Consider the following 115,343-nt stretch of genomic DNA (forward strand, 5'->3'; position numbering starts at 1 on the left):
GTGTAAAGGCTAATCTATAACTTTTGTAAACCATGTATATTAACGAACATTATGAAAAAGAAATATTTCTATTATATCGTAATAATTTTTAGAAATTGGAGTTTTTGGAGAAAATCCTATTTCTGGAACTACTAAATATCATCAAATATTATTTTAGGGAGTAATTGCCATTTGGGCCATTGGCAATATGAAGAAAGAGTCATTAGATGAAGAATAAAAACAGTTACAAGTTTTCTATATCGGTATATTTCTAAACGCCTTTACATATTACTTGCAACTGTTTCCATAACAGACTATCATAAAAATCTCTGTTATTATTAAATTAAGTTCTTACTTCCTATTTAAAAAAATGCACGCAAGATTCCTTTAGATTTAAGTTAGCTGGTTGTGGGAATTCTGCATGTACAATAAGTGTATTCTCATGATGCTGTTCTAGATTATTCAAAACTTTTCTGTTCAATAATAAAATGGTTGAATGACCATGATTATCCAATTTATCTAAAACTGTTTCACCATTAAACTCACATATCCAATGAGTTTCAGCCATATTTTCTTCGTAAAAAAATTCAATCGTCGGTGTTTGAAAATAATTATAATCTCCTATTCCTTCAAAATCAAATACTAAACGAAGCAATCCGCTTTCTACGTTGATATCTTCATTATTTATTCCCAATTCAGTAAAAGATAATTTACCAGAACGTGGTTCATTGAATTTTACTTTAATTTCTCCTTGGTTTACCTCTACCTTGCTCATGTAAATTTGTTTTAATTATACTATCAAAACTAGGTAACGTATGTAATTAATAATATGACATTTGTCAGCTACCATAATTGATTACAAAATTCCACTAAACATCATACAAAAATTCAATCATTTATTTCAAGAGCACATTATAATTCATCGAATTCCTGAAAGATTATTGGCAAGACTTCCTTTTTTTATCAAGTTTTTCTTGAACAAGAATTAAAACGTAGCCTAAAAATAGATAGAGCTAAAAAACTTTATAAATTGTAGTTACAATAATTCCTTTTTGACCTGGTGGAATACTAGAAAGAACATGTTTTTGTTCTTTCACCTTAAAGTTAAATGGTGAAGCTAATAGGTTTACACCACTCTGTTTTTTCAATCGAATTCCCTGTCCTGAAATAATATCATTGTTGGGTATGAATTCACCTTCGGGCAAATGTTCTGTAAGAATTACATATTCGAAAGCGGTTAACTTATGTACAATAGTTCGTATTTCTGCATTCGATAAGTGTTGTAGTACTTGTCTCAACAACACACAATTTGCGTAAGGCAAATTATCTACAGCAATATCTAAACATTGAAACTCTAAATTATCCTGTTTAAACTTTTTCTTATTATATGCTATTAATTCTTCTACAATATCTACCGCAACATACTTCTCTGCATATTTTACTAACTCTTTGCCAACATTAAAATCTCCACACCCTAAATCGCAGACCGACATAGGCTGTTCAAACGAAGTTAAAAATGATGTGACCACTTCTAAATATGGTTCTACAATTTTAGGATGATGTGATCCATCACCCGAATAAAAATTTGAAGTATCATCTCCCCAAAGTTGCATGGCATACACTTGTTCCATAGCATCTTTGGTTGGCCATGGCTTCTTTATATTTTTCTTCTCACTTACTTTCTTCTTCACAAGAAACTATTTGATTTTTGAAAACAACAATCGGAATTTAAGGGACTTCATTAAACACCAAGTGCAGCAAGATAAATATACCTTACTGCACTTTATTGTCAAAGCTATAAGTTACTTCTGTGTACTTATCCAAGTTTTTACTCTGCGCTCTAGTAATTCTAAAGGTAAAGCGCCAGCGCCAAGAACGGTGTCATGAAATCCTTTAATATCGAATTTATCGCCCAATTCCGTTTCGGCCATTTTGCGTAATTCTTGAATCTTCAGCATACCTATTTTATACGAAGTTGCTTGACCCGGCATAACCATGTAGCGTTGCACTTCTGCCTTAATTGCTCCTTGAGAAATAGACGAATTATCTGTAAAGTACTTTATTCCATCTGCTTCGGTCCATCCTTTAGCATGTAAGCCTGTATCAACAACCAAACGAATGGCTCTCCAAATTTCATTTACCAATCTGCCAAAATCATAATACGGGTTTTGATAACCGCCCATTTCCTTTGCTAAAGCTTCTGAGTATAAGCCCCAACCTTCACTGTATACACTAAAACCTGCTTGGGTTCTAAACTTAGGTACCGATTCTAGCTCTTGAGCAATAGAAATCTGCATATGATGTCCAGGGTTTCCCTCATGGTAGGCTACGCCTTCCATTGTCGTTTTAGGCATTGCATTCATATCAGATAAATGCACATAATACGTACCTGCTCTAGAACCATCTGGTGTGCCGGCAGAATAATGTTGCGGAGCACCATCTTGCTCGCGAAACGCCTCCACTCTTTTTACTTGTAATTTTGCTTTTGGTAAAATCCCAAAATAATCTGGTAACTTCTTCGTCAATTCATCTAAATATTTAGTTGACTCATCTAGATACCCTTGTCTTCCTTCATCCGTATTTGGAAAGAAAAACTGCTTATCGGTATTTACAAATTTGAAGAACTCGTTTAAATCACCTTCAAAACCAACTTTTTCCTTAATGGCCATCATCTCGCCTTTAATTCTAGTAACCTCTTTTAATCCGATTTCATGAATCTCATCGGCAGTAAGTCCTGTTGTTGTAAAGACCTTTAATCGGTAGTTATAAAAATCTTTCCCATTCTCATGACGACTAACCCCTGTTGGTGTTGCTTCTGCGTTATCTATTTCCTCTTCTAACCATAATAATAGATTGTCATAGGCCGGTTTAAAGTAGTCATCAATTGCTTTCACTGATTGTTCTTTAAGAGCTACAGCTTCTTCAGCGGTTATTTTTTCTGAAGTTACCAGCGCATCGATTTTTCCGTTCATGTCATTTAGCACCGGTGAACCATCTTTTAATGCATTAGTTTGGGTAATAACGGTCTCAAATGCAAATTTTGGAGGCAAAATACCAACAGCAGCCTGTTCTTTTGCTCTTACTACTAATTGGTCTATACCTCTGGCTGTTTCCTTAATTCGAGATATATAGGCGTTCATATCTGAAAGGCTATCTACTTTATGAAAATTAATCAGGTAACTTGGTAGTCGCGCATGTAAGCCGCGCATTTGATCGAACACATAGTCCATATTTTTAAAAGCTGCACCTTCTTTCATGGTTACATATTGATACACCCATAAATCATAAGAAGTTTGGTCAGCATCATTTAGTTTATCATAGTCAAATTTTTCTTTTAACTCTTTCGTGCTTTCTTCATACCAAGCCAATTCTCTCTCCTCTGCGGCCTTACTTAAATCATCAATTTTATCATACTGGTCTTTGCGGCCCTGTGCAGTAAGCCCTAACGGACTCATTTGTAGTTGCTCTTCATATTTTTCATCGAACCATTTGTTTAATTCCGCTGTTTGGTCAACTTCTGGTTTTGGTTCTTCTTTACAAGAAGAAAGCAATAAAAAAGCAATTGTAAAGGTGGTTACAATACTAGTGGCAATAATTTTTTTCATAATCATTTAATTTGAATTGAGTCATTTTTAGTTGTATTAGCAAAGGCTAAAGCTAAATAATCTTAGAGGAAATTTAAAGATATAGTAATTTGTTCAAAACCATTCCTTCCACAAAAAAATTCCTTGAAAACCAGCACTCTTACTTCAAACATTTTTTACGGATTGATGACTTTATACGATGTTTGATGTATTCCCATTACCTAAAAATCATTCAATAAGTAGTATCTTAGGACTACCACAAAAAAGTTCAATCTAAGTTTACAAAACGTATCAACATCTGGACTTTTAAAACCATACTATGAAATATTTGTTCATCTTAATAGGTAGCCTATTTATAGGATGTAATCAACATAAGGAAACCGTAATTGTAACCGATAAGGGTAAAATAGAAGGTAGTTTCAATGCAGATAAAACGGTGCGTATCTTCAAAGGAATTCCCTTTGCTGCACCACCAGTGGGTGATTTGAGATGGAAAGCTCCCCAACCTGCAACCGATTGGGATGGAATTTTACCATGTATCGAGTTTGGACCTAGCCCCATTCAAAATGTACCTGAGCCATTCTATTGTTGGACAGAAGAATTTATCGCCAAACCTGAACCCATACAAGAAGATTGTTTGTACCTCAACGTTTGGACAACCGCAAAATCAGAAAACGAAAAACAGCCGGTTATTGTTTGGATTTATGGTGGCGGATTTACCAGCGGCTCTGCCAATTGTGATATTTATGATGGTGAAGAATTAGCTAAAAAAAGTGTTGTATTCGTAAGCATCAATTACCGTGTAGGCATACTTGGTTTTATGGCGCACCCCGAACTGAGTAAAGAATCTGGGCAAAATGCATCGGGCAATTATGGCTTTATGGATCAAATAGCAGCACTAAAATGGGTGCAGAAAAACATTGAGGTATTTGGGGGCGACCCTAATAATGTAACAATCGCTGGGCAATCTGCGGGTGCATTCAGCGTAAACACCTTAATTGCCTCTCCTCTCGCTAAAAACATCTTTCACAAAGCCATTTTACAAAGTGGTGGATTATTAGGAAGTAGTAGGGCCGAAACATTAACAGAAGCTGAAGCTACAGGAATACGATTTATGGAAAAAACAGAAGCGACCTCCATCGAAGAACTGCGGCAATTACCTGCAGAAGAAGTACAAAGCATAAGTAATGATTCAAAAATAGGTAGAGTCGGAATTACCAAAGAAGGCTACGTTGTACCGAAAGATTTAATGGCTTATTTTAAAAATGGCAAACAACATCAAATTCCTATAATCAGTGGATGGGTTACAGGTGATGGAGATTTTTTAGGAGTAAATGAAATGACTGTTGAAGAATATAACAAAGAAGCAATTGCAAATTATCGTGATAAAGCAGCATCTTTTTTAACGATTTTTCCTGCGGATACAAATGAGGATATCAAAAAAATGAAAAGCAAATTGGGAATGCTGAATTTTGCGGGAATACCATCACGTCTATTGGCACAATACAATACACAACCAAGCTATCTGTATCAGTTTGGCCATACTCCACCCGACAAACCCGATTTTCCAAATTATGGGGCTTTTCACACTAGCGAAGTGCCGTATGCGCTTCATACGTTACATACATGGAAACGAGATTGGCAATCCATGGATAAAACAATAGAAGATGCCCTATCCTCCTACTGGGTCAATTTTGCAAAAACAGGAAACCCTAATGGCGGCAACCTACCTATTTGGAATACCTACAACAAACAATCTGGTAATATCATGGTTATAGGCGATACAACATTAAGTTCAAAAGAAGGGTTTTTGAAAACTGAATTAGATTTTTTGGGAAAATTATAACTCCAAGATTAAAGCATTACGACAGCTAACAAAAACACATTATAAACTACAATATTTAAGCATTTAACCTATTTGTTATTCCTGGCAAATAATTTGATTTTGACATTTAAAATATACACTTCTATGAAAATATATTTCAATTATTTAACCTTACTATTTCTTTTAGTATCTGGCATTATTTTTTCACAAACAGCGTTAGATTCCTTACCACTAAAAGCATCTTTTAATTTTGGAAAATCTGTAGCCATATTTGGCGGCTCTGTTTCTGTTATTCCAGAAAGTGATAGCGCAAAAAATTTATGGGAGAAACATTTGGGCTTGACCATTACAAACTATGGTGTTCCCGGTGCTGGTTTTTCTTCTTTACAAGGAAAATCTATGCAACAGCAAGTAGATGAAGCCGATGTATTTGATATTTATATTCTTTGGGCTTCAACAAATGATTACACGAACAATAGAGAAGTAGGATCCTATACCGATTATACAGAATTTGACAATTATAACACTGAAAAACTAACTACGCAGGCAGGGGGCATTAACTATTGTATAAAAAAGATTTATCAGATAAACCCTAATGCAACCATCTACTTCTTTACATCAAGTAAAGCTTTTAATGATAGAGGTGCCTATGACCCATTTTATTCAGAAGGTATGGTACAACATGTTGATATGCAAAAAATGATTTGCGCCCTCCATGGTATTCCGGTTCTTGACCAGTTTCTTTTAGGAGGTTACAACATATATAATAAGGATTTGTATTATCGTGACCCTATTCATATGAATGTTTTGGGGTACAAAAAATTAGGTGAATTACAAGTCTCATTTTTAGCTTTTCCGTAGTTAGAAACGGCAAAATTTAAAAATAAATCACTTGAGAGATTCACGTACAATAAAATTGACACCTAACAATAATGAAACATTTGCATTTACCTCCATTGTGTTTTAAATAAAAATCTATAATTACATTTACGCACATGTCATTCTAATAGGCTTTACCCACATGACTCCTAATTATGTCTAAAAGCCGATTTCTACATCAATTCATAATCCAATTCTAAAAAATCTTCTACATACGCCGCCCAGTATCGACTAACAAAAGCGGTATGTTCTGCATGCTCGCTATAGGTGTTGTATGTTTGCAAAGAATCGAAATCCATTGAAAGGGCATATTCATAATGGCTCTTTGCACTAATTTGACGTAGGCACTCAAAATTTTCAACTCCGGGTATTGAACGAAGGTCTCCAGCTGCTTTCAAAAAAACTGATTCTTCCTCAGAACCTTTTGCATACTTTAGTTTAAACGTTACTGTATGTTTAATCATATGTATATTTTTAAGTAGGCAAAGTACAGAAAACCGATATATTTATAATTATGAATCTAGAAGAAAACAAAGAGAATGCCATCGCCTTTTATAAAACCGCATACTTGGGCCAACCTAAATTGGCCATTGAAAAATATGTCGGCAAAGAATATATTCAGCATAACCCTACAGTAGCAACCGGCACACAGGGCTTTATCGATTATTTTGAACGAATGCAAGAAGAATATCCAAACAAATCTATAGAATTTGTTCGTTGCATTGCAGAGGAAAATCTTGTTGCACTTCATACTCACCAAACATGTCCGGGTATTGACCAGTATGTCACCATGGATTTTTTTCGGTTTGATACAAATGGAAAAATTTGCGAACATTGGGATACGATTCAGCAGATTCCTGAAAAATCCGAGAATCCGAATACGATGTATTAATTCTAATTAAGGTTTAAAATATATTATTGACTATAACAATAAATCACCCAAATGAAAAATATAATTATCCAAGGTATAAATTGGGACGCGAAATCATCTTTTCAAAAAGGACCGGCAAAAGCGCCAGACCTAATTAGAAAAGCACTTTATAGCGATTCAATGAACTTATGTACCGAATTAGGCATTTCAATTGAAAACGATGCTATTTCAGATAAAGGTGATTTTATAATCAACGAGTATTTTGACATTGCTGCAACCACAAAAAAACATCTTGACACAGGTTCAAAAGTGCTTACACTGGGTGGAGACCATTCCATAACTTTCCCGATTATAAAAGCATATCACGACCAACACCCTAAACTAGACATATTACATATAGATGCGCATGCCGACCTATATCACGACTATGAAGGCGATCCCTATTCTCATGCTTGCCCTTTTGCACGTATTATGGAAAATGGTTTAGCTGTGAAATTAGTTCAAGTTGGTATCAGAACTTTAAATCCACATCAAGCTTCACAAGCAAAAAAATACAAGGTTGATATACATGAAATGCGCAATTTAGACCTAAATAATATTCCCAAATTTAAAAATCCGCTTTATATTTCTTTAGATATGGACGGTTTTGACCCAGCCTTTGCACCTGGTGTATCTCACCATGAACCAGGCGGACTTTCATCACGTCAGGTAATCAATTTAATTCAAAGTATTGATACGCAAGTGGTCGGTGCAGATATCGTAGAATATAATCCTGACCGCGATTTTCAAGATATGACGGCTTATTTGGCCGCAAAAATGATGAAAGAGATTTTAGGCAAAATGATGGAGCCCTAAAATAATATTCCGATTAAAACTAGTAAATTGTATGGTTCATAAACCAACCCCCAATGTCAAATTCCATTAGCAGATTTTTGAAACTCCATAAAGTTTCTTTCATATTAGTGGCATTGAGCATAGTTTTCTATTTTACTTTTGCTTACCATTTGCAACGAACCGATTTCCCCAAACTACTGGGACTCTTTTTTGCACTTTTTCTACTCTACTTTAAACTTATTCAGTTCGAAAAATGGAATCTTAAATTTCTATTGGGAGTAGGCATCATTTTTAGACTGGTTTTTATTTGTACGGAGCCGAATCTATCGCAAGACTTTTATCGGTTTATTTGGGATGGGCATTTGGTTGCCAATGCTATAAACCCATATTTGCATATACCCAATGATATAATTGAAAATATCGCGAATGTGATTCCTAATGCTCATGAATTGTATGAGGGCATGGGTAGTTTAAGCGCAAAACATTACAGTAATTACCCACCTTTAAATCAACTAATCTTCGGTTTGGCCGCCCTTATAGGTGGTAAAAGCATGTTCGGTTCATTGGTTGTAATGCGCATAACGATACTTTTAGCCGATATAGGTATTTTCTATTTTGGAAGAAAGCTGTTGAAAAACCTCAACAAATCGCCTCAATTAATTTTCTGGTACTTTTTAAATCCGTTAGTAATAATAGAGCTTACCGGCAACCTTCATTTTGAAGGTGTTATGTTATTCTTCTTTATACTTTCCATGTTTCTTTTATCAATAAGTAAATGGATTTGGGCTGCCGCTATCATGGCCTGTTCTATCTCTATTAAGCTGGTACCCTTGTTGTTTTTACCACTCTTTCTTAGGTATTTAGGATGGAAGAAAAGCATGATGTTCTATAGTGCAATTGGAGTAACAACCCTATTGCTATTCCTACCTTTTTACACACCAGAATTCATAGCCAACTACACCAAAACTATAAGCCTGTGGTTTTCGAATTTTGAGTTCAACGCCAGCATATACAATATCGTAAAACAAACTGCGATACAATTTGATGCCAAGCCATGGGAATTTATAAAGGTCTATGGTAAAATTACGCCGCTATTAATCATACTAGTGGTAGTGTTATTTACATTTCTTCCTAAAAGAAAAGATTTAAACCAGGTACTTGCCTCTATGATGTGGGTTTTGACAATTTATTATTTTATGTCGACTACCCTGCACCCTTGGTATTGTATTTTTCTTGTGCTACTTGCCATTTTTACTTCTTACAGATATGCTATAATATGGTCTGCAGCTATTATACTTAGCTATTACACATATTCACAGGCCGATTTCAAGGAAAACATGTGGTTACTCACTATTGAATATTGTGCAGTATATGGCTTTCTATTTTACGAAATAATCGCACATAATAACAAAAAGTAAAGTTTTTGTAAAAAATTTCTCATGGGTGTTGTCAAATAAATATAATTTGTACATTTACCCTGTAATGAACGAAGAAATCTACTTTTTATATAGTACCGTGAGCCCAGTTGCTCTTGCGCGTCCGTTCACATCTCGCCGTCGTCGCCCGTAAGGGTAAGATATATTTATGGAATTAGGTGAGTCCATTTCCGCACAGAAAATCAAAATTATTTTTTTTTACACTTTTAAATCTATTTGGCAATGAACTTAATTGTTGCTAACGAATCACATTTTAAATACGCCCAAGATATTTGTGACACCATAGCAGAATCTGCTAAAGTTCGTGGTACAGGTATTGCAAAAAGAACTCCTGAATATATACAGAGAAAACTATCTAACGGTAATGCCATATTGGCACTTGACGGAGATAAATTTGCAGGCTTCTGTTATATAGAAGTCTGGGGGCATGAGAAATTTGTTGCAAATTCGGGACTTATAGTACACCCAGATTATAGAGGTCAAGGACTTGCCAAGAGTATAAAAGCCAAAATTTTTGAACTCAGCAGAAAAAAGTTTCCCGATGCTAAGATATTTGGCATCACCACAGGACTAGCAGTGATGAAAATCAACTACGAATTGGGATACAAACCTGTAACCTTTTCTGAACTGACCGATGACCCAGAATTCTGGAAAGGCTGCCAAACCTGTAAGAACTTCGATATTCTTACTCGAACAGAGCAAAAAATGTGCTTATGCACCGGTATGCTCTATGACGCTAATAACAAGAAAAAATCTGTAGAAGTCAAGGAAGTAAATAGCAAAGCCTTTACAAGATTAAAAAGTATCAAGGAAAATTTGTTCTTGAGAAAAAAAGAAGAGAAGAGTAAATCATAATTCTGATATATAATAATTAGAAAATAGAGTAGAGAAAAAGGAACGTACAATAAATTGAAGGTTTATTCCCTCTAAACCAACATCTTTTTCTATTCAAATTGAATCATATAATTACCCGGTATTACCGGAATTGAACACATTAAAATGAAGAAATTAGTACTAGCATACAGCGGCGGATTGGATACATCTTATTGCGCAAAATATTTATCAAAAGACAAAGGATTCGAAGTACACGCGGTAAGCGTTAATACGGGTGGATTCTCGTCTGAAGAAATAAAAGAAATTGAGCACAAAGCACTTGAATTAGGGGCAACATCATATACCTCAATCGATGCTGTACAGACGTTCTATGAAAAAGTAGTGAAGTATCTAATTTTTGGCAATGTACTTAAGAACAACACCTACCCTCTTTCTGTTAGTGCCGAACGAATTGTACAGGCAATCGAGATTGTCAACTACGCTAAAAAAGTAGGTGCCAAATATATTGCACATGGTAGTACTGGCGCTGGTAACGACCAAGTACGTTTCGATATGATTTTTCAAATTATTGCACCAGAAATTGAGATCATCACCCCTATTCGTGATAATAAATTGGCCAGAGAAGCTGAAATTGCATATTTGAAAGAAAATGGAGTTGATTACCCTTGGGAGAAAGCCAAATATTCAATCAACAGAGGATTGTGGGGAACTTCGGTCGGTGGCGAAGAAACCTTAACTTCCGATAAAGCTTTGCCCGATAATGCATACCCAAGCCAGTTGCAAGAAAAAAATCCGACAGATATCACCTTAACTTTTGAAAAGGGAGAATTGGTTGCGGTTAACCGTGAAAAAGATACTCCGGTAAAAAACATTGAAAAGGTTGAAGCCATAGCCTCTAAATATGCCATTGGTAGAGATATTCACGTTGGCGACACTATTATTGGCACTAAAGGAAGAGTCGGTTTTGAGGCTCCTGCTGCCTTAATAATCATAAAAGCACATCACTTACTAGAGAAGCATGTGCTTACCAAATGGCAACAATACCAAAAAGAGCAACAAGGTAATTTCTACGGCATGCTATTGCATGAAGGCAATTACTTAGATGCGGTAATGAGAAATATAGAAACCTTTTTGACCGACACCCAAAAAACAGTTTCTGGTGATGTACTTGTTGGCTTGTACCCTTTTCAGTTTAGGTTGCATGGCATTTCATCTAAACATGATTTAATGACCGATGCTTTCGGTAAATATGGAGAAGTTAATAAAGGCTGGTCTGCAGATGATGCTAAAGGCTTTATAAAAATTCTTTCCAATTCAGGCAAAATCTATAACCATGTAAATGGAGATATTTAGAAGATTGGAAAACTAATTATACTGTCCGGTCTAGCACAGTCGAGACCTAAAAAGTTTAAAAAATGATTAAAGCAGGCATTATAGGTGGATCAGGTTATACGGGGGGCGAACTTATTCGAATCCTATTAAACCATCCGGCTACGAAAATAGATTTTATATACAGTACTACAAAAGCTGGCAAAAAAGTAACCACAACACACCCTGATTTGTTGGGAGTTACAGATTTAGAATTTACTGGAAATGTAAACCTGAATGTAGATGTTGTATTCCTATGTTTGGGCCACGGTAATTCTACAGCATTTTTAAAAGAACATGATTTTTCAACTGAAACTAAAATCATTGATTTAAGTAATGACTTTAGGTTACATGAAGATGCCGATTTTGATGGTAAGCAATTCGTATACGGGCTCCCAGAATTAAACAAAACCGAAATTGAAAATGCCCAATATATTGCCAACCCAGGTTGTTTTGCAACTGCTATTCAATTAGCATTGCTTCCTTTAGCGAAGGCAAATTTATTGGAGAACGAGGTTCATATTAATGCCGTTACGGGTAGTACTGGCGCAGGTATTAGTCCGTCAGCAACCTCGCATTTTTCATGGCGAAACAATAATGTAAGCTGGTATAAACCTTTTATCCATCAACATTTGGGCGAAATCAACGAGAGTTTACATTCGCTTCAAAACAATACCGGAAATTTATTCTTTATGCCGAATAGAGGAAATTTCGCTCGTGGAATTTTAGCTACTTCGTATACTAAATTTGCCGGTAGTTTAGCTGATGCAGAAAAAATCTATCAAGATTTCTATAAGAATGCTGTCTTCACGCAAATTTCCGAGGAACCAATTAACTTAAAGCAAGTGGTGAATACGAATCAGTGTCATGTGCATTTACACAAACACGATGATATTCTATTAATGACATCAGCTATTGACAATTTATTAAAGGGTGCATCGGGTCAGGCAGTACAGAACATGAATTTAATATTCGGACTTGAAGAAGATTTAGGCCTCAATTTGAAAGCAGGGGTATTTTAAATGTTATCCCAAGAATGGGATTTAGAAATTGAATATTAGCAAAACATTTTAAGTGATGAATTCAAAATTGTTATTAAAACGTATTTATTACACTGAGCTCATTACCAAAAACAAATAAAATTATGAAAATAGCCATTATAGGTGCGGGCAACTTAGGTCTTTCTATTGCAAACGGAATTCTAAACAGTAATGGTGCTACCACTATGTACCTTACTAAAAGAGATACAAAATCTATTCTCGATTTTGAAAAACACAACAAGGTTACTGTAACGACTGATAATCGTTTGGCTATTCAGAATTCAGATATTTTAATATTTGCCGTACAACCTGTTCATTTTGCAGGAATCTTAGAAAGTGTAAAAGATTTATTGAACGAAAATCATGTGATTATTTCTACCATAACCGGTTTTGGTATCGACAAAATAGAGGCTGTTATAGGCAAGGACAATTACATTGTTAGAAGCATGCCCAATACAGCTATTTCGGTAGGTAAGTCAATGACTTGTATTTGCAGTAACGAGAAAGGTAAAAAACGCATTGATCTAACAAAGGCTATTTTTAACAGGATGGGACATTCTTTGGAAATTCCTGAAAACCAAATGCAGGCTGCTACAGTAATTTGTGCTAGTGGAGTAGCTTTTTGGATGCGATTGATCCGTGCAACAACCCAAGGTGCCATTCAGTTAGGTTTTGATGCCCAAGAGGCTCAGGAACTGGCTATGCATACGTGTAACGGTGCTGCAAGTTTACTTATAGAATCGGGTAATCATCCTGAAGAAGAAATAGATCGGGTTACTACACCTATGGGTTGTACCATAACAGGATTAAACGAAATGGAACATCAAGGTTTAAGCTCATCATTAATTCAAGGTATTATTGCCTCTTACGATAAGATTACCGAATTTAAAACCAAGTAAAACAAGCTACCAAACCAGTTCTTTTTGAACTTGAATTTTTTGAACTATGAAATTATTCGACGTTTACCCATTATATAATGTTACCCCGGTTTCCGCCAAAGGAATAGTTGTAACTGACGACAAAGGTCAAGATTATTTAGATTTCTACGGTGGTCATGCCGTAATATCCATTGGTCATACTCACCCACATTACGTACAGCGTTTAAAAGACCAATTAGACAAAATCGGCTTTTACAGTAACGCCGTTCAAAACCCATTACAAGAAGAGCTTGCTGAAAAACTTGGTGTACTATCCAATTGCGAAGATTACAATCTTTTTATGTGTAATTCGGGAGCCGAAGCGAATGAAAATGCCTTAAAAATAGCATCTTTCGTGACTGGGAAAACTAAAGTAATTGCCTTTAATAACGGTTTTCACGGGCGTACTTCTGCCGCAGTTGCTGCAACGGACAATGCTTCTATAAATGCACCTATCAACCAACAACAGAAAGTAAACTTTTTGGAACTTAACGATATTAAGGGTTTTAAAAATGAAATCGTTAAAAAGAATGTTTGTGCTGTAATTATAGAATCGATTCAAGGTGTTGGTGGTTTAGATGAACCGACCACAGAATTTTTTCAAAAAGTTGCATCACTTTGTAAAGAGAATGGAGTTTTTTTAATTGCCGATGAAGTACAATGCGGATTTGGCAGAAGTGGCAAATTCTTCGGATTTCAACATCACAACATACAACCGGATATCATAAGTATTGCCAAAGGGATGGGAAATGGATTTCCTGTAGGTGGTGTTTTAATTCATGAAAGTATTAGTGCTAAATTCGGGATGCTAGGTACCACATTTGGTGGCAATCATTTGGCCTGTGTAGCTACTTTAGCAGTTCTTGAAGTGTTAGAAAAAGAAAATCTTATACAGAATGCTCAAGAATTAGGCCTTTATTTCAACGAAAAGGCGAAGGAAATTCCGCAGGTAAAACGCGTAAAAGGTCGCGGATTAATGCTTGGACTTGAGTTCGAATTTCAGGTAGCCGATCTACGCAAAAAATTGATATACGAACATCATTTATTTACAGGCGGTGCCAAAGACAAAACCGTGCTACGAATTTTACCTGCTTTGAATATTAAAAAACAAGATTTAGATATTTTCTTTAAGGCTCTTAAAACTGCTTTAGCATGAAAAAAACTCTCAGTTTAGAAAAAAGAAATGCCGTACTATTACGCATGGCCGACTTAGTAAGACAAGAAGAATCGATATTACTATCTGCCAATGATAAGGATTTAAATTTATTTGAGTCTGAAGATATAGCGATGGTCGACCGATTAAAGGTAAATAAAAAGAAGGTAGGCGAAATGGTCTATTCTTTAAAACAGTTAGCCTCACTTGACGACCCTTTACATGTCGAGCGCTTTCAATTTACTCATGATAACGGACTTGAAATATGTAATAAAACCGCCCCTTTTGGTACGATAATGATTATTTATGAATCTAGACCTGATGTGACTATTGAAGCCGCAGGCATTGCTTTTAAATCTGGAAATAAAATTTTATTGAAAGGTGGAAAAGAATCGTTGAATTCAAATTTAGTTCTCGCTAATCTATGGCATAAAGCATTAGAAATTTGTGATTGTTCTAAAGATTGGATAACCTATCTCAATTATTCAAGAGAAGAGACTCAGGAATTCTTAGAAAAGCCGACTGAAAAATTGGACTTAATTGTACCTAGAGGTGGTGAGCGATTGATTGCATTTGTAAAACAACATGCAAAGTGCCCCGTAATCGTTAGTGGTAGAGGAAATAATTTTGTTTATGTTTCACATGAAGCCGATTTGCAAATGGCCTTAGACATTATTATCAATGCCAAGACCACTAAAATATCGGCTTGCAATGCTGTTGACAAGGTTATTATTTCGAGAGATTTACCACGTAAAATGGAATTCATAAATCTTTTGCTACAGTCTTTAAAAATGTATAATGTAGAAATTTTAACCGATGCCAAATTAGCAGGATTAGAAGGCACTACACAAATGGATAATGAATCGGTATGGTACGAAGAGTTTTTAGATTACAAAATCGTCATTGGTCAAGTACCTGATATTGAAGAGGCTATTCAACACATCAACACTTATGGTGGTGGGCATTCGGCAGTGATCATTACCACAAACGAAAATGAAGCAGATACATTTATGCAATCTGTAGATACTGCAGCCGTATACCATAATGCATCAACTCGTTTTACAGATGGCGGTCAATTTGGTCTTGGTGGCGAATTAGCTATAAGCACTGACAAGCTACACCAACGTGGCCCAATTGGCCTTCAACATTTGGTGACCAATAAGTGGTATGTAAAAGGAAATGGACAGGTAAGATAAGAGATAATTACAATTTCTTTATTCAACAAAACTGTTGATGAAGTCTAAATGGAAAATAGGCAGCAATGTTAAAAAAAAGAATATTATTAAAAATAGGTTCCAATACCTTAACCAAAGATACCGACCAAATCTCTCGAGGTAAAATTGAAGATATCGGTAGACAAATAGCAGCCTTAAAAGAAGAATACGAATTTATCATTGTTAGTTCTGGAGCAATTGCGGCCGCCAGACAATTTGTAAAACTAGAGCATAATGGTGAGGAGATCAATATAAAACAAGCTCTAGCCTCTATTGGTCAACCACATCTAATGCGTATTTTTCAAGAAAATTTTCGTGAGTTAGGCTTGTTTACTTCACAATGTCTTTTATCCTATTCCGACTTTGAAAAGGAACAATCGAAAGTGAATATCAAAAACACCATAAATGTTTTGGTAGCCAATAATTTCATTCCTATAATCAATGAAAATGATACGGTAGCTACCGATGAAATAAAATTTGGTGACAACGATAAATTAGCAGGTTTAACAGCTGCTCTTTTATCCGCAGATATATTAATTATTGCTACAAATACAGATGGCATTTACACGAAGGCTTCTTTATTATCTTCAATACCAAAAACCATAGAAGTAGTTACTGATTTAAGTAATTTACTGCATGAAATTGGAGAATCGAAATCTACCCATGGTACTGGTGGTATGCAATCTAAAATCGATGCTGCAACTATTGCCCAACTAGCAGGTATTGAAACCTGGATCACCAATGGTTTAAATGATAACTTCATTACGGATGCCATTGAAAACAAAAGCACATTTACAAAAATTAAAGCAACATGAATTACCTTTCTATAAATGACATAGATTCTTTATCCACTTGGGTAAAAGAAGCTATTTCCCTTAAAAAACAGCCTAGAAAATATAAAACACTAGGTAGTGATAAGACTATAGGACTTCTATTTTTCAACAACTCACTCCGTACACGATTAAGTACCCAAAAAGCAGCAATGAATTTAGGTATGGAAGTAATTGTCATGAACTTTGGTAGTGAAGGATGGGCTTTAGAATATGGCGATGGCACTATTATGGACCAAGGTACATCTGAGCATATAAAAGAAGCAGCACAGGTAATATCTCAATATTGCGATATTATTGCTATACGTGCTTTTGCTGGTTTAGTTGATAAAGAGAAGGATGAAGCAGAGGAAGTATTGAACGGATTTAAAAAATACGCCAGTGTGCCTATTGTAAACATGGAAAGTTCCGTAGGTCACCCATTACAAGCTCTTACCGATGCCATAACCCTAGAGGAGCATAATTTTAAAAACAATCCGAAAGTGGTATTATCATGGGCTCCACACCCAAAGGCTTTACCGCATGCCGTTGCAAATTCATTTATACAGATGATGCAAAAGCAAAATGCAGAATTCGTAATTACACATCCGAAAGGATATGAGTTAGACCCGAATATCACCAAAGACTCTAAAATTGAACACAATCAAGAGAAAGCTTTGGAAAACGCAGATTTTGTATATGTCAAAAACTGGAGTAGCTATACCGATTATGGCAATGTAAAATCACAAGATACAAACTGGAAAATGACCTTAAAAAAATTGGGTAAAGCTAAATTCATGCACTGCCTTCCCGTTCGTAGAAATGTGGTAGTAGCAGATGAAGTATTAGACAGCAAACAGTCATTGGTCATTGAGCAAGCGAATAATAGAACCTATGCCGCACAATTGGTATTGAAAAAAATACTTGAAGACTAAAAATAACCAGGCAATGAAGAAACTCGAAAATAAAGTAGCAATAATTACAGGGGCAACTAGTGGCATGGGCAAATCTATTGCCATCACATTTGTAGCCAATGGTGCTAAGGTTATCTTATCGGGTAGAGATGAAACTCGAGGAAATGAATTATCAAATGAACTGGGTGAACATGCTGTTTTTATTGCTGGTGATATTACAAATGTAGCCTATAACAAACAACTGATTAAAGCTGCAATTGAACATTTTGGTAAGCTCGACATTCTTTCGCTGAACGCTGGAATTTTAGGTTTAGGAAGCGTTACCGAACTACCGGAAGAGCTATGGAAAAATACATTAGATACCAATCTATCTTCCATTTTCTACCTTTCAAAATATGGCATCCCAGAAATGCGAAAAAACGAAGGCGCTTCAATACTAATTAATGCATCAATCGCTGCCTATAAAAGTTTCCCTAATCATCCGGCATATTGTGCCTCAAAGGCAGGTTCACTTGCATTAATGCGGCAAATGGCGGTTGAATACGCTCCTGAAATTAGGGTAAATGCTATGTGTCCCGGTCCTGTTGACACCCCGCTTCTTTGGGATTCTGCCAAGGCATTTGAACAACCGAAAAAGGCAATTGAAAACGCAGCGAACAAAACCTTGTTAAAACGATTAGGCCAACCAAAAGATATCGCAAATCTTGCTTTATTTCTGGTTTCAGATGATGCCTCATGGATAACAGGTTCAGCAATGACGATTGATGGCGGAATCTTAAATGCATAAAATGAAAGACAAATTATCTATAGTGAAAATTGGTGGAAACGTCATAGAAGATCAGAAGGCCCTAGATATATTCTTAACAGCATTTTCTAAATTGGAAGGGCTGAAAATAGTAGTACATGGTGGTGGAAAATTAGCAACTCAATTAGCAACAAAGCTCGGTATTGAATCTAACATGATAAATGGCAGACGAATGACTGACAAAGATACCCTTGACATCATAACTATGGTTTATGGTGGTTTGGTCAACAAGAAGATTGTCGCCCAACTTCAGGCAAAAAATATAAATGCCATAGGCTTAAGTGGTGCTGATGGCAATAGTATACATGCACACAAACGACCTGTAAAGGATATTGATTACGGATTTGTAGGTGATATTGACGGTATTAATTCTGAATTATTAACGAGTCTTTTATCCATAAACCTAACTCCTATTTTTTGCGCTATTTCGCATGATGGCGACGGACAATTATTGAATACAAATGCAGATACCATTGCATCGGAAATTGCAATTGGCATGGCTTCCATTTATGAAACCACCCTGTATTATTGTTTTGAGAAAAAAGGTGTTTTGTTAGATATAACTGATGATAACAGCGTAGTTAAAAAGATAAACACCGCTAAGTATAACGAACTTTTGGCCGACGGAATAATCGCAGATGGCATGCTGCCAAAACTCCACAATTGCTTTCATGCATTACAGAATGATGTTGAAAAAGTATGTTTGGGCGATGTTACTATGTTAGATAAAAACACTGAATTATTCACTACGTTAACCCTATAGAATGAATCAAACAGAACTATCAGAAAGTGCAATAGGATTATTGAAGCAACTAATTTCAATTGAATCCTTTTCAAAAGAAGAAGACAAGACTGCAGATGCCATACAAGTTTGGTTAGCAAAATATAATATTCCAACGGAACGTAATCTTAATAATGTAATAGCCAAGAACAAGTTTTGGGACGATAACAAACCTACGTTATTGTTAAATTCGCATCACGATACTGTAAAACCGAATACAGCTTATACCAAAGACCCATTTTTACCTCATATTGAAAATGGTAAGTTATTTGGATTGGGAAGTAATGATGCAGGCGGTCCGTTAGTGTCATTATTAGCAACATTCGTGAACTATTACGATTCTGAAGACCTCAACCATAATATTTTAATGGTAGCATCAGCCGAAGAAGAGAATGCAGGAGAAAATAGCCTACGTGGGCTGTTACCAAAACTTCCAAACATAGATGTTGCTATTGTTGGTGAACCTACCTTAATGCAACTTGCTATAGCCGAAAAAGGCTTGGTTGTTTTTGACGCTGTAGTAAAAGGCACTCCTTCTCACGCAGCACACCCAAATGATGACAATTCCATTTATAACTCTATCAAAGTTTTGGAGTGGTTTAAAAACTACAAATTCGATAAAACTTCTGAAGCGTTGGGTGATGTAAAAATGACGGTTACCCAAATAAGTGCAGGATCGCAACACAATGTTGTTCCTGCACAAGTAGACATGGTGGTTGATGTTCGAGTAAATGATGCTTACAGTAATAAAGAAATTGCAGATTTACTAAAGAAGGATGCTCCATGCGAATTAAAGGAACGATCTTTACGCCTCAATTCATCGAAAATAGATAAAGACCATCCGTTGGTGAAATCGGGTATTGCATTAGGTAGAACAACCTACGGCTCACCAACACTATCGGATCAAGCGGCTTTAAGTTGTCAATCACTTAAATTAGGACCAGGTGATAGTACGCGTTCTCACTCCGCCAATGAATTTATCTATGTTCATGAAATTGAAGAAGGCATAGATTTGTATATTAAAATATTAAAAGGCTACTTGCAATAAACAATAATCTTTTAGAAATACGCAATTGGCGATTGTTCGTTGATAATTGAAAAATAACTTAAAATGAAACTCTGGGATAAAGGATTTAGCACTGATAAAAAGATTGATCATTTCACTGTTGGCAATGATAGAGAATTAGATTTACACTTAGCCAAGTACGATGTAATCGCATCTAAAGCACATGCTAAAATGCTAGGTGAAATTGGTTTGTTAACTCCCAAAGAAACCAAAGAACTTGTTAATGAGCTGAACAATATTGCTTCACGAATAGAAAAGGGCACTTTTTCCATAGAAAAATCTTTTGAGGACATGCATTCGAAAATTGAATACATGCTTACCCTTAGTTTAGGAGATACCGGTAAAAAAATTCATACGGCGCGTTCTAGAAACGATCAGGTCTTAGTAGCTATGCATCTATATTTAAAAGATGAACTGTCAGAAATAAAATCGATGACCAAGTCGCTTTTCAACCTATTACTTGTAAAGGCACAAGAGCATAAAGATGTTATGTTGCCTGGGTATACCCATTTACAAATTGCAATGCCATCCTCTTTCGGATTATGGTTTTCAGCTTATGCTGAAAGTCTAATCGATGATTTATATTTTATTGATGCCGCTTATAAAGTGGTAGACCAAAATCCTTTAGGTAGTGCTGCCGGCTATGGCAGTTCATTTGCTATTGACCGTAGTTTCACTACTAGAGAAATGGGATTTAGCACCTTAAAATATAATGTTGTTGCTGCTCAAATGAGTAGGGGAAAAGCTGAAAAAGCGACCGCATTCGGTATTGCCAATATTGCTGCAACACTTTCTAAAATGGCAATGGATATTTGTCTGTACATGAGCCAGAACTTTAACTTTATCTCTTTTCCAGATGAATTGACAACTGGTTCTAGTATTATGCCACACAAGAAAAATCCTGATGTATTCGAGTTGGTACGTGGCAAGTGTAATAAATTACAGTCTATACCAAATCAATTGACTTTAATTATCAATAATCTACCTAGTGGGTATCATAGAGATTTACAATTGGTAAAGGAAATAATCGTTCCAGCGATACAAGACATGAAGGCCTGTTTAGAAATATTGACTTTTAGTCTTAAGGAAATAAGAGTGAACGACAATATTTTGGACGACCCCAAGTATGATTATTTATTTAGTGTAGATACGCTAAATGAACTTGTACAAAATGGCATGCCATTTAGGGATGCTTACAAGAAAATGGGTCAAGAAATCAATGAAGGTACATTCATACCTAAAAGAGATATTCATCACACGCATGAAGGTAGTTTAGGGAATTTATGTTTAAAGGAGATTAATGATAAAATGAAAAAGGTTTAATCAAGGTTTAAATATCTGTTCGCATAAATCTTAGTGAACTGTGCTCCGAACGTAACTATTAAACTCGAATAGGAAACCCAGAGCATCACTAAAATGATGCTGCCTGCGGCACCGTATGTAGAACCTGGTTCTGCTTTACCAAAATAGAATGCCAAAGCATATTTACCTATTAAAAATAAAAATGCAGTAAGTGCTGCGCCCACTTTTACAGCTTTCCAACGAACATGAGTACTTGGCAAGTATTTGAACATGGCTCCGAACAACAGGTAAATGAAGGACAGGGAAATAACAATATCCAACACAAAACCTAGCGCTAACATACCCTCTGGCAAAAGTCTAGAGAGTTGCTTTGAAAATGCCGATAAAAATGAAGTCAGCACAAAACTTATTAGTAGAAGAAACATTAAAATAAGAATAAACCCAAATCCTTTTAAACGCATGAAAAGTGTAGATAATATTTCGTTAGAGTATTTCGGTTTGGTGTTCCAAATATCATTTAAAGCATTTTGTAATTGATAAAAAACGCCCGTAGCACCATAAATCAATACACCGACACCTAAAATCGCAGCTACTATAGAAGTATTTTCACTTCCTCTATCCGCTATCATTTCTTGTATAGATCGAGCTGTTTCGGAGCCCATCGCAGATGAAATTTCAGCAAATAATTCTCCACGTACTATTTCCTTACCCCAAATACCCCCTACCAATTCCAATATTAAAATTAATAAGCCTGGTAAAGATAGAATTGCATAATAAGCGATAACCGCACTTATTTGAAATGGTTCTTTTTCCATCCAAGCGTAATACGTTTTTATCAATAATTCAGGAAGGTGTTGTAACCTGAACTTTAAGATTTGGGTTTGACCATTTTTTTGCTTCATACATAACTTCCTTTAATGACATTAAATAAAGCTACGTTATGTAGTTTTTAGTCATTAATGTTATTAGTCAAAATACTATCTCGACTGCTCCTTAATAAAAAATTACTATTGACTACAATTGGATAATTGGTATAACTTCTATTAAACTCAAAGGATATAATAGTTTTATACCCTCATCATTTGACCTTTTTGAAACAAGAGTCATTAAACATTTTTGGCAAATAGTAAATTAGCAAAACTATCTATCTTGCTATACAACCTTTATATGAACGATTGATTTTAGAGATGCCTTAAGTAGAGATTAAATACCTTTCAATAAATTATGAATGAATTCCAATTTTTTCTTTACTGGTTCTGAAATAATAAATGGGTAAGGATCATTTTCTCCCATTGACCGATTCATACTATTTAAGGCATATAAAAGTGGAATACCGGTATCCATGAATTTATTAAAACTAGTTGCTTTATAAGGGTTAAAACTAGCGTTCATTTTTAAACTTTCTGGCGAAGTTATTTTAGGGTCAGTTTGTATTCCAAAATTATATGCAGTCTCTAAAACATCGGTTAAATGAAGATAATGAGACCATGTTTCGGCCCAATCTTCCCAAGGGTGAGAAGTTGCATATTTACTTATATAACTTTGTTGCCAATTAGATTTAGGTCCATTATCGTAATGTCTTTGTAAAGCATCAGCATATGATACAGATTCATCTCCAAAAACACTTCTAAAATTGTTTAAAACTTGTTCATTATCACGAATTAATTGATCCCAATAATAGTGACCAACTTCATGTCTAAAATGACCCAACAAAGTTCTATAGCGTTCAGCCATCTGTTTTTTAACTTGCTCACGCACTACCGGATCAGCTTCTGAAATAAGTAGGGTTATGACACCATTTGCATGCCCAGTCTTAACATCTTTTGATGCTTTGGCAAGGTCATCTTTGGATAAAAAATCAAAACATAGTCCATTTTGTTCATCCTCCATTTTACTAATAATCGGTAACCTGAATTGTAATAATTGATATACTAATCTATGTTTGGCAAGCTCAATATGCTTCCATTTTTCTAAATTTTCCTTATCTAATAATTGAGGAATTGTTCGGTTTAAAGAGCAAGCCAGACAAAATTCTGATTTTTGAGAAGTTTCAACCAACCAATTGCAAACATCATGTTTATGGTTTTCACAATATACATATGTTTTATTCTCAAGATTAGTTAATTGCCATTGAGAGACATTGGTATTTAATGAAACAATGGTATTGAAATAGGAAGAGTACCCTAAAAAATAACCGCAATTTACACATGTATGATTTTCGAAAACAACCGTATTCTTACAGTTGGTACATTGAAATAGTTTCATATATCCTTTTGCCCTTCATTTGACAAGGACAATGTATTATTTTATCATTTTAAGGTTTATCACCTCTTGGGCGGTCAAATATCGCCAATGTCCTCTTGGTAAATCCTTTTTTGTAAGACCACCATAGACAACTCTATCAGATTTTTGAACTTTGTAGCCTAAAGTTTCAAATAAACGTTCTACAATTTTATTCCTAGAACTAAAAATTTCAATTCCTACTTCTCTCTTCGGAGAATCAGCAATAAAACTTATATCTTGAACACGTACTACCTTTTCATCTACAATTACTCCTTCTTGAATTTTCTTCAAATCGGCACTACGCAATTCCATATCCAATACCAAATGATATATTTTACGCATACCATTTATAGGACTTTTCAAGGTCTTGGTCATACTACCATCGTTGGTAAACAAAAGTAAACCAGTATGCTCCTTTTCCATTTTATCAACTGGCAATAATTTTGACTTTGATGCACTTGAAATTAATCCAGATACATGTCTTCTGCCTTTTTCATCACGAATAGTAGTTACAAAATCTTTTGGTTTATTAAGTAATACATATTCTTTCTTAACAGGGTTCAATAATTGTCCGTCGAACTTTACCTCATCGGTCAACTTAACTTTATAACCCATCTCAATGATTGGCTTACCATTAACAGTCACATTACCTGCAGCAATATAAATATCAGCATCTCTACGTGAACAAACACCAGAGTTAGCTACATATTTATTAAGTCGAATAGAATTTGGGTCTGACGGTTTGCTTGGACTTACATTTTTCTTGATTGGAGCATTACCACGTGCATAGCTCTTCTTTTTGAAATTACCCCCTTGTCTTCCCGAAGATTTTTTCTCTCTACTAGAATCGTCCCTACTCATAACTGTACCAATTTTGCACAAAGGTAGGAAATTGAATTGCCGTTCAAATAGTTATATTGAACATATTCACTAGAACTATAGTATTCTATTTAATACTAGGTGTACGTCAATCAATAAAATACTGAAAACTCCAACTACTATTATGAGTTTTAAAATATTATGCAACCAAACATAGTCTTTTTTGGTTTCTGCCCTCGATAATAGAAAAATGAATAGCACCAATAATATTACACATATGGCGAAATAAAAATTCATATAACCTACATCGAACTTAAAAATAAGAAGAAGTGATGGAAGAAGTGTTAACAATATTAATAGCGTTATAATAATTTTAGAAATTCTTGCCCCGTAAATTATTGGTATGGTGCTATAGTTCTGGGCAATATCGCCTGAAATATTTTCTAAATCTTTTATCATTTCACGTGCTAGAATTAAGAGAAATAAGAAAAAAGCATGTACGAAAATGACCGTTTCAAAATTTCGATAGTATACGAATACAACAAAGAAAGGGGTAATTGCCAAAATTGCCGATATGAAATTTCCCAATAAAGGAATTCTTTTCAATTTATGTGAATAGAGCCAGATACCGAAAATATAGGAAGAGAAAAAAAATACCGCCCTAAACGACACATAACTAGCTACAATTACAGCCGTAAAATTCAATACGAAATAGGTGGTTAATTTAAATCGCTGGCTAACCAATCGATCAAGCATACTTTTTCTAGGCTTATTTATTAAATCTTTTTCCGCATCGTAGAAATTATTGATAATGTAACCCCCTGCGATTACCATTGCAGAAGCAATAACAATGGCAAATAGATTAACATCTAAAACAACTTGTCGCAATGGTAGATTTGGCGACAAAATATAAATAGATGCCAAGTATTGAGCTAAAGCGATTACAAGAATATTATACCCTCTAACCACCGAAAAAAGACTCAATACTTTTAAAAGTAAGAGTTTGTTTTTTCTATTAAGCATTTTGGAAATTTCCTAAAAATTATAAACTACTTCAAGTTTGTAGTCTTTAAGCGAAGTCTTTGCCTTTTCTAAATCTTCTGTAAAACCAAGAATATACCCACCACCACCAGAGCCGCATAGCTTTAGATAATAATCATTGGTATCGATTCCATTCTTCCATAACACATGAAATTTAGCTGGTATCATTGGTTTAAAGTTATCTAAAACAACATGAGATAATTGTTTTAAATTTCCAAACAAAGATTGAATATTGCCATTGACAAAATCTTCAACACACGCATCGGTATGTTTTATGAATTGATTCTTTAGCATCTTTCGAAAACCATCATTCTTCATCTGCTCCATAAATATCTGAACCATCGGTGCAGTTTCACCAACTATACCGCTATCCAATAAAAATACAGCTCCTTTACCTTCCGCGTTTTGAGAAGGTATACTCGTAGATTCTATATTATCTTTAGAATTAATAAGAATTGGTAAACTTAAATAACTGTTCAAAGGATCAAGACCTGACGATTTTCCATGAAAAAAAGATTCCATTTTACCAAAAATAACCTTCAATTTCAATAATTTCTCCCTAGTCAAATTTTCTAAGACCGTTATTTTATCATCCGCATATTTATCATATATCGCCGCTACTAGGGCACCACTACTACCCACACCATAACCCTGCGGTATTGAGCTATCAAAATACATACCGGCCTCTATATCGGCCTTTAAAAGGTCCAAATCAAACGAAACCAATTTTGGTTCCTTTTTAGTTAAATTTTTAAGATACACAGCGAAAGCTTCTAAACTTTGGTTTGATTTCAGAGCTCCTTCTGAAGCATTTCCATCTGATTTCAGAGCTCCTTTATAAAAATTATAGGGTATAGATAATCCTTTGGAATCTTTTATAATACCATACTCTCCGAAGAGAAGAATTTTGGAATAAAATAGTGGTCCTTTCATTTTAAAAACTGGGCAATTATCAAATGTTACTTATAAATATACACAAAGTTGAACGTTTCCTCTTTTTTTGTTAAACAAAATAGTTGAATCGCTCTTTTACTAACGGAATTTTGGACGCAATCGTACACACATAACCTACAACTTCTTAGCACCCAGACCTATTCGGTCACAAATATACTGCCCATTTTGACAAAATGGAATCAACCTTTCTTTTATAAATGGAAAAACAACATCTTTTTCACCCTCAGGATACAAGACATGTACATTTGCACCAGCATCTAGTGTAAAACAGACATGGGTATTTGACTGCTCTCTAAATTTCCAAATACTATTTATTATAGACAGCGTATTTGGTTTCATGAGAATAAAGTATGGACTACTAGTCATCATCATAGCGTGTAGAGTAAGTGCTTCACTTTCAACAATACTAATAAAATCTTCTAAATTGCCGTTAGAAAAAACCGTCTTCAACTTATCTAGATTCGTATCTGCTTGAGCAAATCTGTTTACTGCATACGGGTGGCCATGCATTAATTCATGCCCTATAGTGCTACTCACTTGTTTTTCACCTTTGTCAACTAATAATATGGTGTCGTGAAAATTCTTAAATATTGGATGAACTTCATAAGGATACTTAATTCCGAAAAGATTTGAACTACCTTCTATTACTTTGCTTTCTCCCCATTGTACCAAAGGACCTTCGATACTACGACATGCACTACCAGAACCTAATCTAGATAAAAATGAGACTTTTCTATTAAAATACTCCACTGTCATATTTTCAACAAATGACCTTTCCATTTCCATAAAACAAAGTGCCAATGCAGACATTCCGCTAGCAGATGATGCAATACCGCTACTGTGCGGAAAAGTATTTGATGAGTTTATGATAAAATGATAATATTTCAAAAAAGGTAAATATTCTTCTATTCTATTTAAAAATGTATTGATTTTTGGCTTAAATTCCTCTTTCTCTTCTCCTTCAAACAAAAAGTCAAAAGAAAATTCACCATTGAGATTCTCCCTTTTTTTATAATGAACTTTAGTTTTTGTAGCACAAGCGGACAACGTAAAACTGATAGAGGGATTTGCTGGAATTTGATTTTTCCTTTTCCCCCAATACTTCACTAAGGCAATATTGCTAGGTGAAGAATAAGCCACTTCCCCTTCATCTTTCATTGTTGTGTAGGAAACTGAACTAAAATCTTTTTCTGTCATTGAAATTTTAATTTGTGCAAAGATAGTTTTTAGGGCTATCAATTAAAATTAATCCTTATTTTAGAGCTAAACACCAACCAATTGACAAGAAAACTCACCTACATTATTATCGGAATTATCATATGTTCTACCATAGGGTTTCTAAGTAGCGTTGTTACTCAAAGTTCTGTGAATGGTTGGTATATGACTCTGAACAAACCGAGTTTTAATCCCCCAAATTGGATATTCGCTCCTGTTTGGACCACCCTTTACATTTTAATGGGTATTTCCGCTGGATGGGTCTGGGCAAAAGGATTTCATCATAAATGGGTAAAAACAGGACTGTATCATTTTGGTTTCCAATTATTATTAAATGGCTTATGGAGCATCGTATTCTTTGGGTTAAAACAACCATTTTGGAGTCTCTTGGTGATTTTAACCTTACTGGTGGTGCTTATATTAACCATTAAATGGTTTAAGGTGGTAAGCAAAGTAGCTGCCATTTTATTGATCCCCTATTTACTTTGGATATGTTTTGCTACCGTATTGAACTATAAAATATGGGAGTTGAATTAAAAAAAATATCTTGTTCTACAATTTACTGATTACACAATTCAAGCAATTTATTCATAGTCCTATAATTTCTGGCTGTCGCTAAAATTTTCAACTTACGCTCAATTAAATTGTTATTTAATTTGGCCCTACCATAGCCTAAAGCACATTTTAAATACAAACAACTATCAATCACTGCGTATTCCTCGTTCTCAAATGTTTCTTCGCTTAAATTTTCAAGTAATTCATTGGCCGGTTGGCTACTTAGTAGCACAAAATATATTTTATTTGCAGCAATATCTTCCTGAGAAATAAACGGATTTTTCTCTATAATTTGACTTAAACCATCGACAGTTTTTACTATTACGGGAACATCAAAACCAAAGTGCTTTTTAATTTCATTATGCAATAAAATAGCTAAATCCTTTGCTTTTACTATCGAACTCTTAAATACAATATTTCCACTTTGAATATAGGTTTTAACATCTTGTAAATTTAATCTTTCACACATAGCCCTAAGTTCTACCATAGGGACTTTTCTTTTTCCACTAACATTTATTCCACGTAAAAAGGCAACATAAGTTATCAATATCATTGTTGGACTTTATTTAATTCTTCAACTACACCTTTAGCGGCTATAAAACCACCTGTCCATGCATTTTGAAAATTGAAGCCTCCCGTAATAGCATCAATATTTATAATTTCGCCTGCGAAATATAAGTTTGGTAAAACTTTACTTTGATAGGTCTTAAAATTAATTTCTTTTAAATCTATACCACCTGCAGTCACAAATTCTTCTTTAAAAGTGCTTTTACCATTTACTTGAAAAACACTAGCTGTTAATTGTTCTGCCAACGCCAATAATTGTTGCTTAGAAACCTCAGGCCAAGTTGTACTATCTTCAATATGTGAAGCTTTAATCAAATTTGCCCACAATCGCTTGGGTATATCCAATACTTTTGTTCTAAGAACAGTCTTTTTTTCATCTTGTTTCACTTTTAAAAACAGTTCTAAAAGTCCGTCTTTATGATATTCTGGCACCCAATTCACTTGAATCTTGAATTGATAATTGTATTGCTCTAAAACTCTTGCTCCCCATGCTGATAGTTTTAAAATAGCTGGACCACTTACACCCCAATGTGTAATTAAAAGAGGCCCATCTGAGATAAGATTAGCCGTTTCTAATTTTGCCTTTTTAGAATCAATGCCATGTTTTTTTTTTGGCATAACAGTAACCTCGGCTTGCGTTGCCAAACCAGGGATACCTGAAATACGGTCATCTTTAATATTAAAAGTAAAAAGTGAAGGTACAGGGGGTACTATGGTATGACCTAATTCTTCAATATACTTCCAGATTTTTGGATTGCTGCCCGTGGCTACAATTAATTTTTTTGATAAAAGAAAATTTTCTGCGACTTTAACTCTCCATAACGTATCATCCTTATGTTGAATTTGTTCTATCCCACTTACAGGACAAAGTATTTTAACCTCTATACCTAACCGTTCTGTTTCAGATACAAAACAATCGATAATAGTTTGTGAAGAATTACTTACAGGAAACATTCTGCCGTCTTCTTCGATTTTTAAAGAAACGCCTCGTTCTTCAAAAAACCCAACAGTGTCTGCACTAGCATAGGTATGAAATGGCCCTAAAAGCTCTTTTTCACCTCTAGGATAGTTCTTGTTTAATTCCTTTGGGTCGAATTCTGCATGGGTTACATTACAACGCCCACCGCCAGATATTTTTACTTTGGTAAGTACTTCTTTACCGCGTTCTAGAATAGCAATTTTGGTGCTCGGCCTAGCCTCTGCAATATGAATTGCAGTATAAAAACCTGCAGCACCGCCACCAATTACCAGAACATCATACATTAATTTACGCGTTCGGGAAAATTAGTAATGATACCATCAACTGCTATTTTTTTCATAGCATCGATATCTTTAGGTTCATTCACCGTCCATGTATAAATTTTAAAGCCGGCAGCATGTATTTGATTGGCTACCTCTAAATCTAATTTTTTGAAATATGGATTAATTGCAACTGCTTTCAGTTCCTTTGCTATTGGAATGGCATCTATAGGATTTTCTTCTGTTAAAACTGCTATTGCCACATCTGGATTTAATCTTCTCATTTCCTTTAACTCATCCCAATTAAAACTAGAAATAATAAAATTCGCAGGTGACCAATTTTTTTTATTTATATAATAGTCCATTATAAAATTAACCCTATCTGCAGTGCCGGCACCCTTTAACTCTATATTTAAAGCTACCTTATTATCGATTAGTTTTAATACATCTTGTAACATTGGTATTTGATGCCCTCCATTTACAATCAATTTTTTCAACTCAAGAATATTATACTCTTCAATACTTCCAGGACCATTGGTAAGCCTATCGACAGTATTATCATGAAAAACGACGATCTCTCCACTTTTAATTTTAAACACATCTATTTCAATCATGTCGACGCCTAAATCGATCGCTTTTTGAATTGATGGTAAGGTGTTCTCCGTTTCATGCCCCATGGCACCTCTATGACCAATAATTAAAGGTTTTTTCATATTGCAGGATAATAAAGAGAGGCAAATAAATAAAAATGTTATTCTACTAAACATGTATTTAAGATTTTAATTCAAAAATAAAGGATTCTAATGGATTTAGCTCGATTGATATATGACCTTCACCGTTCTCAATTTTTAGTGAATTTGTATGACCATAAAGTACATCTTTCAACTTATAAGTACCTTGGCTCAATTGCCATTGATTAATAATATCTACAGGAATTTTCAAGTCAAACGAGCAATGAACATTTCTATCAAAATTAGAGACTATAATTAATTTTTGATTCTCTGACCAACGTACATATGATAAAACCCTATGATTATAATTCTCTGTAATTTCTTTATTGTAAAAATGTATTTCTCGATAGGCGCCCATCAACGCTTCACTAGTAATTGTGAAATTTAAAAGTCTTTTATAAAAATCGCGTAATGCTGCTTCTTCTGGTTTTAATTGCCCACCGTCAAATTTCTTGTCATTCACCCAACGTTGATGATTGGGCACACCGACATAGTCAAATATAGAAGTTCGTGAAGCACTACCAAAACCTGCATTCTCTGCCGCTGGCTCACCTACTTCTTGTCCGAAATAAATCATAGTTGGTGAGGTACTTATGGTAGCCGAAATTACCATGGCGGGTTTCCCTATTTCTGGGTTGCCAACGAATTCAGGACTGGCAATTCGCTGTTCATCATGATTCTCTAGAAAATGTAGCATGTTATGCTCAATATCTTGTAATCCATTTTGTACCACTGGTATATGGTCTGACCAACCATAGCCTTTCATAATATGTTTCAATCCATCATAAAAATCAACCTTATCATATAAATAGTCCATTTTACCCTTATGAATGTAGGTTCTATATAAATCTGGATTGTATACCTCGGCCATAATAAAGGCATCAGGGTTTTCCATTTTTATAGATGAATTCATAAAGCTCCAAAATTCTACAGGAACCATTTCGGCCATGTCGTATCTAAAGCCATCAACACCCATTTTCAACCAATACAAGGCTACATCCCTAAATTTTCTCCAAGAGCTAGGCACCACTTTATTTTTCCAATAGTTGTAATGTTCTTTATAATCGCGTTCACCGAAGTCATTAGGCAGTATGTCAAAATCTAATCCGCCATCTGGTCTAACCCCATAATTAATACGAACTGTCTCATACCAATCGTTCATATCAGGTTGCGGACTTCGTGAACCATTACCAGTCCATTTTGCTGGCACTTCAATCAATTTCGAATCCGGTAAATTTATTGGGTTACCACCTAAAGGCAAATAACCATCTCTCCATACAGGGGTTTGAAATTCAGTTCCCGGTATATAATAGTAATTATTATCCTTTTGATATTCCACAGAGGTATCGTCTCCATAACCAAAATCAGACACTCCTTTTGGGTTGGTCTTACCTTCATACCGTCTTGCAACATGATTAGGTACAATGTCTATAATGACTTTCATGCCGGCCTGATGGGTGCGTTTAATCAAAGCCTTAAACTCTTTCAGTCTATTCTTCGGATCAATTGCTAAATCAGGATTTACATTATAGTAATCTTTGACCGCATAAGGCGAACCTGCCCTGCCCTTTACTACATTTGGGTCGTCATTAGAAATACCATATTCGGTATAATCATTTATTACTGCATGATGGGGAATACCTGTATACCAAATATGCGTTATTCCTAAATCTTTAATTTCGTCTAATGCCTTTTTTGTGAAATCGGAAAATTTACCTACCCCGTTTTCTTCAATAGTACCCCAAGGTTTATTGTTGGTATTGGTATTTCCAAAAAGTCTAGTGAACACATGATAAATAACAATCTTCTTATCCATTCGCCTATTTTGGTATTCTGATATTTATGTTAGATAATTTCTTCACAGCTATACAGTAACTATCTCATCTGGAAACAACTCTACTTTCTTGCCATTCACCCGGATTGATACTTCTTTAGAACCAGACAATTCGAATGTTGCGGTTTTAGCCGTAACATTAACTTTAATAATACGATTACGGAAATTCACCTTAAATGAATATGCTTTCCACTGGTTCGGTATCTGAGGCTTAAACGATAGTTTGTCCTCAATTACACGCATACCGCCAAAACCTTCGACAATACTCATCCAAGTACCAGCCATTGAGGTAATATGCAGCCCTTCTTCTACTTCTTTATTGTAGTCATCTAAATCTAACCTCGATGTTCTCAAATAGAAACTATACGCTTGTTCCATTCTACCTAATTTGGCAGCTTGAATACTATGCACACAAGGTGATAACGAGGATTCATGAACTGTAAACGGTTCGTAAAAATCAAAATGTTTTTCAAGATCTTCTAATGAAAAGTCTTCTTCAAAAAAATAGAAACCTTGTAAAACATCAGCTTGTTTAATATAGGGAGATCTTAGAATTCTATCCCAACTCCATTTTTGATTGATAGGCCTATCTGTTTTTGGTAATTCATCAACCTTGACCAAATCTTTATCCAAAAACCCGTCTTGTTGTAAAAACACGCCAAATTCCTTCGAGTATGGAAAAAACATATGGTCAGCAACATTCCTCCATTTATCACATTCTCTATCCGTAAGTTTTGTCTTCCCCATAATTCTATGGTAATCATCAGGATAGCCATTCTTAACCTTTGTCAATTGGGTCAACGTATAATTAATACACCATTTGGCCAAGTAATTTGTATACCAATTATTGTGCACATTATTCTCATATTCATTTGGTCCGGTAACTCCTAACATTACGTACTTATTCTTGTCTTTAGAAAAGTTTACCCGCTGATGCCAAAATCTAGAAATCCCAATTAACACCTCTAATCCCATTTCGGGTATATAACTGTAATCACCTGTATATCTATAATAGTTATGTATTGCAAAAGCAATAGCCCCATTTCTGTGAATTTCCTCAAAAGTTATTTCCCACTCATTGTGACATTCTTCGCCGTTCATGGTTACCATTGGGTATAATGCAGCACCATTAGAAAACCCAAGTTTGGTAGCATTCGCTATGGCTTTTTCTAAATGGTTATACCGGTATTTCAATAATTTTCTTGCTACTTTATCGTCTTTGGTAGCCATATAAAAAGGAATACAGTATGCTTCGGTATCCCAATAGGTACTACCACCATATTTTTCTCCGGTAAATCCTTTTGGGCCAATATTTAATCTCGAATCTGTACCCAAGTAGGTTTGGTTCAATTGAAAAATATTGAATCGAATACCTTGCTGCGCCTTCACATCTCCTTCAATGACTATATCACTCATTTCCCAAATGGAAGCCCAAGCTTCTTTTTGCGTTTGCATTAAGCCTTCAAACCCTAATGAAGAAGCTTTATCTAAAGCATCATTGGCTGCAGTTGCCAATTCATTTGCATCATGATTTCTTGTCACGGTATAACCGCCAAATTTGGTTAAAGTCAAAGTTTCATTTGCTTTTACTTTTTGTTCAAATTTTAAGGAAACGTATGTCTCGGTCTTTTCACTTTGCACGCCAGTTAATTCTTTACCATTATAATTAAGAGATGCCTGCATAAATGTACAGGTCTCAAAATTTGTTTTCATGGTGTGTGCTTCTATAAAAGCACGATTGTGTGATGTACTGACCTTGGTCGTGTTCCAAAATTTATCGTCCCAATTACTATCTTCGTTGGTAATACCACTATCCAAAAAGGGTTCGAAAGCAATTTTAGCATCTGCCTTTAGAACTTTTAAAGTATAGGAAATAGCGCCGACCTCGTCAATATCTAAACTTAAAAAACGCTTTACTTTTACTTCTATTTCAACATTGTTCGAAGAAACCGCCTGAAAAATTCTGGTATAAATACCTTCTTTCATGTTCAGCTCCCTTTTGAAGCCTGATACCTTTTTACATGTTGCCAAATCAAACTCCGTATCATCTATATAGATTTTGATACCAATCCAATTTGGTGCGTTCAATACTTTAGCGAAATATTCCGGATAGCCATTTTTCCACCAACCTACTCGGGTTTTATCCGGATAATATACTCCCGCAATATAACTTCCCTGAAAAGTTTCGCCAGAATAACTTTCTTCAAAATTAGCTCTCTGACCCATTGCACCATTACCGATACTAAAAATGCTCTCAGAAGATTTTATATTTTCTTTATCAAAACCTTCCTCAATGATGCACCACTTATCTGCTTTTATATAATATTGATTCATTAATTTAATGTTGAATTGAAATCAAAAATAATTGAACTATGAATAGATAGCCTAAATTATATATTTTGATTATTGTTTAGAAGTGATTCCAAAAAACTATCGCTTATTTCTGTGAAATCTTTAAAATTATAGTCAGCTTCATCAAGTATATTAGAATCACCAATACCTATACTAGTCATTTTTGCTCTATTTGCTGCCTGTATACCTGCAACGGCATCTTCAAAAACAACACATGAACTCGCATTAACACCTAAATTATTAGCCGCAATCAAAAATACCTCAGGATCAGGTTTTGCCTTTGTTACACTATTGCCATCTACAATAGTATTGAAATATGATAATAAATTTACTTTCTCTAAAATTGGTCTAGCATTCTTACTTGCAGAACCTAACGCGATTGGGATGTTTTTTTTCTTTAAATAATTGAGTACTCTAGGCACATCGGGCAGTATTTCTTTGGCATCCATTTTTTCTATGTAAGCCAAATAATCTACATTCTTATCTATCATCCATTTATCAAATTGCTCTTGTGTCGCTTTAATTTTACCAATATCCAATAGAATTTCTAAGCACCTTTTTCTACTTACCCCTTTAAAGAGTTCGTTTTGTTCCTTTGAAAAATCAAAACCTAATTTATTGGCTAGTTTCCTCCAAGCCAAGTAATGATATTTAGCCGTATCTACAATAACACCATCTAAATCAAAAATAAATGCCACTTTTTCCATAATCACAAAAGTATTAATTGATTGATGAACCTCGCTTAATTAATGTGGCATTTATTACTTTTGTTTTATAAGGTTCCTCAACTTCATTTAACCGCTCCATACGATCAATGAGTAATTTAGCAGCTGTTTCACCCATTAATTCCCCGTGTTGAGCAACTGTACTTAATCTAGGGACGGAAAATCTTGACAATATGCCATCAGTAAAACCGATTATCGAAATATCATTAGGCACATTAAAACCTAATTCCTGAATGATACTCATACATTGAATGGCAAATATCTCATTGACGCATAAAACAGCATCTACCTTATTATTTTGAAAAAATTCTGTTATGAGCATATCATTTTCCATATCATGGGATAGCGTCAGTATCAAATTTTCGTCAACTTTAATATTTTGGACTTTTAGAGCATCTAAATATCCTATTCGCCTACTTTCACTTACATTAAAATAATTCTCTGTAGTAACTAACGCAATTTTTTTTGCCCCTGACTTGATAAAATGACCAACAGCCTCACGAGCTATTTCCTCATCGTTCAAGACAACCTTATCACATTCTATCTCTGAGGTAACTCGATCAAAAAGCACTATAGGTATACCTTGGTCAAGCAACTCTTTCAAGTGTGTGAATTCGTTTTTTAATTGGGTTTCTGCACTTAAGGAAAGAATAAAACCATCTATACTGCCATTAGCCAACATTTCCATGTTAATGACTTCCTTCTCAATAGATTCATCTGAAATACAAACGATAACGTTATACCCTTTTTCATTTGCATATTTTTCTATTCCCCTAAAAACTGTGGTAAAAAAATGATGGACAATATCAGGAATAATAACTCCAATGTTTTTTGTTCTTTTATTTTTGAGACTAAGAGCAATATTATTAGGACGATAATTATAGAATTTCGCAAAAGCTTTAATTTTATCCTTTGTATCCTTACTTATCTCCGCACTATTTTTGAGAGCCTTAGAAACAGTTGAAATTGAAACATCCAACTCTCTAGCAATATCTTTTAACGTAATCTTTGGTTTCAAGTAATAATATTTTAAAATTTTAAGATAAGAACTTAAAATTTTCTAAAAGTCAAAAACAAAATTTAAGTTCAAAATAATTAGGTTAATATACAAAATGTAATTTTTATATATTTGACAAACATTGTATATTCGCAGTAAGAAGCGCTAATATTTAACAATATTACAAATTTGACTGTTTTCTTTCTATATACTTGTAATATTTAAAAGTTATTAACACGAAACCGTTTTCGTAACAATTAAACCTCGCCCATTTTCATTTCAACTCATCATTTTACATATTTTTAACAATTGAAATTAAATTAACTCAACTTAAATTAACAATTTATGAAGATTACATTCCTTAAAAGCCTGTTGGTGCTAAGTACATTTTTGTGCTTTGGACTTTCTCAGGCACAAGAAGTATCTGGAACTGTTTCAGATGCAAGTGGACCTTTACCAGGAGCAAGTGTTCTTGAAAAGGGTACTACAAATGGTACGCAAACAGATTTTGACGGTAATTACACATTGACCGCTCCAGATGGCGCAGTACTTATCGTTAGTTATATTGGCTACAAAACTCAAGAGGTAGCTATTAATGGAAGAAGTTCTATAAACTTTACTTTAGAAGAAGATGCCGAAGCTCTTGAAGAGGTAGTAATCATAGGTTATGGTACTACTACTGTAAAAGATGCTACTGGGTCTGTTACAGCCGTTACAGCAAAAGATTTTAATGGAGGTAATATTGCTTCGCCAGAACAATTGATTCAAGGTAAAACTGCTGGTGTAAACATACAAGAGACAAGTGGTGAGCCAGGAGCAGGTATTCAAATTAACATTAGAGGTTCTAATTCTGTTCGTGCGAACAACAATCCTCTATTTGTTGTTGATGGTGTTCCATTAGGTGGGGGAGATACATCTCCACAAGGTGAAACCGGTTTTGGCCAAAGTGCCGTAAAAAACCCTTTGAACTTTATTAACCCGAACGATATTGAAAGTATGAGTATCTTAAAAGATGCCTCTGCAACTGCAATCTACGGTTCTCGTGGTGCCAACGGTGTTGTTATCATTACTACCAAAAGTGGAAAAGGAAGCAGTAAAGGAGTTTTCGATTTCTCTAGCTCTTTAAGTGTAGCAACTGCAGCAAATACTTATGACCTACTAGACGGCCCTGAATTTTTGGCAGGTGTTGCAGCTGTAGGTGGTGATGCCAATGCAGTTAATTTTCGCTCAAATACAGATTGGCAACAAGTTGTATTGAGATCAACAGCTTCTCAAAATCAAAACCTTTCTTATTCTAAAAATTATGGTAGTGGTAACGTAAGAGCTACTTTTGGTTACGGTAAGCAATTTGGTATCGTTGAAAATTCTGACTTGGAAAGAATTACAGGTAGAATTAATTTTAATCAACGATTTTTAGATGACAAATTGGTTCTTGGCCTTCAAATGTCTGTTGCTAGAATAAATGACTCTCAAGCACCTATCAGTGCACAAGCGGGTGCAGCAGGAGATGTTTTAGGTGGAGCTTATGCAGCAAACCCTACTTGGCCGGCTAGTTCAAACTTTAACGCTGGAGGACTTAATGTAAACCCACAAAACGCTTTAGACAATACACAGAATTTAACTAATACAGATAGGTATTTATTAAATGGTTCTGTACAGTATAATTTCACCCCAGAAATTTCAGCTAAGTTAAATGCTGGTTTAGATAAAGCAGAAGCTTCTAACACATCTGTTATCTCTAAAAATATTAATAACATAAATGGTGTATCGGGCGTTGGTCGTGGTAACTACAGTGTTTTAGAAAGAAATAATAAAACTTTTGAAGCTACTGTAAACTACAACAAAGAATTCGAAAATTCTAGTTTAGAAGCTTTAGTAGGTTTTGGTTACCAAGACTTTCAAACTTTCGGTTTCAATGCAGGAGGTAGAGGCTATAACACAGGAGATCTTAATGCAATGGGTTCTGATCTAAGAAGTGCTGTAAGTGATTTGCAAAATTCAGTAACAGGTTCTTACCAACAGGCCTATTACGCTACAAACTCTAATGGAGTTTTAATCAATAGATTATTTCCTAATGTAGTACCACAAGAAGAATTAGGCAGAAGCCTATCAAGTTCGGTAACTTCAGTTTACACTGATGCTTTTGACAATACCGATGAGTTACAATCATTCTTCGCAAGACTTAACTATACGTTAAACGACAAATATTTATTTACAGGTACCATGAGAGCTGATGGCTCTTCTAGATTTGGTCCTGAAAATCAATATGGTTATTTCCCTTCTGGAGCATTTGCTTGGAAAATAAACGAAGAGGATTTTGTCGGGGAGAATGTTTCTACGCTAAAACTTAGATTGAGTACAGGTATCACTGGTAACCAAGATGGACTAGGCTATGGAAACTTTGTTGCTAGACAGCGTTTTTCTGGTTTAACAATTCAACAAAATCTTGAAATTACTCCTAATGGTACTGAAATTGTAGCTACGGATAGACCAGATTTGAAATGGGAATCTTCATTTAACATAAATGCCGGTATTGATTTTGGTTTCAATAGCGATCGTTTTAGCGGTAGTTTTGATGTGTATAGAACAAAAACAACCGATGTTCTTTTACAAACACCACCAGCGTCACCTGCTGTTGACCCTTTTCAGTTCAGCAATGTTGATGCAAGTATTATCAACCAAGGGGTTGAACTTGCTTTAGCTTATGATTTCGTGCAATCGGATGATGCAACTTTTTCTGCAGATTTCAACATAGCTTATAACAATAATGAGGTTCAGGACTTTGCCGGATTAATTGATACTGGAGCCGTTAACGGTCCTGGATTAACTGGAGCTTTCGCGCAACGTTTTGCTTCTGGACAATCATTATACTCATACTACCTACCTGTTTTTGAAGGTTTTGACGGTGCTGGAAATCCAATCTACCAAGATGTTGATGGAAACGGTGTAGGAGACCCTTTTGGAGATAAAAAATTCGTAGGTGAAGATGCCTTACCAGACATTACGACTGGTTTAAGTTTAAATTTAAGAGTTAAAGATTTTGATGCTTCTGTATTTTTTCAAGGCCAATTTGGTTTTTCTGTTTACAATAACACGGACAATGCTTACTTCAATGCAGGCGCACTTTCAAACTCTAGAAACGTAACTCAAAATGTAATAGGTAATGGTGAAAATCCTGGAGCTTCTGCTGATGCTTCAACACGCTTTTTAGAAAAAGGAGATTTTGTACGTTTCCAAAATGCAAGTGTTGGTTACAACTTCCCATTATCTGGTGAAGGTGCTTTAGATGCTTTACGTTTCTCACTTACTGGTCAGAACTTATTTTTGATAACTGACTATAGTGGTTTAGACCCAGAGGTTACTGCTAATACAGGTGACTTAGGTTCTGGTGTTCCATCTAGGGGACTTGATTATGGTTCATACCCAAGACCAAGAACAATTACTTTTGGTATAAACGCATCATTTTAATTAAAAAAAATTGAATATCATGAAAAATAATTTTAAAATCTTAACGCTTTCTATTCTATCGTTGGTAGGGGTTACCTCCTGTACCGACCTAGAAATAGAAGAAACAGATTCGATAATTTCTGATGGCTTTCAAGGCTTAGCCGATCCATCATCTACCGTTACGAATCTATACGGTTCTCTTGCTGGGCAATATGCTGGGCAAGACAATTATTTTGCACTTCAAGAAGTGACCAGTGACGAACACTTAATTCCAACAAGAGGTGGAGATTGGGGTGACAACGGTCTTTGGAGAGTTTTACATACCCATGATTGGAATGGACAACACCAATTTATAGTAAACGTTTTTCAATTATGGAACGGTAACCAATTACAAGCATCACAAGTTTTAGATGCTAGAAGTAACCCTTCAGCTACCAACATAGGTGATGCTAGCTTTATACGCGCTTACAGTATGTGGGTAATTTTAGATAACTATGGCCAAGTACCTTTTAGAGATACTTCGTTACCATCATCAGCGGTTCCAGAAGTTTTAACTGGGCAAGCTGCAGTTGATTTTATTTTAGCTGATATAGAAACTGCTATTGCTAATGCTCCTAGCACACCAGCAGCGAGCGGTGTCGCAAATGGCAGAGCTAGTAAAGCAGCCGCTAGATACTTGAAAGCTAAAGTTCTTTTAAACAAACATATTTATTTAGGTGTAGAGCCAGAATCAGGTGATATGGCGGAAGTTATTTCTTTAGTTGATGCAATTACCGCTGATGGTTATGCTTTGCAAGAAGGGTACTTTGACCTTTTCTTACCAGATGCTGATACTGAAACTATATGGTCTTTAGAGGCCAACACCATTAACAAAATAGTAATGGGTCTTCATTACAACAACACTAGCATACAAGGTGGTGGATGGAATGGTTTCAGCACATTAGCTGAATTTTATGACCTTTTTGAAGGAGATTCAGAATTTAATGAATTAGATGCAAACCAAGAACCAGCAAATGGTCAAGAAGAGCGTAGAGGTGGTGTACCAACAAGAGGTGTTGCTTTCGCTGATCAACCTTATGCTGCTGAATTAGATGGCTACGTAAATGGCTCTAACGTTGGGTATGGTTTCCTGATCAACCAACAATATGCTCTTGATGGAACACCTTTAAAAGATAGACAAGGTGCTCCCTTAACTTTCAAAAGAGAGTTTAAGGACAACTCTGGTGCTGTTAATTTCATCAATAATGATGAAACCACTGGTATTAGAGTTCAAAAATATGCAGCAAGAAATGGTGATGCTTCAATAAGTCATCAAATTGTATTTAGATATTCAGATGCACACTTAATGAAAGCTGAAGCTATGTTTAGAAGCGGTGGTGATCCTACTTCAATGATAAATGACTTAAGAACGATACGTAACACTCAACAATTGCTAGGTACTGTTTCAGCACAAGACATTTTAGATGAAAGAGGTAGAGAATTGTATCAAGAAGCTTGGAGACGTAACGATTTAATCCGTTTCGGTCAGTATGGAAGAGATTGGTTATTTAAAGCCACTCCTACCATTAATAATGATGATTATAACCTGTTCCCTATTCCACCAGCACAATTGCTTGCAAACCCTAATTTGGTTCAGAACCCAGGGTACTAATAATAAATTAAGTTTAAGTTCGAAAAGGCCTCCAATTATTGGAGGCTTTTTTGCTTTCTATTTTATTTGTAACAAAATAAAAATATAGCTTTATAAATCAATGTTTTGAAAAGATAAGAAATTGGTGCTTTTCCTTTTCTTAAAGAGAATCTATTATAACCAATCATATAAAGAATTTCAGAAAATAAATAATACATGTGTTTATTGCATACATAGATAATATTTTTAAAATAGAAGTTAATAAGTACTCCATATAGTAATTCCTTATTCGCAATCTAACTATAGTATAGAACTAAACTGATACGAATAGTTTACTAGATAATATATTAATAAGCAAAGCAAGAACCCTTCTTTAACTATTTAATAGCTTATAGTAAATCTGAAAATCAAAATACCCTTCAATTATTGGTGATAATTGAAGGGTATTTCGATTGCCGATAAGTCTAAATATAAGCTAGAAGATAAACAAATATGGTTAAGCTTTTTACCTTTGAAGAATAGAAATATACCTATTTAGCAAAATAGACATAAATTCCTATTACTATACAGCAAATCAATATTCCAACTTGATTCACATACTTATAAGGAGTAATCGATACTTGATTTGTATACTCCAATACAAATGGTTCTTTACGTGGCTTAATCGCACCAATAATCAACATAATAATGATGTTTGTTACAAATAATATGGCCATAATATGTAAATAATGAGGATATGCCTCAGCTTCTATTAATTTAAGTTGAGCTGGATCAGTAATTCCCGATACATTAGCTTGGGCAAGTGCCTCATCAATAAATTTGTTCTTAAGCCAAAATTGACTGATTATATACAGTAATGACCCTGATAAAATTCCGATTTTTGCTGCAATAGCCGGTACTCTTTTTGTCAAGTACCCAACAACTATAATTGTAAATATTGGAATACTGTATATACCATTTATTTCCTGTAAGTAATTAAACAAACTACCTGCATTAGCAATTAATGGAGCTATAAACATTGCGGCTAATGCCAAACAGATACCGAAAATTTTTCCATATTTCACTACGGTAGATTCCGACGCTTGCTTATTTATATGTTGCTTGTATATATCAATACCAAATAGCGTTACAGAACTATTTAAAACACTATTAAATGAACTTAAAATAGCCCCGAATAAAACGGCAGCAAAAAATCCTACTAATGGTTTAGGTAATACCGCTCGTACCAATTCTGGATAAGCCAAATCACTTGTATCTAAATTACCATCAAAATAATGGTAGGCAATCATACCTGGTAAAACCAAAATTAAAGGACCCAATATTTTCAAAAATGACGCCAAGAGTAAACCTTTTTGACCTTCGGCTAAATTTTTAGCCCCCAAAGCTCTTTGTATTATTTGTTGATTGGTTCCCCAATAAAAAAGCTGAACCAACATCATACCCGTGAAAATAGTGCTGAAAGGAACTTCTTGACCAGCGTTACCAGTAGAATCGAATCGTTCTGGATTAGTATTCACCAAAGTTTCAAGTCCGGTAAAAACGCTACCATCACCAATAGCCATTAATCCGAATATTGGAATTAACAATCCTCCTATTAACAAACCTATTGCATTAATAGAATCAGATACTGCAACAGCTTTTAAACCTCCAAAAACAGCATAAATAGAACCTATGATTCCAATTCCCCAAATACATATAACCAATGCAGTGCTATCAGAAACACCTAACAGCGTCGGCACATCGAACATACCACTTATAGCTACTGAACCAGAGTACAAAATAACCGGAAGTAAAACCACGACGTAACCTGTAAGAAATAATCCAGAAGTAAGCGTTTTTGTGGCTACATCGAATCTTTTTGCCAAAAACTGGGGCACTGTGGTAAGACCACCTTTAAGATATCTCGGCAGTAAGAATATTGCAGCGACGATTATTGCGATTGCGGCCAAAGTTTCCCAGGCCATAACTGATAATCCGTCTGTATATGCGCTACCATTTAGACCGACAATTTGCTCTGTAGATAAATTCGTAAGCAACAATGACCCAGCGATAACCCCGGCCGTTAAACTTCTTCCTCCTAGAAAATAGCCATCGGATGTTTGTTCATCGGTACTCCTTGTTGCAAAATATGAAATAACAGCTACTAAAACTGTAAAGCCTATAAAAGATAAAATCCCTATCATGTGGTCTGTTGTTGGTTAATTAGTCAAGCCTAAATATATTGGATTATTTTCATTACTTCTAAATTCAGGCTATGAAAAACTGATTATTCACAATATTCCACAAAATCTATAACGTTTTCGACAAATATTAACATCGACTTATGTAAATAAAGCCTAGCAAATAGTAGGTATTTGGCTATCTTGCAATCTAATTTTTAAGATACTGTTTTAGGGGTGACTCATTCAACTTAGATAGTTTATAAAATTTTTAAGGAATCAAAGATATACAGTCGTTTTTGTGATGATTATCGAAGCATCCTAAAAGCAAGCATGACTGCTCTAAATATTCTTTGTCAATGTACCATTTCCTAATTCACGATGAAATCGAATTGTTATTTCAAAAATATTTAAGAATGAAATCGAATTTACTTAGGCTAACCTATTTTAGCTTACTTTTTTCACTTTTGTACTCCTGTAACTCTAAAAAAGATTCTAGCGAATCAATTGAAAAGCCAGAACCTACTTTGTTTACCCTTTTACCTTCAGAAGAGTCTGGTATTAACTTTATAAACAAGGTTCAAAATTCAAAAGAATTCAATATTTTCAAATACAGAAATTTTTATAATGGTGGTGGTGTTGCCATAGGCGATATTAACAATGATGGACTTTCTGATGTTTTTCTTACTGGAAATATGGAACCGAATAAATTGTATCTCAATAAAGGGGGTTTAAAATTTGAAGATATTTCTGAAGCTGCGGGAATTGCGGGAAACAAACCTTGGTCTACCGGTGTGGTGATGGCAGATATTAACAATGACGGGCTACTAGACATTTATGTAAGTAATGCAGGGAACATGGAAGGCAACAACCATGATAACGACCTTTTCATTAATAATGGAAATGGAACTTTTACTGAGCGTGCCCATGAATTTAATTTGGCGGAAACAGGATTTTCTACACATGCCTCTTTCTTTGATTATGACAAGGATGGTGACTTAGATGCTTACATTCTAAACAATAGTAATATTCCTGTAAGTAGTCTTGGGTATGCTGAACAACGTGACGTTAGGGCTCAAGATTGGGAAGGTGTACCAAAAATTTTTAGAGGTGTTGGCGACATGCTATTAAGAAACGACAACGGTAAGTTTGTAGATGTAAGCGAAAAAGCAGGTATTTATGGTAGTCTAATTGGTTTTGGCCTAGGTGTTATGGTCATTGATATCAACAACGATTTATATCCAGATATTTACGTATCTAATGACTTTTACGAAAGGGATTACTTATACATCAATAACCAAGATGGTACTTTTAGCGAGGAGGTTCAAAAATGGACAAATCATCTCAGTTTATCTGCTATGGGAGTTGACATGGCTGATATTAACAATGACGGCTTAACCGACATATTCATTACCGACATGCTTCCTGAACCTGACCAACGCGTAAAATCGGTTATGGAATTCGAAGGCTACAATGTCTTCAAATTAAAGCAAAGTAAAGACTTTCACCAGCAGTATATTCAAAACACCTTACAACTAAATAACGGCAATGGTTCATTTTCTGAAATCGCATATTATAGCGGTGTTGAAGCAACCGATTGGAGTTGGTCTGGGTTGTTATTCGATATGGATAATGATGGCTTAAAAGATATTTATATTACAAATGGCATTAATCATGATTTAACCGATCTCGATTTTGTTGATTTTTTCGCAAACGAAATTATCCAAAAAATGGCGTTGACAGGAAGAAAAGAATCTATAGATTCTATCATCAATAAAATGCCTGTAACTCCTTTACCCAATTATGCTTATCGAAATAATGGAGATATCACCTTTAGCAACTATAATAAACAATGGGGTTTCGAAATTCCAAGTCGTTCTAATGGATCTGCATATGGGGATTTAGATAATGACGGGGATTTAGATTTAGTGGTCAATAACGTAAACATGGAAACATTCGTTTACAGAAATAATTCGGAAACCGAATCTAGCAATAATTATATCAAATTAAAATTTGAAGGTTCTGATGGTAATAGATTTGGAATAGGTACCATAGCACGTTTATATTACCCTAACAACATTATCGACCAAACTTTAATGCCTTCAAGAGGTTTTCAATCTTCTGTCGATTACCCGATGACCATTGGTCTTGGAGCGACTACGACTTTAGATTCTGTTAGAATTATATGGCCAAACGATGCAACGGTAAAGCTTACGAATGTAAAAGCAAATCAATCGATAACCTTCGTTCAAAATGAAGCTAAAGAAATCTACAAGACTAAAAAAGAAAACAAACCCACTATCTTAAATCAAATAGAAAATAACACCTTGTTGACCCACAAGGAAAACAATTACATGGATTTTGACAATGAAGGATTAATTTCTAGATCATTAGCGGAAGAAGGACCGGGTTTAACTGTAGGCGATGTAAATGGTGATGGCAACGAGGATATTTTCATTGGTGGTGGCAAAGAACAATCTGGCGCTTTGTATTTGCATTCTGGCGATGGCACATTATCAAAACCTATTATAAAATATTTCGAAACAGAAGCTCCACTTGAAGATACGGCTGCATCATTTTTTGATTCGGATAATGACGGAGACTTAGACCTTATGGTGGGTACTGGCGGCAATGAAATAGGCATGCAAGGCACTTATGGCATTCGCCTATATCTTAATGACGGTAAAGGAAATTTTACTTTAAGTACCAATAAATTACCCACAACTAATAAAAATGTTGCCGTTATAGCGCCTTCAGATTTTGATGATGATGGCGACATCGATGTCTTTGTAGGTTCAAGAAGTGTAGTTGGAACATATGGTATAAATCCTGACCATTTATTTCTACTTAATAATGGAAATGGTACATTCACCGATGCTACTGAACGCTCAGCATACGACCTAAAGGATGCTGGAATGGTTACTGACGCCAAATGGCTCGATATGGATGGTGATGGCAAAAAGGATTTAGTCACGGTTTCCGATTGGGGTAGCCCTAAAATCTATAAGAACTCTGGCAGAAGACTTAGCTATTCTAAGAGTTCTCTCGATAGCCTTAATGGTTGGTGGGGAGCTGTCGAAGGATATGATTTAGATAACGACGGTGATCAAGATTTAATACTGGGTAATATGGGAAGTAATCTTCATTACAAACCTGCACCTGGCCAACCAATGAAAATGTGGGTAAATGATTTTGATAACGATGGCACAATAGAACAGATTACCACACAAAATTATAATAACGGTGATTATCCTTTACACCAAAAAAAGGAGTTGACCTCTCAAATATTGGCCTTAAAGAAAAAGAATATAAAGGCTTCAGAATATGCAAAAAAAACCATTGACGAACTCTTTCCCAAAAATGTTATAGAAAATACAATACAAAAACAGGCTAGTATTTCAGAATCAGTAATTGCTATTAATGATGGCAATGGTAATTTTACTATTAAAATATTACCACCGCAAGTACAATTCTCTTGTATCTGCGGTATTCAATGTATAGATGTTAACAAAGATGGCAATCTTGACTTGGTAATGGCTGGCAATAATTTTGAATTTAAACCGCAATACTCAAGGTTAGATGCAAATTACGGGAATGTTTTACTTGGCGATGGCAATCTTGGGTTTGAATGGCAAAACTATTCAGATAGTGGTTTCTTCATCCGAAACGAAGTAAAACACATCGAAGTAATTAAGGATAAAAAGGGAAATCAATTTATCATTGCAGCAATCAATAATGACACTCCAAAACTTTATCGATTAAATGAAAAATAAAATTCTTATTCTTTGTTTATTGGTCCTTGCAATTGGTTGCAAGGAAAATTCGGGCGAGCTTTTTACAAAACACTCCCCAAGTGATACTGGCATTAGCTTTGAAAACACCCTGACCGAATCTAAAGACCTTAGTATTTTAGATTACTTATACTTTTATAATGGTGGTGGCGTCGCCATTGGTGATATTAATAATGATAGCTTGCCAGACATTTACTTTTCAGGAAATCAAGTAAAAAACAAATTATACCTCAACAAAGGAAATCTCAAATTTGAAGATATATCCATTAAAGCTGGTGTCGAAGGAAATAGCTCATGGAACACAGGCGCTATAATGGGTGACGTAAACGGAGATGGTCTTTTGGATATTTATGTTTGTGCCGTGGTTGGTCTTAACGGGTTTAATGGCCACAATGAACTTTTTATAAATCAAGGTAATGCCACTTTTAAAGAAAGTTCTGCCGAATACGGCTTAGATTATGAATCGTATAGTTCATCAGCAGCATTCTTAGATTATGATTTAGATGGTGATCTAGACATGTATTTACTTAATCATGCCGTGCATACTCAAGACTCTTATGGCAACGCAGAAGTTCGATTCAAAAGAAGCTATGAAACCGGCGACAAATTACTACGTAATGATAATGGACAATTTACCGATGTAAGTGAAGAAGCTGGCATCTATGGTGGTATCAATGGTTATGGTCTAGGTATTGCTGTTTCAGATTTTAACCAAGATGGATTTCCAGATCTTTACATCGGCAATGATTTTCATGAAGATGATTATTATTATCTAAATAATGGAGATGGAACATTTAAAGAAAGCTTGAAACAATATTTCGGACATACCTCAAGATTCTCAATGGGTAGTGATGTGGCAGATATTAATCATGACGGTCTACCTGATTTAATTTCATTGGATATGTTGGCACAAGACGAAATGGTCTTAAAAACTTCTGAAGGTGATGATGATGTTCAAATTCAAAAATTGAAGACACAAACCTTTGGTTATCATAATCAGTATACCAGAAATATGCTGTATGTAAACCAACCCAACGGCATGTTTATAGAAACTGCATTACTGAGTGGCGTAGCCGCAACAGATTGGAGTTGGAGCGCATTATTTGGCGATTACAATCAAGATGGCGAGCAGGATCTTTACATTAGTAACGGTATTCCAAAACGCCCTAACGACCTTGATTACATCAATTATGTATCGAACGATAATATCAAGCAAAAAATAAATAGTACAAATCTTGTAGACCAAAAGGCGTTGGCCATGATGCCATCGGGCTTTGTAGGCAATAAAATCTTTAAAGGCTCTTCAGATCTTAATTTTATTGACGAATCGAAAACTTGGATTGCCCAAGATACTGTTATCTCTGGCGCAACAGCCTACGGTGATTTAGATAATGACGGTGACTTAGATATCGTGACCAATAATCTATTTAGCCCAGCCCTCATACAAGAGAATATCACCAATAGCACTCGTAATTGGTTAAAAATAAAACTGAACTTTAAAAAAGAAAATAAATTCGGAATCGGAACCAAAGTTTTTTCCTTTGCAAATGGCATACAACAGTTCAAAGAGATGTATACTGTACGTGGTTTTCAAGCTTCTTCAGAACCTATAATACATTTCGGTTACGGGGACCTTAATACCGTTGATTCCTTAAAAATAATTTGGCCAGACAAAAGCTTTCAAATACTTAAGAACATAACCACCAACCAAACTCTTTTTATTAAACCAGAGCTAGCAAAACCATTTGACTATACTAGCTTACACCTAAAACAAAAGCCCCTTTTTGAAAAAGAACCGAATAATCTTGGAATAAATTATGAGCACATAGAAGATGCCTACAGTGATTATCTACGCCAAAAACTTATACCTTATCAAATGTCAGACAGAGGACCTGCCGTTAGCGTTGGCGACTTAAATGAGGATGGTAAAGAAGACGTCTTTTTTGGAGGCTCTAAATACATTCCCTCTAAAATTTTTATTCAAGGTGATTCAACTTTTCAATTAAAAATTTATCCAGAAATTCAGAACGATAGTATAAAGGAAGATATCGCATCGATTATTGGTGATTTTAATTCTGATGGCAAAAATGATTTGATAGTTGGCACAGGTGGCGCTGATTTTTTCAATGAGATGAAACCTTTAACCGACTCTTACTACTCAGCAAGCGAGAGCACTTTCACTAAAAAAGAATTTCCTGAATTATTTGAAAATGCATCTGTACTTCTCAAATTAGATTATGATCATGACAATGATTTAGATATATTAATTTGTAATCAATCTATTAGTGCAGATTATGGCAATAAACCAAACAGCTATTTATTAGAAAATAAAAACGGAGACTTCACGATAGCGAACAATCCCTTTGAAAACTTGGGAATGATTACCGATGCGGTTGTTACAGATTTCAATAATGATGGCTGGGAAGACCTTTTATTTGTGGGTGAATGGATGTCTCCACGATTTTTTCAGAACAACAAGGGTATATTTACTGAAGTACATCTGTTAGAAAATGATAAGGTAAACGGATTATGGCAAGCTGTTACCAGTTTCGATATCGATGGTGATGGTGACCAAGATTATTTGTTAGGTAACTGGGGATTGAATACGAAATTCTCAGCATCTTCAGAACATCCTATGAAAATGTATTATGGTGACCTTGATAAAAATGGAGCTACCGAAACCATCGTCAGCATATATAAAGATGGTGAAAATTATCCGATTGACGGACTTAGAGAGCTATCTAGTCAGTTAGTCTCACTTCGTAAAAAATTCACCGATTACACTTCTTTTGCCGGAAAATCAATGGAAGAAATTTTAGGTGAAGATGTATTGCCTAATGCAGAAATTCAAGAAGTACATAACTTAAGTTCTGGATATTTGAGAAATCATAATGGTAAATTTTCCTTTATTCCTTTTAATTTCGAATTACAGTTAGCTCCTATTATGTCCTTTTTAGAATTTGATTTTGATGGTGATACTAAAACTGAAGTTTTAGCCGCTGGAAACTATTTTGGGGTAAAACCTTACCATGGTCGTTTTGATTCTTTCCCTGGAGCTTTGATAAATGATGCAAACAATATTACCTTAGCCAATCGAATTGGTCTTGACCTTATGGGCAAATCAATCAGAAAGATGAATATTATACATTCAAACAACCATAATTACTTACTGCTAACATTCAACAATGAAGCGGCACAAGTATATAAAATACTAAAACAATAAACGTATGAAAAGGTATATTACACTATTAATGACCGGCCTTATTCTTGCGAGTTGCGCTAAGAAAGAAGAGCCTATTATAATATCTCCAGAAGAATTACATAACTCTATCGATAAGATAGTAGAAATAATGATTCATGATATTTTCTCGCCTCCTGTGGCTAGTAGAATATTCGCTTACCCGAATATTGCTGCCTATGAAATAATAGCACAGGTGAACCCTGATTATCGAACGTTATCAGGTCAGATTACAGACTTGAAACCGATTCCTAAAATGGATTCTATCTCAGGAATTAACCCTCAACTTTCGGCTTTAATTGCACATATGAACATAAGTCGTCAATTGATTTTCTCAGAAGATAAGTTCGATGTTTTGCAAGACAGCCTATTTAATGTTTGGAGAACAAAAAATAAAACTGAATTTGAAGCTTCTAAAGCTTATGGATTAAAAGTGGCAGACCATATAAAAGGATGGATGAGTAAGGATAATTACAGCCAAACCCGTACCATGCCAAAGTTTACGGTAAACACCGATGAAGCTTCTAGATGGCAACCCACACCCCCTGCATATATGGATGGCATAGAACCACATTGGAACAAAATACGCCCATTTGTTTTAGATTCTGCCTCACAATTTAAACCTGTGCCTCCACCACCTTTTTCATTAGAAAAAGATTCAGACTTCTATAAAGAACTGCTAGAGGTTTATAATATTAGCAACAAAATTACGGCGAATGGAGACGCGTCTGATGAAGTGGCCATTGCCAAATTTTGGGATTGCAACCCATATGTATCTGTTACTAGAGGCCACTTAATGTTCGCTACCAAAAAAATAACTCCTGGTGCGCATTGGATAGGTATTACTAAAATAGCCTGTAGAAGTACAGACAGCAATTTCGACGATACCGTTTTTGCATATACCAAAACATCATTGGCAATAGCAGATGCATTTATTAGTTGCTGGGATGAAAAGTATAGAAGTAATTTAATTAGACCTGAAACTTTAATAAATCAACATATTGACGAAAATTGGAAACCCATTCTTCAAACGCCACCATTTCCTGAATACACTAGTGGACATAGCGTAGTATCAGGAGCCGCTGCTACTGCCTTAACCAGTGTTTTTGGCGAAAATTTTAGTTTTACCGATGATACAGAAACACCATACGGCCTGCCTATTAGAAAGTATACTTCATTTAATACTGCAGCGGATGAAGCAGCCATTAGCAGAATGTACGGTGGTATTCACTATAGAGCAGCAGTTGAAGTCGGAGTTGGACAAGGGAGGCAAATAGGCGCTCTCTTGAACTCTAAAATTAAAATGAAGAGCAACTCTAATATCGCACAGAATTAAATAAATATGAGAAAAGGTTATACCATTGCAATAGCTATTATTTCAATTGGATTACTCTGGTATTTTTTCATTAAGCCACAAGACTATCAGGTTAGAGTAACCGCTAAATCGAATGCAGGCGTAATTAACCAAGCACTAAAAGCATGGAGCAAAACATTACCTAAAGCTTCTTTAAGGCAAGTCAATGACATGAACCATTTAGAGCAAATTATTTCTTTTGGTGATTCGACCCATATCTATGAATGGAATATTAATGCTTTAACAGATTCTACATCGCATATAGTGGTAGATATAAAAGATGTGGACCATAGCTTAAAAAACAAGTTCTACATTCCTTTTACTGATACCGATTTCGAAATAAAATCTAGAAAAACAGTCACTGAATTTATAGAAAATTTAAATGAACATCTTAAAGAATTCAAGGTTACATTTATTGGAGAAGAAGAGCTGCCTTCTACCTATTGTGCTTGTGTAGAGCACAAAACCATTCAAAATAAAAAGGCATTTGCAATGATGGAAAGTTATCCTTTTCTCAATTCTGTCATTGGCAATAATGGAATTGAAATTAACGGTATTCCCTTTATAGAAACTACCGATTGGAATATGCAAAACGACAGTATTGTATTTAACTTTTGCTATCCAATAATTAAAAAAGATACTTTACCGACCATAAAAAATCTTGTTTATAAGGAATTTATAGGAATGAATTCATTGAAGGCTGTATACAATGGCAATTACATGACTTCAGATAGAGCTTGGTATACTTTACTAGATTATGCTGAAAAGAATGGCATTGAAGTAGACCAAAAACCAATTGAATTCTTTTTTAACAATCCGAATATGGGAGGAGATGCCTTGCGTTGGAAAGCTGAAATATATATGCCATTATTAGATTCGGATGAATAGACTAGTATTAATCACATTTACCATATTTTCAACACTTACATCGTGCACCAATTATGGGCAATTAAAAGTAATAACAGACTTACCAGGAAGCTTAAAGGAAAACTCTGGCTTGGTTACTTATGGTGATTCTACAGTTTGGACGATTGAGGATAATGGTAATAAAGATGAAATCTATCAGGTAAACTTTAAGGGTGACATCATGAAAACCCTAGAGGTTAAAAACGGTAAAAATGATGACTGGGAAGATTTAACCAAAGATATCGCCGGCAACCTGTATGTAGCAAATATTGGCAATAATCACAACTCTCGTAAAAATTTGGTCATCTATAAATTACCAAACCCAAATATTGAACCTGGCGATAAAATAGATGCGGAACAAATTGAATTTAATTATCCTGATCAAAAAGAATTTCCACCTAAAGAAGACAGACTTTTATATGATGCCGAAGCATTATTTCATCATGAAAATTCACTTTATATAGTTACAAAAAATAGATCTAAACCATTTAAAGGGGAGGCTCATATTTATTCTGTTCCAGATACTGCCGGCAAATATGAAGCTACTTTAGTTGGGTCTTTTACACCTTGTACAGATTGGCAAATATGTCAAATTACCTCAATTGATATTTCACCCAAAGGAGATAAAATAGTAGCTCTTAGTTATGGTAAACTTTTTGTGTTTACTGAATTTACGTGGAATGATTTCTCTAAAGGAAAACTTGAGGAAATTGATTTAGGCGCAAGAACACAGTTAGAATCCGTATGTTTTCTAAATGACAACACATTACTCATTTCTGATGAACGCGCACATGGCACTGGTGGCAATCTCTATTCCTATGCTTTAAAGTAATTTTCACTCTTAGAAACCAAAACCTAACCCAAAGGTAAATCTTGCCCCATCTTCACTTGCAAATAGGGCCGTATTAATAGAAATAATATCAGAGGCATTCAAAAAGAATCCGCCACCGTATGACGTATGCCATCTTTCAGAACTCAACCCTGGATACCAAACTCTACCATAATCAAACCCTCCAAATAGCCCCATGGCCATTGGTAGTAATCTGGTCCGCTTTTTATTTAGGCTAAATCTGATATCCGTATTTTGATAATATGATGTTTTACCCGTAAATCGTTGATTTCTAAAACCTCGCAAACCATCTAAGCCACCAATACTTGCTGCTTGGTAAAACTCATAACCATTACCCATATTAAAATGGGCTTTCCATTTAGTAGCCAAAACTAAGCGGCCACTTGGAATCAATTTATAATCGAAACTTATTGAAGGTATAACGTATCCATAATTACCTCCATCTGTAGAAATATTGTCTTTAAAACCAACTTGTAAAGAGCTTGCCATACCTAATGTAGGAAAAGCTTCATTATCTCTGTTTTCATATGAATATCCTGCATGGGCACCAATAAAATCACTATTGGTCTCTTCCCCATTTTGTTGGTAAAATGTATTTATAAATCTATCATCTGTTTCTTCAACACTAATATCTTGATATGATAGACCAACCTTTACTTTTGCCCCTAATTCCCCTCTCCAAACCAAAGAAGGTGAAAATTCAATTTGCCTAAGTTTTACTCGATTGTAATCAAGTTCTAGGTCATCATCTAAAATTACCGTGTTATTCCCATATCCGAAAAAATTCACGGCAAAATTAGGACTAGTAAATCGAGCGGATAATTCGCCGTTCCAATTTTCAAACAAATGTGCAAACTCACCTTGGTATTTAAAATCAAAACCACTGGTAGCAAAATAATATGATGCCCCAAAAGTATGCTGTTGGGTGAATGGATTCTGTCTAAATCCGTTATAGGTATATGTGTTCAAAAACCCTATACGTATGCCATCATCAGGATTAAAGCCAACAGTAGGGATAATTTGATTAAAACTATTTCTTAATTTAAAAGGTTGATACGTATTTAGTTCATAATCATCGGACAATTTAACTTTTGCCCCACCTCTTTCTTGAAAGGTATTTTTTTTGCTTTTGTAATCATACAGCGCAATATTCTTTCCATTTTCAACTCTATAAATATCATTATTATGGCCACCTATAATCCTCACGTTTACCCCATTGTAATTTGATGAATTGTTAACTTCAAAGATGTCATCATCATCTAAACCAAATACCCATATTTCTTTGGTATCCACTTTTGTGAAAACTTTATAAAAGAATAGATTATCTTTTTTATCTTCAATGTTTCTAAAGACTTTTACTTCAGTTTCTTTGTCATTAAGTCTGTTAATTTCAAACCAATCGTCTTTATCGGTACCTGCAACAACCGCATACTTATTCAATATTTTATAATACTCTTCAGCTGTCTCTTGAATATGACTTAAACGTGCTAACAAAATTTTTTTTAACTCCACCACTGTTTCATCGCGAACCTCTTCAGGAAAGGCTTTAAATGCCCTATCAATGGTATTCACAGTCAAATTTTCTTGTAAATACTTTGCTTGAGCTAACCATTGGCTTTTTTCAGTTTCACCTAATAGGGTCAAATCTAAAACATAAGTCATCGGTGACGAATTGAAACCTTTTACGCTTCTAATTTCTTCATTAAAACCTTCCATAAGTCTTAAGCCAGGTATAATACGTGTTGCAATGTTCATTAATGGTCCATCTCCCATTTTAGAATATACTTGGTCGCGATCTCTAGGTATTGGTCTATAAACTATTTTACCTTTTTCCTTATCTTTAAATTCTGCCCATCGCCATTGGTCTACGTGCCTATCCCAATCTCCCAAAACCATATCAAACAGTCTAGATCTTAGATATAAATCTTTATCGACTTCATACTTTTCATCATCACGCAAATCTTCAAGCATACCATCGGTGCTTTTTAATTCGTTCGCGTAACCAAAACTCGCCAAATCGCCATGACCATCACCGGTATGTTCTTCTATCATATACAACTCATCGCCAAAAGAATCATTGTACTGCTTTAACGCAGGTTGTTTTGGCACATAATAAAGTACAGGGTTAGTATGGTATATACCGACTGCATCTGAGAGCACACCTGTAGTAAACGGTCCATATGGGTGAGATCCTGTGTAAAAATCTTGAAGCAATTCTTGGGTATAGGTTTCCTTTAAATCGTCCAAAACATATTGATCTTGAAAGGCCATAGACTGCAAATAAAGCTCAGCGCTCTTTTTCAAAGCCCTCATTACATATTCTCTACCATCTTTACTTTGAAGGCGTAATGATTTAGACTGATGGCCCCCGCCTTTTTTTAAAGGAACTAAACCGCCCATCAATGTATCAAGATTTACGGTTGGCACCTTCACCTCTGTACCATAATATTTACGATAACGTTCTCCCCAAACTCCTTTAAAGAAACCACTTTTATCAATTTCTTTTTTAGTATAGACCGATGCCTTTACAGAATCGGGAAAGTTAGTTGTAAGATTACCTATATATTCATTTAGAGTAGGTGGCAATACTACGTTAGTAAATAAAAATTCTTCTTTTTTATCTTCGCCAACACCATAAAATCGAACTCTAGAAGAACCATCAGTATACACTTCTAAAGTAGCAAATCCCATTTTACCTGTATTAAATTGAGATCCGTTCAATAGCTTAGTAGCACCCTCCTTTGATCCAGACCCGCTAACGATCTGCGGCGTATTATTTTCAACTATATATTGTAATGTATGCTCATGACCAGATGCAAATATTACTCGGTCAGAAAACTGTGCCAATGTAGTAACTCTGTTCATTAGCTCTCTATATCGTTTATTGTTTAAATCTTCGATAGATGCACCAGATGTACTTCTTAATACATTAATGAACGTACCCAAAACAGGAATTGGAAAGGGCAATTCTTTGGGGTAAAATTGTTTCCTTAAGGAATATTGACCACCATGTGGACCATAACTGCTTGAAGGATGATGCATGGCAATAACTGTAGTTCTATCTCGGTAATCCTTTATGGCATCTTCAAGTTCTAATAAGAACTTTTCCCTGCTTTTTATATCGCACTTGTCATTCATATCGGGCCTTTTATCCCAATTGGTAAGGTACCACTCCGTATCTATGGTTATTATCGCTATATCTTCACCAATTTCAACAACATCAAGAGGGCAACCGTTTTCTGGCAAAAAAGGATTCTCGTGTTTTAAGGCCTTTTTAATATAATTTTCTTCACGCTCAAGACCTACTAATCCTTCTGTATACCAATCATGATTACCTGGAATAAAAAGTGGTCTTCCTTTAAAATCGTCTAGTGTTTTTAACTGTGCATCCAAATGGTTTTTAGCAGTCAAATAGGCCGCTGTTGAATCTTTTGGGTCTGGCAAACCTGCTGGATATATATTGTCACCCAAAAAAATAGCGGTACTATTCTTATCTGCCTTATCTAATTTATCTTTAAAAATCTTAAGGGCAGGGTTCATACCACCCATAGGTGATAAACCGGCATCACCAATTAAATAAAATGTATGTGAAACCTCTTTTAGCTCTTCAATATCTACAACATATTTCTCATCTACATATTTTGTACTATACGTAGCACAACCAGTAATGAATAATAAAATTAATAGATAGGAATAATATTTTTTCATAGCAATGCAACCCTATTTATATTTTCGTAATTTGTGTAATTCTAACCAAAAGCTTCTATGTCGAACATTTTAGAGAAGACACAACAGTTTGTAGTCGAGTTACTTACCAACAGATTGGATAAAAGATTTCTTTACCACAACCTAAGACACACACAAAGAGTCGTTAAAAGTACTAAAGAATTACTTGAGTCATGTTCTCTATCCAATCAAGAAAGAGAGCTATTACAATTGGTAGCTTGGTTTCATGACACGGGTTATACTGAAGGAACCGAAGAACACGAAGAAAGTAGCTGTGATATAGCAGAAAAGTTTCTATCGAAAGAAGGTTACAATAAAGAAGGGATAGAGAAAATTAAAGCGTGTATTAGGACAACAAAATGGAATGCCAAACCATCTAATTTGTTGGATGAGATTATTCGAGATGCGGATTCTTCTCATTTTGCCCAAAGTAGCTATATTGAAACATCAGAGTTACTACGTGAAGAACTGAAGCTTTTAGGTATTAAAGATTATAGCCCAAAAGAATGGTTAGACTGCAATATTCAAGTTTTTAGAACCGACCATCACTACTATACAGATCATGCCAAAGAGCATTGGCTAGAAAAAAAAGATAAAAACCTTAGAAAATTAATTAAGGATAAAAAATCTGAAAAGAAACTAGCCAAAAAAGAAAGACTAAAAGTTAAATTCAAAAGCGAGAGTCCGGATCGAGGCATACAAACGGTATATCGTGTAACCTTAAAAAATCATATTGCTCTTAGTGATATTGCAGATACCAAAGCAAACATTCTATTATCTGTAAATGCAATTATTATCTCATTGGCACTATCTAATCTTATTCCAAAATTAGATAATCCTTCAAACAATTATTTAATTTACCCAACGGTAATATTCGTATTGTTTGCTATTATTTCAATGATATTAGCCGTATTGGCAACTAGACCAAACGTTACCAGTGGTGAATTCACTGAAGAAGATGTAGAAAATAAAAACGTTAATCTATTGTTCTTCGGCAATTTTCATAAGATGAATTTGGCAGAATATGAGTGGGCAATTCAAGAAATGCTAAAAGACAAAGACTACATCTACGCCTCATTGACAAAAGATCTTTACTTTCTAGGTGTTGTATTAAATAGAAAATATAAACTTTTACGTTGGACCTATACCATATTCATGATAGGAATGATTTTATCTGTTATCGCGTTTGCAATATCTTTTAAATTCTATGGTCCAGATCGTAAATTAGAGCTACTAAGTCAGGTGTTATTCTTTTAAAGCTTCCATCAAATCCTCATAAGTGTAGGTCTTTTCAGGCTCTTGATCTCTTTTATATAGAATTTCGGCACGTATAGCTTTTAAACCAGAAACGCCCTGTAAACCTTCTAGCTCTACAATTTCAATCTTATCGGTAAAACAGCCTTTAGACCTCAAGAACTTAATGTATCTCAAATATTCCAACTCATCTTTTTTCTGAGAATAAACTATGGAAAGTAATCCTTTTTGAGTTAAACGTTGGGTCGTCCCTTTAATATAAGATTTATCAATTCTCTTTTTAATTACCTCATAACGAGCATTATAAGTGCCATCAACATCAAATTGTTTTTCATCCATTCTAAATCGGATAGACAATGATGTATTATAAACCAATATCAATGATGTGGCATCTAATGGTACCGGTAATTTTGGTTTTAATGCATAATGAACATTCTCCATTTCACACATAACCTGCAATTGCCACAATCTAAGATTGTTTAGATATAAATCATTGTAGTCTGTATTTTCTGAAATAGAAGCGCCGATATACATATTATGTTCAACACCATCGGTTTTATAGCGCTCATAATAATGAGGAAACATTGCTTGTGCACTTTCCTGTCTTTTATCTATTACCAAAGACAGCTTCTTATTAATTAACGTAACACTTTCATCATAATTCTTTCTATGATCGTAATAGGAATCTGTACCCATATCTATTTTAGCCTCATAAGTCAAAATATGTTTTTCTAAAACAACATCTGACTTTTTAAGGTGTTCAAAAATCGGGGAAATTTCATCTTTAACAAAGTCGAAAATGGATTGTTCACTATTTGTAAAGAGCATTTCTTTTATGCTTTCAAGGTGATTGCTCACCCTAAAAATCAATTCTTCATAGATAGGCAAATTCCATTTTTTCAATGCAATTACCAAGACGTCATTAATTTCAGAAAGTTGAATCATCAAATCTCTTTGAATAGCTAAATTTCTAGCTTTAGATGAGTCTTTAATATCAATCTGTCCAAATAGAGGATAAACATCCTTAAAAACAATTTCCCTGAAAGTAGGTGCTCTACCTTCTAGCTGATCGTTCATAAACCTTTTGGCTTCCTCTTGAAATTTCCAGTATACAGATGAGTGCACAGAAGTACATTCATTTTGAATTATAGCATCTATTCTATTATTTTCTTCATTATTATTACGCACTAATGCCGAAACAATATATGGCAATACATCATCAAGCTTTTGAGCATTAACACCGTTAAGCACCCCTTTTTTCTCAGAAACTATTTCCAAAATCCCTAAGAGTTTATTCTCATAGGCAATAGGTGCAAAAATTGCACTTTGAACTCCCTGCTTTTTTAAGCCTGCATAAGGCTCGATACCGCTAGATACCTCAGCCATTCGATTAACATCTGTAATGGCAAAATATGAATTTTCCTTAATCAGTTTTCTATAAGATTCTTCACAAAGCGCACGCTTACAACCTACTATTACTTCTCCATTTAAAAGATAACTTTCAAACCCCATACCTGCAACTGCCTCGAACTGATCTTTCCTTACATTAAAGTTTGCGAATCCTACTCTAATATTCGGCAACTTAAAAAACGATTTAAAAGTCTCTTGAAGTTCTTCCGTAAAATTATCTGGAGCTAAATGGTCCTTAGAAATCAATTTTGACTTTATGTCGGAAATTGCCTGTTCCATAGTAACATCGAACAAATTGGCGATAACAAATCCTTTAGATATAAAACTTTCGGGCGGAATTTTATCCATCCAAAGATCAACATCATTTGGCCTTGCAAGTAATTCATCCACATCTTCTTGTGTAATATTCTTAGATTTTTCTGTAGGAATAATGTTTATAAAATCAGCATTATATAAAACGCGATAGTGACGCATTACTCCATTAGCATCTGGTATATCATAAAAGTATGGGCGACTAAAGTCTAACTGAAAACCATAGTAGAAATTTAATATGACCACACAGCTCATAATATAATCCATATCGTCGCCAAGACTTCGCAGTTCTGGCTCATATTCCTTACCCGCTTCGCTAATTATTTTCTGAAAGCGTTTCGAAGATTTTATAATTGTATTTTGATAAGGTAAGGTAGCCACCTTTATTTCATTCGTACTTAAAGCTTCGGTAAATGTATCTTGTAAAATACGATCGATTACGCCTTTATATTTCTCTAACAAAGTAAAATCAGAAAATCCGTCACGTAATTCTGGGTATTCGCTTTGAGCATACAATATTCTCTCGGCAGTAGCAGCTAAAAAGGGATCATCACCTTCTAAATGTTCATCGTACTTCTTGAGAAGTTCTTCAAAACTAATGAGGTGCTTTACAGGCATTATCTTTTTCTCGTGCTGAACCATGAATTATTTAGTCTACCAAATCACTGTAAAGTTACAAAACAATACAAGTTTTTTAGGAGACTCACCCCCTGTGGTTAACTGGATTTTCGGATATTTAACGAAAAATAGCCCATGTCATCGGATAGCAGACTTAATAGAGCTTATGAAAATGCCAAGGTCATTCCATTTGATAACAACTCTAAATTCATACTTTTTAGCGATTGTCACAGGGGTGACAACAGTTTTGCCGATGAATTTGCAAATAATAGAAACATCTATTTTCATGCCCTAAAATTTTATCATTCAGAAGGATTTCAATACTGCGAATTAGGTGATGGGGATGAACTTTGGGAGAATATTAATTTTGCATCCTTATTTGAAGCCCACAAAAATATTTATAAACTTTTAAAACAATTTCATTTAGAACATAGACTACATATGATTTGGGGAAACCATGATATGGTCTATAAAGATGAAGATTACGTAAAGAAACACCTGTCAAGTTATTTTGAACCGATAGAAGATAAAGACAAGGCGCTTTTTGAAGGAATTAAATACCATGAAGCAATTATCTTAAAACATATAGACACTCAGCAGGAAATTTTTCTAACCCACGGCCACCAAGCTGATTGGTGGAATTACACCTTTTGGCGATGGGGCAGATTTTTAGTAAGGGTACTCTGGAAACCACTACAGGTTTGGGGTATTGCTGACCCAACATCACCAGCCAAGAACTACACAGAACTTATAAAAGTTGAACGCCGTATTAAAAAATGGATTCTTAAAAACAGTTTAAAAGTAACCATTGTTGGCCATACACATAGACCTCGTTTTCCTGAGCCGGGCGATATACCCCTTTTTAACGATGGTAGTTGTGTACACCCAAGAAGTATTACTGGTATTGAAATAGAAAAAGGCAACATCTCTTTAATAAAATGGCAGATAAATACCACCGATGATGGTACGTTACGCGTAGTTCGCATTTTATTAGAAGGCCCTCAAAAATTAAAGGATTATTTAGAAAAAGGTTAAAGTGAACATGCTCAATGATCTCATAGAACAAATTCCGATAAGACATAATCTTACGTCAAGTCTTATGCTATTAGGTGTTGTTCAAAATCTATTTTTAAGCATTGTACTTTTTACTAAGAGCAAAGGTAATTTACCGTTGATTTATTTAGGACTCTTAATCTTTTTTGGAGCAATTGTATTTTTGGATACCTATTTATGCTACACTGGCCTAATGAAATATATACTCGTATTGAATGATTCAACTGAAGCCCTGGTTCTCTTGATAGGACCGTTTCTATACTTTTCTATTTATGGTTTTTTAAAAAGAACATCTATTTCATTTAAGAAAGATTGGTGGCATTTTGTATTACCGCTTGGTTATTTTATATCTCAAATTCCATTTTATCTTGCTCCTATTTCTGTAAAATTGAATGCCTATTTAGGCGCATATTACAGTAAAATGGAAACAGCGACCGTTCCAGAATCTTTTAATTATAATTATCATTTTATAAAAGACATTTTAGATTGGCTCATACTTTTTAGCCTTTTGCTATATACATTACTGAGCTTAAAATTAGTCAGGGAAGAATGGTTCAGAAACTTAAACAATATTGCTGAAAAAAAATCTTCCAAATATATTTTCACACGAAATTCAGCTATTATACTATGTGCCTTCTTTCTACTTCTATTTTTAATTTTCTACATATTTGATGATGATGGAGGCGACCATTATATTTCAATTTTTCAAACCTTAGTCGCTTTTTCAACAACCTATATAATTATTACAGAATCACGATTCTTCGACAAATCTTGGGTTGCCGACAAATACGAGACCTTAGGTAAACCGATTAAAGAAATAGCATTTACTGATATTGAAGAATTTGTTGATGTTGAGCGTTATTATTTATCCAAAAACACAAGTTTGAAAGATTTGGCTAATCTTTTGAATACTCATCCCAATCAAATATCAAAATCAATAAACTCAGGGTTTGGCTCTAATTTTAACCATTATATCAATTCTAAAAGAATTGTTGTTGCTAAGGAAAGACTTATTGATCCACAGTATAATAAACTTACTATAGAAGCAATTGGAGATTCAGTTGGCTTCAAATCAAAGTCGGCTTTTTACAATGCTTTTAAAATTCAAACAGGCTACTCACCATCTCAGTACGTAAAGTCAATCTCTCCAAAATTGTAATTATGGACGAATTGTAAATGCAGAAATTTAATTTCCTTATCATAATCCCTCAATTTTGACCAATTAAATATTGGGTCATGGAAAAAACATTTAGAAGGTACGATTTAGATTGGTTACGGGTAGTGGTCTTTTCTCTTTTGATTTTTTATCATGTCGGGATGTTCTTTGTCCCTTGGGGATGGCATCTAAAAAACAATATTGTTTACGATTGGATTAAATGGCCAATGCTATTTTTGAATCAGTGGCGTTTACCCATTTTGTTCCTAATATCTGGCATGGGTACCTTCTACGCTTTATCAAAAAGAACTATTTGGCAGTTTAATAAGGAACGGTTCTTAAGATTAGGTATTCCACTATTATTTGGCATGTTGGTAGTAGTACCGCCACAAATATATTTTGAACGATTGGCAGAAGGTCAATTTCAAGGTTCCTATTTCCATTATCTCAGTACAGTAGCCTATAATGGTATTTATCCTGAAGGAAATATCAGCTGGCATCATCTCTGGTTTTTACCTTATCTACTTATTTTCTCAGTTTTACTTTCACCCATTTTTGTATTTATCAAAAAAAGAAAGACCAAAATAGTTGATTGGTTCAGCAAGGTGATTCAAAAGCCATTCGGACTCTACATTTTCACCCTACCCCTGTATTTGTTGGAGTCGTTACTTGAACCTTTTTATGATATCACGCATGATTTAATTAATGACTGGTTTAATTTCTTCTCGTCAATGACCTTGTTTTTCTTTGGATTTATCATGGTATCATGTGGTCAAATTCTTTGGCAAGAGATAGAAAAATTACGTAAAAAAGCTTTTATTCTAGGAATTCTATGCTTCATAGGATTACTCATTATATGGCAATTTGAAGATGGTTACACTAGACATTTCACCGAAGCCTTTTTAAAAATTATAAATCTATGGTCTTGGATTTTGGTACTATTGGGTTACGCCGCCAAACATCAAAATAAACCTAGTAAATTGTTAAGTTATGCGAATAGGGCCGTTTACCCTTTCTATATTCTTCATCAAACCGTTACCGTTGCAATAGCTTATTACCTAATGGATTTAGATTGGGGGTTATTACCCAAAGCACTTATTCTTGTTATTGGAACCTTTTTAATTAGCTGGATCATATATCACTTTATCATTCTAAAAATAGGTCTTCTACAACCACTATTTGGAATAAAAAACAAATAACAAAATTACGGACTTGATGCTTTTTAGTGCATAATCCTACAGTTAATTTAAACAACCTTTTTATTATCTCAATGCAAAATTCTCTTCAAAATAGAATCGATACTATATAAATTATTAAAGAAAACGTTTAAAATTTTGTGCCTTACGTTATGTTTTGGTTTCTAAATAAGTAGACACAAAATAACCTTTTAAAAAGGAAAAAATTAATAGCAGAATTTATTGATACCTTTTGGTTGGTGCTACGTGGTTGCTGTAGTGCCGTACTTGCCGCAGGATTTCCGGAATTAGGAATTGGCTTTGTTGGGGTTTCCCTTGCCTTTGGATTAACGGCAATTGCAATGGCTTATGCCATTGGTCATATCTCTGGCTGCCACTTAAATCCCGCAGTCTCTATCGGCCTTTGGGTAGGTGGTCGTTTTGATGGCAAAGATGTGTTACCATATATCGTTGCGCAAGTGATTGGTGGTATTGCAGGGTCGGGTATACTTTTCCTTATTGCATCTGGTAAGCCAGATTTTGCCCTTGGGGGTTTTGCCGCAAACGGATATGCAGAACACTCCCCAGGTGGATTTAGTATGGCATCAGCTTTAATTATTGAAATAGCTATGACATTTATTTTTCTATTTGTTATCCTAGGCTCTACCTACACAAAAGCCCCTAGAGGTTTTGCTAGCTTGGCAATAGGCCTTTGTTTAACCCTAATACATTTAATTAATTAGTATACCTGTTACAAATACTTCTGTAAATCCAGCAAGAAGTACCAGCCAGGCTCTTTTTGTTGGTGATTGGGCCATTGACCTACTATGGTTGTTTTGGCTAGCCCCAATTGTTGGCGCCATTTTATCGGGTCTACTTTACAAAATCATTTCTCCAGAATTAACAGATCGTAAGTAGATTTTTATTGAATAGGCGCAACGTGTTTAGATAAAATATGTTGAGCTTATTTTTTATGTTATATTTAGGTTTTCAACCTATTCAAACCAAATATAATATGCCATTATTCATTGTCATTTTAGGAATTTTACTCTTATTTATCCTCATTGCCAAATTCAAGCTAAATGCCTTTATCACCTTCATTATCGTATCATTGTTTGTTGGTATTGCCGAAGGTATGGAGCCGTTATCGGTGGTAGACTCCATTCAAAAAGGAATTGGAAACATACTTGGCTTCCTTGTTATTATTTTAGGTCTTGGAGCAATGTTAGGAAAGCTGGTGGCAGATAGTGGAGCTGCACAACGTATAACAACAAAATTAGTAGAGAAATTCGGCAAAAAGAACATTCAATGGGCAGTGGTGCTAACGGGCTTCATTGTAGGCATCCCTATGTTTTATTCCGTCGGATTTGTCATTTTAGTACCCTTGGTCTTTACCATAGCTGCCGCCACCGGGCTACCACTTTTATACGTTGGGTTACCAATGTTGGCCTCCTTATCGGTTACTCATGGTTATTTACCTCCACATCCTGCACCAACAGCCATTGCGGCAACATTTAGTGCAGATATCGGTAAAACATTATTATACGGAATATGTGTTGCCATACCGGCTATCATCGTTGCTGGACCGTTACTTTCCAGAACATTGAAAGGAATCAATGCAACTCCGCTTAAAGAATTTTTAAATCCGGTTATTTTAAAGGAAGAAGAAATGCCGAGTATGGCAAATAGTATTATTAGCGCACTTCTACCTGTTATTTTAATCGCTATTGCTGCGTTAGCCGAGTTTGCATTACCAGACACTTTTTTCTTAAAGAAAACTTTGATATTTATGGGAAATCCGGCAATCGCTATGCTAATCTCAGTATTGGTTGCGATTTATACCTTAGGTTTAGGTCGTGGCAAAAAAATGAAAGAGGTTATGGACTCGGTAGGTAGTGCTATAACGGGGATTACCATGGTGTTACTAATCATTGCTGGTTCTGGCGCATTAAAACAAGTGCTTATAGATAGTGGTGTAAGTGAATACATTGGTGCCATGCTACAAGAATCATCTATCTCCCCATTAATATTAGCTTGGCTGATAGCCACCGTTATTAGGGTTTGTGTTGGTTCTGCTACGGTTGCAGGTTTAACTGCTGCCGGTATCGTATTACCCCTTACCCAAGGAACAGGTGTAAGTCCAGAATTAATGGTTTTGGCAATAGGATCTGGCAGTTTAATGTTATCCCATGTAAACGATAGCGGATTTTGGTTATTCAAAGAATACTTCAACCTTTCGGTGAAGGATACCCTAAAAAGCTGGACAGTAATGGAAACAACCGTTGGTATAATGGGCTTATTAGGTGTTTTAGTAATTAATGTTTTTATTTAAAATCAAAAAATATGCAAAAGAAACCTTCTGAGAGAATTAAGGAATTAGGACTTATTTTACCCCCAGCACCACCTCCTGCAGGATTATATAAACCTGTATTGGTCGTTGATCATTTTCTATATATTTCCGGTCAAGGACCTATGCAAAATGATGGTTCATTAATCATTGGCAGAGCTGGTCATGATATGACCATGGAAGAGGCTAAAATAGCCGCACGACAAGTTGCCTTGACTATGCTTTCTACCATACAAACTCATTTTGGTGATCTCGATAAGATAAAGCGAATTGTAAAAACTTTGGGCATGGTGAACTCTACCCCTGATTTTGGTCAGCAACCCCTAGTCATCAATGGATTTAGCGAATTGATGGCCGATATTTTTGGTCCAGACAATGGTGTTGGTGTTCGTAGTGCAGTTGGTATGATTCTCCCAGGTGGTATTCCTGTTGAAATTGAAGCACATTTCGAACTACATCACTAAGCACATATGCAAAAGAAAAATTGGTATTCTTTAGAAAATACAGAGAAAGTCATCTCTCCCTCTTTGTTGGTCTATCCCGATAGAATACAGCATAATATTGAATTGATGATTTCTATGATAGGCGATGTAAACCGTCTCCGTCCGCATATAAAAACATATAAGAACGCGAATATCATAAATATGCAGATGGCACGCGGAATCAAGAAATTCAAATGTGCTACCATCGCCGAAGCAGAATTACTTGGCGAGTGTAATGCTCCAGATATTTTGTTGGCTATGCAACCTATTGGACCAAATGCTCAACGGTATATTGAATTAACAAAACAATACCCAAATTCAAAATTTTCTACTATTGTCGATAACGAGGCAATGATTTCAATTTTAGGGGATTTAGCAGAGGCCAATGATGTCAAAATTCATCTTTGGGTCGATATTAATAATGGTATGAACAGAACTGGTATTGCTCCTGATAAAAAAGCTTTAGAGTTATATACACAATTAAACAATCACCCTTATTTGATAGCAGAAGGCCTTCATGTTTATGATGGTCATTTAAGAAATACCGACCCGAAAACAAGAGAGGCAGAATGCAATGCTGCTTTTAAAGAAGTCGAATTATTAAAAAAATCTATTGAAGACCAAGACATCCCTAGCCCAAAAATTGTTGCTGGTGGGTCTCCGACTTTTCCATTTCACTGCAAACGAAAAAATGTAGAATCAAGTCCGGGTACGACCTTATTATGGGACATAGGTTATGGTGCTCAATTTCCTGAAATGAATTTTCTACCTGCCGCAGTTTTGCTAACACGAATAGTAAGCAAACCTACCACAGGTATTCTTTGTTTCGATTTAGGTCACAAATCGATAGCGCCAGAAATGCCTTTTCCAAGAATTGAATTTTTAGACCTTGAGCACAGTAAACAAATTAGTCAATCAGAAGAACATTTAGTAATTGAATATGATGATTTAACTATACCAGAAGTAGGTGATGTTCACTATGCCATACCAAAACACATTTGCCCGACAGTTGCCAAGTACGATACATTAACTGTTGTAAAAGATGGTAATGTTATCGACTTATGGAAAGTAGCCGCCAGAACCCATAAATCTACTATTTAAGCATGTTTATATTTGATGCCCATTTAGACCTGTCCATGAATGCTATGGACTGGAATCGTGACCTCACATGGTCAATAGAAGAAATAAGAAAAAGCGAACAGGGGTTAACAGATAAGCCAGGTCGTGGCAACAACACGGTTTCTTTAGAGGCTATGAGAGAAGGAAATATCGGACTTTGTATGGCTACCCAAATTGCACGCTATGTACATAAAGACAATAACTTGCCAGGATGGAAATCACCACAGCAGGCTTGGGCTCATACGCAAGGTCAATTGGCTTGGTACAAGTGCATGGAAGATGCTGGCGAAATGGTACAGATTACTAATAGAGCCCAACTAGATGCCCATCTAGAACTTTGGAAATCTGATGAAGAAAAAAAGCCTATTGGATATTTACTAAGTCTAGAAGGTGCAGATTCTATAGTCGATATCTCGTACCTACAAAAATCTTACGACTTAGGCCTACGTGCTATTGGGCCAGCTCATTATGGTCCTGGCACTTATGCTCATGGCACAAATTCTGTAGGTGGCATTGGTACGAAAGGAAGAGAACTATTAAAAGAAATTCAACGATTAGGAATTATATTAGATGTCACCCACTTATGTGACCTTAGCTTTTGGGAAACTATGGTGAATTATGACGGTCCTCTTTGGGCGAGCCATAATAATTGCAGAGCATTGGTTGACCATCATAGGCAATTTACAGATGAACAATTAAAAGAAATCATAGCTAGAAAAGGCGTCGTTGGTGTTGTATTAGATGCTTGGATGATGACGCCAACATGGGAACGCGGAGTATCAACACCTGAATCTGCTAATGTGAGTTTGCAGCAAATACTAGATAATATTGACCATATATGTCAACTTTCCGGAAATGCAGACCATGTTGGTATAGGCTCTGACCTAGATGGCGGTTTTGGAAAAGAACAAGGCCCAGCGGATGTTGACACTATTGCCGACCTTCAAAAAATAGTGGGTTTGTTAGAAAACAGAGGATATGCCCAACAGGATATAGAAAAAATCATGAATGGTAATTTTATCGACTTTTTAAAAAGAAATTTAAAATAATTACACTTCGTTTATCGAATAAACACATTATCGAAGTTAATTTAACGAAGCCTTAAGTACGCATGGCAGGGTATTTGTTATCTTTATTTCATCATATTGATAACCAAATGAGGAAACTTTTTTTTCTTTCTATTATTTTATTCTGTTTTAACGTGGTTATCGTTTCCGCACAAACAGATCTACCTACATCTAAACCATTTAAAATTGAAAGTGCAAATCCTATTGAGCCTTTAGGAAAGCCAAGTTCGGGTCCTGTATTAAATATGCCTTCTCTTATTAAAGAGCAGCCAAATTTAAACATGACAGACCCTAATCCTGTTAAAATGTTACGGGATGAAGAATTGGTACAAGCAGGCACAGGGTTGAAAATTGACCCTCGAATTGGCCCTGGTGAACGCTTGGGTGGTTCAGGACAATTTTTTGCTGACCAGTATTTAGGAGACGTTAAAAGCAGTGGAAAATTTATAGGTATTGTTTGTAGAGATCATGAATATGTAGATGGTGATCGCGTTAAAATCTACATGAACGACATGGTTGTAGAGCCAAATCTATTACTTACCGGTGCATTTAAAGGAGTGAATGTCGATTTACAAGATGGTTTTAATCGTCTAGATTTCGAAGCACTAAATCACGGGTCTTCTGCACCAAATACTGCTCAGGTCGATGTCTATAATGATAAAGGAGAATTAATTTATTCGAACAAATGGCTTTTGTCTGCAGGATCTAAAGCGACTTTGATCGTTACTAAAGAATAACAGTACTATAATTCAATTTTTTCTCTTTAGCCAAAAGTCTTTATTTCAGTTTACAAGTCTCTTCTAATAATTGCCATAATATAGTTATTGCTCGTTACTACTAATGCGGAGAATTAATTAATATGCTTGGATTAAATAAAGAAGCTAACTATTATCTGAAAGTGAAATTAAGTATGTCATTCTAAGAAGGCACCGAAACAAATAAAATCCTAATTATATAATTAGGATTTTATTTTGCCTTATTTCATTCTAACTCGTCCAAACTTTTCAAATTATCATCTGGTATCCTATCAATCATTTTATTATAAGGGTCGATACCCGCCTTAATCGGCTCTTTATTGGTTACAAACGTAAAAGTGCTTTTCCCTGGTTTGATCCACTTTTTCTCTAAAATCAACGGAACTTTTTTTGTTTTCCCATCGATGATGGTGTCATTCTGAAATACAGCGATATCCAATAAATTTGATTCTTCCGGAGCACTTAACTCTTTACCATTACCATCATAATAATTCTTTCCACTTTCAACAGTAAGCTGAACTTCAAAGGTATTATTGTCAAGTTTTTTAAATGTTGCTTCACTTACCTTGTTGGCATATAACGTGATTTTCTCAAAACTATCTTCTAAATAGTATTGCAATGAATCTGGGGTTACTTCTTTTATATAGCCATACCATTCATTAGAAGTTGCAAAAGGAGCTTTCGGCCTAAAAGCTGCACTATCGATAAATTTTTTGAATCCTTGGTTTAAGGTTTTCTCACCTATATAGTCTTGAAGACCATATAAAATCAACCCTCCTTTTCTATACCATACATAAGCCTGAGTATCATTATCAAGCAATGTCTTTTCAAATTTATTTTCACCGGCCCTACCTCTAAGATAACTGTCAAGTTCACGCTTTAAAAAATCTTGCATAGCATCAACACCATATTCCTTTTTCATTACCATTAATGAAGAATATTCTGCCATGGACTCTGAAATTTGGTTTGCGCCCCTTGTAGCTGAAGGTGTTATCTGATGTCCCCACCATTGATGAGCTACTTCATGAGATGTTACCATATAGGCATAATCTAAATCTTCGGGATCGCTAAAATCGGCGGTCCAACCAAAACTTTCAGCATACGGAACCGTATTTGGAAAAGACTGGGCAAATGATTGATATCTTGGAAATTCAATGATTCGCATTTGGCGATATTGATATGGTCCATAATTTTCAGAAAAATAATCAAATGAATGCCTTACGGCCTTTGAAAAACGTTTTACATTATAACTATGACTCGGATGATGGAAAATCTCAATTGCAACGTTATTACCATCTTTATCCTTCCAATCTTCTTTATAGATATCATATCGGGCAGATGAGACATTGAAGAAGTAATCCATCTCACCTTCCATTTTATAATGATAGTACTTTCTGCCATTATCCTCCCATTCCTTTTGCAGGTACCCAGGCATAATGGCAATTTGGTCGGGAGCCGTACTTACAGTTCCTTCAAAAGTCACATAATCTGCATCATCATTGAACAATAGATTACTGAGCCCCCATTTATCATCTTGCGGTGGTGCAACATATTCCTTTTCTGGCAAATCATACTCCTTTCTATATTTATCACTAGTGATTTCACCTTGAAGATTATACCCAAATGACGGGAAAAAGCTATCATTTAAAAACGTACCATTATAAACAATATCAGAACCACTACCCTCGTTAGGAAAACCCTTATAACCACGTTTAAGGGCCAATTTCATTGTGACGGTATCGCCGGGCATCATTTTTTGTGGAAGTTTGTAAATTTTATACCCAAAAATTTCAAATACCTTACCTTCTTTTAATTCTATATCATTAACGGCCAATTTCATTAGCTCGGTCTGTAACAACTCATTATTCCCCCAATTAATATGAAGTGAATCTATTGGCGTATCACCTTTATTGACCATTTCAAAAGTTCCCGACATTGTAGCATAGCGCTCTTCGGGAACTAAATCTACGTCTACCTTAATATCTGTAAATTTTGGTTGATTTAAATAATTGTATTTACTCAATTCCTTCTCATAATTAGCCGACAAGACCCTTCTTTCCTTAACTGTTCTATATGAGTTTATAACACTTACGTTATTATAAACATACGCTCCCGCACCAATCCATATCAATGCACCAAGTACCATTGCACTTTTAACCTTGCCTCCTAAACGTTGTCGCGCTTCTTTCAACCTCGCCTTCATACCAGAATCCGTTCCACGTTTCCAGAACAGAAGTCCTACTACCGTTAGAAGTATCCCAAATCCTAACCAATACAATCGAAACCAATTCTGTGCGGCCAAAAAATGACCAAATCCATTCATATCAGAAATAGTATAGCCAGGTGCATACCCATATAATGCCATGTTATAATCAATATCGGCCAAGCTATTTATAGCGAAGAGTCCGGCCCAAATAGCAATTGTAATTACATGGCCTAAAAACTTTTTCGCTATAAGTGCATGAACAAAAAATGCCAACATAACGTAGGTAATATACTTCGGAAACTCAATTAAGTAGAGATCCGTAAAGTACATATCAAATTGAAAATTAAAATATCCTTGGAGTACTTGGTTAAGTACACCACTAACGAGAATCATATTTACCAAAATGAAACAGATTAACACTAACGCCAAAAATTTAGAACCATAGATTACCCAATTTGGTAATGGAAGCGCCCCATAAATCTGTTCATATTTTACACCTCTTTCTCTGTGTAGTACTTCACCCGTCATAAAAACGATAAGGATAAATATGAGAATAACATATGTAAAGTCCTTAATCTCTAACATATAATATGTCATGGGTAGCATTGGTGTACCATATGTAGGGTTGCCAAACCATCCATCAAAAAACAGAAATGCCACAGCGGCTATTAGAATTGCCTTAAAGAATAGATCCTTTGTGATATTTCTAAACTCCATCCAAGACAAACTAAAAAGTAATTTGAGATTATGGGTTCCAGTAAAAACTTGGGAAACTTTGGGTATTTTAGTAAATACCGCAGCAGAGGAAACCTCCTTTTCGTCTACCATGCTCTTCTTTTTTGATCCTAGTTTTTTATATAGAAAGCGCTGAAAGTCAAATCTAAAAACCGTGTACAGAAAAATCAAAACACCTATGCTTAACCATAATATGCGATTCCATAAAACTGTATCTTTTAAAGGTATGGTAAGTGTATTTTGTTCTTCTGGTGTCCAATATTGGATGGTATTGTTTAGTGCTCCAAAACCAAATGGGTCTAATAAACTAACCAATTCCTTATTTTCAATATCCTGGGTCAAAGTCAGGGTTACCAAATAAATAATAAATAATATTGCACCGCCAGCGTAGGCCAACATAATACGTTTTGTAAGGGCAACTAGGGCGAAAAAAATACATCCGGTAAAGAAAAAATTAGACCAGTAAAATATTAAGGAAGGTTGTAAATAATGCCATAAATTAAAACTTGCATAACGCTCGGCTGGTTCATACCCAGCATACGGCCCAATCGCATAACCGATCATAAAACCAAGAATAAGGCCTAAACTCACTAAAAACAAAGTAGCCATAGAGCCAGCAAATCGACCTAAAATATAGCCCTTTTCACTAATTGGATAACTGAATAAATAGTTTTGGGTTCCATGTTCAATATCTCTATAAACAGGCACTCCCATAATTGCACTCGCAAGCATGATACCAAATATGCTTATAACATTCAACGTTGAAGCCAAGGATGCAGGCGAATTTAAAAAGACCTTTTCGGATCCACCGGAAAGTCCTCCGATAGAAAGAAATAATGCGTAAATAAAAAGTATTCCAAAATAAGCCCAAGTGGCAGGCCTTCTAAGTCGGTAATTTAATTCAAATAAAAATATTTCAATGAACATGACAGATGGTTTTAGGTTGGTGAAATTGAATTATACCGTTACTTCATTTAGACGTGAGGATATTTCAGTGAAATACACATCTTCTAAATTAGCCGGACTTGGTTCAAAAGTTTCATCGGGCATAGTTTCATTATATACATGAATTACCGTACTACCAGCTTTTAAATGAGTCGATATGACCTGAAAATTAGATTTATAATTATCTAACTCCTTCTTGTCAATCATTTTCTTCCAAATCTTACCTTGTACACGCTGGATAAGTTCTGTCGGGTTTCCTTGTGCAACTACTTCACCTAAACATATAATTGCCATATTCTTGCATAGGTTGGCAACATCTTCTACAATATGTGTGGATAGAATAATAATTGTATTCTCTCCTATTTCACTTAATAGATTATGAAATCGAACACGTTCTGCGGGATCTAAACCTGCTGTAGGCTCGTCTACTATTATTAATTTAGGTGATCCTATCAAAGCCTGGGCGATACCAAAGCGTTGTTTCATACCACCAGAATACGTGCCTAGACTTTTGTTGCGAACATGCCATAAATTTGTTTTATTCAATAGCGCTTCTACCAATTCTTTACGTTCGCCTTTATTGGAAACTCCTTTCAACGATGCAATATGATCAAGCATTTTATAAGAAGTAACCTTTGGATAAATCCCAAACTCTTGAGGCAAGTAACCCAACATCTCCCTTACTTTATCCGTATCCTTAAGAATATCAATATCACCCATGGTAATTGAACCAGAATCGGCCTGCTGTAAGGTAGCCATGGTACGCATAAGTGAAGATTTTCCCGCACCATTCGGTCCTAAAAGACCGAACATTCCTTGAGGTATCGTTAATGTTATATCCTTTAAAGCATTAACACCGTTCGAATAGGTTTTGCTTAGATTTTCAATTTTTAGTTCCATGATTGGTTAGTTGGTTTTAGGATTAATACACTTACTCTATTGACTACTAGCTAAATATACTACTTTCTTTTTCCCGGTAAATATGTTTCTTGTGCTCTTTTTAAAACATCCTCTCTATAAAAAGCAGCATCTTTCCAATCTATATTCAAATACTTTTCGGTCTGGTCATTGAAATGCGGTGAATTTGGGTCGCCACTCTGCCCACCCGCTAAGATTGTTTTTGCTTTTACCTTCTCTCCAAACTCAACTGCCGCCACAAAACTATTGCCCCGTGTACCATAGATTTTTTTAGCACCAGGCGCGGTATATCTTGCTCCATAAGCTGCTAGTGCACCCCACGTTCCTGAAGCAAAGCCTACCCCAACACTTGGTAAACTATCATTAAAAGCTTGCCTAATATCGCCATTTAAACGTTGGTATCGGTTGACTTCGCCCCAAGGCATTTTCCATGTTCCAAAATCATCATTTAAAATTTTTATAGTTTCTTCAAATACCGCTAGCTTTTCTGTACCAGGAGAATCACTTCCCCAATATTCCACCAACTCCATACTGTTAAGACCTATTGGACGAACTGCTTTTTGGTAACTCAAATTGCCATAGAAATGTGCCAAAGTCATTGCTACAGATTCTTTTGAAGTTCTATAGTCCCAATTGCGAAACACCTCAATCGCTTCATTTAACTCCTTTTTTGGACTAGCATCATATGCTTTTACCAAACCAGGAATTAGAGCCTTAAAAGCTGGTAAATACGGATCATGTGCCAATTGAATTAAACTATCAATGGTATAACCTTTTCTATTTGTCAGCAATTCAATAGCATGAACCCCTCTAAAGTTCTCTTGGTCTTTCGACATATAAATGGGATAATCCTCTTTCTTCGGACTAAACTCCAACGCCGATGTATAAGGTGTAGAGTTACAATTCTGAATCCAACCATTTTCTGGATTCAATACTAAAATATTTTCATCTACCGTGTGCAAACCTTGCCAGTCAGTTTTTGGATTACTACCATCTACGGGCTCTTCATAATTAAACATTACATCTCTTTTAGGAACAAAATTTCCGTGGAAATAGGCAATATTGCCCTCGGCATCTGCATACACCGTATTATTACTTGAATTAGTGCGGATGTCCATCATATCACGAAATCCTTTATAGCCATTTTGTTTCGTACGGATAAATGACTGTTCTAATGCTTTGACAGGCTCCCACATCATGGCTGAAGCTGTCCAATGACCATCGGCGACATGCGTTATTGGTCCGTGGTGTGTTCTATAAGCGGTATACTTTTTTTCTTTAAGCTCATCGCCATCAATATATTTAATCACTATTTCAGATGATCTTACTGGCCGTAATTCCTCACCATATTGATACAATAGATCATCATCGTTCTTAACAATGGTTTCCTTAAATTCATCCATAACATCAGTGTATGTCGATGTGTGCATCCATCCGGTCTTTTCATTGAACCCCTGGTAAACAAAAAACTGCCCCCAAGTAACCGCTCCGTAGGCATTCAAACCTTCCTCTGAAACCACATGGACTTCTCCTCTAAAATAGAATGAGGTATGCGGATTAATCAATAACAACGGATTACCAGACTGCGTTAATTTTCCTGAAATTGCGATTCCGTTAGACCCTTGCGGTTCTTCTGCTTCCTTTTCCTTTCTCATTTGCAGCATTTCCATCTCTGGCAATGCCATATCGCTTTCATAAAAAGCCGCTATTTTTTTTGTGGAAATTCGCTCTATATCACCACCAATAGAACCTTCGCTAAAATACATGGGCATCCACGGTTCAAAATGTGTCAATAATTTTGGTTGTACCTCAGGATGCGTATATAGATAATAATTAACTCCATCGGCAAAGGCATCACACAATTTCTTTAACCAAGCCGGACTCTTTTCATAATTAGCTTTCGCCTCTTCTTCGCTCATGAATAATTTAGCCCGCAAATCGCTATATAAAGCCTCTTCCCCATCTATTTCCGCCAGTCTGCCGATTGCCCATATATAATTCTGCTCTACGCGATTAAAATCGTCTTCGCACTGCGCATATAATAACCCAAAAACAGCATCGGCATCCGTTTTACCATAAATATGCGGTACACCAAAATCATCTCTTATAATTTCCACATTAGCAGCTTGTGCTACCCATTTTTCTATTTCTGGATTTTTAGAATTCTCAGCCTTACAGGCTATAAACAATACAAAAGCTACCAAGTAAATTATTCTTTTCATAAATATGCTATTATCGATTCTTTGAAGGTAAATAAAAGTAGTTAAACTTTACCAACTTCCACTTGACCCACCACCACCTGAACTGCCTCCTCCCCCAGAAAATGAGCTACCACCGCTAGAAGAACCACTACCCGAACTAAATGAATGTGTTCCTGAAGAAGAGAATGTTTTTCTATAATATGTTTTATCATTCTTTAACCAAGATATACCCAATTCTTCTTTACCCAGCACCTTAAGTTTTATAAAAGCTATGATTGCAGCAATGCCAAAATAAGGTAACAGTAACCACAGTAAAATAGTTGGCTCATCAAAAACCTGTTTAGCAGCTTTGTGGTCAGACGCATATATACTGTAAGCTACAACTAGTGGAACCACCATAAAAATTAAGCCAAAAATGCTTGACAGAGAGCCAGACAGAAGCATAAACAATCCAGGTATGACTCCTAGTTTCCCCATAAAAATTCCCCTGAAAACTTCTATGATATTTTTATAGCTCTTATAGAAGAACAATCCACCTACAGAGGTGAAAATCAAAAGGAAGAAACCAAGAAATATATACCCGATAAGCTGGTCGTTATCTTCTTCGTCGGCTACCTCTTTTTTAAATTCTTCTAAAGCATCCGGGTTATTTAAAAATTCTATTAATTGATCTGTAGCTTCATTTATACCTTGAAAATATTCCTCCTCCTTAAAATTGGGAATCATTGTATTTCTTATAATTCTTGAAGCGACGGCATCTGTAATATAAGGTTCTAAACCATAACCCACTTCTATTCTCACCTCTCTATCCAATTCTGAAAATAAAATCAATAACCCATTATCCTTTCCTTCTTGGCCAATACCATTTTGATTGAAAAGACCATTGGCAAACGTTTCAATCGTATCAAACCCCAATTCTTCAATAGTCACCACCACTAGCTGATTTGTAGTTTTATTTTCAAAATCTACCAGTTTTTGGTTTAAACCTTTAACTTGATTCTTAGTGAATATATGTGCGCTATCAGTTACAAACTCTTGCAACTCATAATACTGTTGCTGAGCGTTAGCATGCACTGAGTTTAATAAAAGAAAGAGTATGAGAATTTTATTGCGCATGGCTAGATTGATACTGACACTCAAATATAAAAACCTTTATCCATACTGTACTCCAATTTCAAAACCTTGTCAATAAACATTCAAATGTTTAGAATTGAAGTAACTTGCAGACTTTTAAAATCTCCTTTTCATGTCAGAAAAAAAAGTAACTATACTTTCCGCATTTAAAACTATCATTTGGCCCAGACGAAAGTTGGTATTTATAGGTTTACTATTAATCGTAATCAGTAAGGCTGCTAGTTTTGTAGCACCCCTATCCCTTAAGTATTTAATGGATGATATTATACCCAATAAAAATGTAGACCTTTTAAAAATTCTGGTACTTTCCGTTGGTTTGGCCATATTAGTGCAAGCGGTCACTTCTTTTTTACTCACAAAAATACTTAGCGTTCAGGCTCAATATTTAATATCAGAGCTTAGGGCACAAGTGCAAAAGAAAGTTCTTTCATTACCTATTCGATTTTTTGATAATACAAAATCAGGAGCATTGGTTTCTAGAATTATGAGCGATGTCGAAGGTGTTCGTAATTTAATAGGAACTGGATTAGTACAACTCGTTGGTGGTACCATAACAGCTGTAGTATCCTTAATATTACTACTCCGAATCAGTTGGACAATGACTATTTTCACTTTAATACCCTTGGCTATTTTTGCTTTAATTGCCTTAAAGGCATTTAAAGTTATTCGCCCCATATTTAGGAATAGAGGAAAAATAAATGCAGAAGTAACCGGTAGGCTAACCGAAACTTTAGGCGGTGTACGCGTCATTAAAGGTTTTAATGCCGAGGAACAAGAAAATAAAATCTTTGAGGAAGGTGTTGACCGCTTATTTCAAAATGTAAAAAAAAGTTTGACCGCAACAGCTTTCATGACGAGTTCATCAACTTTTTTATTAGGGTTGGCAACAACAGGAATTATGGGAATTGGCGGTTACAAAATAATGATGGGCGAATTGACCATTGGTGATTTTTTGACCTTTACCTTCTTGTTGGGTCTTATGGTGGCTCCCATTGTTCAAATGAGCAATATTGGCAGTCAACTAACAGAAGCTTTGGCTGGTTTAGACCGTACCGAAGAATTGATGAACATGACGCCTGAGTCAGATGAAGAAAACCGTACCAAATTTCTAAAAAACCTAGAAGGCATTATTGTGTTCAATGATGTTTCTTTTGCCTATGAAGAGGATAAAGAAGTGCTTCATAACATTAGTTTTGAAGCGAAATCTGGTGAAGTCATTGCTTTGGTGGGTAGTTCTGGATCAGGTAAAAGTACTATTGCAGGTTTGGCAGCTACTTTTTTGAACCCACAATCTGGCGTAATCACCGTTGATGGGGAGGATATCTCTAAAGTGAACTTAGGTAGTTTCAGAAAACATCTAGGGGTCGTTTTACAGGATGAATTTCTTTTTGAAGGCACCATTCGACAGAACATTCTTTTCCCGAGACCTGATGCTACAGAAGAAGAATTGGCCGCAGCAGTAAATGCTGCTTATGTAAATGAATTTACAGACCGTTTTGAAGACGGATTAAAAACATTGATCGGTGAACGTGGCGTTAAATTATCTGGCGGACAACGACAACGTATTGCCATAGCAAGAGCTGTGTTGGCCAACCCAAGAATTTTAATATTGGATGAAGCCACTTCTAACCTTGACACGGAAAGCGAAGCACTAATTCAGAAAAGTTTAGCAGAACTTACTAAAGGCAGAACCACCTTTGTTATCGCACACCGCTTAAGTACCATTAGAAAAGCTGACCAAATTCTGGTAATTGAAAATGGACGTATTGCAGAGCAAGGAACACATGATGAACTAATTGCTAAAGAAGGAAGGTACTATAACTTGTTTACGTATCAGGCGAGGATATAATTTTGATGTTTGCTGTTTGCTGTTTGCTGTTTGCTGTTTGCTGTTTGCTGTTTGCTGTTTGAAAACAACAAAATCTATTTTCAGTTATAGCGCCATGGAGAATTTTTAGGACGCCAATTTAACAGATTACTTCGTCACTAAATGTACATCGCAATAAATGGCATTAAGCCTCCTCTGGAGCTAGCTCTACTTTTAGCCCGTCCATATCTTCAGATATGTGTAGTTGGCAACCTAATCGTGAATTATCTTTTACATTAAATGCCTCTGATAACATGGCTTCCTCATCATCACCCATTTCAGGAAGTTCGTGACCGGACAATACATAACATTGACAAGATGCGCACATCGCCATACCCCCGCATATGCCTATTGTACCTTCTGGAGCTAATTCGTACGAACGAACTACTTCCATTAAATTCATGTTCATATCTGTTGGGGCATCGATTTCATGTGAAATACCCTCTCGATCGATTATTGTAATTTTTATATCAGTCATTAAGTAACACTTCTTTAAGCCAATAGCACTGTAGTCGTGCGCTAAGCATAACATTATAATTCTTTATTCTATCGCCTTAACGACCGCTTTAGGCGCCTCTTTTTTACTTCCATCAAAACCACTAACACCACCAACGGTAGTATACTTCATGACATATTTTTTATCGGGAAATATTTTTTGAAATGCACTTTGGCACATTAAAGTTGCTTCATGAAAGCCACAAAGAATCAGTTTTAATTTGCCAGGATATGTATTTACATCACCAATTGCATAAATACCTGGAATATTGGTTTGATAATCAAATGTATCTACTTTGATTGCATTTTTCTCTATCTCCAAGCCCCAGTCACCAATAGGCCCTAGTTTAGGAGATAGTCCGAATAAAGGAATAAATGCATCGACAGCTAAAGTGATATCTTCTTTGGCATCAGTAGTCTTACGAATTAAAACAGACTCCAGTGAATCTGTTCCATTTAACCCTATAATTTCTCCTGGGGTAACAAGATTGATCTTCCCTTGATTTTTTAATTCTTGTACTTTTTCAACAGAATCTAAAGCACCTCTAAATTCATTTCTTCGGTGTACTAACGTCACTTCAGATGCAATATTGGCCAAGAAGATACTCCAATCAAGAGCTGAGTCTCCACCACCGGCAATTACAACTTTTTTATTACGATAGACCTCAGGATCCTTAATCATATAGGCAACCCCATTATCTTCAAATTTTGTCAAATTTTCCAATAATGGTTTTCTAGGCTCAAAACTCCCTAAACCACCTGCAATTGCTACAATTGGAGCATGGTGCTTCGTACCTTTATTTGTGGTTACAATAAAAGTGCCGTCTTCTAGTTTTTCAATAGTTTCAGCACGCTCTCCTAAAGTAAAACCTGGTTGAAATGGCCTAATCTGTTCCATAAGATTATCTACCAAATCGCCCGCCAAGACTTCTGGAAAACCAGGAATATCATAAATAGGTTTTTTAGGATAAATTTCAGAACACTGCCCACCTGCTTGAGGTAGCGCATCAATTAAATGGCATTTTAATTTTAATAGTCCTGCTTCAAAAACTGTGAAAAGACCCGTAGGTCCGGCTCCAATTATAAGTATGTCGGTCTTAATCATTAAAGAATGTATTTTAAAACCCTTCAAAGTTATAGTAATGCTTCATAATAAATAATGACATATCACAGGTTATACACCAACTACATTAATCACCTCTTCAATTTGTGGCGCGTATTTTTTAATTGTCATTTCCACACCACTTTTCAATGTCATTTGATTGACGCTACACCCTACACAGGCTCCTTCCAATCTTACTTTTACGGAGTGTTCTTCAACAGAAATCAATGTAATATCACCTCCATCACTTTGTAAAAAAGGTCTGATTTCATCTAATGCTTTTTCAACATTCAAAGTTAGTTCTTCCGATGTCATATCTATTTTTTCTTAACAGCAGAACATCCTGCCATTGTTGTAATCTTTATTGCTTCGGTCGGGGGAAGAGTCTTATTTCTTCCAACAACCTCACTTACTACTTGCTTGGTGATTTCTTCAAAAGCAGCCTCCACCGGTGTGCCACTCTGTAATGCCGCAGGTCTACCTACATCACCCGCCTCACGTATACTTTGAACTAAAGGTATTTCACCAAGGAAAGGAACATTCAAATCTTCTCCAAGATGTTTTGCCCCTTCCTTACCAAATATATAGTATTTATTTTCTGGCAACTCCGCAGGTGTAAAATAGGCCATATTCTCTATTATACCTAACACCGGTACATTAATAGAATCTTGTTGAAACATTGCCACTCCCTTTCTAGCATCTGCAAGAGCTACTTCTTGTGGTGTACTTACCACAACTGCGCCTGTAATTGGTAAAGCTTGCATAATGCTTAAATGAATGTCACCCGTACCTGGTGGTAAATCGATCAACATAAAATCTAAATCGCCCCAATGTGCATCAAATATCATTTGATTTAGTGCCTTGGAAGCCATTGGTCCTCTCCAAATCACCGCTTGATCTCTTTGTGTAAAAAAGCCTATTGATAATAGTTTTACACCGTAACTTTCAACAGGTTTCATTTTAGATTTACCATCTACATTTACAGCAAGTGGCTTTTCATTAGCCACATCGAACATAATTGGCATCGATGGCCCATAAATATCGGCATCTAACAAACCTACTTTAAAGCCCATTTTAGACAAAGTAACTGCCAGGTTAGCCGTAACGGTAGATTTACCTACTCCACCTTTACCTGATGCTACCGCGATTATATTAGAAATACCAGGAATAGCCTTTCCCTTTATTTCATTTACTTTATTAGGCTTAGTATCAGGAGCCTCTACTTTAACGTTAATCTTGATCTTTGCTTTCGCATAAACCTCTTTATGGATTATTTTTAAAATTTCGACCTCTGTCTTTTTCCGGGCTTGTAGACTAGGATTTTTAATGGTAATATCAACCTCAACCTCATCACCAAAAATCTGGATATTGGTAACTGCACCACTATCTACCATATTCTGGCCCTCACCGGGAACCGTAATATGTTCCAAAGCCTTCAAAATGTCCTTCTTATCTATCTTCATTATATAAATTCATTCTAAACAACAAAGATAATCCTTAGATTGGAGATTATGAAGTTCGTGTATTGAAAATGAAGATGCCATCATAAATAGAACCTTTTATTACATGAAAATCATTTCTTGTTCAATTATAATTCAGACAGGAATAGAAACTAGACAAAAATCGTAATTTAGAACACGACTAAAAATTCTAACAAGCATGCACCTACCAACCAAAAAAACAATTCAACTTTTAGCTTTAAGTTCAATCATATTAATGACTATAGCTTGCTCAAGTTCAAAATCCGAGTTTTCTAAAAAAGATGTTGTTCGGTCACAAAAATTATTAGGCCTCGATTTTGATAAAAAATATATCGACACACTTTACCCTTACCTAAAACGTAATAAAGAAGGCTTCGATTCTTTACGCAAATATACTTTGGACAATGACGTTTTTCCTGCGATTCAATTCAATCCTTTACCTTTAAATTTTTCACCAAAACCACAAGCTGGATTTCCAGATTGGGAAATTCCCGAAAATGTAAAACTACCATCAAAAGAAGCTGATTTAGCTTTTTATACCATCCCTCAACTTGCTTCCTTAATTAAGGATAAGGAAATAAGTTCTTTAAAATTAACTGAATTTTTTATAGCACGATTAAAAAAATATAATCCCATATTACAATGCACCATTACCATTACCGAGGAAATGGCTTTTGAACAAGCAAAAAAGATGGACCAAGAATTAGCTAATGGCCAATACAGAGGCATTTTGCACGGAATACCTTACGGAGTAAAAGATTTAATGGCGGTTGAAGGCTACAAAACCACTTGGGGCGCAGAACCTTATAGAGACCAACAAATTGAGATGACTGCAACCGTAATTGAAAAATTACAAAATGCCGGCGCCGTTTTAGTTGCTAAACTAGTTTCTGGTTCTTTGGCACGTGGTGATGTGTGGTTCGATGGAAAAACAAAAAATCCGTGGGATACCGAACAAGGTGCTACCGGCTCATCTGCAGGTTCTGGTTCTGCCACATCTGCTGGGTTAGTGCCTTTTGCACTTGGAACAGAAACATTAGGCTCGATAACCTCGCCGAGTACTAGAAACGGAATTACAGGTTTACGGCCCACCTATGGTAGGGTTAGTAGACAAGGAGTTATGAGCCTTAGTTGGTCTATGGATAAAGTAGGCCCTATGGCAAGAAGTGCCGAAGATTGCGCTATTGTGTATAGTGTAATCACCGGAAAAGACCCAAAAGATGGCACGACAACTGATTATCCTGATGGTTTTGAACCGAATAAAGATTACAAATCTCTTCGGGTGGCTTATCTAAAAAAGGACATTGAAAAAGATACTTCCCTAAGCAAACCCAATTTAGAAAAAGCATTGGAAACTTTTAAGAAAATGGGAATAACCTTAAATGAAGTTGAATTACCAGAAGATGTGCCCTATTCAAGTTTTGATGTGATTTTAAGAGCAGAGGCAGGTGCATTTTTTGACGACTTGGTGCGCTCAAGAAACGTTGACAAAATGGTTGAACAAGACCAAAGATCAAGAGCCAATTCATTACGCCAAGCACGCTTTATACCCGCTGTAGAATATTTACAGGCCAATAGGCACCGCCAAGTACTAATTGAAAAAATGGAGGATATCATGAAAAATTATGACATTCTTATATCTCCAACCTTCGGAAATAGACAATTGATAATTACAAACCTTACTGGTCACCCCGTGATAGCTATTCCTACAGGATTGGATAAAGAAAAGCACCCGACAAGTATAACTCTTGTTGGAAATCTATATGATGAAGCCAGTATTCTTTTGCTCGCAAAAGCTTTTCAAGATAACACTGAGTTTGATGAAATGCATCCGAAAGGATATACGGATTAGGTTTGACCTTGGTAGGAGAATCTTAGTTTTTTATTTAAAATTAAATCTGCCTACCATCTAAAAGGTTGATGATTCTTGAACCATACTCAGCATTTTTTTCGGAATGGGTCACTTGAATAATGGTGACTCCATACTCTTTGTTCAGCTTTTGAAAAAGTTGCATAATTTCCTCACTCTGTTGCGAGTTTAGATTTCCTGTTGGTTCATCTGCTAAAATCAACTTCGGTTTTCCAATCAGGGCACGAGCTACACCTACTAACTGCTGCTGACCACCACTTAATTGGGTTGGGAATAAATCTTTCTTACCAACAATATTAAACCTATCTAGCATATCGGCAACCAAAGCTTTTCGTTCAGAACCTTTTACTTTTTTATACAACAAAGGCATTTCTAAATTTTCTTCAACCGTTAGCTCATCTAATAAATGATAGGATTGAAAAACAAAACCGATATATTCTTTGTACAAATTAGAACGGTACTTCTCTTTTAATGTATGAACCGATTCGCTTAAAAAATCGTACTCACCTTCATCAAAAGTATCTAACATACCAATGACATTAAGTAATGTGGATTTTCCCGATCCGGACGGACCCATAATGGAAATAAACTCACCTTCTTCCACATCAAAATTAATATCTTTCAGCAAGAATATACGCTGACCGCCTTGCTGTACCCATTTGAAAATATTATTTAATCGTAGTAACATTCTTTTAGTTTTTGATTTTTCGTTAAAATTTGCACTTTTACTCCGTTCGTAAACTTTTTACTGGGTTTGTATTTGCAGAATTTATTGTTTTAATCGTCATTATTAAAAGTGAAATCACAATCATTGACAAGCCACTTAAGGCAAAAATCCACCAGCTTAAAGTTGTTTTATTTGCAAAACCTTCTAGCCAGTAATTTAATCCGTACCACGCGATAGGTGTTGCTATCACAAAGGCGATCAGTACTAATTTTAAAAATTCTTTTGACAATAAAAAATTAAGTTGAAATAGGTTTGCACCGAGTATTTTACGAATTCCTATTTCCTTTGTTCTACGCTCTGTAGTATGTATGACCAAACCAAACAACCCTAAACAACTTATAAAAATTGCAAGACCAGTAGCCCATTGTAAAAGTATCGATGTTTTTTGCTCACTTTCGTAAAATTTTTTTACGGTATCATCCATAAAAGTATACTCAAAATCAGACTCTGGATACAGGTCTTTCCAAATTTTTTCTACACTCGAAATTGTTTTTGGCCAATTACTAGTATCCAAACTACTCAACTTAAAATGTATGGTTCTAAACTGTGTCCATTTTCCACTGTATGAACCTCCTGTAAATGCCATTGGCGCTACTCCATATTTTAAGGAGTGTTGGTTAAAATCTTCCATCACACCAACAATTGGAAACATTTCATTGTCGCCCTTTAGATTTTTACCGACCACATCTCCAGGGTTCTCAATTCCAATTACTTTTAAATAAGCCTTGTTGACAACATATTCTCTTATTGAATCATTTAAAGGCATTCGACCTGCAACTAATTTTAAATTATATAAATCAAAATAGTTAGCATTACCATACATTAATTGTAAATCTGAATTTACTTCCTTTTCACCATCTACAAACAAAGCGCTCATACTCATCGTAGAAAATGATGCTGGTGGATTTCCTGAAAGAACAACCTTTTTTATTCCTGGTAATTCTTCCATCTGACGAACAAACCTTGCTCGTTTAATAGCTGATGTGTCTCGCCAAGGAGTTCGTAAATAGGCAATAGCTTCTGTCTTAAAGCCCATGTCTTTTTTCATAATATAATTCAACTGCTTACCTACCATCAGCGTAGCTATAATAAATATTTGCGCAATTACAAATTGAAATACAGTTAAATACTTTCTTAAAGAGCCTTTATCAGAATTGGGTAAGATTTGTTGTTTAAACACAGATACAGGTTTGTATTTCGACATAATCATAGCAGGATAAAAACCTGATAAAACTGTTACAATTAGAAGCAATATAGATATACCTAGCATAATCCAGGGATTCCAAAAAAGCTCAAAAGTGAGTCCTGCGGGAATAAAATCAGAAAATAATATGAGTAACCATTTCGATAGAAAAAAAGAAAGAGCAGCTGCTGCCAAAGTCAGTATAAACGTTTCTCCCAAGAACTGAAATATCAACTGCTTTCTAGAACTGCCCAAGGTTTTTCTGATCCCAATTTCCTTTGCTCGTTGTATGGCCTGGGCAGTATTTAAATTGATAAAATTTATACATCCTAAAAGGACTAAAATGGCAGCCAATAACAACAAACTTTTTAACGCTGACATTGTTGTTCGGCTATCATCGAAGTCAAAAGTACCATAATATGGATTCAAATGAATATCAGCTAGCGGCTGTATGGTATAGGTATTACTTCTGCCAATGGCAACCATTTCTGGCTCATCATGTTCTTTTGCAATTTGGGTAAGTGTTTCTTGAACCTTTATAGGGTCTGCCCTTTTCGAAAGTTTAATGAACAATTGAGAGGCAGAGTTGGTGTTGTTCCAATTAGCTTCGTTTACGGCATTGGTCATATCTTGGGTCGCTGCAGTTTTTAAAGAGATAAATTCTTCAAAAACAATATCTGTTCTTTTATTGAAATTGGCCACAATGCCCGATACCGTTGCTGGTATTGTGTCATTATACATTACAGACTTACCTAAAATGTCATCTAACTCTTTATTAGGAAAATATTTTCTAGCTCGTTCTTCGGATAATACTACCATATTAGGTTCCTCCAACGCACTTTCCTTATTTCCTGCTAACCACCTATATTCAAAAGTCTTAAAGTAAGATGGCTCGGTATAGATTACAAATTCAGGATTTTTAAATCTATCGCCTGTTTCCTTATTTTCAACATGTAAAGGGTACGTTGTGAAAAATGGCGCTACCGTTTCCAATTCTTCCATGTTAAGATCCACGAGTGCTTGTGCCAGAGGTACCGTTACCCCTGCATTATAAAAATCGCCGTCAGGACTCTTAAATGCTGTGGTTACTCTATAAATTCTATCACCATCTTGGTGAAATTTATCAAAAGAAAGGTCATAAAAAACCATCGCACCAATTACAAAAGCAGCACTTAACCCAATTGAAAGGCCCAAGATGTTTATCAATGAAAACACCTTATTTTTCCAAACATTTCGAAAAGCAATTTTTATATAATTTTTAATCATTTTTCTTAACTGATTTATTCTGTTCTCAAGCTTTTAACCGGGTTTGCCTTTGCCGCCCGTATGGTTCTTGAACCGATAGTGAGCATAGCTATTAATACGGCAATAGACCCTGCGCCCGCAAAAAACCATACACTCAGCTCTATTCTATAGGTATAGTTTTGAAGCCATTCTTGTAAAATATACCAAGCAATAGGCGATGCAATGATAAATGCAACTAATACCAATTTCAAGAAATCTTTGGTTAATATATAAGTAATTGACGTTACACTTGCCCCTACTACCTTTCTAATACCTATTTCTTTGGTGCGCTGTGAAACAATTAGCAATGACATGGCAAATAGACCCATACAGCTTAATATAATCGCCAAAACAGAGCCACTTGAAATCATCTTAGCTGTGGTCTTTTCACGATTAAAAGTTCTATCAATATTCTCATCTAAGAAAGAACCTAAAAATTCTGCATTAGGTTCCAATTTTTTCCAAGTACTTTCAAGGGCCTCAAAGGAATTTGCCATATTGTTCGGAGCTACTTTAGCATATGCATACGTTAGCCCCCACTCTCTACTGATATAAAACGTAATGGGCTCTATAGCCCTATCCAAATCATTGAAATTATAATCTTTAACTACTCCAAGAACAGGATAGTATATTCCGTCACTAATTTCTAACTGTGCAGTTAAAGGGTCTTCTACACCCAATTCCCTCGCCATTGCTTCATTTATTACAACACCTAAACTATCTGAAGCACTTTCAAAATTTCTTCCTAAAACCATATTTATGCCTAAAGTCTGTACATATTCATGATCTACTACTAAAAAATTAGTAGTGACAGCACGCCCCTCATATTCAAATCCTATTTTACTAGAAGACCTACTACCATCTCGCCCTAATCCCATATTATTATCGGCACCACTGACAAAAATAATATCTGGATTTCCTATTAATTCATCTCGAAGTAATTTTACCACATCATTGCTATTACGCTTTCCATTTAAAGGAAAGGAAATTACCTGCTCTTTATCGTAGCCTAAATCTTTATTACGCATGTAATTTATTTGACCCCATAGCACCAATGTACCGGTAATCAATAAAATGGCAATTCCAAATTGAAAAACCATAAGCACATCTCTTACCTTATTGCTACCTGTAGATTCTAGTTTGCCTTTTAATGATTGAATGGTACCCAAACGACTCATTAGCCAAGCAGGATAACCCCCAACAAAAATTGTGATTACTACTACGATACCCATCAACCCTAACAAGAAAGTAGGTTTTAATAACATATCAACTTCCACTTTGGTATTAAAAACAGTTTTAAAATCATTTACAAACACATAACTTAATAGTACCCCAATACAAATTGACACTAAGAAAACTAAAAGACTTTCGCTCCAAAATTGAAAAAATAACTGATTTCTTTTAGCACCAAGCGTTTTCCGCATTCCTATTTCCTTCAATCGTTTGGCAGATTTTGCTATACTCATATTAATATAGTTGACACATGCGATGAACAAAATTAAAAATGCGACACCAAGAATTAAATAAGGTAAACTTCTGCTTACTTCTACAAAACCACTCTTAAGACTGGTAAAATGAACATCGGTCAATGGAACCAATTTTAAATTTATATATCGGCCATCTTTATCGGCAGATGCTCCATCTCTTTTTAACATATCGATACTCTTCTTGTAATGAAGATCCATGTACGACTGAGTACTCTTTTCAAATCCTTCTGCTGTTACACCTTCTTCTAATTCTACATAGACATCATGATATTGCGAATCCCATTGGTCTTTACTTTCCAAATAACCTCGGTGACCTTCAAAACGTGCAGCCATTTCAAATCCTAAATCACTTTGTGGTAGAATGTCATCTGCAATGGCACTTACCGTAAATGGCTTTTCTAAGCCACTTATCAATAGATTGAACGTTTTACCTATAACATCTGTCGTACCAAATAAATTGTTTGCTGCTTTTTTAGTTAATACTACCGAAGACAAATCATTTAAAGGGGTATTCTGGTCGCCCTTACTTATTGGAAAATTGAACATTGAAAAGAAATCTTCGTCTACCCAAACGATATCCATATCAATTTCTTTATCGGCTTGTATTGCTAAGGTGCCATCTTGCAAAAATCTTGTAACACGCTTTACCCCTGGCACCTCGGTTGCCAAAGAAGGTGCGAAAGGAGCTGGTTGAACGGTTCCTGCTTGTGGACCTTTGGGTGTTTGTTGGGTTTTAACTATCTTATAAATAGCATCTCCATTTTGATGAAACCCATCGAACGAAAGTTGGTACATTGCCGCCATGCCCAACAATATGGCAACAGCAAAAGCAACTGATAAACCGATTATATTTAAGCTAGTGTTCGTCTTATCTTTTATGAGGTTTCGCCAAGCGATTTTTAGATAGTTTTTAAACATGCTGTTGATTTTTCTGATTGATGATTTATTCTGTTCTCAAGCTTTTTACCGGGTTTGCCTTTGCCGCCTTGATTGCTTGGAAACTTACCGTTAAAATAGTCACCAACATAGCGCCGATCATCGCCAAGGCAAAAATCCACCACTTTAAGATTACCCGGTAAGGATATTCTTGCAACCAACCGTTCATTATAAAATAGGCGATGGGTACAGCTATAAAACATGAGATAATTACTAATTTCAAAAAGTCCTTCGATAGCATATTCCATACATTGAATATCGAAGCACCAAGTACTTTTCTAACCCCTATTTCCTTCTTTCTTTGCTCTGCCACGAACGATGTAAGTCCGAAAAGGCCCAAACAACTAATCAATATAGCGAGGGCTGTAAACACGCCCGAAAGTGTACCTATACGTTCTTCCGACGCAAATTTTTGACCATATTCACTATCGATAAAATCATATTCAAAAGGTATATCTGGAAAATGCTCTTTAAACACATTTTCAATAGTTGTAATATTCTGAGTTGCACTTTGGTTAGGATTTAATCGCAAGTTATAATAGCTAGCATTATCATGTCTATCATACACATACACCCCTTGCTTTACAGGTTCGTAAGGTGATTGGGTAATCATATCTTGTACTACTCCTATAATTTTCAATGGTGGTCCTGGGTCTTCTTCATCATCATCTTTAAGTAACATGCCTACGGGATTTTCCAATCCTAGGTATTTCTTTGCAGATTCATTGATTAATACACCTAAGGAATCGGTTGCAAATTCTCTAGAAAAATCCCTGCCTTCCAGAATTTTTAGATTTAATGATTTTGCGTACTCTGCCGAAACTTCGGTCCATGCTAAATCTTCTTGAAACCCTTCTGGTTTGCCATCCCAAGTAAAGCCACTTCTGTTAGACCATATTTGGGTGGTAGGGCTACTCGATGTTGACATTTCAATTACCGCATTTGAACCTAAAAACTCACTTCGCATTAAATCATATTTACCTTCAAAGTCTTTACTGTAAGTAGGTATCTGTATCAATCCTTCTTTATCATAACCCACTGGGCGGTTCTTGGCATAGTTAATCTGTTGCATTACGATGACAGTACCGATAATAAAAGCTACCGACACCGTAAACTGTACAACGACCAATATTTTTCTTGGAAGCCCTGCGTATTTACCCACTTTAAATGTTCCCTTTAAAACATCGACCGGCCTAAAGGAGGAAAGATAAAGCGCGGGGTAACTACCTGCCAATAATGATGTGAACAAGATGAACACTAATGACATCAACCAAAACATTCCATTATCCCATGGAAACAAAATCTCTTTTCTAGACAGTTCATTAAATCCGTTTAAAGTAAGTAATACAATAAGTATCGCTACTACAAAAGCGAATAATACAACTAAAAAAGACTCGCTTAAAAATTGATATATTAATTGACCTCTCTCCGATCCTATTGATTTTCTAATACCTACTTCCTTACCGCGTTTCTCTGATCTTGCAGTACTTAGATTCATAAAATTAATACACGCCAAAAGCAATACGAAGGCACCGATTATACCAAATAACCACACATACTTTATACGTCCTCCATTTTGTTTTCCGTTCTCGAAACTACTACGCAGGTACCAGTCTTTCATTGGAAAAAGAAAAAGTTGGGGATTAAATTCAGATGAATCGGGATTTAGGTTTTTCTTTACATCTTTAATGGTATTGGTTATTTTCTCGAAGGATGTGTTGTCGGCAATTTGTACGAACATTTGAAAAGAATTGTTGCCCCATTGGTCTTCTGCATTTCTTATCCATTCGTTATTCGCCAAATATTTTTCCCAAGGAATTATAAAGTCAGTGTCGTTGAAGGAATTATTTACGGGAATATCCTTATAAACCGAACTTACATTTAACTTGTGCTCGTTACTTACGGTAACCGTTTTACCGATTGGATCTTCGTTTCCAAATAAGGCATTGGCCGTAGATTCGGATAACATGATGGAGTTAATTTCTCGAAGTCCGTCTTTCTCCCCTTTTATAATTTCGAGACCAAACATCTCCGGACCTTCTTTTTGCATATAATTACCAGGTCTGGATATGCTCTTTTCACCATATTTTAAATAATGGTCATTGGTCCAAGAGCACATGATCAAATACTTAAAATTATCACTGTACCCATTTCGCAAGCCTTTTTCCAACGGTCTGGGAATGGCTGGTCCGGTTCCTGTTTCTCCATTGAATGTCTGTGACTGAAATACCTGAGCTATTTTATCCTGATTCTTAAAATAACTGTTATAAGAAAGTTCGTCCAATATCCACAGGCCGATTATTAATGTAACGGCCATTCCCAAGGCAAGACCTCCTACATTAATGAAGGTGTACCCTTTGTTCTTCCAGAGGTTTCGCCAAGCGATTTTTAAATAGTTTTTAAACATGATTGGTATTTTTTGATGATTGATGTTTCTTATTAATTCATTTTAATACAAAGAGTGTTTTAAAATTGAAATGTTTCATTCAGACCGTAAACTTTTTACAGGATTTACAATTGCCGCTTTTATACTTTGATAACTTACCGTTACAATGGCAACCAAAATTGCCATGAAGGCTGCCAAAGCGAATATCCCAAATCCGATTTCAATACGATATGAAAAATCTCCGAGCCACTTACTCATTGCGAACCATCCTAAAGGCAAAGAAATTAATATGGCCAAACCCACCAATTTTAGAAAATCTACTGTAAGTCGGAACGAAATCTGACCTACAGTAGCTCCTAACACTTTTCTAACTCCAATTTCTTTGGTGCGTTTTTCGGCATTAAAGGCAGCTAATCCAAATAATCCTAAACAAGCAATAAAAATGGAGAGTAGTGTAAAAATGAAAAATATCTGACCTAATTTTCGTTCAGATTCATAGGTGGTGTCAAAGGCCTCATCCATAAAACGATAGTTAAAGGGTTGCCCAGGTACCAGTTCATCCCATTTGTTGCCTATTTGGGCAACCGTATTCGAATAATCACCGGCAGAAATACGCACCGCCATGTTTTCGGCTCCATCATTTATAAAAAGACCCAATGCTGTTATGTTTTCTCGTAAGGATTCAAAATGGAAATCTTCTACCACACCAATAACCTTAAAATAGCTTGGATGCTCCATATCAATATCTTGTGAAATACGCTTGCCTAAAGCCTCTTCTGCCGTAACGTTCATTGTTGTCAGGGTTACTTCATTTATAATTACTGCCGATGAATCGGTTGGTATGCTTTTATCGAAATTTCGTCCAGCCACAAGTTTCATCTGCAAGGTCTTTATGTAATCCGTATCCACATACCAAGTTTGCATTTGTATTGCCTTTTCCTGTTCTTTAGACCCTTCTTCAAAAAACGAACTATTAGAACGCCAAGATGGCGTTGGGTAAAAATTACTGAGCGTAACATTTTCAACATTTGCCAGCTTTAACAATTGCTCTTTATAAGCTTGTGTTTTAGACCCCAAGAAAAAGGTATCGTTGATCAATAATACTTGGTCTTTTTCAAACCCCAATTCTTTGTTCTGCATGTAATTCAACTGTTGAAAAACCACCATAGTACTAACAATTAGAAATACGGATATCGCAAATTGAAAAACCACCAATGTATTACGCACTTTACCACCACCTGCACTCCCTTGCACATCTCCTTTAAGAGTTTTTACCGGTGTAAACCTGGACATGAAAAAGGCAGGATAACTACCTGACAACAGTCCAAGAAATAATGTTGTAAATACCATAATCAACCAAAAGAAGGGATTTGTATAAGGAATAGCGATGGATTTCCCAGCAAGGTCATTGAAAAATGGAAGCACTATAATTGCGACTAGAAGTGCAGTAATCAATGAGATAAAGGCGATTAAACTAGATTCGGTTAAAAATTGAAATACTAAATTAAGTTTATTGGAACCTAATGTTTTACGCACTCCAACTTCTTTTGCCCTCTTAAGGGAATGTGCCGTAGATAGATTCATAAAATTGACACATGCCAACACAATTAAGAACAACCCTATAAAAGACAAAATATAAACATCTTGAATGCTGCTATTTGCGTTCATTTCTGATTGCCTATCTGAATGTAAATGAATGTCAGTCAGCGGCATGGTATGATACCGTATGTAATTCCCCGATGCGGCAAAAGATTCTGCCGTCATACCCGGAAAATATTTTTGTGCCCAAGGCAACATGTACTTCTCTAACATACCCTGTAGCGGAACTTTAAATTCCTCCGGCGTAACCGTGGGTATCAGCTTAATAAAGGTGAAATAGTTATTGCTTCCCCACAATTCTTCACGGGAAGCTACATTACCGGACATTGCTAGAAATATACTATAATTATTTAAAAAGGAATTCGTAGGCAAATCATCTACCACACCTGTTACGGTATAGGTATCTGTATTATCCAACACAATGTTCTGCCCCAATGCATTTTGATTTCCAAAATGCTTTTCTGCCGCAGTTTTTGAGAGCACTACAGATTTAGGACCGGTCAATGCTGTTCTAATATCACCTTCTAATAAATCGACTCCAAAAAATTCAAAAAAAGTAGAATCGGCATAAGTGGCATGCATTTCTTTTACACTAGTATTAGTACCGGCTTTTTTAACGAGCATACTGCCCAAGGTTCTAAATCTTGTACTGGCTTCTACTTGCGAGTAATCTCTTTTTAAGGCAGCTGCCATTGGTGGGGCCGATTCAGCAGCTTTGATTTCTGCACCTCCAAATTTTATATCGGCATCTATTCTATGAATACGATCAGCATCGGCAAACATTTTATCATAGCTCAGCTCATCATAAATATATAGGGATATAAGAAGTGTCCCGGCCATACCAATGGCGAGTCCGAATGTATTTAAGAAGGTAAAAAAAGGTTGTTTTTTTAAACTTCTCCAAGCAATTTTGATATAGTTTTTAAACATGGTTCTCGTTTTTTGATGATTGATGATTCTGCTACATTAGACATAAATTGATGAATTATTCTGAACGTAAACTTTTGACCGGATTTACAATTGCCGCTTTTATACTTTGATAACTTACCGTTAGCACAGAAATTAAAATCGCCAAGAATGCAGCCAGAAGAAAAACCCACCAAGGAATGTTTATTCGATATGTAAAATCTTCTAACCACTTGTTCATCACAAACCAGCCCAGTGGTAAAGAAATTAAAATAGCAATACCTACCAGCTTTAAGAAATCTATTGTAAGCCTCATGGATATTTGACTAACACTCGCACCCAAAACCTTACGTACCCCAATTTCTTTAATTCGCTTTTCTGCATTAAATGCAGCCAAACCAAAGAGACCCAAACAGGCAATTAACAGGGAAAGGACGGTGAAGATGATGAAAATATTACCTAATCTTCGCTCACTTTGATAGGTATTATTAAAGGCATCCTCCATAAAATAGTAATCAAAGGGCTCACCAGGCACAATGGTATTCCAAACACCTTCTATTCGTGCAATGGCGTTAGAGAAATCACCTGCCTGTATTTTTACGGCCAAAGCGTAGGCTCTGTCTCCTAACCTAAGACTTACTGCATCGATTTCTTCTTTTAACGAAGCAATATGAAAATCTTTAACAACACCGATTATGGTAAAATACTCTGGATTATTTGAGTCAAAATTGGGGGTATATCGTTTGCCGAGAGCTTCTTTCGGGCTTAATTTCATTATTCTTACCGCGGCTTCATTGATTATAATAGTCGTAGAATCATTTCCGAAATTTTTATCAAAACCACGGCCAGCTACCAATTCAAAATCCATGGTCGAAACATAGTCATAGTCAACCGCCCATGTCTGCATGCTTACCGCATTCTCTTGATTGGTACCTCCTTCTTCAGGACTAAAAGTAGAATCACTTCGGCTAGAAGGCGTCGGAAAAAAACTACTTAATGTCGCATCTTTTACAAAGCTCAATTGTTTCACCTGTTCTTTAAAAGAGTTGACCTTATCGCCTGCAGTATATACATCATTAATAATCAAGACCTGATCTTTAGAGAATCCTAGGTCCTTACCTTGTATATACTTTAACTGTTGGTAAACTACCAAAGTACTCACGATTAAAAAGACTGAAATGGCGAACTGAAATACAACTAGGGAATTTCTTATCGTTCCACCCCCAGCACTATTTCCACTGCCCCCTTTCAATACCTTAACAGGCATAAACCTCGACATAAAAAATGCGGGATAACCTCCTGCAAATAGACCTAAAATAACTACCGAACCTAAAAGGATGACCCAAAAAACCGGGCTACTAAAGGGTATGTACACATCTTTATTCGCAAGCTCATTAAAAAAAGGTAATGCAATAACAGCAAAAACCAGGGCGAGTACCAAGGAAAGAAAAGATATTAACCCAGACTCTACCAAAAACTGCCGTACCAAATCTATTTTATTTGACCCCAATGTTTTTCGTACACCAACTTCCTTTGCTCTTTTTAGAGAGTGCGCCGTAGAGAGATTCATAAAATTAACACTAGCTAAAACAATAAGAAATACTGCTATAAATGATAGAATATAAATACTTTGAATATCATTGTTAGCACTAATCTCGGCCACCCTATGTGATTTCAAATGAATATCGGTCATTGGCATCGTGCTATAAACCAAGTAGCTGCCAGATTCCTTTAACTGTTCTTCAGTTATACCCGGCATAAATTGTTGTACCCCAGGAATGACGTATTTACCTAAAAACCCACGTAATTGTACTTGTATATCGGCAGCTTTGACCGAGGGTATTAGTTTAATAAATGTCTGATAGTTATTACTGCCCCAATTAATCTCTTTGGCATCACCATTCCCTTCCATAGATTCAAAAACAGAATAATCTCTTAAGAAAGAATTCTGTGGAAAATCATCAATGACCCCAACTATGGTATAAGTCTCTTCATTATTAAGTACCAAATTTTGTCCTACCGCATTGCCAATCTCAAAATGTTTTTCAGCTGCCGTTTTAGTTAGCACTAAAGTATTTGGATTTTTTAAAGCCGTTTTTACATCGCCTGCTAATAATTCTATCCCGAACATTTCAAAAAAGCTAGGGTCAACAAAAGTGGTCTGCTCTTCTTTTACATTAGCTTGATCATTCGCCTTACGAACCAATGCACTGCCCCGAGTTCTAAACCTAGTGACCAACTCGATTTCAGTAAAATCATTTTTTAATGCAGCGGCCATGGGAGCTGGTGTTACAGCAAACTCACGTGCATCGCCACCAAATTTTATATCTGCATGAATTCTATGAATGCGATCGGCATCGTCAAACATTTTGTCATAACCCATTTCATCATAGATGTATAATGATATAAGTAATGCCCCAGCCATACCAATAGCTAGTCCGAATGTATTGAGAAATGTAAAAAAAGGTTGCTTTTTAAGACTTCTCCAAGCGATTTTGATATAGTTTTTAAACATGATTCTCGTTTTTGATTGATGACAATTTTATTATCCGTGATTAAGGGATAAGTTTGGTTGGTTTGGTCTGTTGGCTGATTACTTGTTGATTGATGAATAAACTCGGCTACATCATGGCTCCTATTGCCCTATTTTGGCTCTCGGTAACTACTTGACCATCAAATAGATTTACCACTCTATGGGCATAATGTGAATCTCTATCTGAGTGCGTAACCATTACTATGGTGGTTCCCTCTTGGTTTAATTCTGTTAACAGGTTCATTACCTCTATGCCGTTTTTAGAATCTAGGTTACCTGTAGGCTCATCTGCCAGAATCAATTTCGGATTCGTTACTACCGCTCGTGAAATAGCTACACGTTGTTGCTGACCACCCGATAATTGCTGAGGAAAATGCTTTTCTCTATGTGCAATTTTCATACGCTCCAAAACCTTCATTACTTTTTCTTTACGCTCCGCTTTGCCCATTTTCAAATAAATCAATGGCAGCTCTACATTTTCAAATACCGTAAGTTCATCTATTAAATTAAAGCTCTGAAACACGAAACCTAGATTTCCTTTTCTTAACTGTGTACGTTGACTTTCTTTTAAGCCCCCAACTTCGTTACCAGCGAAATTGTAACTACCATCGGTAGGGTTATCTAACATACCTATAATGTTTAGAAGGGTAGATTTACCGCAACCCGAAGGTCCCATTATCGCGACAAACTCACCATCCTCAACTTTTAGGTTAACGTTGTTCAATGCTAAGGTTTCTACTTCTTCTGTTCTAAAACTCTTTTTAAGATTCGTAATGGTTATCATTTTCGATTGATTTTAATTGTTATATAAAAGACAGCACTACACCGCCCCTTGTGACAGTTTGTTTCTATTTTAATACTATTCTTTCGGCCTCTCCAAAATTGTCATAGTTACTTGTAATTACTTTTTCACCCGCTTGCAAGCCTTCCAATACTTCATAGAATCTAGAGTTTTGTTTTCCTATACGGATATTTCTTTTAATGGCCTCGTCACCATTTGGTCCTACTACAAAAATCCATTGTCCTCCTGTGCTTTGAAAAAAGCTTCCTTTAGGTAATAAAAGTGCATCATTAGATTCTCCCAATTGCAATTTTATATTATAACTCTGACCTGATCGTATCGTTTCTGGTTTGTTATCTGTAAAAACCAAGTCTACCTTAAACCTTCCATTTCTTACTTCTGGATATACTTTTCTCAGCCGCAAAGGAAACTCTGTGCCGTTACGTTCTAAAACTGCCGTTAAATCTCTTTTTACACGATCAATATAATGCTCATCAATTTCAGCTTCAATCTTATAATCGGTCAATACATTTATCTGACCAATTCGCTGCCCTTGCGCTATATTCTGACCAATTTCAGCATCTAAAAATCCTAATTGACCATCGGCCGGGGCGCGCACATTTAAATGATCCAATCGTTGGTATACCATGCCTAAAGTTTTCTGCATTCGGTCCAAATCGGTATCCAATCCTTTCAATGACGTTTCACGCAGTTCATCATCTTGTACGGTCTGTACTTTTATAATTTCATACTGCTTTTGAGATAGCTCATAATTTTCCTTCGAAAGTTGATAGACTTCTTTAGATATTAGCTCATCATCATACAAGGCCTTATTTTGCTCATAATTTCGCTTCAGACGCTGCAAATCGGTACTTGCCGTTGCCAATGATTTTCTACCTTCTACCTGTCTTGAATCGAAATTCATCTTGGTCGACCGCAAATCGTTTTGCTTCAATGCCAAATTACTTTCGCTTGCCAAAATTTGTTCATACAAGTTCATGTTTTCTAACTTAAGAATGATGTCTCCTTTTTTGACAATAGCACCTTCTTCTATTAATTTTTCACTAACGCGACCACCTTCATAGGCATCCATATAAATAGTGGCAATAGGAGCAACATTCCCATTAATGGTAATGTAATCATCAAACTTACCAGCTGTTATATCGGCAATGGACAGTTTGTCCTTTTCGGTCCTAAAGGTTGAAACAGAACTCCCGAACAAAAGTTTATATCCGACAAATAAGATTAATAAACCTATTGCGATGTACCCATAATGCTTGGGCCTTAATCCTTTTTTCTTTTCTAATTTTATATCCATCTTTCGTGTTACTCTTTCTAGTTTATATTAAATACCGGTAATCCTCTGTAAAAATCTAAAGTACTTTTATTGATTTCTGAACGAAGCTTAACCTGTAAATTTTCATTTTGCGCACTGGCGAATAAATTTTTTGCAGTAAACAATTCAAGCGCATTGATCATACCTTTTTCATAGCGTTTTTGAGCAATCGTGAATGCTAAGTTTTGCGCCACCATTTTTTGATTACTTTGTACCAATTCTACTAAAAGTGAATTATAGTCTTGCACCAATTGCTGTATAGCCTGAAAAAGCACTTGTTCTTGTGTCTTTAAATTATTTTCTGCCCTAAGCCGTTCAATTTTTGATTGTTTCACCCTAGATCTTGCAGACCACCCGTTACTTATAGGAACATTTAAATTAATACCTACATATTGTGAGGTGTTATCTCTAAACTGCTCTCTAAAAGGTAATGTATTGCCCAATGTATCTCGTGTAGTCTCGAAATAGCCAGTACCCACACCCGCAAATAGTGATAGTGACGGATAAAGTCTTCCCCTTGAAATTGCCACTTGCTTTTTCGCTGCCTTCGCTCTTAATTCTTGCGCCTTTATTAAAGGTAAAAATTCTCGTGCCTCATCGTAAATTGAATCTGATTTTAGCTCGTTATTCTTATGCACCTCTGCTATGGTACCCAAATCTTCTTGAATTGAAATATCTGAAGTATTCTCTAAATTCATTTCTTGAATCAGTGTAAGTTTGGCACTGGCCAATTGATTATTGCTCTGGGTAACGTTCAACTTATCTGTCAATAATAAAGATTCCGCTTCATACAAATCGGCACCAGCTTTCAGCCCTAATTCTATCTGCTTTTCAACTAAATTATAATTCGATTGCGAAACAGATAACTGTTCTTTTGAAATGGCTACCAGCCCCTTAAAAAATTGAATATCATAAAAAGCCTGCATAACCCTAAATGCCAACAAATACTTTTGTTGCAAAACTTCTTCTTGAGTCGCCTTATATAAAAACTTTGATGCTTTAATGGAATTGATTTTCTGAAATCCTTGAAACAAATCGATCGACGATTCTATCGAATAGTTATTTGAATAAAAATCTTGATTAACGAATGTTCCTGTATTTGGATCTTCAGCTCTACCAAAACTGATATTATAATTGCCACTTGCATTTACAGATGGTAATAAATTTCGGATAGACTGTCTATAGGTCTCCTTATTAGATTGGTTGGTATATTCAACATCATTAAGCTGTAAATTATACTCTAAGGCAAATGTCACACACTCTTCTAATGTCCACGTTTCTTGAGCAAAGATGGAACCACAAATGGTTAAGAGTAAAATAGTTGTTATTTTAATTTTTTGATTCATTTCTATATTGGTATGCCATACTCATTACTACATATATGCCAAGATTACAACTATCTGTTTATCAGTAATTTATACTTTTAAAAGAAATTCAAAATTAAGGATACTGTAAAAATGTTGTACAGATATTGTAAAATATTTTGACACTGTGTTGAAAATACAATCTTCTATGTGTAGTTTTAAATACGTTAATTGATTTCTCAAATGATCGAAGCAAAAATATTAGTAGTAGATGATACCAAAAGTGTTCTGAGCGCTTTGGAAATCTTATTACAGTTCGAATATAAAAGTGTTCAAACCATTTCAAATCCCAATCTTCTTACGTCATTTCCAAATCTCAAAGAAATTGATATCATATTATTGGATATGAATTTTTCAGCAGGAGTGAACACTGGTAACGAGGGTCTTTATTGGTTGCGAGAAATAAAAAAGAAAGCACCGCATATTTCTGTAATAATGATGACCGCATATGGTGCTATTGAACTTGCAGTAGAAGCGTTAAAAGAAGGTGCGACAGATTTTATATTAAAGCCTTGGAATAATGAACGCCTATTAACAACGGTTAAATCTGCTTACGAACTTCGAAAGTCACAAAAAGAAGTACGTCATTTAAAACAGAAAGAGAGCAACCTGAAACAGGTTATTAATCAGAATAAGAATTATATCATCGGCAATTCTAAAGCCTTGAACAGTGTTCTTAGTCTTGTACAAAAAGTTGCCAAAACAGATGTCAATATTTTGGTGACGGGAGAAAACGGAACAGGAAAAGAATTGATTGCCAGAGAATTGCATAAATCATCGGTTAGAAATAATGAGGTTTTTATTTCTGTGGATATGGGTTCTATTTCTGAAAATTTATTTGAAAGTGAACTTTTCGGACATGTAAAAGGTTCCTTTACCGACGCAAAAGAAGATCGCGCAGGTAAGTTTGAAGCTGCAAATGGTGGAACTTTATTTTTAGATGAAATAGGAAACCTTTCTTTACAAATGCAGGCCAAATTATTATCGGTCATTCAAAATAGGGTAGTAGTTCGTGTGGGATCCAATAAAACCATACCTGTAGATATTCGGTTAATCTGTGCTACCAATTGTAATTTAGACCAAATGGTAGCAGATGGTTTATTTAGGGAAGATCTTTTATATAGAATAAATACTATTCAAATTGAAGTGCCGGCTCTTAGAGACCGTGACGGAGATGTTTTGATTTTGTCTGATTTCTTCCTGAAAAAATTTGCCCAGAAATATGGAAAGCCGAGTTTAAAAATTAACCAATCTGCCCAAGAAAAATTAATGGAATATGCTTGGCCTGGCAATATTAGGGAACTTTTACATACAATGGAGCGTGCTGTTATTCTATCTGAAGGAAATGTTTTAAAACCGACAGATTTTCTATTGGAAACCAAAACCTCTTTTTCTGTAGAAGACGAACCCAAAACTTTAGAGGAAATGGAACTTCTTATGATTACAAAGGCTTTGAACGAAAATGAGGGTAATTACAGTGCAGCCGCTGAACAACTTGGTATTTCAAGACAGACGCTTTATAACAAACTTAAAAAACCAGGCAAATAATGGTCAGCAAAAGTATTTACTACCAACTTATTTTCCGAATTATACTAATTGCAGTTTGCGCTCTTTTAGTAGCTTTTCTATTATTTAAGGAGCATTATATTCTTTGTGGCATATTCAGCGTCGTATTTATTGGATTATCGTATAGCTTGGTGTTTTTTGTTAATCAAACCAATAGAAAAATTGCCTATTTCTTTGATGCCATAAAAAATGAGGATTTTACCTTACGTTTTCCAGAAAAACTAAGTGTTAAATCTTTGGAAGAGCTTAACCATAGTCTGAATATGTTGAACACCATGATTCAAGATATTCATTTAAAAAAACAAGCTCAAGAACAGTATTACCAAGAGATTCTTCGGCAGGCAGATATTGGCATCTTTACCATTAATGAGAAAGGACATATTTTATATGCTAACCCAACTGTACAAAACCTATTAAACTACAGGCCTCTTAACCATGTAAAACAATTAAAGCAAATAGACCCCATTCTATACAGCCTTTTTGAATCTTTAGAGCCTTTTAAAAGCACATTATATTCTTTAGGGAACGAACGAGGGAAAAAAGAACTGACGCTAAAGTGCACCCCTATTACCATAGAGGAAAAAAAACTATTACTCGTAATCGTACATGATATTCAAAAAGAACTTGATGATAAAGAAACCGATTCTTGGGTGAAATTGATACGTGTTCTTACACATGAAATCATGAACACCATTACTCCTATTACCTCAATATCCGAGTCTATTCTAAAATATTTTAAAAAAGGAAATGAATTGGCTACGGCTGAAGAGTTTGGGGAAATACAGATTAAGAATACCGCAAAAGGTCTCGAGGTTATCAAAGAGCAAGGCAATGATTTGATGAGTTTTGTACAGTCTTACCGAACTTTTCTAAGCGTTCCCGAACCTGACAGAGAATTGATTCAAGCCAAAAAGTTTCTAGAAAAGGTAAGATTGCTTTTACAAGAGTATACCAATGCTCATAACATTACCCTAGAAGTTACTTGTGAACCTGAGGATTTAGAACTTTATATCGATGAAAAACAGCTTACACAAATATTACTGAACTTAGGTAAAAATGCCCAGCAAGCTATTGAAGAACAAGACGAGGGTAGCATAATCATAAAAGCAGGCATTGACCAACAAGAAAAAAAATATATTACGGTTACCGATAATGGTCCAGGAATTTCAACTGAACTTTTAGATGAGATTTTTGTACCCTTTTTCACCACCAAAAACACAGGAACAGGAATAGGATTAAGTCTAAGCAAACAGATTATGCGTTTACACGGTGGTTCTATACGGGTAGTTTCTAATGACACAACCACATTTACCCTAACCTTTGAGTAATTTTAAATATCAGCTTGTAGTTCTTTAAAGGGATCCCAAAAATATTTTTCGAGATTTACTATTTGAAGGTCTCTTACTATAACACCCTCACTTTCTAAAAGTTGTTGCATTAAATTGGTACCATCAAAATGATGCTTTCCGGTAAGGAGTCCGGCTTTATTGACTACTCTATGTGCAGGTATATCTTCCATATTATGGGAGGCATTCATGGCCCAACCTACCATTCTTGCACTTCGGGCAGCACCTAAATACTTTGCTATTGCACCATATGAGGTTACACGACCTTCGGGAATTAATCTGGCCACCTGATAGACCCTTTCAAAGAAATTTTCATTTTCAGGTTTCATAGGCATCCAAACTTTAATTAAATAATCTAAAGCATGTAATAATGAAAAGAAGCACCATTAAAGCACTTAAAATATAATTACTGTTTTTTGAAAATGCATTTGTTTTATGTTCCATCCTATTAAAATAGAACACATATAGGTACATGGCCAAAAAAGTTCCGCTACCCGCCGCAATTATAAATATAATTTCGTCAGTTATTTTATAGCTCATTAACTCCTGAGTATGAAATACGGTATTTAAGCCGCTATAAAAAGGTATGGCCAACAAATTGATAAGCGCCAAAAAGACTCCTTTAGAAAAGCTTTTACGTTTCTTTGCTTCTATGACTACAAACGGTTCTCTATGTTGCTTTTTTGCCTTAATAAAAAAGTAAATTGCCAATATAAAAAACAGGACTAAGGCTACTTGTAATAAAACCTCTATAAAATGTTGATTTCTAGAAATGTATTTAGCGATACGAACAGCAAGATAAGTTTGCATCATAACAGCAAACGCAACGCCTAAACCAAAAATAACTCCATTTGCTTTGCCCTTCTCAACTCCAGTTTTGGCTGCATTTAAATTGAGCAACCCAGGTGGCAATGAAGCAAAAAAAGCAGCCCCAAAAGTGAAAACAAATAAAGTTGCTAATTGTTGCATTGAATCAGTTTACCTTGAACTTAATAAAGGTAATAGGTTTTCCCTTTTCAAGATACTGATTTTCATAGAAAGTCTGTATTTCAAGTACTTCTTGAGGACTCCCTTCATTCTTGTATACATCATGATTGGCGTAAATAACCTCTAAACCAAGACCATGAAGCAAGCCTAAGGTGTACCCATGCATAAACTCACTATCAGTTTTTAAGTTCACTGTTCCATTTGGTTTTAAAACCTGTCTGTAACGCTTTAAAAACTCTTGGTTTGTCATTCGGTGCTTAGTACGCTTATACTTAATTTGAGGGTCTGGAAAAGTTATCCAAATTTCAGACACCTCTTGCTCACCAAAAATATAGTCTACCAATTCAATTTGCGTACGTATAAAAGTTACATTAGTTAAATTCTCTTCAATGGCTAATTTAGCACCTTTCCAAAAACGTGCACCTTTAATATCAATACCAATAAAATTTTTGTTTGGAAATCTTTTCGCCAACCCTACGGTATATTCGCCTTTACCGCAACCTAATTCTAGAACAATTGGGTTATTGTTTTTAAAATGGGTATCCCATTTACCTTTTAGCGGAAATCCCCCTACAACCTCCTCTCGACTTGGCTGTATAACATTCGGAAAAGTTTCATTTTCCTGAAATCGTTTTAATTTATTTTTACTTCCCACAATTATGAATTCTAAACTTCGGCAAAGCTAATAAAAAAGAGAGGCTTAGCGATTATTGAACTTCTTCAATTTGAATTGTACTTTTTTCAAGGGTAAAAGAAAACTCTGAGCCTACATCAACCGCACTTTCTACATAAATTTTTTCTCCGTGGGCTTCAATAATATGTTTTACAATTGCCAAACCTAAGCCAGAACCACCTTCGCGTCTACTACCACTTTGGTCAACCCTATAAAAGCGTTCAAAAAGTCTAGGTATATGTACTGCTGGTATACCTTCCCCATTATCAGTTACCCTAACGATTATCTTATTCTTTACTAAATTTTCAACACTTACTTCAGTTGTCCCATTTTCGTTACCATACTTAATGGAATTCACCAACAAATTGGTAAGCACCTGTTGTATTTTTTCTTTGTCGGCATACACAAAAATCGGTTTAGGGTAAACAATGTCAAAAGTGAGGGTGATGTTCTTTTTGGCTGCCTTCATTTCTAAAAGGTCGAATACACTCTGAATCAACTCTATGATATTAAAAGACTTCTTCTCTAAATTAAGATCACCAACCTCAAGTTTAGTGATCAGATCTAAATCTTTAACGATATAGATTAGACGGTCGACAGCTTTATTGGCACGAATCAGGTATTTCTTGCGAACATTTTTATCTTCCATGGCACCATCTAAAAGGGTTTCTATATAGCCTTGAACAGTAAAAAGAGGTGTTTTTAATTCATGGGAAACATTGCCCAAGAAGTCTTTTCGATATTCTTCCCTAATTTTCAGCGTATCTATTTCTATTTTCTTGTCTTTGGCAAATTTTTCAATCTCAGCGGTCAATGTTCTCATATCGGTCGTAACCGGATATGAGGGAATAGTACTAGATTCAAGCAGCTCAACATCGTCGTAGATTTGTTTAATTCTCTTATAAATGAATTTTTCTATTCTTAATTGCAGTGTAATAAAGGACGTTATAAAAAATAGAATCGCCGCCGAAACTAATATACCGAAATTTAAAGTGCTAAAACGCCATTGCAAAATGGTCAACAGTGAAATACCGATAACAACTATGTATATAGAAGAACGAAATGCAAAACGATATGATCTTTTTGAACGTAGAGTTGCGGCCATCTATAGAACAAACTTATATCCTACTCCCTTTACCGTTTTAAAATGGTCTTCTCCTATTTTTTCTCGAAGCTTTCTAATATGTACGTCAATCGTACGACCACCAACAACAACTTCATTACCCCAAACCTTATCAAGAATCACTTCTCGTTTAAAAACCTTACTAGGTTTAGAGGTCAAAAGTGCAAGAAGTTCAAATTCTTTTCTTGGTAAAATAATTTCTTTACCTTTTTTTATGATTTTGTATTCTTCTCTGTTGATTACAATATCTCCTACCTGAACAATATCTTCTTGGGCATTTTCCTCGTTTTTAAGTCGTCTTAAAAGAGCATTCACCTTACTTACCAATACTTTTGGCTTTATAGGCTTTGTAATATAGTCATCAGCGCCTGCGTCAAAACCAGCTACTTGGGAATAATCTTCCCCCCTGGCTGTTAAAAAAGTGATAATAGTATTTTCCATACCTGGGGTTCTTCTTAAAATTTCGCAGGCCTCAATTCCATCCATCTCTGGCATCATCACATCTAAGATAATCAAATGAGGTAATTTCTTTTTTGCTTTTGCTACTCCGTCCGCACCGTTTTTAGCGGTATACACATCATAACCTTCAGCAGAAAGATTGTAAGCTACAATCTCTAGGATATCTGGTTCATCATCAACTAAAAGTATCCTAATGTCCTTCTTTTTCATGGTTTTAAAATTGATTGATTCACTCAAAAGTAAAGATAATACTATTACAGAAATGTCAGTTAACATTGATTTAATGTAGTAACGTTAAGGTAACACTAAGAAAATAAATGTTTAACATGGATCTAACTCGGCCTTTACAACAACTAGCGTCCTTTGCGGCGGATTTAAGAATCAATATATCTAATGAACAAATTACTACTTTTTACATTCCTTTTTATCTCTATTAATGCTAGTGCTCAAGACACTGGAAGCATTGTTGGGAAACTTACTGACAAAGAAGTTAACGATGAACCTTTGGCATTCGCCAATGTTTTATTAAAAGGTACCACTAAAGGAACCACATCAGATTTTGATGGATTATACGAAATATCAAATATCGAACCTGGAACGTATACCGTTTCATATAGTTATTTAGGATATGAAACTGTAGAAATACAAGCCGTAGAGGTGGTTGCTGGAAAAGTAACTACCATTAATGTACCATTGAGCGCATCTGAAGGTGTTTCTTTAGATGAAGTAACTGTTACAACTGTTGCTCGAAAAGATTCTGAAACTGCCTTGTTGCTAGATCAAAAACGAGCTATAGAAATTAAAGAAAGTATTGGCGCCCAACAATTAGCAAAAATAGGTGTGTCGGATGTAGCTACAGCAACAACAAAAATCTCAGGAGTTTCTAGCAGTGAAGCTTCGGGCGATGTTTTTGTAAGAGGTTTAGGTGACCGTTACCTAAGTACAACATTAAATGGTTTACCCGTTCCTTCTGATGACGTTGAAAAGAAAAACATTGATTTGGGTCTTTTCCCAACACGTGTAATTCAAAATGTAAGTGTAAGCAAAACCTATTCTGCTCTGTCATCAGCCGATCAAGCATCTGGAAACATCAATATATCTTCTCGAGAATTACAAGGTTCAGAAGAATTAAGTGTTTCTATTCGATCAGGGGTCAACACAAATGTAGCTAAGAGTGGAGTTTTTGATAATTTCAGAGTGTCTCCTAATCAACGAAATGTAGATTTTGGATTTTTTGACCAGAATGCTTCTACAAGAGATCTAATTACCATTCAAGGATGGAACCCTAAAGTTCAAAGTACTCCTATTAATTATACCTATTCAATAGCTGCCGGAAAGCGAATTAAAGAAAAACTTTCTGCATTCATTACTGCATCTCAATCTGAATCATATGAATACGGACAAGGTCTTTTTAGACAATTTCGGTCAAACTTCGTTGATGATACTATCACAGATGCTACAGTATATAGCAAGAAAGTAACTACAAGTGGGTTGTTAGACCTTACCTACTTTATCAATGAAAAGAACAAATTAAAGTCTAGTACTTTCTTTGTAAATAAATTGACTGATGAAGTTTATGAAGGCGGTAGAAATGGTGAAGGGACTATTTTTGAAGAAACCGACCCGGTAGAAGGACTTTCACAATTTGTTCGTGACCAAAATATTAAACAGACAAGATTATTAGTTTCTCAACTTTTGGGAACACACAAACTTGGGGAAAAGAATTCTTTAGAATGGGCTGGTGGATACAACCTAGTTAATGCAAATGAACCTAATAGAATTAGAAATGAAGTCAATTTTGACTCTAATGGAACTTTAGTGCAATTAGGACGTACAGGAGGATTTCAGCAAAGAAAGTCAAAACAACTTATTACTGACAATGAATTCAATGGATATTTAAAAGATGTAATCGAAGTTGTAAAAGACGAGGATAATGAAAACTCCTTTAAAATAGAACTTGGGGTAAACTATAGAAATAAAAAAAGAGATTTTGAATCACTTTTTGTAGGTGTTGAAGAAACGAGTACCAATGCTATAAATCCTGTGGACATTGACAATATCGGTTCTATTTTTCAAGCATCAAATTTCGTTAGTGGCGTTTTAGAGTTAAATGAACTTCAAACAGATTTCTATAATGGAAAGTTAACCTCACAAGCTGCATTTGCAGATTTTAATGTTGGTTTAAAAAAATGGAATTTTAATGCCGGTCTTCGTTTTCAAAAAGATGACCTAAGAGTAACCTATGATGTTGGTAACGTTCCAGGGAGAATTGGCGAGGCGAATAAAAACTATAACAATGTTTATCCTAGTTTAAATGTTAAGTATAGTTTAAATGATAATCAAGCGTTACGCCTAGCCGTAAGCAATACTATTACACTGCCTGAGTTCAAAGAAGTTTCTCCTTTTGAATATGTATCACAAACAGGACAAGTCACTAGAGGTAATCCAGATTTAGATGCATCTAAAGATATCAATTACGACCTAAAATGGGAGTACTTTCCTTCCAATGGTCAACTTATATCCCTAGCCGGTTTTTATAAAGAAATCAAAGATCCAATAAACAAAGTACAGGATCGTGGTTCTGCCGGTGTATTCTCTTATTTTAATTCTGGAGACAAAGGTGAGGTGTACGGCTTTGAACTAGAGTCTAAAGTAGATTTAGTAAAAGTTAACGACGAAGGTGAAACACCTAAAGGCATAAACCTTGATCTTAATTTAAATGCTACTAGAATGTGGCATTCACAAGACCTAAAAGAGGTTCGTGATGCCGACGGAAACTTTATAAGAACATTTCGTTACAAAGGCTTAACACAAACGGGTTTACAGGGCGCTTCTGACTGGATCGTTAACACAAGCTTAAACTTTTCAACACCTTCAGACAATCCCTTTTCCGCATCTTTGACTGCGAATTATGCTTCTGACAAGATATACGCTCTTGGGGCCCCAGAGGTACAAAGTCAAAGCGAAACATTCTATAATGATGCAATTATTGAAAAAGGATTTGTGGTTTTCGATGCCACCTTAACAAAAGAGTTAGGCGAACATTGGACCGTGCGTTTTTTAGGTAGAAACTTATTGAATCCAGATATTAAAAGAACTCAATTAGTAAAGCCTAGCACAACCAATGTAGAAACAGATGAAATAGTACGCTCCTATACTAGCGGGACTACTCTTAGTTTAGGATTGAATTACAGCTTTTAAAAACTAAAATGAAAAAACTAAAATGAAAAAATTTATTAAAATTTCGATGATATTCGCCGCAGTATGTGCTCTTATGATGGCTAGCTGTAGTGGTGACGATAATGATGGAGGTGATCCAATACCAGATGCAACTTGTACCGATGGTAAGCAAAACGGTGATGAAACCGGTGTTGATTGTGGTGGTACTTCGTGTAATACTTGCCCGCCATTAGAAAGTACAGATCTTAACGGAAGTTTAGCAGAGGACAGAACTTTAGATAGTTCAAAAGAATATTCTTTAACTGGAACTTTTAGTGTTGAATCTGGTGCAACTTTGACGATACCCGCCGGCACTAAAATTGTTTCACAAGCTGGGACAGATAAATATATTGTAGTTCAAAAAGGTGGAATGATCGATATTCAAGGTACTGCTTCTGCCCCTGTAACAATGACTTCTTCTAACGAATCTCCAGGTGACTGGGGTGGTTTGGTTATCGCAGGTAACGCAACCACAACAGAAGGTGTCGATGCTACAGCTGAGGTTGGTGGTGTTAAGTATGGTGGATCTGTTGATACTGACAATTCAGGATCTATTGAATACTTAATAATCAACTATGCAGGTGCTCAAATAAATGCTGAATCACAATATAATGGTCTTACATTATATGCAGTTGGCTCAGGAACAACCATTGAAAATGTGGCCATGTTAAATGGTACTGACGATGGAGTTGAATTTTTTGGTGGAACCGTGAGCGTAACCAACATGTATTTAGAAAACAACGAAGATGATGCTGTTGACTGGACAGAAGGTTGGAACGGTACTATTACGAATACATATGTGCTACATAGCGAAGAAGGATTCTCAACTGCTGCTGAAGGCGATGGCATCAACAACAATCCTACCTTTACCAATTTTACTGCTGTTTCATCGGTTGGTGGTACTGCATTACAATTTAAAAAGGAATCAGGCGCAACAATTACCGGTTTATCATTAGCAGGTTATGAAACCACAATTGACATGAAAGACAATGGTCCATTATCTAATATAAAAATTGATGGTATAGATGCCGATCCAGCTAATACATATATTGCTGCCCCATCTGTAGATATCGCAATTTTTGCTTGGGTTAATTCAAATACAGAAGTTACCACAAGTATTTTATCAGGTAGTATTTCTTCTGATCTTACATTGGATGCTGCTGTAACCTACTATTTAAGTAGCACTTTTAGTGTAAATTCAGGAGCAAAACTAACCATACCAGCAGGTACAAAATTGATTGCAGATGTTGAATCAGGTGATGCAACCCAAACGTATTTAGTTGTTCAAAAAGGAGCTCAAATAGATATTCAAGGTACCGAGAGTAATCCAGTTATCATGACTTCTACCGGAGAAAGCCCTGGAGATTGGGGAGGTTTGGTAATTGCAGGCAATGCAATTACTACAGAAGGAGTTGATGCTGTAGCTGAAGTAGGTGGTATACTTTATGGTGGCAATGATGATGCTGATTCTTCTGGATCGATCAACTACCTGGTAATCAATTATGCAGGTGCTCAAATCAATGCCGAGTCGCAATATAACGGTCTAACCTTATACTCCGTTGGTTCTGGAACTACCATCGAAAATGTTGCAATTCTTAACGGTAAGGACGATGGTGTTGAATTTTTTGGCGGAACCGTAAGTGTTACCAATTACTATGCTGAAAATAACGAAGATGATGCTGTGGATTGGACAGAAGGATGGAGTGGTACTCTTACCGATGCCTATCTTTTGCATTCTAGTACTGGATTTTCAACCGCATTGGAAGGTGATGGTTTGAACAACAATCCAAAATTTGTTAATCTAACAGCAATCTCAACGGTAGACGGTACAGCTCTTCAGTTTAAAAAAGAATCTGGTGCTACCATTACCAATCTTTATTTAGAAGGTTATGCTACACTTATAGACATGAAAGATAACGGTGCTTTGGCAAATGTTCAAATTGATGGTGCAGCTGCTACAACAGCCGGACCATACAATACAGGTACACAAGTAGATGTTACTTCTTTTGCATGGGCAACAGGAAACTAAATAAATAGTATATTGAATTAAGGAAAAGCCCGCAAATTTCGGGCTTTTTTGCATTTCATCGAAAAATTTAAAAGATTAGGCCTACCACCTTGACTTTCAGGAATCAATATACCTATATTTGTGGTATACGATTTGTATTGTAGTAGCGTATGAAGCACCTTTACCTAATCATCTTTTTTCTTTTCATCTCCTTTAGCTATGGGCAAAGTACCAAAAGCAATGGAGACATCGATGGTTTAAGTATGTACCCAAACCCTGTTACTACTGGTAAAGTCTATATTTCTACAAATCTTAACGCACCCAAAGAAATTTTCATCTACGATGTTTTTGGTACTTTACTACTAAAAACGACCATATTGGGCAAAGAACTGAATCTATCCGATTTAGATGCTGGTGTGTATGTATTACGTGTTTTTGAAAAAGACAAAATGTCTACTCGAAAACTAATCGTTAAGTAGCCTATTACTCATTTACCTTACCTCTCAATTACTTTGTAGCATCCGGTTAAATACATATATTTCCGATGAATGGCCGCACGTATCATATTGACCTACAAAATCTTAGCTTTCACAACATTTTCAGGTCTCCAGTTTAGCTTATAAGTACCTTTATCTCGTTGATCCCAAATCAATTAGAAATGAAGAAAATCTACTTTTTGCTATTTATGGTTCTATCTATTGGTATTTATGCCCAAGACACTATAGATATCAATAACCTACGTAAAAATGAAATTGCCGGATTTAAATTGTATCCGAACCCTGCATTTGCAGATGTCATCTATGTTACCACAGAAAAGAACAACTTAAAAGAGGTTAGAATCTATGACGTATTTGGCGAATTGGTACTAACCGATAGATTATCGAGCAAAGCAATGAACATTTCACGGTTGTCACCTGGCGTTTACGTTGTTCAAGTAACTGAGAACGATAAATCGATTACTCGAAAATTGGTCGTAAAATAATACCCCTTTTTAAAATTTGGTTACCAAACCATTAAAATAAATTGGTTCAGTACCTTTGCTTCAACCTGAAAAAATTCATGGAGCAAAATGCTATTTTTGATATACGTACAGAGAATGAATTTCTAATTCAAGCACTGCTTATTTTTAAGTTTCAATACGTAAATAACAGTGTTTACCGTACTTTTTGCGAATACTTAAATGTTGACCCCACTACAGTCAAATCTTTAGAGCAAATACCATTTTTACCCATAGAGTTTTTTAAATCGAAAATTGTTGTAAGTTCCACCAAGCCTGAAGAAATTATTTTTACAAGCAGCGGAACAACTGGCAATGCAACCAGCAAGCATTTCGTTACAGACCTTAGCCTATACGAACAAAGTTATAGAAAGGCTTTTAACCAATTTTACGGAGATATTAAAGACTATTGTGTGGTTGCCCTTTTGCCTTCTTATTTAGAACGTACCGGCTCTTCCCTGATTTATATGGTAGAAGATTTGATTAAAAAATCCAATCACCCTAAAAGCGGATTTTTTTTAAACGAATATGCGCAGCTATATCAACTTTTACTTGAACTTCAAAAAACGGAAACCAAAATTTTAATCATTGGCGTTTCCTTTGCCTTATTAGAGTTTACCGAACAATATCAGCTGTCACTAAGGAATACCATAGTTATGGAGACCGGCGGTATGAAAGGTCGCCGTAAAGAGATTGTACGACAAGAATTACATCAAT

Annotated in this window: 85 protein-coding genes and 1 pseudogene (1 of these 86 running past the window's edge); 44 read left to right on the forward strand and 42 right to left on the reverse strand. The window is 35.5% G+C overall.

From position 1 onward, the window contains the following. Window positions 1–337 precede the first annotated feature (337 nt). The 3 genes from AACZ41_RS00005 to AACZ41_RS00015 all read right to left on the reverse strand — a co-directional run bounded on the left by AACZ41_RS00005 (window position 338) and on the right by AACZ41_RS00015 (window position 3,584). On the reverse strand, window positions 338–754 hold the full coding sequence (locus tag AACZ41_RS00005; RefSeq protein ID WP_339625188.1) for a hypothetical protein: 417 nt from the start codon (window positions 752–754) through the stop codon (window positions 338–340). Between the two features lie 238 nt (window positions 755–992). After that, the gene (locus AACZ41_RS00010) at window positions 993–1,670 is read right to left on the reverse strand and encodes a class I SAM-dependent methyltransferase (protein WP_339625190.1); all 678 of its coding nucleotides are present in this window, start codon (window positions 1,668–1,670) and stop codon (window positions 993–995) included. A 111-nt stretch (window positions 1,671–1,781) separates the two neighbouring features. Further along, entirely contained in the window at window positions 1,782–3,584 is a 1,803-nt protein-coding gene (locus AACZ41_RS00015; RefSeq protein ID WP_339625192.1) for a DUF885 domain-containing protein, read from the reverse strand. A gap of 298 nt (window positions 3,585–3,882) precedes the next feature. Between AACZ41_RS00015 and AACZ41_RS00020 the strand changes: the two genes are divergently transcribed. Together AACZ41_RS00020 and AACZ41_RS00025 are read left to right on the forward strand one after the other, a co-directional pair. Further along, entirely contained in the window at window positions 3,883–5,409 is a 1,527-nt protein-coding gene (locus AACZ41_RS00020; protein ID WP_339625194.1) for a carboxylesterase family protein, read from the forward strand. Window positions 5,410–5,532: 123 nt separating this feature from the next. Beyond that, window positions 5,533–6,249, forward strand: a complete 717-nt coding sequence (locus AACZ41_RS00025) for an SGNH/GDSL hydrolase family protein (RefSeq protein WP_339625196.1) — start codon at window positions 5,533–5,535, stop codon at window positions 6,247–6,249. Window positions 6,250–6,440: 191 nt separating this feature from the next. Here AACZ41_RS00025 and AACZ41_RS00030 read toward each other — a convergent pair whose 3' ends face one another. After that, window positions 6,441–6,731: a Dabb family protein gene (locus tag AACZ41_RS00030; RefSeq protein ID WP_091620618.1), complete on the reverse strand. Its 291-nt coding sequence runs from the start codon at window positions 6,729–6,731 to the stop codon at window positions 6,441–6,443. Between the two features lie 50 nt (window positions 6,732–6,781). On the opposite strand from AACZ41_RS00030, the gene AACZ41_RS00035 reads away from it, so the two are divergent. From AACZ41_RS00035 to argH, 15 genes are all read left to right on the forward strand, one after another. Then, window positions 6,782–7,159: an ester cyclase gene (locus AACZ41_RS00035; protein WP_339625203.1), complete on the forward strand. Its 378-nt coding sequence runs from the start codon at window positions 6,782–6,784 to the stop codon at window positions 7,157–7,159. 51 nt (window positions 7,160–7,210) lie between these two features. Next, window positions 7,211–7,993 (forward strand): agmatinase, encoded by a 783-nt coding sequence (gene speB, locus AACZ41_RS00040; RefSeq protein ID WP_339625205.1) that lies wholly within the window; start codon window positions 7,211–7,213, stop codon window positions 7,991–7,993. Window positions 7,994–8,046: 53 nt separating this feature from the next. Next, entirely contained in the window at window positions 8,047–9,390 is a 1,344-nt protein-coding gene (locus tag AACZ41_RS00045) for a mannosyltransferase (RefSeq protein WP_339625207.1), read from the forward strand. A 240-nt stretch (window positions 9,391–9,630) separates the two neighbouring features. After that, the gene (locus AACZ41_RS00050; protein WP_339625209.1) at window positions 9,631–10,263 is read left to right on the forward strand and encodes a GNAT family N-acetyltransferase; all 633 of its coding nucleotides are present in this window, start codon (window positions 9,631–9,633) and stop codon (window positions 10,261–10,263) included. Between the two features lie 144 nt (window positions 10,264–10,407). After that, complete coding sequence (gene argG, locus AACZ41_RS00055) at window positions 10,408–11,595, forward strand: argininosuccinate synthase (RefSeq protein WP_339625211.1); 1,188 nt, start codon at window positions 10,408–10,410, stop codon at window positions 11,593–11,595. Window positions 11,596–11,657: 62 nt separating this feature from the next. Further along, window positions 11,658–12,632, forward strand: a complete 975-nt coding sequence (gene argC / locus AACZ41_RS00060; protein ID WP_339625213.1) for an N-acetyl-gamma-glutamyl-phosphate reductase — start codon at window positions 11,658–11,660, stop codon at window positions 12,630–12,632. 122 nt (window positions 12,633–12,754) lie between these two features. Continuing rightward, window positions 12,755–13,549 carry a pyrroline-5-carboxylate reductase gene (gene proC, locus AACZ41_RS00065; RefSeq protein ID WP_339625215.1) on the forward strand — a complete coding sequence of 265 codons (795 nt, stop codon included), beginning with the start codon at window positions 12,755–12,757 and terminating at the stop codon, window positions 13,547–13,549. Between the two features lie 46 nt (window positions 13,550–13,595). After that, entirely contained in the window at window positions 13,596–14,723 is a 1,128-nt protein-coding gene (locus tag AACZ41_RS00070; protein WP_339625217.1) for an aminotransferase class III-fold pyridoxal phosphate-dependent enzyme, read from the forward strand. Next, window positions 14,720–15,916 carry a glutamate-5-semialdehyde dehydrogenase gene (locus AACZ41_RS00075; RefSeq protein ID WP_339625219.1) on the forward strand — a complete coding sequence of 399 codons (1,197 nt, stop codon included), beginning with the start codon at window positions 14,720–14,722 and terminating at the stop codon, window positions 15,914–15,916. The genes AACZ41_RS00070 and AACZ41_RS00075 overlap by 4 nt, the downstream gene beginning before the upstream one ends. A 65-nt stretch (window positions 15,917–15,981) precedes the next feature. Next, entirely contained in the window at window positions 15,982–16,749 is a 768-nt protein-coding gene (gene proB / locus AACZ41_RS00080) for a glutamate 5-kinase (RefSeq protein WP_339625221.1), read from the forward strand. After that, window positions 16,746–17,678: an acetylornithine carbamoyltransferase gene (locus AACZ41_RS00085; protein WP_339625223.1), complete on the forward strand. Its 933-nt coding sequence runs from the start codon at window positions 16,746–16,748 to the stop codon at window positions 17,676–17,678. Before proB ends, AACZ41_RS00085 begins: the two co-directional genes overlap by 4 nt. A gap of 13 nt (window positions 17,679–17,691) precedes the next feature. Then, a complete protein-coding gene (locus AACZ41_RS00090) occupies window positions 17,692–18,444 on the forward strand; it encodes an SDR family oxidoreductase (protein ID WP_339625225.1) in 753 nt (250 codons plus the stop codon). 1 nt (window position 18,445) lies between these two features. Continuing rightward, window positions 18,446–19,225: an acetylglutamate kinase gene (gene argB, locus AACZ41_RS00095; RefSeq protein ID WP_339625227.1), complete on the forward strand. Its 780-nt coding sequence runs from the start codon at window positions 18,446–18,448 to the stop codon at window positions 19,223–19,225. A 1-nt stretch (window position 19,226) separates the two neighbouring features. Next, window positions 19,227–20,291: a M20 family metallo-hydrolase gene (locus AACZ41_RS00100; RefSeq protein WP_339625229.1), complete on the forward strand. Its 1,065-nt coding sequence runs from the start codon at window positions 19,227–19,229 to the stop codon at window positions 20,289–20,291. Between the two features lie 63 nt (window positions 20,292–20,354). Further along, entirely contained in the window at window positions 20,355–21,632 is a 1,278-nt protein-coding gene (gene argH / locus AACZ41_RS00105; RefSeq protein WP_339625231.1) for an argininosuccinate lyase, read from the forward strand. On the opposite strand, the gene AACZ41_RS00110 is transcribed toward argH, so the two are convergent. From AACZ41_RS00110 to AACZ41_RS00135, 6 genes are all read right to left on the reverse strand, one after another. After that, window positions 21,629–22,513: a YihY/virulence factor BrkB family protein gene (locus AACZ41_RS00110; RefSeq protein WP_339625233.1), complete on the reverse strand. Its 885-nt coding sequence runs from the start codon at window positions 22,511–22,513 to the stop codon at window positions 21,629–21,631. The two genes, argH and AACZ41_RS00110, sit on opposite strands and share 4 nt — an antisense overlap. Before the next feature lie 301 nt (window positions 22,514–22,814). Continuing rightward, window positions 22,815–23,876, reverse strand: coding sequence for a putative zinc-binding metallopeptidase (locus AACZ41_RS00115; protein WP_339625235.1), 1,062 nt, complete (start codon window positions 23,874–23,876; stop codon window positions 22,815–22,817). Window positions 23,877–23,912: 36 nt separating this feature from the next. Continuing rightward, window positions 23,913–24,755 carry a pseudouridine synthase gene (locus AACZ41_RS00120; protein WP_339625237.1) on the reverse strand — a complete coding sequence of 281 codons (843 nt, stop codon included), beginning with the start codon at window positions 24,753–24,755 and terminating at the stop codon, window positions 23,913–23,915. Between the two features lie 75 nt (window positions 24,756–24,830). Then, the gene (locus AACZ41_RS00125; RefSeq protein WP_339625239.1) at window positions 24,831–25,736 is read right to left on the reverse strand and encodes a geranylgeranylglycerol-phosphate geranylgeranyltransferase; all 906 of its coding nucleotides are present in this window, start codon (window positions 25,734–25,736) and stop codon (window positions 24,831–24,833) included. 12 nt (window positions 25,737–25,748) lie between these two features. Beyond that, window positions 25,749–26,687: a mevalonate kinase gene (locus AACZ41_RS00130; protein ID WP_339625241.1), complete on the reverse strand. Its 939-nt coding sequence runs from the start codon at window positions 26,685–26,687 to the stop codon at window positions 25,749–25,751. 135 nt (window positions 26,688–26,822) lie between these two features. Beyond that, a complete protein-coding gene (locus AACZ41_RS00135) occupies window positions 26,823–27,905 on the reverse strand; it encodes a diphosphomevalonate decarboxylase (protein ID WP_339625243.1) in 1,083 nt (360 codons plus the stop codon). An 81-nt stretch (window positions 27,906–27,986) separates the two neighbouring features. On the opposite strand from AACZ41_RS00135, the gene AACZ41_RS00140 reads away from it, so the two are divergent. Further along, a complete protein-coding gene (locus tag AACZ41_RS00140) occupies window positions 27,987–28,460 on the forward strand; it encodes a TspO/MBR family protein (protein WP_339625245.1) in 474 nt (157 codons plus the stop codon). 22 nt (window positions 28,461–28,482) lie between these two features. Here the strand turns inward: AACZ41_RS00140 and AACZ41_RS00145 are convergent, their stop codons facing one another. Genes AACZ41_RS00145 through AACZ41_RS00175 form a run of 7 tightly spaced genes read right to left on the reverse strand, consistent with a single transcriptional unit; the run spans window position 28,483 to window position 36,962 of the window. After that, a complete protein-coding gene (locus tag AACZ41_RS00145; RefSeq protein WP_339625247.1) occupies window positions 28,483–29,031 on the reverse strand; it encodes a DUF1697 domain-containing protein in 549 nt (182 codons plus the stop codon). Further along, entirely contained in the window at window positions 29,028–30,308 is a 1,281-nt protein-coding gene (locus AACZ41_RS00150) for an NAD(P)/FAD-dependent oxidoreductase (protein WP_339625249.1), read from the reverse strand. Before AACZ41_RS00150 ends, AACZ41_RS00145 begins: the two co-directional genes overlap by 4 nt. Then, the gene (locus tag AACZ41_RS00155; RefSeq protein WP_339625251.1) at window positions 30,308–30,997 is read right to left on the reverse strand and encodes a glycerophosphodiester phosphodiesterase family protein; all 690 of its coding nucleotides are present in this window, start codon (window positions 30,995–30,997) and stop codon (window positions 30,308–30,310) included. Before AACZ41_RS00155 ends, AACZ41_RS00150 begins: the two co-directional genes overlap by 1 nt. 58 nt (window positions 30,998–31,055) lie before the next feature. Beyond that, window positions 31,056–32,831, reverse strand: coding sequence for an alpha-amylase family glycosyl hydrolase (locus AACZ41_RS00160; RefSeq protein WP_339625253.1), 1,776 nt, complete (start codon window positions 32,829–32,831; stop codon window positions 31,056–31,058). Between the two features lie 48 nt (window positions 32,832–32,879). After that, the gene (locus AACZ41_RS00165; protein WP_339625255.1) at window positions 32,880–35,183 is read right to left on the reverse strand and encodes a glycoside hydrolase family 65 protein; all 2,304 of its coding nucleotides are present in this window, start codon (window positions 35,181–35,183) and stop codon (window positions 32,880–32,882) included. A gap of 56 nt (window positions 35,184–35,239) precedes the next feature. Next, the gene (pgmB, locus tag AACZ41_RS00170; protein ID WP_339625257.1) at window positions 35,240–35,908 is read right to left on the reverse strand and encodes a beta-phosphoglucomutase; all 669 of its coding nucleotides are present in this window, start codon (window positions 35,906–35,908) and stop codon (window positions 35,240–35,242) included. 13 nt (window positions 35,909–35,921) lie between these two features. Then, window positions 35,922–36,962: a LacI family DNA-binding transcriptional regulator gene (locus AACZ41_RS00175; protein ID WP_339626926.1), complete on the reverse strand. Its 1,041-nt coding sequence runs from the start codon at window positions 36,960–36,962 to the stop codon at window positions 35,922–35,924. A gap of 306 nt (window positions 36,963–37,268) precedes the next feature. On the opposite strand from AACZ41_RS00175, the gene AACZ41_RS00180 reads away from it, so the two are divergent. Together AACZ41_RS00180 and AACZ41_RS00185 are read left to right on the forward strand one after the other, a co-directional pair. After that, window positions 37,269–40,391 carry a SusC/RagA family TonB-linked outer membrane protein gene (locus AACZ41_RS00180; protein WP_339625259.1) on the forward strand — a complete coding sequence of 1,041 codons (3,123 nt, stop codon included), beginning with the start codon at window positions 37,269–37,271 and terminating at the stop codon, window positions 40,389–40,391. A gap of 19 nt (window positions 40,392–40,410) precedes the next feature. Further along, window positions 40,411–42,021: a RagB/SusD family nutrient uptake outer membrane protein gene (locus AACZ41_RS00185; RefSeq protein ID WP_339625261.1), complete on the forward strand. Its 1,611-nt coding sequence runs from the start codon at window positions 40,411–40,413 to the stop codon at window positions 42,019–42,021. A 509-nt stretch (window positions 42,022–42,530) separates the two neighbouring features. On the opposite strand, the gene AACZ41_RS00190 is transcribed toward AACZ41_RS00185, so the two are convergent. Continuing rightward, window positions 42,531–44,183, reverse strand: coding sequence for a solute:sodium symporter family transporter (locus tag AACZ41_RS00190; RefSeq protein ID WP_339625263.1), 1,653 nt, complete (start codon window positions 44,181–44,183; stop codon window positions 42,531–42,533). Window positions 44,184–44,575: 392 nt separating this feature from the next. Here AACZ41_RS00190 and AACZ41_RS00195 point away from each other — a divergent pair, with 392 nt between their 5' ends. The 5 genes from AACZ41_RS00195 to AACZ41_RS00215 are packed head-to-tail and all read left to right on the forward strand — an operon-like array spanning window position 44,576 to window position 54,280. Further along, complete coding sequence (locus tag AACZ41_RS00195; protein WP_339625265.1) at window positions 44,576–47,932, forward strand: VCBS repeat-containing protein; 3,357 nt, start codon at window positions 44,576–44,578, stop codon at window positions 47,930–47,932. Beyond that, window positions 47,922–51,173, forward strand: a complete 3,252-nt coding sequence (locus tag AACZ41_RS00200) for a VCBS repeat-containing protein (protein WP_339625267.1) — start codon at window positions 47,922–47,924, stop codon at window positions 51,171–51,173. Before AACZ41_RS00195 ends, AACZ41_RS00200 begins: the two co-directional genes overlap by 11 nt. A gap of 4 nt (window positions 51,174–51,177) precedes the next feature. Next, on the forward strand, window positions 51,178–52,524 hold the full coding sequence (locus tag AACZ41_RS00205) for a vanadium-dependent haloperoxidase (protein ID WP_339625269.1): 1,347 nt from the start codon (window positions 51,178–51,180) through the stop codon (window positions 52,522–52,524). A gap of 6 nt (window positions 52,525–52,530) precedes the next feature. Continuing rightward, window positions 52,531–53,430: an AraC family transcriptional regulator gene (locus AACZ41_RS00210; RefSeq protein WP_339625271.1), complete on the forward strand. Its 900-nt coding sequence runs from the start codon at window positions 52,531–52,533 to the stop codon at window positions 53,428–53,430. Continuing rightward, the gene (locus AACZ41_RS00215) at window positions 53,423–54,280 is read left to right on the forward strand and encodes a hypothetical protein (RefSeq protein WP_339625273.1); all 858 of its coding nucleotides are present in this window, start codon (window positions 53,423–53,425) and stop codon (window positions 54,278–54,280) included. Before AACZ41_RS00210 ends, AACZ41_RS00215 begins: the two co-directional genes overlap by 8 nt. A 9-nt stretch (window positions 54,281–54,289) precedes the next feature. Here the strand turns inward: AACZ41_RS00215 and AACZ41_RS00220 are convergent, their stop codons facing one another. Then, on the reverse strand, window positions 54,290–58,006 hold the full coding sequence (locus tag AACZ41_RS00220) for a metallophosphoesterase (RefSeq protein ID WP_339625275.1): 3,717 nt from the start codon (window positions 58,004–58,006) through the stop codon (window positions 54,290–54,292). Window positions 58,007–58,063: 57 nt separating this feature from the next. On the opposite strand from AACZ41_RS00220, the gene AACZ41_RS00225 reads away from it, so the two are divergent. After that, window positions 58,064–59,281, forward strand: coding sequence for a Pycsar system effector family protein (locus AACZ41_RS00225; RefSeq protein ID WP_339625277.1), 1,218 nt, complete (start codon window positions 58,064–58,066; stop codon window positions 59,279–59,281). Here the strand turns inward: AACZ41_RS00225 and AACZ41_RS00230 are convergent. Next, the gene (locus AACZ41_RS00230) at window positions 59,270–61,642 is read right to left on the reverse strand and encodes a GAF domain-containing protein (RefSeq protein WP_339625279.1); all 2,373 of its coding nucleotides are present in this window, start codon (window positions 61,640–61,642) and stop codon (window positions 59,270–59,272) included. The two genes, AACZ41_RS00225 and AACZ41_RS00230, sit on opposite strands and share 12 nt — an antisense overlap. A 111-nt stretch (window positions 61,643–61,753) precedes the next feature. On the opposite strand from AACZ41_RS00230, the gene AACZ41_RS00235 reads away from it, so the two are divergent. The 9 genes and pseudogenes from AACZ41_RS00235 to AACZ41_RS00275 all read left to right on the forward strand — a co-directional run bounded on the left by AACZ41_RS00235 (window position 61,754) and on the right by AACZ41_RS00275 (window position 70,754). Continuing rightward, complete coding sequence (locus AACZ41_RS00235) at window positions 61,754–62,653, forward strand: metallophosphoesterase (protein WP_339625281.1); 900 nt, start codon at window positions 61,754–61,756, stop codon at window positions 62,651–62,653. A gap of 211 nt (window positions 62,654–62,864) precedes the next feature. After that, window positions 62,865–63,830, forward strand: coding sequence for an AraC family transcriptional regulator (locus AACZ41_RS00240; RefSeq protein ID WP_339625283.1), 966 nt, complete (start codon window positions 62,865–62,867; stop codon window positions 63,828–63,830). Window positions 63,831–63,907: 77 nt separating this feature from the next. Further along, the gene (locus AACZ41_RS00245; RefSeq protein WP_339625285.1) at window positions 63,908–65,026 is read left to right on the forward strand and encodes an acyltransferase family protein; all 1,119 of its coding nucleotides are present in this window, start codon (window positions 63,908–63,910) and stop codon (window positions 65,024–65,026) included. Between the two features lie 206 nt (window positions 65,027–65,232). Next, a pseudogene (aqpZ, locus tag AACZ41_RS00250) lies at window positions 65,233–65,920 on the forward strand (aquaporin Z). A gap of 97 nt (window positions 65,921–66,017) precedes the next feature. Beyond that, complete coding sequence (locus AACZ41_RS00255; protein WP_339625287.1) at window positions 66,018–67,334, forward strand: gluconate:H+ symporter; 1,317 nt, start codon at window positions 66,018–66,020, stop codon at window positions 67,332–67,334. An 11-nt stretch (window positions 67,335–67,345) separates the two neighbouring features. Continuing rightward, window positions 67,346–67,813 (forward strand): RidA family protein, encoded by a 468-nt coding sequence (locus AACZ41_RS00260; RefSeq protein ID WP_339625289.1) that lies wholly within the window; start codon window positions 67,346–67,348, stop codon window positions 67,811–67,813. Between the two features lie 6 nt (window positions 67,814–67,819). Then, window positions 67,820–68,932, forward strand: a complete 1,113-nt coding sequence (locus AACZ41_RS00265; protein WP_339625291.1) for a D-TA family PLP-dependent enzyme — start codon at window positions 67,820–67,822, stop codon at window positions 68,930–68,932. A gap of 2 nt (window positions 68,933–68,934) precedes the next feature. Then, window positions 68,935–69,999: a membrane dipeptidase gene (locus AACZ41_RS00270; protein ID WP_339625293.1), complete on the forward strand. Its 1,065-nt coding sequence runs from the start codon at window positions 68,935–68,937 to the stop codon at window positions 69,997–69,999. Window positions 70,000–70,106: 107 nt separating this feature from the next. Then, window positions 70,107–70,754, forward strand: a complete 648-nt coding sequence (locus AACZ41_RS00275; protein ID WP_339625295.1) for a hypothetical protein — start codon at window positions 70,107–70,109, stop codon at window positions 70,752–70,754. Window positions 70,755–70,998: 244 nt separating this feature from the next. On the opposite strand, the gene AACZ41_RS00280 is transcribed toward AACZ41_RS00275, so the two are convergent. From AACZ41_RS00280 to AACZ41_RS00295, 4 genes are read right to left on the reverse strand one after another with little or no spacing between them, the layout of a single operon-like run. Further along, the gene (locus AACZ41_RS00280) at window positions 70,999–74,640 is read right to left on the reverse strand and encodes a M1 family aminopeptidase (RefSeq protein WP_339625297.1); all 3,642 of its coding nucleotides are present in this window, start codon (window positions 74,638–74,640) and stop codon (window positions 70,999–71,001) included. 30 nt (window positions 74,641–74,670) lie between these two features. Continuing rightward, the gene (locus tag AACZ41_RS00285) at window positions 74,671–75,558 is read right to left on the reverse strand and encodes an ABC transporter ATP-binding protein (RefSeq protein WP_339625299.1); all 888 of its coding nucleotides are present in this window, start codon (window positions 75,556–75,558) and stop codon (window positions 74,671–74,673) included. Between the two features lie 59 nt (window positions 75,559–75,617). Beyond that, on the reverse strand, window positions 75,618–77,798 hold the full coding sequence (locus AACZ41_RS00290) for an acylase (protein ID WP_339625301.1): 2,181 nt from the start codon (window positions 77,796–77,798) through the stop codon (window positions 75,618–75,620). 48 nt (window positions 77,799–77,846) lie between these two features. Further along, the gene (locus AACZ41_RS00295; RefSeq protein ID WP_339625304.1) at window positions 77,847–78,893 is read right to left on the reverse strand and encodes a TPM domain-containing protein; all 1,047 of its coding nucleotides are present in this window, start codon (window positions 78,891–78,893) and stop codon (window positions 77,847–77,849) included. A 130-nt stretch (window positions 78,894–79,023) separates the two neighbouring features. On the opposite strand from AACZ41_RS00295, the gene AACZ41_RS00300 reads away from it, so the two are divergent. Further along, window positions 79,024–80,760, forward strand: coding sequence for an ABC transporter ATP-binding protein (locus AACZ41_RS00300; RefSeq protein ID WP_339625306.1), 1,737 nt, complete (start codon window positions 79,024–79,026; stop codon window positions 80,758–80,760). Window positions 80,761–80,923: 163 nt separating this feature from the next. Here AACZ41_RS00300 and AACZ41_RS00305 read toward each other — a convergent pair whose 3' ends face one another. From AACZ41_RS00305 to AACZ41_RS00320, 4 genes are all read right to left on the reverse strand, one after another. Continuing rightward, the gene (locus AACZ41_RS00305) at window positions 80,924–81,256 is read right to left on the reverse strand and encodes a ferredoxin (RefSeq protein ID WP_339625308.1); all 333 of its coding nucleotides are present in this window, start codon (window positions 81,254–81,256) and stop codon (window positions 80,924–80,926) included. A 63-nt stretch (window positions 81,257–81,319) separates the two neighbouring features. Continuing rightward, window positions 81,320–82,378, reverse strand: coding sequence for an NAD(P)/FAD-dependent oxidoreductase (locus tag AACZ41_RS00310; protein WP_339625310.1), 1,059 nt, complete (start codon window positions 82,376–82,378; stop codon window positions 81,320–81,322). 69 nt (window positions 82,379–82,447) lie between these two features. Continuing rightward, on the reverse strand, window positions 82,448–82,690 hold the full coding sequence (locus AACZ41_RS00315; protein WP_339625312.1) for a NifU family protein: 243 nt from the start codon (window positions 82,688–82,690) through the stop codon (window positions 82,448–82,450). Between the two features lie 2 nt (window positions 82,691–82,692). Continuing rightward, on the reverse strand, window positions 82,693–83,838 hold the full coding sequence (locus AACZ41_RS00320; protein WP_339625314.1) for an Mrp/NBP35 family ATP-binding protein: 1,146 nt from the start codon (window positions 83,836–83,838) through the stop codon (window positions 82,693–82,695). 196 nt (window positions 83,839–84,034) lie between these two features. Between AACZ41_RS00320 and AACZ41_RS00325 the strand changes: the two genes are divergently transcribed. Then, window positions 84,035–85,708, forward strand: coding sequence for an amidase (locus tag AACZ41_RS00325; protein WP_339625316.1), 1,674 nt, complete (start codon window positions 84,035–84,037; stop codon window positions 85,706–85,708). Between the two features lie 40 nt (window positions 85,709–85,748). On the opposite strand, the gene AACZ41_RS00330 is transcribed toward AACZ41_RS00325, so the two are convergent. The 9 genes from AACZ41_RS00330 to AACZ41_RS00370 form a co-directional block, all read right to left on the reverse strand. Then, window positions 85,749–86,414 (reverse strand): ABC transporter ATP-binding protein, encoded by a 666-nt coding sequence (locus tag AACZ41_RS00330; protein ID WP_339625318.1) that lies wholly within the window; start codon window positions 86,412–86,414, stop codon window positions 85,749–85,751. 37 nt (window positions 86,415–86,451) lie between these two features. Then, window positions 86,452–88,902 carry an ABC transporter permease gene (locus AACZ41_RS00335; RefSeq protein ID WP_339625320.1) on the reverse strand — a complete coding sequence of 817 codons (2,451 nt, stop codon included), beginning with the start codon at window positions 88,900–88,902 and terminating at the stop codon, window positions 86,452–86,454. A gap of 14 nt (window positions 88,903–88,916) precedes the next feature. Then, window positions 88,917–91,325 (reverse strand): FtsX-like permease family protein, encoded by a 2,409-nt coding sequence (locus AACZ41_RS00340; protein ID WP_339625322.1) that lies wholly within the window; start codon window positions 91,323–91,325, stop codon window positions 88,917–88,919. A 25-nt stretch (window positions 91,326–91,350) separates the two neighbouring features. Further along, on the reverse strand, window positions 91,351–93,750 hold the full coding sequence (locus AACZ41_RS00345) for an FtsX-like permease family protein (RefSeq protein ID WP_339625324.1): 2,400 nt from the start codon (window positions 93,748–93,750) through the stop codon (window positions 91,351–91,353). A 75-nt stretch (window positions 93,751–93,825) separates the two neighbouring features. Continuing rightward, the gene (locus tag AACZ41_RS00350) at window positions 93,826–96,258 is read right to left on the reverse strand and encodes an ABC transporter permease (protein WP_339625326.1); all 2,433 of its coding nucleotides are present in this window, start codon (window positions 96,256–96,258) and stop codon (window positions 93,826–93,828) included. 55 nt (window positions 96,259–96,313) lie between these two features. Further along, window positions 96,314–98,749 carry an ABC transporter permease gene (locus AACZ41_RS00355; protein WP_339625328.1) on the reverse strand — a complete coding sequence of 812 codons (2,436 nt, stop codon included), beginning with the start codon at window positions 98,747–98,749 and terminating at the stop codon, window positions 96,314–96,316. A 106-nt stretch (window positions 98,750–98,855) separates the two neighbouring features. After that, window positions 98,856–99,551 carry an ABC transporter ATP-binding protein gene (locus AACZ41_RS00360; protein WP_091620775.1) on the reverse strand — a complete coding sequence of 232 codons (696 nt, stop codon included), beginning with the start codon at window positions 99,549–99,551 and terminating at the stop codon, window positions 98,856–98,858. Window positions 99,552–99,615: 64 nt separating this feature from the next. Further along, on the reverse strand, window positions 99,616–100,866 hold the full coding sequence (locus AACZ41_RS00365; protein WP_339625332.1) for an efflux RND transporter periplasmic adaptor subunit: 1,251 nt from the start codon (window positions 100,864–100,866) through the stop codon (window positions 99,616–99,618). Between the two features lie 17 nt (window positions 100,867–100,883). Then, a complete protein-coding gene (locus AACZ41_RS00370) occupies window positions 100,884–102,230 on the reverse strand; it encodes a TolC family protein (RefSeq protein WP_339625334.1) in 1,347 nt (448 codons plus the stop codon). A 201-nt stretch (window positions 102,231–102,431) separates the two neighbouring features. Here AACZ41_RS00370 and AACZ41_RS00375 point away from each other — a divergent pair, with 201 nt between their 5' ends. Both AACZ41_RS00375 and AACZ41_RS00380 read left to right on the forward strand, forming a co-directional pair. After that, entirely contained in the window at window positions 102,432–103,796 is a 1,365-nt protein-coding gene (locus AACZ41_RS00375) for a sigma-54 dependent transcriptional regulator (protein ID WP_339625336.1), read from the forward strand. Then, window positions 103,796–105,142: an ATP-binding protein gene (locus AACZ41_RS00380; RefSeq protein ID WP_339625338.1), complete on the forward strand. Its 1,347-nt coding sequence runs from the start codon at window positions 103,796–103,798 to the stop codon at window positions 105,140–105,142. Before AACZ41_RS00375 ends, AACZ41_RS00380 begins: the two co-directional genes overlap by 1 nt. A gap of 2 nt (window positions 105,143–105,144) precedes the next feature. Here AACZ41_RS00380 and AACZ41_RS00385 read toward each other — a convergent pair whose 3' ends face one another. From AACZ41_RS00385 to AACZ41_RS00405, 5 genes are read right to left on the reverse strand one after another with little or no spacing between them, the layout of a single operon-like run. Beyond that, complete coding sequence (locus tag AACZ41_RS00385) at window positions 105,145–105,489, reverse strand: MGMT family protein (protein WP_339625340.1); 345 nt, start codon at window positions 105,487–105,489, stop codon at window positions 105,145–105,147. A gap of 13 nt (window positions 105,490–105,502) precedes the next feature. Continuing rightward, complete coding sequence (locus AACZ41_RS00390; protein WP_339625342.1) at window positions 105,503–106,129, reverse strand: LysE family transporter; 627 nt, start codon at window positions 106,127–106,129, stop codon at window positions 105,503–105,505. A 4-nt stretch (window positions 106,130–106,133) separates the two neighbouring features. Beyond that, window positions 106,134–106,802, reverse strand: coding sequence for a tRNA (guanosine(46)-N7)-methyltransferase TrmB (trmB, locus tag AACZ41_RS00395; protein WP_339625344.1), 669 nt, complete (start codon window positions 106,800–106,802; stop codon window positions 106,134–106,136). 52 nt (window positions 106,803–106,854) lie between these two features. Next, window positions 106,855–107,925: an ATP-binding protein gene (locus AACZ41_RS00400; protein ID WP_339625346.1), complete on the reverse strand. Its 1,071-nt coding sequence runs from the start codon at window positions 107,923–107,925 to the stop codon at window positions 106,855–106,857. Beyond that, on the reverse strand, window positions 107,926–108,612 hold the full coding sequence (locus AACZ41_RS00405) for a response regulator transcription factor (protein WP_339625348.1): 687 nt from the start codon (window positions 108,610–108,612) through the stop codon (window positions 107,926–107,928). Window positions 108,613–108,795: 183 nt separating this feature from the next. On the opposite strand from AACZ41_RS00405, the gene AACZ41_RS00410 reads away from it, so the two are divergent. From AACZ41_RS00410 to AACZ41_RS00430, 5 genes are all read left to right on the forward strand, one after another. Beyond that, window positions 108,796–111,603 carry a TonB-dependent receptor gene (locus tag AACZ41_RS00410; RefSeq protein WP_339625350.1) on the forward strand — a complete coding sequence of 936 codons (2,808 nt, stop codon included), beginning with the start codon at window positions 108,796–108,798 and terminating at the stop codon, window positions 111,601–111,603. Window positions 111,604–111,625: 22 nt separating this feature from the next. Further along, a complete protein-coding gene (locus AACZ41_RS00415; RefSeq protein WP_339625352.1) occupies window positions 111,626–113,650 on the forward strand; it encodes a hypothetical protein in 2,025 nt (674 codons plus the stop codon). 149 nt (window positions 113,651–113,799) lie between these two features. Further along, window positions 113,800–114,108: a T9SS type A sorting domain-containing protein gene (locus AACZ41_RS00420; protein WP_339625354.1), complete on the forward strand. Its 309-nt coding sequence runs from the start codon at window positions 113,800–113,802 to the stop codon at window positions 114,106–114,108. Window positions 114,109–114,287: 179 nt separating this feature from the next. Beyond that, the gene (locus AACZ41_RS00425) at window positions 114,288–114,611 is read left to right on the forward strand and encodes a T9SS type A sorting domain-containing protein (protein ID WP_339625355.1); all 324 of its coding nucleotides are present in this window, start codon (window positions 114,288–114,290) and stop codon (window positions 114,609–114,611) included. 77 nt (window positions 114,612–114,688) lie between these two features. Next, a protein-coding gene (locus AACZ41_RS00430) for an acyl transferase (protein ID WP_339625357.1) crosses the window boundary here: on the forward strand, window positions 114,689–115,343 show its 5' portion. Its footprint extends 323 nt past the window's final position; 655 of the gene's 978 nt are visible here — the first part of the coding sequence; its start codon is at window positions 114,689–114,691; its stop codon lies off the right edge, out of view.

The organism is uncultured Maribacter sp. (genome assembly GCF_963974015.1).
GTDB lineage: Bacteria > Bacteroidota > Bacteroidia > Flavobacteriales > Flavobacteriaceae > Maribacter.

What these genes read in the sequence shown, in the direction of transcription:
- AACZ41_RS00005 (WP_339625188.1), bottom strand. Translation starts at nt 754, where the DNA reads ATGAGCAAGGTAGAGGTAAACCAAGGAGAAATTAAAGTAAAATTCAAT.
- AACZ41_RS00015 (WP_339625192.1), bottom strand. Translation starts at nt 3,584, where the DNA reads ATGAAAAAAATTATTGCCACTAGTATTGTAACCACCTTTACAATTGCT.
- AACZ41_RS00020 (WP_339625194.1), top strand. Translation starts at nt 3,883, where the DNA reads ATGAAATATTTGTTCATCTTAATAGGTAGCCTATTTATAGGATGTAAT.
- AACZ41_RS00025 (WP_339625196.1), top strand. Translation starts at nt 5,533, where the DNA reads ATGAAAATATATTTCAATTATTTAACCTTACTATTTCTTTTAGTATCT.
- AACZ41_RS00030 (WP_091620618.1), bottom strand. Translation starts at nt 6,731, where the DNA reads ATGATTAAACATACAGTAACGTTTAAACTAAAGTATGCAAAAGGTTCT.
- AACZ41_RS00035 (WP_339625203.1), top strand. Translation starts at nt 6,782, where the DNA reads ATGAATCTAGAAGAAAACAAAGAGAATGCCATCGCCTTTTATAAAACC.
- speB (WP_339625205.1), top strand. Translation starts at nt 7,211, where the DNA reads ATGAAAAATATAATTATCCAAGGTATAAATTGGGACGCGAAATCATCT.
- AACZ41_RS00045 (WP_339625207.1), top strand. Translation starts at nt 8,047, where the DNA reads ATGTCAAATTCCATTAGCAGATTTTTGAAACTCCATAAAGTTTCTTTC.
- AACZ41_RS00050 (WP_339625209.1), top strand. Translation starts at nt 9,631, where the DNA reads ATGAACTTAATTGTTGCTAACGAATCACATTTTAAATACGCCCAAGAT.
- argG (WP_339625211.1), top strand. Translation starts at nt 10,408, where the DNA reads ATGAAGAAATTAGTACTAGCATACAGCGGCGGATTGGATACATCTTAT.
- argC (WP_339625213.1), top strand. Translation starts at nt 11,658, where the DNA reads ATGATTAAAGCAGGCATTATAGGTGGATCAGGTTATACGGGGGGCGAA.
- proC (WP_339625215.1), top strand. Translation starts at nt 12,755, where the DNA reads ATGAAAATAGCCATTATAGGTGCGGGCAACTTAGGTCTTTCTATTGCA.
- AACZ41_RS00070 (WP_339625217.1), top strand. Translation starts at nt 13,596, where the DNA reads ATGAAATTATTCGACGTTTACCCATTATATAATGTTACCCCGGTTTCC.
- AACZ41_RS00075 (WP_339625219.1), top strand. Translation starts at nt 14,720, where the DNA reads ATGAAAAAAACTCTCAGTTTAGAAAAAAGAAATGCCGTACTATTACGC.
- proB (WP_339625221.1), top strand. Translation starts at nt 15,982, where the DNA reads ATGTTAAAAAAAAGAATATTATTAAAAATAGGTTCCAATACCTTAACC.
- AACZ41_RS00085 (WP_339625223.1), top strand. Translation starts at nt 16,746, where the DNA reads ATGAATTACCTTTCTATAAATGACATAGATTCTTTATCCACTTGGGTA.
- AACZ41_RS00090 (WP_339625225.1), top strand. Translation starts at nt 17,692, where the DNA reads ATGAAGAAACTCGAAAATAAAGTAGCAATAATTACAGGGGCAACTAGT.
- argB (WP_339625227.1), top strand. Translation starts at nt 18,446, where the DNA reads ATGAAAGACAAATTATCTATAGTGAAAATTGGTGGAAACGTCATAGAA.
- AACZ41_RS00100 (WP_339625229.1), top strand. Translation starts at nt 19,227, where the DNA reads ATGAATCAAACAGAACTATCAGAAAGTGCAATAGGATTATTGAAGCAA.
- argH (WP_339625231.1), top strand. Translation starts at nt 20,355, where the DNA reads ATGAAACTCTGGGATAAAGGATTTAGCACTGATAAAAAGATTGATCAT.
- AACZ41_RS00110 (WP_339625233.1), bottom strand. Translation starts at nt 22,513, where the DNA reads ATGAAGCAAAAAAATGGTCAAACCCAAATCTTAAAGTTCAGGTTACAA.
- AACZ41_RS00115 (WP_339625235.1), bottom strand. Translation starts at nt 23,876, where the DNA reads ATGAAACTATTTCAATGTACCAACTGTAAGAATACGGTTGTTTTCGAA.
- AACZ41_RS00120 (WP_339625237.1), bottom strand. Translation starts at nt 24,755, where the DNA reads ATGAGTAGGGACGATTCTAGTAGAGAGAAAAAATCTTCGGGAAGACAA.
- AACZ41_RS00125 (WP_339625239.1), bottom strand. Translation starts at nt 25,736, where the DNA reads ATGCTTAATAGAAAAAACAAACTCTTACTTTTAAAAGTATTGAGTCTT.
- AACZ41_RS00130 (WP_339625241.1), bottom strand. Translation starts at nt 26,687, where the DNA reads ATGAAAGGACCACTATTTTATTCCAAAATTCTTCTCTTCGGAGAGTAT.
- AACZ41_RS00135 (WP_339625243.1), bottom strand. Translation starts at nt 27,905, where the DNA reads ATGACAGAAAAAGATTTTAGTTCAGTTTCCTACACAACAATGAAAGAT.
- AACZ41_RS00145 (WP_339625247.1), bottom strand. Translation starts at nt 29,031, where the DNA reads ATGATATTGATAACTTATGTTGCCTTTTTACGTGGAATAAATGTTAGT.
- AACZ41_RS00150 (WP_339625249.1), bottom strand. Translation starts at nt 30,308, where the DNA reads ATGTATGATGTTCTGGTAATTGGTGGCGGTGCTGCAGGTTTTTATACT.
- AACZ41_RS00155 (WP_339625251.1), bottom strand. Translation starts at nt 30,997, where the DNA reads ATGAAAAAACCTTTAATTATTGGTCATAGAGGTGCCATGGGGCATGAA.
- AACZ41_RS00160 (WP_339625253.1), bottom strand. Translation starts at nt 32,831, where the DNA reads ATGGATAAGAAGATTGTTATTTATCATGTGTTCACTAGACTTTTTGGA.
- AACZ41_RS00165 (WP_339625255.1), bottom strand. Translation starts at nt 35,183, where the DNA reads ATGAATCAATATTATATAAAAGCAGATAAGTGGTGCATCATTGAGGAA.
- pgmB (WP_339625257.1), bottom strand. Translation starts at nt 35,908, where the DNA reads ATGGAAAAAGTGGCATTTATTTTTGATTTAGATGGTGTTATTGTAGAT.
- AACZ41_RS00180 (WP_339625259.1), top strand. Translation starts at nt 37,269, where the DNA reads ATGAAGATTACATTCCTTAAAAGCCTGTTGGTGCTAAGTACATTTTTG.
- AACZ41_RS00185 (WP_339625261.1), top strand. Translation starts at nt 40,411, where the DNA reads ATGAAAAATAATTTTAAAATCTTAACGCTTTCTATTCTATCGTTGGTA.
- AACZ41_RS00190 (WP_339625263.1), bottom strand. Translation starts at nt 44,183, where the DNA reads ATGATAGGGATTTTATCTTTTATAGGCTTTACAGTTTTAGTAGCTGTT.
- AACZ41_RS00195 (WP_339625265.1), top strand. Translation starts at nt 44,576, where the DNA reads ATGAAATCGAATTTACTTAGGCTAACCTATTTTAGCTTACTTTTTTCA.
- AACZ41_RS00200 (WP_339625267.1), top strand. Translation starts at nt 47,922, where the DNA reads ATGAAAAATAAAATTCTTATTCTTTGTTTATTGGTCCTTGCAATTGGT.
- AACZ41_RS00205 (WP_339625269.1), top strand. Translation starts at nt 51,178, where the DNA reads ATGAAAAGGTATATTACACTATTAATGACCGGCCTTATTCTTGCGAGT.
- AACZ41_RS00210 (WP_339625271.1), top strand. Translation starts at nt 52,531, where the DNA reads ATGAGAAAAGGTTATACCATTGCAATAGCTATTATTTCAATTGGATTA.
- AACZ41_RS00215 (WP_339625273.1), top strand. Translation starts at nt 53,423, where the DNA reads ATGAATAGACTAGTATTAATCACATTTACCATATTTTCAACACTTACA.
- AACZ41_RS00220 (WP_339625275.1), bottom strand. Translation starts at nt 58,006, where the DNA reads ATGAAAAAATATTATTCCTATCTATTAATTTTATTATTCATTACTGGT.
- AACZ41_RS00225 (WP_339625277.1), top strand. Translation starts at nt 58,064, where the DNA reads ATGTCGAACATTTTAGAGAAGACACAACAGTTTGTAGTCGAGTTACTT.
- AACZ41_RS00230 (WP_339625279.1), bottom strand. Translation starts at nt 61,642, where the DNA reads ATGGTTCAGCACGAGAAAAAGATAATGCCTGTAAAGCACCTCATTAGT.
- AACZ41_RS00235 (WP_339625281.1), top strand. Translation starts at nt 61,754, where the DNA reads ATGTCATCGGATAGCAGACTTAATAGAGCTTATGAAAATGCCAAGGTC.
- AACZ41_RS00240 (WP_339625283.1), top strand. Translation starts at nt 62,865, where the DNA reads ATGAAATATATACTCGTATTGAATGATTCAACTGAAGCCCTGGTTCTC.
- AACZ41_RS00245 (WP_339625285.1), top strand. Translation starts at nt 63,908, where the DNA reads ATGGAAAAAACATTTAGAAGGTACGATTTAGATTGGTTACGGGTAGTG.
- AACZ41_RS00255 (WP_339625287.1), top strand. Translation starts at nt 66,018, where the DNA reads ATGCCATTATTCATTGTCATTTTAGGAATTTTACTCTTATTTATCCTC.
- AACZ41_RS00260 (WP_339625289.1), top strand. Translation starts at nt 67,346, where the DNA reads ATGCAAAAGAAACCTTCTGAGAGAATTAAGGAATTAGGACTTATTTTA.
- AACZ41_RS00265 (WP_339625291.1), top strand. Translation starts at nt 67,820, where the DNA reads ATGCAAAAGAAAAATTGGTATTCTTTAGAAAATACAGAGAAAGTCATC.
- AACZ41_RS00270 (WP_339625293.1), top strand. Translation starts at nt 68,935, where the DNA reads ATGTTTATATTTGATGCCCATTTAGACCTGTCCATGAATGCTATGGAC.
- AACZ41_RS00275 (WP_339625295.1), top strand. Translation starts at nt 70,107, where the DNA reads ATGAGGAAACTTTTTTTTCTTTCTATTATTTTATTCTGTTTTAACGTG.
- AACZ41_RS00280 (WP_339625297.1), bottom strand. Translation starts at nt 74,640, where the DNA reads ATGTTCATTGAAATATTTTTATTTGAATTAAATTACCGACTTAGAAGG.
- AACZ41_RS00285 (WP_339625299.1), bottom strand. Translation starts at nt 75,558, where the DNA reads ATGGAACTAAAAATTGAAAATCTAAGCAAAACCTATTCGAACGGTGTT.
- AACZ41_RS00290 (WP_339625301.1), bottom strand. Translation starts at nt 77,798, where the DNA reads ATGAAAAGAATAATTTACTTGGTAGCTTTTGTATTGTTTATAGCCTGT.
- AACZ41_RS00295 (WP_339625304.1), bottom strand. Translation starts at nt 78,893, where the DNA reads ATGCGCAATAAAATTCTCATACTCTTTCTTTTATTAAACTCAGTGCAT.
- AACZ41_RS00300 (WP_339625306.1), top strand. Translation starts at nt 79,024, where the DNA reads ATGTCAGAAAAAAAAGTAACTATACTTTCCGCATTTAAAACTATCATT.
- AACZ41_RS00305 (WP_339625308.1), bottom strand. Translation starts at nt 81,256, where the DNA reads ATGACTGATATAAAAATTACAATAATCGATCGAGAGGGTATTTCACAT.
- AACZ41_RS00310 (WP_339625310.1), bottom strand. Translation starts at nt 82,378, where the DNA reads ATGATTAAGACCGACATACTTATAATTGGAGCCGGACCTACGGGTCTT.
- AACZ41_RS00315 (WP_339625312.1), bottom strand. Translation starts at nt 82,690, where the DNA reads ATGACATCGGAAGAACTAACTTTGAATGTTGAAAAAGCATTAGATGAA.
- AACZ41_RS00320 (WP_339625314.1), bottom strand. Translation starts at nt 83,838, where the DNA reads ATGAAGATAGATAAGAAGGACATTTTGAAGGCTTTGGAACATATTACG.
- AACZ41_RS00325 (WP_339625316.1), top strand. Translation starts at nt 84,035, where the DNA reads ATGCACCTACCAACCAAAAAAACAATTCAACTTTTAGCTTTAAGTTCA.
- AACZ41_RS00330 (WP_339625318.1), bottom strand. Translation starts at nt 86,414, where the DNA reads ATGTTACTACGATTAAATAATATTTTCAAATGGGTACAGCAAGGCGGT.
- AACZ41_RS00335 (WP_339625320.1), bottom strand. Translation starts at nt 88,902, where the DNA reads ATGATTAAAAATTATATAAAAATTGCTTTTCGAAATGTTTGGAAAAAT.
- AACZ41_RS00340 (WP_339625322.1), bottom strand. Translation starts at nt 91,325, where the DNA reads ATGTTTAAAAACTATCTAAAAATCGCTTGGCGAAACCTCATAAAAGAT.
- AACZ41_RS00345 (WP_339625324.1), bottom strand. Translation starts at nt 93,750, where the DNA reads ATGTTTAAAAACTATTTAAAAATCGCTTGGCGAAACCTCTGGAAGAAC.
- AACZ41_RS00350 (WP_339625326.1), bottom strand. Translation starts at nt 96,258, where the DNA reads ATGTTTAAAAACTATATCAAAATTGCTTGGAGAAGTTTAAAAAAACAA.
- AACZ41_RS00355 (WP_339625328.1), bottom strand. Translation starts at nt 98,749, where the DNA reads ATGTTTAAAAACTATATCAAAATCGCTTGGAGAAGTCTTAAAAAGCAA.
- AACZ41_RS00360 (WP_091620775.1), bottom strand. Translation starts at nt 99,551, where the DNA reads ATGATAACCATTACGAATCTTAAAAAGAGTTTTAGAACAGAAGAAGTA.
- AACZ41_RS00365 (WP_339625332.1), bottom strand. Translation starts at nt 100,866, where the DNA reads ATGGATATAAAATTAGAAAAGAAAAAAGGATTAAGGCCCAAGCATTAT.
- AACZ41_RS00370 (WP_339625334.1), bottom strand. Translation starts at nt 102,230, where the DNA reads ATGAATCAAAAAATTAAAATAACAACTATTTTACTCTTAACCATTTGT.
- AACZ41_RS00375 (WP_339625336.1), top strand. Translation starts at nt 102,432, where the DNA reads ATGATCGAAGCAAAAATATTAGTAGTAGATGATACCAAAAGTGTTCTG.
- AACZ41_RS00380 (WP_339625338.1), top strand. Translation starts at nt 103,796, where the DNA reads ATGGTCAGCAAAAGTATTTACTACCAACTTATTTTCCGAATTATACTA.
- AACZ41_RS00385 (WP_339625340.1), bottom strand. Translation starts at nt 105,489, where the DNA reads ATGAAACCTGAAAATGAAAATTTCTTTGAAAGGGTCTATCAGGTGGCC.
- AACZ41_RS00390 (WP_339625342.1), bottom strand. Translation starts at nt 106,129, where the DNA reads ATGCAACAATTAGCAACTTTATTTGTTTTCACTTTTGGGGCTGCTTTT.
- AACZ41_RS00400 (WP_339625346.1), bottom strand. Translation starts at nt 107,925, where the DNA reads ATGGCCGCAACTCTACGTTCAAAAAGATCATATCGTTTTGCATTTCGT.
- AACZ41_RS00405 (WP_339625348.1), bottom strand. Translation starts at nt 108,612, where the DNA reads ATGAAAAAGAAGGACATTAGGATACTTTTAGTTGATGATGAACCAGAT.
- AACZ41_RS00410 (WP_339625350.1), top strand. Translation starts at nt 108,796, where the DNA reads ATGAACAAATTACTACTTTTTACATTCCTTTTTATCTCTATTAATGCT.
- AACZ41_RS00415 (WP_339625352.1), top strand. Translation starts at nt 111,626, where the DNA reads ATGAAAAAATTTATTAAAATTTCGATGATATTCGCCGCAGTATGTGCT.
- AACZ41_RS00420 (WP_339625354.1), top strand. Translation starts at nt 113,800, where the DNA reads ATGAAGCACCTTTACCTAATCATCTTTTTTCTTTTCATCTCCTTTAGC.
- AACZ41_RS00425 (WP_339625355.1), top strand. Translation starts at nt 114,288, where the DNA reads ATGAAGAAAATCTACTTTTTGCTATTTATGGTTCTATCTATTGGTATT.